The following is a 95,576-nucleotide window of genomic DNA, read 5'->3' as shown; positions in this document are numbered from 1 at the left end:
TGCTTGACGCTCGGCCTGCTACGTCTGCGTCTTCAACGATCTTTGCTGTCAACGACAGAAACGTTAACCGGCCCCGCCGAGAAAGTCTAGTAGGCGCGACACAGATTTTCTGGGCTTGTCGGTGGGGAGCCCGTGGCGATTCGGCCTCGGGCTCCCAGCGGACAACGGTGTGCGTCAGTGGTGCACGGCCGGACGGCCGGGTCAGCTGCGTGGTGAGTCGGGCTCCGTGCCGGTGGGCGGGATGACGGCGGTCGCCGGATCCTGGCCGCCGGTGTCCAAGCGGAATGGCGGGTAGGCGTCGGTCATCAGCGCGACGTACGCGGCGACCCGCAGCACCCACCGGTTCAGGCCCAAGATGAAGTCGTACAGGCCACGCGGGTACCGGCCGGTGACCGCCAGAACGACCGCGGCGACCAGCACCAACAGCCCGATCAGGCCGCCACCGGTCCAGCTGTAGTCGTCGGTGTTGGAGTTGGCCGCGAACCAGGCGCCGCCGCCGGCCAGGATGCCGACGATCAGCAGATGTGGCAGGGCCAGCAGCCACGACTTCACCAGCACCAGCCCACGCGACAGGTGCTCCGGGTACGAGACCTCCAGGTGCGCCGGGTACTCGGTGACCTCGGCAAGGGTGAACGGCGGATACCGGTCGGTGCCCAGCGCGCTGTAGGCGTAGTAGTTGACCCGCCAGGTCCAGCGCATCACTCCGACGTTGAAGTCGAACATCTTCCGGGGGTACCGGCCGGTGAACAGGATCGCGAAGAACGCGACCACGGACACCACGCAGAAGGCGATCCACAGGGCGACCAGGACGATGAAATGCGGAACAGCAAGAACCCACTTCACCAGCCACAGCCAACGAGACAGGTGCGAGTCCAGGCGCGCGTCGACGCGTACCGGATAGGCGGTCGTTACGGTCATGATGTTGGACCTCCCACGGATCGGTCGGTGCCCTGATCCGCCGGGCACGGAAGCGCCCGGCCGGATCACATGACTGATGTGCCGGCTCCGTCCGGAGTTCTGGTGGCGAGGGCTGATGCCCATGACCCGCCGCACCTCGCCGTCGAGACGACATACGGGTGGGGGTTGTCTGCCACCGCTCGGCCCTCAGACGAGGCGGTGCCGCGTCTGGCTACCGAGGTCTGGGGCAGCGCACCCGATGGGCGCCGGCCGTCAAGTCAGCTGACGAACCGATCCGTCCTTGACGGTACGCGCTATCCGCATGCGTGGATCGCCGCTGTGCCGCCGGCTATTCCCGGTTCTCGCGTAACCGCGCGATCCGGCTCGCCGGCGCAGGGATGCCGCGGCAGCCGGGCAAGTGCGGAAGATCCCGCACCCGGCTTCTCGCAGTAGTGAGGGACGGTGAGACGCATCGACGTTCTCGCTCCGGGTGAGCGCGGCGGTCGGCGTACGCCGCGGGACGTACGCCGGCGGCGGCCTATTCGGTGAACTGGGTCCGGGACAGCGCCTTGTCGAAGCGGCGGGCGGCCAGGTCCTCGTGCCGGATCATGAAGCAACCCCAGTAGGCGTCCACCGTGGCGAACTGGGCGAGGGGTACCCACTCGCGCATCACCCGGAGTGCCTCCTCCTCCAGACGCAGCTCCCACTCCCCCTCCAGGATCACGATGTCGCCGGCTTTCTGGCGTGCTTCCAGGTTGTCGACCGCCATCTCGGTCTCCGGGGTCTCGTCCATGTAGCCGGTGATGGACGCGCCGCTGCCGGTGTATCCGCCGAGATAGACGTCAGGCCAGGTGTTCTGCGGCCAGAGCTCCGTGGCGACCGCGCACAGCTGATCCAGGTGTCGCAGATCGCGAGCCAGGTGTTCCCCGTTGTCGGTCCGGGTGGACTCGGGTTCACGGCCGTCGAACCAGACGGGCAGATCGGCGGCGACCGTGGCGAAGAGATCATGCTCCGGGGTGACGGCGTCAGAACCGGCAGGTGCCTCCACCGGTACGGTGGCGGTGCCGGCCGGCACATGCACGACCCGCGCGAACTCCTGCTCGTCGGCCACGGAACCGTTGGCCGTCCCGGCGTCGAAGGCGAACTCGCGGTCCAGGAAGAACAGCAGCGAACCGTCCACCGGCAGGGCGAGGCCGGGGACGCGGGGAAGCGCCGCGCAGTCGAAGGAGGCGATGAACGGCAGCGGCCCGAACTCGGCGGACGGCCACTCCATGCCCACCGGTAGTGCGGGCAGCCCGCCGTGCTGCCCGACCACCCCGCCGGTGGGGCTCCGGCTCGTCCGGATCTCGAATCGGAGGAACTCGGCGAACCTGCCGACCTCCTCCTCCGGAATGCCCCGCCCGATCGCCGCACGACGAAATCGCTCGTGATGATCCATGACCGGGTATCCTGCCATCGCGCACCGGAGATCGACGCCCGGTACGACCGTCGCCGGTCGCCAGGAGGGCGCGGTGCCGCGGCAATAGCAGCCCGCGACGCAGCGCCGCACGGCCGGGCAGTGGCCGGGGCGCTCAGCGTCAGCGTCCCCGCTGGACCACCCGGTAGGTCCGCAGGTTCGGGTCGGCCGCGATCTGGGCCTCGGTGTACTTGACGGTGTCCCAGCCTTTCCGGGCGTAGAGGCGCGTCTGGTCGGCGTACCACGGTGAGTTCGGGTTCGTCGACTGCGAGTAGGTCAGGATCTGCCGGCCCGCCGGGCCGTGCGGGCCGAGCTCGACGGCCATCACGTACGACGTGCCATGGACGACCTTCGGGTAGCCCACGCCCGGCACGAGCGGGTTGGTGATCACGTTGAAGGCGCCGGTCTCGCCGCGGCCGCCGTGAATCGGGATACGCCGTTCGCCGCGGCTGTCGGTGTGGATGTCGCCCAGCTTCGCGTCGAGCCGGATGCCGGCGAGCCGCTGCACGGCGTCGGCGAGCGCGGTGCGTACCCGCGGACTTGTGGTGTCGAGCCGGCGCGGGGTGTGCACCGGGTCGGTGACGTCGAAGGTGTCGGCGAACCTGATGCCGCCCGCCAGGGCGAACTCGGTGAACAGGTGTGCCCCGCGGCTGTCCAGGTCGACGCGCAGGTCGAAGCGGGCCAGCGCCGCACAGGCCGCGGCGAGATCGACGGTCGCGCCGTTCGACGCGGTGGCGGTGGGTTGCTGCCGGCAGAGGGTGACCAGATCGTCGCGGACGAGCTCAGCCCCGTGAACCCGGTTGCCGAACATGATCCGCCAGAGCCGGTCGGTGGTGAAACGCTTGCCGGGCAGGCCGTCCGTGCCGGCGAGGCGCTGCTCGACCTGGTCGATCCCGAGCCGGGTGCGCAGGCTGCGCTCGGTGCGTTCGTTGCCGAGGATCCGCGGGAAGCCCTCCAGCGGCGCGAGCGGATTCGCCAGCCAGTGGCTGTCGTTGGAGTTGGTGACGTAGTCGTCGCGGAAACGCACCGGCAGGGCGGCCGGGCCGAGGATGCCCGGGACGGCGGCGTCGGGGTCCGTGCCCAGCGCGCAGTCCGAGCGGGAGCCGTCCAGAACCGCCTGGCCGCTACCGGCGTAGAGCGGCTGGAACGCCGCCGGGATGCAGGCGGCCGCCAGCGCATGGGTGACCCGGGGGACGACCGAATGGTCCCCGTACAGGGCTTCGCCGCGCGAGTCCGCCGCGATCACGTTGACCCACGGAAGGAACTGGTGCCGGTCGAGGACCGCCTTGAGCTGACGGACATCGGTGGCCTGGCCCATCCGCAGCCACCCGTCGAGAGCGCGGTTGTTGCCCGCGTTGACGTCGGTGACGGCGTAGGCGGTGGCCGCCGTCCAGTCGAAGGTCCCCGGCACCACGACCACCGGACCGTAGCGGGTGTCGTACAGGGTCCGGCGGACCGCGCCGGCGGCCCCGGCCTGGACCGTGACCGTGCGGGCGCGCATCTTCTCGGGCTGGCCGTCGACGTAGTAGGAGGTGGGGTCGCCCGGCACGAGACTCAGCCGGTGCCAGACGAACCGGCGTGCGGTGGAGACGGTGTGGCTCCAGGCGACCGTACGGTTGTGCCCGATCTCGATGATCGGGTCCCCGATCAGCGCCGCGCCCTCGACGTCGTAGCGACCGGGCACCTTGAGGTGCATCCGGTAGAAGCGTTCGGCGCCCTGCCACGGGAAGTGCGGGTTGGCCAGCACCATCCCGCCGCCCGTGGTGGCCCGCGCTCCGAGGCCGTAGGCGTTGCTGCCGATTCCGGAGCTCGCCCCGTCGCGGGCGGCGACCACCGCGGCGGCCCCGGGCGTATCCGGAGTGCCCGCGGTCCCGGACGCTGCCGGCGGCGCCGCGGCGACGATGCCGTCCAGCAGCGCGCGCGAGCCGGCCCGGACCATGCTGGCCCACGACGTACGCCAGACGTCCGTCACGGTCAGCGGGCGCACCCATGCCTTGCCCCGGCAGGCCGGATCGGTGAGGTTCGGCACGCCGGTGCGGCGCAGGAAGTGGTTGTAGCCGGCGACGAAGCCGCGGATCTGGTCGCGGACGTCGTCGGACGGCGACAGCACGCCGTCGCGGGGGCCCTCCAGCAGCCGCTCGACGACGCGATCGTCGATCGCCTTGCGATAGAACAGGTCGCTGCGCACGTTGGCGTCGTCCGGCCCCGCCGCCCCGAACCAGCGGGACCGCTCACCGCTTACCGTCACCACCTTCTCCGCGATGACGCAGATGTTGTCCTCCGCCTGCACGTAGCCGACACCGAACCCGAGACCGGCGAAGTCGCCGGCGGTGATGTGCGGGACACCGTACGAGGCCCGGCGGATCAGCGCCGAGTAGCCGCTCTCACGCTCGACACCCGCAGCGGGCGATGGGACGACCGCGCTCGCCACGACCACTCCGAAGGCGACCGCCGCTGCTCCCAGGCGCACGGACCACGTTGTCATGGAGGCATCCCCCTCGATGCGATGCCCGGCGGCTCCACCGGGACGGTCACCCTGCTGGACCATCCTGCCGCTGCGGGCGGCGCTCGTACACCCCCTACCCGGCCCGAGGTCGAGCGGGGTCTTGTCCCCCGTGCGAGCTACCCGCAAGTGTCCACCACACGGTGACGATTGTGGCGGCGGAAATCCATAGGTTTCTTCCTGTCCGCGGCGTTCCGGTCGCGGTCTGCGAAGGAGTCATCATGCGATTCGTCAAGCAGCTGCTCGCCGTCCTCGCCGTCGCCGTCGTCGGCGGGCAGGGCGCCGCCGCCGCCGCCGCCGAGGGCAGCTTCCTCCTCACCCTGGTGATCGGCGCTGTGACGGCGGTGCTGGGCGTGGTCGTCTACCGGTGGGTCGTGCGGCGCACCGAGCGCCGCGAGCCGGCCGAGCTCGGCCCGGACGGCTGGGGCGGGAAGCTGGGCCGCGGGACGCTCATCGGCTTCGCCATGTTCGCGGCCGTCATCGCCAACATCGCGTTCCTCGGCGGGTACCACGTCGAGGGCTGGGGTTCGCCGACGGGAGCGCTGGGTCTGCTCGGGTTCATGGCGGCCGCGGCCGTCACCGAGGAGCTGCTGTTCCGGGGGGTGCTGTTCCGGATCATCGAGGAGCGTACCGGCACCTGGATCGCTCTCGGCCTGACCGGCGTGGTGTTCGGCGCGATGCACCTGCTGAACCCGGACGCCACGGTGTGGGGGGCGGCCGCCATCGCGATCGAGGCCGGCTTCATGCTGGCCGCCTGCTACGCCGCCACCCGGAACCTGTGGGTCCCGATCGGACTGCACTTCGGCTGGAACTTCGCCGCCGGCGGCATCTTCAGCGTCGCGGTCTCGGGCAACGGCGAGTCGAAGGGGCTGCTCGAGGCCTCGACGTCGGGGCCGGTCGCGCTCAGCGGCGGCGCTTTCGGGCCGGAGGGCAGCCTGTACGCGGTGCTGGCCGGCGTGGTCCTGACCGTGGTGTTCCTCTGGCTGGCCAAGCGCCGCGGGCACATCGTCCCGCGCCGGCGCCGCACGGTGGAGGCCCCGGCGACCGCTACAGTCACCCAGTGATCAAGCTCCGGCGACTCCCGGACCTGTGGCGGCAGTGGCCGACCACGGTCCGGGATCTCCCGCTCGCCCTCGCCTTCGCCCTCGCGGCGGTGGCCCCGGCACTGGAGCAGCACGGTACGCAGGTCGGCGACCTTCCGGACCACCCGTACGACGCGCTGACCGTCGGTGTCGTCGCCCTGGAGTGCCTGCCGCTGGCCGTACGCCGCCGGTGGCCGGTCGTCTGCCTCGCGCTGGTGTCGCTCGGCTTCGCGATCGACCAGCTCCGCGGTTACCACACCGTCTCGGGAGCGGCGCTGGCCATCGCGCTCGTCAGCGCGGGCGCCTACGCGGAACGGCGCCGCTGGGTGGTCGCGGGTCTGGGCTCGGCGGCGTACGTGGCCCTGGCGATCTCGCTCGACCGGCTCGGCTCGGCTGAGGGTGTCACCGGGTTCACCACGTTCTACCTGCTGATGGCGCTCGCGTGGGGCATCGGGGCGTGGCTGCGCCAGACCCGGGCCGCCGAGGCGGAACGCCGCCGCCATGTCGAGGAGGCCACCCGTACGGCGGAACGCACGCGCATCGCCCGGGAACTGCACGACGTCGTCACCCATCACGTGACGGCGATGGTCGTGCAGGCCGAGGCGGCCCGCTACCTGACGGGCGCACCGGACAAACTGGACCAGACCCTGACCGCGATCACCGGCACCGGCCGCCGGGCCATCGGCGACCTGCGGCAGCTGCTCGACCTGCTCAACCCGGATCACAGCGCAGGCGACCCGCGTACGCCCGCCGTCGGTGACCTGGACACCCTCGTCGACCAGACCCGGCAGGCCGGGCAGCCGGTCGAGTTCGTCCGGGACGGCACGCCGGCGGCGGGCGCCGGCAGCGCCGAGGTGGCGGCGTACCGGGTGGTGCAGGAGGCGCTGACGAACGCGCTGAAGTACGCGCACGGCAGCCGGACCAGGGTTCACGTTCATCACGGGGAAGGGCAGACGACCGTGGAGGTCAGCACCGACGGTTCCGGATCCGGCGGCGCGTCCCCGGGCGGCAGCGGGCGCGGCCTAGCCGGGCTCCGCGAGCGGGTCACCGTCCTCGGTGGCGACTTCAGCGCGGGCGCGCAGGACGGCGGCGGCTTCCTCGTGCGGGCCCGGATCCCGGCCGGAAGCCCGTCGTGACAGCGCCGATCCGGGTGCTGGTCTGCGACGACCAGGAACTGATCCGCGCCGGATTCGCGACGATCATCGACGCCCAGCCCGACATGGAGATCGTCGGCGAGTGCGGCGACGGGCGCGCGGCGGTCGGCCTGGCCGCCCGGCTCCGGCCGGACGTGGTGGTGATGGACGTCCGGATGCCGGTGCTCGACGGCATCGAGGCGACCCGCCTGCTGGCCGGCGCCGGCGTCCCCGAGCCGGTGAAGGTCCTCGTGGTGACGACGTTCAACCTCGACGAGTACGTCTACGAGGCGCTGCGCGCCGGCGCCAGCGGCTTCCTGCTCAAGGACGCCCCACCGGCGCAGTTGCTGGGCGGCATCCGCACTGTCGCGACCGGCGCCGCGCTGCTGGCCCCGGAGGTGACCCGGCAGCTGGTGGGCAGGTACGCGGCCCGCATCCGCCCGGCCGACGGCGACCCGCCCGGCGGCGCCCTGACCCCGCGCGAGCTGGAGGTGCTCCGGCTCATCGCGGAGGGCCTGTCCAACAGCGAGATCGCCGCGGCGCTGGTGATCAGCCACGAGACGGTCAAGACGTACGTGTCCCGCATCCTCACCAAGCTCGACCTGCGCGACCGGGTGCAGGCCGTGGTGTACGCGTACCGCCGGGGCCTGGTGACCTGAGCGGCCGGCCGGCGCGAGGCGGCCGGCCGGCCGTCCAGTCATCGCGGAGATCCGCCGTTGACCAGGTAGTGCAGGTCGCACAGCAGTTCCGAGACGATCACTGGATCGAGGGCGGCGAAGTTCTCCGCCCCGGTGAGCCGCGCGTCGCGGAGGATCTGCGCGGGCTGGTCGTAGACGTCGCCGACCGAGATACCCGGATCGAGCGGGAAATCCAGCCATCCGGGACCCGGCAGGTCGCACTCCATGGTGTCCTGAATCCCGGCGTCCATCGGCACGCTCCGCCCCCACCACCCGCGACGTTCCAGTGTCAGCAAGCGTTCGACCGGGACGTCGACGCCGACGAACTCGGGCAGTCTCCGCTGTGCGGCCTGTTCCGCGGTCAGCCGCCGCACCGGGCGCTGGAGCTGCGGGAACGGCTGAAGAATCTCATAGTCGGTGAACAACACCGTCCACGCGGACAGGTCGGCCTCCAGGTCCACGGGATGGGCGACACCGACCACGTCGTCGTCGCCCACGGTGAACGCCTTGTCGTCGACGTCGGCCGCACTGCCGTCCTCGGCCACCCGGAACGCCGTGCCCACCGCCCCGTCTGGGCGGTAGGTCACCCACACCAGACGCCGGGCCAGATGCCCCATCAGCGGATGCCCGACCAGCAGCCGCCGGAACTCCGCACCGGACCACCGCCGCCGGATCACCATCGCCTCCTCCAACCGGCGAACCTGATCCCCCGCCACCGACCGCAGGTCCTTCTTCAACCCGGCGAACCTCTTGTACGCCGCCGTCGCGAGCGCCTCGTCGTCGTGGGCGCCCGGCTTGGGCAACTCTTTGCGCCTCCTGCCGTCCTCATCGGTCACCACCGGCTTGAGCTGCTCGTCGAACGTCACCACGAAACGACGCGGGCCGTAGTCCAGTGTGAGAGTGTTCCGATCGTCCAGCCCGAAGTCCGGAACCAGCCGATCGGCCAGCTGGTCGGAGGTCAATCCCAGCTCCGCGGCGACCGCCCGGACCCGGCTGTCCGCGCCGTCCCTCAGCGCTTCGAACCTCACCTTCCGGGAGATGGCGTGGAGGTGGATGAGCGCCGTCTCGGAGCCGATCGCGTAGAGCACGTCGAGCCCGATCATCGCCCGCGCGTGGCCGCCCACGCCCGGCCAGGCCCGCACGACCGGGCTGAGCCGGCGCACGGTGTCATCGTCGCCGATCAACGCCAGCGCCTCCAGCACCCAGCTCTGCTTCGGCGGGAACCCCGCCGACTCCCAGCACTGGAACAGCGACCAGCCGAACTCCGCCAGCGCCGCCGGGTCCAGCGTCTCCCGCACCGCGGCCAAACCCGGGTACGGCAGGCCCAGGCGCGACAACGCCAGCATCGTGCACAGGTGCCGCACCGCCTCGGGCGGCAACGCATGACGGCGATCGCGCGACAGCACCGGCGTCAGCGAACCGGCATCCTCGGTCCAATGCGGAAGGTCCGGTAGCCGTGCCGGCACGGCGTCCGCCGGGTCGACCGACAACAACGGCTCCACCGCGGACGCCGCGGCAGCGCCGTAGGCAGCGGCAGCCGCCCGCACCACGTCGGCGTGACCAGCCGCTACCAGCACCCGCAGCGCCTGCTCCGCCGCACGACGCTCGGCGCCGATCGGACCGGCCGCCGCCGGGATGAGATCACGGGCCGCCGCCTCCGGGTGCCGCCGGAGCCAGCTCACCGCGATCCAGCGCACCGACTTCAGCCGGTCCAGCCAATCGGCCATCAGGGCGGCGACCTCGGCTCCCTCGGCGGGCAGCAACAGGGGGCCGTAGACGTCCAGCGAATCCCGTTGACGGTTGCGCTGGACCACGACCGGCACCGCGTCCACGCCGAACCGGAAAAGCAGATGGGGCAGGGTCCATCCCGGCGACCAGAAACCCATCGGACGCCAGCCGGGCAACAGTTCCAGCGCCAGCGACCGCGGCGCGTTGACGAAGAACCGCTCCTCGTCGGCGGCGTGGGTCATCCGGCCCTCGCGCAGCTTCGCCGCCTCCTGCTCCCAGCGTTCGAGGCCGGCGGCGTCCTCCGGTCCGGGCTCCACGAACTCCGGCACCAACGCTTCGCGCTCCCCGGAAGCCCAGCACATCCGCGGCACGTCCGGCGGCGTCAGCCCTTCCACCACCACCGGCCGGGCGGCCGTCCGCGCACGCGTCCAGGGCGGTGTCGCCAGCAACGGGTGCACCGACGCCGCCGGCGCCTGCGGCACCGTCGACAACGATGCCAGGATCGACTCCACCTGCCGCCGGGCCACCTCCGGCAACGACGGCAAGGCCGCACGCGCCACCTCCGGGTTCGCCGTCACATGCCGGCGCAACAACTCGGCCGCCGGCCCCCGGGTCCCGTCCGGCTCGCCAGCCGCCATCCCCAGCAGGCGCAGCGCGCGCACCGGGAATCGCTGCATCGCCTCGCTGAGCCCGGCCGCGGCCAGCTTGTCGTCCGCCTGCTGCACCAGCGCGCCGAACGCCTCGTCGGTCGGAATCAACGCCAGGCCATCGATCAACACCCGCCGCTGGTCGCTGTACGCGTGCGGGTTGTTCAGCAACGCGATCAGGCGCGGCGCCACCACCGCCCCGACGCCCTCGAGGAGCGTGGCCAGCAATCCGCCCCGCAGCCTCAGATCGAACGCGTCGATCTTCTGGGCCAGCCGGTCCCACTGTTCCGGCGTCGAGACCGCGAACCCGACCAACTCGATGCGACGCAGATCGGCACCACAGTCCTCCTCGACCCACGCCGACTCGGTCGGCATCAGATAGGTGGTGATCGTGCGCTGCACCGTCGCGCGATACTCCCCGAGCGTCTGCCGAGCCTCCTCGTACTCGGCGTCGCCTGCGACGGCGAGCCGGGCCCGCACCCGCTCCGCCAGCGGCAGCCACGGATCGAAACTCCACCGGCCACCGACGTCCGCCGGCGTCACCCGGCGCAGGTCACCGGGAATCCTGAAGCTCCGCCCTCTGACGTCCAGACCGGCGGCCTCGGCGACGGCCCGTGTCGCGAACGTCAACCCGTGGGCCGCGATCCACCCGTCGGCGAGCGCCGCCAGCTGCCCGAACTCCCGATGCTCACACGTATGGGTCGAGGCCACCACGGCCGCCGCCGCGCCGAGCGGCGTCACCCGGCTGCCGTCCAGGAACCCCTCGGCCGCGGCCACCAGCTCACCATCACTCCTCGGCGCCGCCAGCACCTCCGCCCGCTCCGTGCTCTTGGCTTCCATGACCGCCGCGGCCTTCGCCACCGCACCCGCGAGCCGCGGTAACGAACCACCCACGCGGCCACCACGCCGCCGCTGAACCTTGCGCGTCCACTCGGCCGGCAGCACCAGCGCATCCTCGTCCCGCACCACGACCGGCTCGTCCGCCGCGCTGCCGCCCGGCGCCGCGGCGGTGTCGGCGGCGGTCTCCACATACCCCTTCTTCACCTTCTCGGAGACCAGGCCCTCCACATGTGCGATCGCCGCCGCCTCGTCGGCCAACTGCGTCACCCGCGTCTGCCCCGCGGCACCGGCACGTCCGAACCGGACGGTCACCACGGCACCGTCCCGCGACACCCACCAGAACTTCGCCGACGCCGGACCCCGGTGCTCGAAACAGCGCATCCTGACGACTCCTCGATCTCGATCAATTGACGGCGGCGACACGGTAGCCGCGGGGTATGACAAGAAGATCCCGCAGTACCGGCCCGTCTTACTTGATCTTCACTGCGGGTCCGTTTTCCGTACATCTCTGCCGGGGTGTCCCGGTGTTAACGTCGTCCGGCCCGGGGTCGCGCTCGATGATCCATTCGCGCCGGGCGGCGCCGGCCCTGGCTGACCTCTGGCTTCGCCGGCGCTGCGCCGGACCGGATCGACGGGGACCCGCTGGGGCCCGCAAGGAGTGTGCGGATGCGGATCGGGCGACGGGGCGGCACGGCCACCGATCATCTGCGGGTCGCGCCCGGTGAGCGGGGCGCCGCGCAGACCATCATGGCGAGCGTACGGGCCGCGGCGCCCGGCGACACCGTGATGATCGCGCCCGGCCGCTACCACGAGGACCTGACGATCGACCGGGACGTACGCCTGACCGCCGAGCGCGGACGCGGGACCGTCTGGCTGACCGGCTCCACACCGGTCCGCGTCGACGCCGCCGCCGTCCTCACCGATCTGGTGCTCACCGGCACGGACCCCGGGGAACCGGTGCTGGTGGTGGCCGGGGGCGCCGCCGAGGTGACCGGCTGCGAGTTCCGCGACGGCCGGGTCGAGGTCACCGGAACCGCCACCCCGGTGCTGCGCGACTGCCGCTTCACCGGCGCCCGGCTGGCCGGCCTGTACGCCCTCGGCGACAGCAGCACCCGTCTGGAGAACTGCGCGATCACCGGAATCGACGGGATCGGGGCGGTGGCGGGAGGTGCCGCGCGGCTGGCGCTGGACGACACCTGGATCGGGGCGGTGTCCGGTTCGGGCCTGCGGGCGCGTGGCCAGGCCCGGGTCGAGATGGCCGGTGGCTCGATCACCACGCCCGGCCGGCACGGGATCCTGGCCGAGGAGTCGGCATCGGTGGCCGTCCGCGACTCCTCGATGGACCACAGCGGCGCCGACGGTGTGCTCGTCACCGGCACGGCCCGGGTGGAGCTCACCGGCTGCCGGCTGACCGATGTGGCCGGCGCGGCCATGGTCGCCGCCGAGAACGCCGAACTCGTCGCCACCGGGTGTGACGTCGACCGGGCCCGCGCGAGTGGGGTGGTCGGCAAGGGCGAGGCCACGGTGACGGTCACCGGCGGGACGGTACGCGGTTCCGGCGGCAACGGCGTCCTGGTCACCGACCGGGCCAGGCTGACCCTCGCGGAGACCGTGGTGGGACCCTCGGCCTACAGCGCGGTACACGTCGGCGGCTCGGGACGGCTCCGCGTCGACGGCGCCTGGCTGGGCCCCTCGGCGGAGCACGGCCTGCACGCCGCCGGCACGAGCGTCGTCGAGGTGACCGGCGCCCGGGTCCGGGACTGCGGTCTCGCCGGGCTCAGCGTGGAGGAGCACGCGGAGGCCACGGTGAGCGGTGCGGTGTTCGACGGCAACCGCAACGGCGTGGCGATCGGCTCGGACCGGCCGGCGCGGATCACCGACTGCGTGGTCACCGGAAGCGACCGGGCCGGCGTGCAGATCAGTGGCGGGTCGTCGGCGGCGCTGACCGGCTGCCGCATCGACCGTCCCGGCACGGCGGGCATCGTCTTCGAGAAGGACAGCGGCGGCACCGTGGACAGATGCGCCGTGCACGAGGCCGGCGGGTCCGGGATCGTGGTCTGGACCGGTGCCGCCCCGCAGGTGCGCGACAGCTCCTGCACCGGCGGAGCCAAGAACAGCCTGTTCGTGGCGGAGAGCGGCGGTGGCACGTTCACCGACTGCGTCTTCACCGGCAGCGCCTTCCCCGCCGTGCACGTCGGCGCCGCGGCCGACCCGAAGATCACCCGGTGCCGGATCAGGGACACCGAGGTGGACGTCGACGTGGACGACTCGGCCGAACCGGTCTTCGAGGAGATCCGGCTCACCGGCGTACCCCAATCCCTGCTCCGGCCGGAAGCGGTCGTCGCCGCGCCCTCCCCCGCCCTCGCGGGTGGCGCCGGTGGGCCGGCGCTCGCGCCGCCGCCCGGCGAGAGGACGGCCGACCAGTCCGACCTGCCGGAACTGCTGGCGGAACTGAACGCGCTGGTCGGCCTGGAGCGGGTGAAACAGGACGTGGGCGCGCAGATCAAACTGATGCAGACGGTACGGCGTCGTCAGGACGCCGGGCTGGCCGCGCCGCCACTGAGCCGTCACCTGGTCTTCGCCGGCAACCCGGGCACCGGCAAGACCACCGTGGCCCGGCTCTACGGGCGCCTGCTGACCGCGCTCGGGATGCTGGAACGCGGCCACCTGGTCGAGGCGGACCGGACCTCGATGGTGGGCGAGTACGTGGGGCACACCGGCCCGCGCACCCAGGCGGTGTTCCGCAAGGCCCTCGGCGGCGTGCTCTTCATCGACGAGGCGTACTCGCTCGTGCCGCCCGGGCACACCAACGACTTCGGCCAGGAGGCGATCGCCACCCTGGTGAAGCTCATGGAGGACCATCGCGACGACGTGGTGGTGATCGTGGCCGGGTACCCCGAGGAGATGGGCCGGTTCGTGGCCTCCAACCCCGGCCTGGCGTCCCGGTTCTCCCGCACCCTGACGTTCGAGGACTACGAGCCGGCCGAGCTGACCGCGATCGTCGAGTCGCAGTGCGGGCAGCACGAGTACCGGCTGTCCGACGACGCCCGGGAGGCGTTGCACGCCTACTTCGCCACGCTCGACCGGGCGCACGGTTTCGGCAACGGCAGGGCCGCGCGGCAGGTCTTCCAGCGGATGACCGAGCACCAGGCGCAGCGCGTCGCCGATCTGGCCGACCCGTCCACCGAGGACCTGCTCAGGTTGACGGTTTCCGACGTGCCGGTGATCGGTTCCACGCGCTGAGACCGGCACATGAACAAGGCATGAAAATACCTTTTTCGGTCTAGATCAACATATCAGCGTACGAATAACGTCACCTCGACCGTCCTCAGTGCACCGTGGGCTGAGGCCGAGAAAGGTGCGTGTCCGAAAATGACGACCACGGCCGGCGAGGATCTCGCAAGCTGGTTCGAACAGGTCCTGGTGCCACAGAGCACCCCACCGCTGCGCCGGTACGTGCGCCGCCTGCTGCCCGGCGACCCGGACCGGGCCGACGACATCGTCCAGGAGACGCTGCTGCGGGCCTGGCTGAACCTGACGGTGGTGGCGAGCGCCCGCTCCCCCGAGGCGTGGCTGTCCCGGGTCGCCCGCAACGTCGCCATCGACTGGACCCGCCGGCACGCCGCCCGGCCCACCGAGGTGGACGAGGACGTCACAGCGACGGTCTGGGAGCCCGGCGAGTTCGCGTACGAGGCGGTGCTGGACCGCACGGTGCTGTTCGGCGCGCTGCGAACCCTGTCGCCGTCGCACCGGGAGACGCTGCTCCGGATGCACTACCAGGATCGGACGCACACCCAGGTCGCGGGAGCGCTCGGCGTGCCACCGGGCACGGTGAAGTCCCGGGCGTACTACGCCACCCGGGAGCTTCAGCGGATCCTCGGCGAGCAGGGGGTCACGGGGCCGGAGTACTGAGCCCGGCCAGCTCCGCCGTCATCGTGCCGGGGCCGGCGTTCGTCCCCTCGGCCAGGACGGCCGCGACGGCCGGGTCCATGCCGGCGGCGATGTACCGCTCGGTCAGCAGCGCCACGTACCGGGTACGGATCCGCGGGTCCGGCCCGGCCGCCGCCGGGACGGTGGCCTGGTAGTGGTTGCCGGCGCGGTGCACCGTCAGGAGCGGGGCGTCCTGCGGCCCGAACCCGGTGAACCCGAAATCGGGCTGCTCGATCTGGAACCGCACGCCCAGGGTGAACGCCAGCAGCGGCAGGAACGTCTCCCCCAGCTCGCCGGCCCAGTACCTCTCCCAGTGCTTGACCGCCCTCCGCAGGGCGTCGAACTCCGCCTCGCTGAACGGCCGGCCCCGGTCGTGGTGGTGCTCCAGGTACAGGTCACGCAGTGTCTCGTCGCTCAGATCGCCGAGGCGCGGGCTCTCCCCGCGTCCGGTCAGATAATCGAGCATGCGCTGCATGCCGAGGGCGCCGTCCGCCAGGTTCTGCGCGTCCGATCCGGGCAGCGGCGGCTGCAGCGGCACCTCCGACTCGGCCCGGGCACGGGCGGCGGCGGGCTCGCCGCCGTCCGCGAGTTCCCGGGTACGCACGTCGAGGTACCGGTCGCGCAGCAGCGGCACCGGGAGCATCCCGCCGGAGCGGACGGTCCGGATGCCGGCCGCGTGCAGCCGGTCGAGAAGACTCTGCCGGTCCAGCGCGGCGGCGTCCTCCCGCACCCTGTCCACCATGCTGCCGCGCAGCGACGCCCGCACCTGCTCGGGCACGCCGGCCGGGCCGATCCCGTCCAGGTGCGCGGCGACCAGGGAGCGCAGCAGCTCGGCGGCCTGCCCCAGCTCGGTGGACCGGGGCACCAGGCCACGCTGGTCGCGTACCGGCCTGGTGGTCCAGAGGGTGACCTGGGCCCGCACGGCCGCGGGGTCGCTCAGCCAGGTGTGCAGCTGCGATGAGCCGAGTCCGGCGGCGGCGAGGCGGTCACGCACCAGGAGGGGATCGGTGGCGATCACCGTGTAGAGCTGGCAGCGGCCGTCGCCCGGCACATCGAGATAGGTGATCGCCTGCGGCACCGGCTGGTCCGGCACCTCGGCATCCGTGACCGACTCGGCGGGCGACGGCGGCAACGGCACCTCCTCCGGCCGCACCTCGATCTCCCGTACCGATTCGGCCGGGGACGGCGGCAACGGCACCTCCTCCGGCCGCACCTCGACCTCCCGCACCGACTCAGCCGGCGACGGCGGCAGCGGCACCTCCTCCGGCCGCACCTCGACCTCCCGCACCGACTCAGCCGGCGACGGCGGCAGCGGCACACCCTCCGGGCGGACCTCTTCCACGGTGACGAGGTCGCGGAGGTGCCGTGCGAGGCCGGCCGGATCCGCGACCTGGGCCGCCACGCCGAGGTGCCCGTCGCGGAACCGGTCGAGCAGCTCGTGATGGCGCTGTTCCAGCGCCCACCACTGGCCACCGGCCTGCTGCCATGCGTCGAGCAGGCCGGGGATCCGCGCCTCGATCGCCGCACGGGCCTCGCTGCCGGCCGGCTCGGCGTGCGCGTCGTAGCGGGCGCCGTCGAGGTCGTCGGCGGCCGTCACGAACGCGTCGGCTGCCCGGGCCAGCTCGGCCTCGTTCGTGACGATCGCCTCGAACGCCTCGCGCAGTCCGTCGTCCTGCCGGGCGATGTCGAGGGCGGTGCGCACGTCGTGCAGCCCCATCCGCAGCGACACGGTGAGGACCGGGCCGCCGGCACTCACCGTCCGGGTGAAGCCGGCCGTCCGGGGCAGGCTGACGGTGACCTCCACCCGGCTCAGGTAGTCGATCAGCCCGGACCGGCTCTCCGGCTTCACGTTGCCCAGCTCGCCGGTCGCGGTGTTGCCGCTGTCCGTGGCCGCCTGCAGGTCACCGGCCGCGATGCCCGGCCCGCCGGCCTCCAGCGCCTGGTAGGGGTCGTCGGCGTATCCCCGCCCGAGCAGCGGGATCCGCGGCGCCCGCAAGGTCTGCACCATCGTGTTCGTGCCCGTGCTGTACCCCGACGTCTGCTGCGGCGCGTGCTCCCGGAACACCCCGGAGCTGACCCCGCTGAGCGAGGCCGCCTCGGGAATCAGCCGGATGGTGACCCGGGCCTGCTGGCCGAAGATCTGCGCGCTGGTCACGGCGGGAAGCTCCAGGCCTTCCGGCGTCAGCATCCGGGGCACGGCGGGCAGCAGCAGCTCCGGGGTGAGGCTCTGGTGGATCTGGTGCGCCCCGGCGTACCCGGGGGTGGAGAGCCGCTTGGCCGCGTCACCGAGGAGCTGTCCGACCGTACCCTGCAAGGTGGTGATCGGGGTCAGATCCTCCGCGCTGAAGCGCGGCGGCAGCGGCAGGCCGTTGAGCGTGCGCCAGCCCGGCCCGCTCTCGCCCGGCGCAACGATCCGGTACGGGGACGGCGTCGTGCCGGGGCTGGTCCGCGGCGGGCGCAGGTCGTCGGCCCAGCGGTCCTGCACCACGTGGTCGTGCACGGTGAGCAGTTCCGAGTCGACCCGCTTGCCCTGGTCGAGGATGACGAGGGAGAACGTGACCGGGAACTTCAGCCGGGCTTTGACGCCCCGGCCGGAGCTGAGCTGCGTGTCGACGGTCGTCCGGCCGCTGCCCTGCGAGTTGGCCACCTGCGAGGACCGGCCGACCATGTCGCCGAGCCCGGCCGCGAGGTTCTCGCCGTGGTGGTTGGACACGCCGGTGCCCGCCGCCCCCGCCATCATCGTCCCGCCGTGCGTGCGCTGCACCGTCGAACCGGTGTCCCACACGTGCGTGGTCTTGATGTCCAGGTCGTCGTGACCGGCGACGAAGCCCTCCAGTTCCGGCGGCCCGGTCACCGTCGCCATCAGCCGCACGTCCCGCGCGTGCTGGGACATCCGGCCCGGCGCCACGTGCAGCACCGACGCCCCGCCGTCGACCATCGCCGGCCAGTGATGGGCGATGCCCGCCGGAGTCAGCAGATGCAGCAGGCGGCGCCGGTTCAGCATCGGGTCGTCGAGGCCGGCGCCGGTCAGCGACCCCAGCACCTTCTCCAGAGTGGCCCGCTGGGCCGGGTTCAGCCGGGTCAGGGCCGCGGTCAGCGCCTCGGTCATCGTGCCGGTGAGCGCGGGGGTGTCCCGGAACGCATACAACCCGAGCCCGGGGCCGTGGCCGGGAAGCAGCCGCAGTGGGGTGGCCGGGCCGGGCATCCAGGGCGTCCCGAATCCGGCCGGGTCGCCGCCGAGGCGGGGCAGCAGCCCGAGCCTCGCCACGACGTCGGCCGGCAGCCGCAGGTAGACGGCGTTGGTGATGACGCCGTCGCGGCGCACCGACTTGTGGTGGTGCAGCCAGTCGCCGGTGCGCACGGCCTGCGGGATGATCGCGTACCGCGCCGGATCGGTGGTCACCTCGGCGCCCACCGAGACCCGCATGTCGAACTTCACCAGGTACGACCGGGTCCTGCCCTTGCGGTTGTTGAGGTTGCGCTCGATCGCGCCGGACAGGCTCCCGCTGTCCCGGTTCTCCCGGGAGTACAGCAACCGTTCGTAACCGGCGTTGATCAGTCCGCCGCCACCGCTCGTACTGGTGGTGTCGCCGGGTTTGCGGAGATTGGCCGAGACGTTGCCCCGCAGGGCCGCCTGCCACTGGCTCGTCCGGGCCGCGTCCACCTCGACGCCACCGGCCGTCGCCGACTCGGTAGTGATCAGCCCGTAGGCCGGCATGATCTCCGGATTGGCCAGCGCGGCCGAGACCACCAGGTCCACCGCCGCGCCGTCGTTCTCCGACGCGACCTTGTCGACGTGCCATCGGCCTTCGATCATCGAGCGCAGCGCGCCGGCCTGCTCCGACTCGGTGAACCGGCGCAGCAACCCGGCCCACAGCGGCATACCCTCCAGGAGCGCGTCGGTGCCGCGCAGGCCGTCGAGCCTGGTCCGGGACACCCGGTCGGTGTACAGCTGGGTGGCCTCCACGACGCTGCGGGCCAGCTTCAGCACGAACGGGCTGCCCGGCATCGCCTCGACGGAGAGCCAGTCGTTCACCTCGGTGCGCGGGGCGCCGTCCACCCACTCCCGCAGCGTGCCGAGGTCGAACCGGGTCGCCCGCCGCACGTTCATCGGGTCGTCGGTCGTGTCCCGCGGGGTGAACACGGGTGGCCGCTCGATCGGCGCCGCGGTCACCGACGCGTTGTCGAACAGGACCGTGACCGGTCGCTGGCGGGTCAGCCGGTACCGGGTGATGGTGGCGCCGCCGATGTGCGCGACCTGCCTCGTCTCGGGGGCGGGCTGCCCGTCGGCCGGCCGCGGGAACCGTTGCCGGATCACCCGGCCCACCGCGACTCGCGAGCCCGGGTCGCGGCCGAGGCGCTCGGTGTACGCGTACACCGAGACCCTGATCTCCAACTGGTTGCCGAACGCCTGCGAATCCGGGCTGCCGCCGTTGAGCCGCACCTGCTGGCCGGTGAGCTGGGCGCCGCTCTGCCGGCCGAACCCGCCCCGCAACTCCAGCGCCCCGGAGGGCACCAGCGCCGTCGCGACCTTGCCGACCAGCCGGAAGACACCGCCGCCCTCGACGGCCGCGCCGGCCCGCCACTGCCCGCCGGCCACGATCTTCTGCTGCGTCCCGTCCACCCGCGAGTTGCGGACCCCGGTGCCCTTCTCGACGCCGGCATGGGTGAAGTCACCGGCATAGCGGCCGGTCACGTGCACCACGAGGTGCCGGGTGCCGAACGCCGAGGTACGGACGAGGTCGGCGACGAGCCCGGAGGTGAGCAGGGCCGGCATCCCCTGACGGAGCCCGGCCGGGGACAGCACCCGGTCCAGCTCGGACTGGTTGACCTGGCGTTCGTTCGGCGCCTGGGCGTTGCCCATCCGGGTCGCCCCGGGACTGCCGAACTTCGGCAGGAAGCCACCGTCGAAACGGCGGACCAGGGCGGTCACGTCCGCGTGCAGTCCGGCGAAACCGGTGAGGCCGTAGGTGACCGACCGGCCGCCGGTGAGCGCGTACGGCGGCACGTGCCAGGTCAGCGGTGACGGGGTGAAGGTGCGCTCCCCGGTGATCAGCTCGGTGAGCTTCTCCTGCGGAAGCCGCCCCAGGACGACCAGGTCGACGGTCATCGGCCGGACCGCGCCGTCGGTGAACGGCATCCGGGACCCGGGCGTCTCCCGCAGCGCCGACGTGACAGTCAGCCGGAAATGCGCCTCCACCGCGACGTTCGGGACATCCTTGAACTCGGTGCCGGCGCGGGTCGTGCTGCTCTGCCCGACAGTGGCGGCCGTCGACCGGAAGAAGCCTCCGAAGAGCCGGAACTGGGTGAAGGCGGCCGCGAAACCCCACCGGATCGGCACCACGGAGATCGCACCACCGACCCGGCTGGTCTGCGTCACCTTGGTGCCGGTGGTGAGACCCGGCTGCCAGCGGAACGACGACTTGCCGATGTCCGCGAGCACCAGCAGGTCCGGCAGCACGGCACGCAGTTCCAGGGAGAGGGCGTGGGAGCCGTGCTTGCTGGTGATCAGCGGCGGGTGCACCGGTCCGTCCAGAGCCGGCATCAGATTGGCGATGATCGACGATTCGGCGAACAGGCCACGAGCCTCACCGGCGCCGATGGTGCCCGGGGCGACCACCTTGGTCGGGGTGAGCCGGGCCAGGATCTCCTCGGCCACCTGGTTCCAGCCGGTGGCCGGGGTGTCACCGTCGCGCAGGTCGAGTCCGGCGGTGAGGATGCGGACCGGGGTGAAGTGCTCCACCAGCATCGCGCCCCGCCGGGCGTCGACATCGATCTTGGCGGCGGTACGGGGTGTGGCGGTGGCGAGATCATCCACGGAACGGAAGGCGACCGAGGTGGTCACCGGTGTGCCGGTCGTCGCGGGGCCGGTGACCGGTCCGCGTACGTCGGTGGCCGTCACCCGGAAATGGACCGGCGTCTCCACCAGCTGCGAACCGGATCCACTGCGTACGTTGTGCGAATCGGTCAGCCGCACCGTCGTCTCGACCGACTCCTGCGGCCGCGCCAGCGCCACCTCGGCGCTGCCTCCGGCGCCGTAGCCCAGCCGTTGCGGGAACATCACGCCGGCCCCCAGCGACCCGTTCGCGCCCGAGGTCGCCACCTGCTTCGAGCCACCCGCCTGATCCGCACGGGTGTCGAACTTCGCCCGATCCGCCGACTGATCCACCACTCGGGCGGCGGCCACGTCGGCGACCGGCTCCACCGTCACCCGATGCCAGCCGTGCGCCCCGTCACGCACGTCGAAACTGCGGCCACCGGTGACGAAGAACGACTGCGGATCATCGCGCAACGCCTCACCGATCTCCGGTGCCCGCACCACCCGCTCCGACAGGATCGGGACGGTTCCCCGCCAGGAGCCGTCCATCCGCTGCCGGACCACGGCGTCCACACTCTCGTCCAGCTGCCGGATCAGCACGTCCACCTCGGCGATCGCGTCGACCTCGTAGAGGAAGTGCGGATGGTCGTGGTAGAGACCGGGCAGGGAGTTGACCGGAACCCGCTCCGGCGGGTTCATCGTGTTCAGCGGGATCAGCTCCGGCTGCGCGGTCCTCTCACTGACGTTCGGCGGGACGTCGGCCCCGGAGGCCCAGAAGTCACCGGTACGGTGGCCGGGCTCGGCGACCGCGGCTGGGGCCGCCACGGGTGAGCCGGCGAAGTGCGGGGCGAGCACGTCGGCGATCTGGGCCAGCGCGCCGGGCGTGAGCGCGTACTCGCCGTCGTGGCCGTGCCCGCCCATCAGGTCGCCGTCGACGTGGCCGGGCTGGGCTGGCCCGTGCAGCAGCGCCCCGTGCGGCGGCTGGGCGTCCTTGACACCGAGGTAGTGCACCACCTCGTGGGCGTAGGCCGCCGGCGGGCGGCCCGCCGCCCAGGTGGCCTGGTTCGTCGGCGTGCCGGTGGCGGCCACGGTGACGTGCGCGTGCGCTCGCGCCGGGTCGTCGACGAACTCGACCGACACCCGGATCGGCGCGTCCGTCCCGGGCAGCCGGTAGCCGGGCGCGTTGAGGTACCGATCGACGCCGGCGAGGGTGCGGGCCTGCACGTCGGCGATCCCGGCCGCGTCGCCGCCGAGATGAACCCGCAGCGTGAAGAGCGTCTCCTGCTCCCCCGCGGTGAGCTGGTACCGGACCGCGACACGCTCGCCGCCGGCCGGTGGGCGGGTCACCCTCGGCGGCTCGGCGTCACCGGCACGCTCGAAGCGGAAGGCGTCGTCCAGCGGCGTCCAGCGTTCCGCGTCGACCTCGACCACGCGGGGCTCCGGTGCTCTGCCGCCACCGAGCAGATCCCGCTGTGGCATCGTGGTCGTCTCCGCGACGGGCGGCCGCTGCGGCGCGGTGCGTTCGGCCACCTCGTCGCCGGGCCGGGTCCGCGGCGGCTCGAGCGATCCGGCGTCACCCTTCGGCGCGGCCGGCGGCTCCGGCGGCTTCACAGGGCTGACCGGCGGCTCCGGCGGCTTCACAGGGCTGGTCGGCACGTCCGGGAAGAGCAGCGTGTCCACGTCGCCGCGCGGGCCGGGCGCGACCGGCCCGTCACCGCCGCGCGGCGCCGCCGGGCCGGGGTCGGCCACTGCCGGCTCGTCACCACCGCGCAGCGCGGCAAGCCGGTCGGAGAAGGTGGTGTGTTCGGCGGCGTTGCGGGCGCGCAGTTCCGGCGAGAGCCCGGAGAGCGCCTCGTCCACCCGGGAGCCGAGCGGGCGTGTGTGGTCCGGCGCGGACAGCGCGGCGTCGATCCGGGCGCCGGTCTGCACCCGGAACTCGGTGAGCCGGGCGGCGTAGCTGGTGTGCACGATGTCCAGCCCGGTGGGATCGTCGCCGACCCGGGCCAGCACGTCCTGCCAGGCTCGCTGTTCGGAGGCGGGAAGCGGGCCGGACCCGTCGCGGATCTCGGCCAGTCCGGCGTCCCGGCGCAGCGTGCTGACCCGGTCGTGGTAGCGGGTCAGCACGTCGAGGCCGGCGGCCTCGTCAGCGGCGTCGGCGAACTCGGCGTTCCAGCGGGCGCGCTCGGCCGCGCTCATGCCGGGGATGTCGTCGCTCAGCGCGGCGAGCCGCGCCGCCAGGGCGTCGTCCGCCGGGCTGCGGGCCGGCACGTCCGGCAGGTTCGGAAGCTCGCCCGGGGCGATATCGCCGCCGCCGCGCAGGTTCTGGAGCCGGGCTTGCAATTCCAGGGTCTCCAGCTCCGGATCGCGGGCCGCGCCGCCGCGCAGGTTGTCGAGCCGCGTCTCCAGGTCGTCGCCGGCTGCCCCGGCCCGGTCCACGCCCTCGTCGGCGGCGCCGCCGGACGGCGGGTCCGGCAGGTCGTTGAGTTTCTGCAGGCCGAGGCTTTCGGACAGCGCGTTCTCGTACGTGTCGAGCAGCGCGTGCAGGTCCCCGGTGCGCCCGGCTGCGGCCGCCCGTTCGATGCCGACCGCGTGTTCCAGCCAGGTGACCTTGTCCATGCCCAGCTGGGCGGCCCGGTGGTGCCCGGCGTCGATGTGCGCGCGGAAGTCGTCCAGCCGCTGGTGCACGATGTGCCGGTCGATCCGGTCGTGCAACGTGGTCAGATGCCGCGCCGCGTCGCCGTGCCGGCCCTGGTCGACGGCGGTACGCACGTCCGTGCTGATCGACCGCCACTCGTGGCGCGGCAGATCCACCCGGCGCGCGTCGGCGAGGAGCTGATCCAGGCGTACGGTGAGCTCCGCGCCGCCGGGTGGGTTGGTCAGCGGGGTCCGCGGCACGTCGGGCAGGTCCAGCACCCCGTCGGTGCGGCCGAGCGCGTCCAGCCGGGCCTGCAGCACCGAGTCGCCGGCCTCGATGGGTTCACCGGCGCGGATCGGGTCACCGGCGCGGATCGGCTCACCGGCCGCCGGCGGCTGTTCCGCGCGGGCCATGCCCAGGTCGTTCTCCAGGCGTTCGAGGCGCTGGATCGCCGTGACGCGGGCAAGGTCCTCGGCCGGGGACAGTGCCGGAACGTCCGGGAAGAGGGCCGGGTCCAGTTCGGCAGGCCCGTCGCCTCCGCGCAGCCGGTGCAGCCGATGTTCCAGGTCCAGCTTGATCATCTCCGGCGACGGTTCGTCGGTGCCGCGCAGCGCGGCCAGTCGCGCCTCCAGGTCGCCGACGCCGTCGTCGAGCGCGTGTGTCGGCACCGGCGGCAGATCCGCGAGGTCGGGTACCGGGCCGGGTTCCGGGGCCGAACGCAGCCGGTCGAGACGCACCTGCAGCTCCAGGCCGGCGATGTCCGGTGACGGCTCGTCCGTGCCGCGCAACGTGGCGAGGCGGTCCTGGAGAAGCCGCAACTCCTCGCCGACCGGTTCGGCCGGCTTCGGCGGTGTGACCTCGACCCGGGCTACGGCGCCGGGGTTCGGCGTCGCGGGCTGCTCGATCCGGATGCCGTCCGCGGTCCTGCGGACCAGCGACTCGGCCACCCGCACGTCCTTCTGCGCGCGGGCGATCGAGAGCGCGTCCCCGGAGGCGTTCGCCAGCGTGTCGTGGGCGCGTTTGAGCTGGTCGAGCGCTTGCAGGTGGGTGAGTTGCGCGCCGGCCTGGTCCGGGCGGGGTGGCTGGTGCGGCATGCCGGCCGGCGAGGGAACGCCGGCGTCGAGCCGGCCGGCCGACAACGGCGTATCCGCCAGCAGGTCCATGGCCCGGTTGAGGGAGATCTCCGGCGATGTGACGTCCAGACGGCCGGACATCGCGCCGGACGGCAGGTGCGGAGCGGTGCCGGACGGCACGTGCGCAGCGGTGCCGTGCTTGACGCCGGGCAGGTCCCCGAGGTCGGCCCGGCCGGCGAGGCCCACCTGCACGTTCGGCGTCACTCCACCGGGCACATGCGGCACCGCCCCGCCGGGCACGTTCGGCGTCACACCACCCGGAACGTTCACCAGCGCGCCACCGGGCACATTCGGCAGCGCGCCGAGTTTGGGGGCCTGGAGACCGCTGGCGGGCAGGCTGCCCGGGGTGATCCCCTTCTCCGCCGCGCCGAGGTTGAACGACACCCCGGTGTCGGAGATCCGGACCGCACTGATGTCGCCGGTGTTGAGCGCCCGGATCTCGGGGCCCGCGAAGCCGGCCAGACCGTCCACCCCGCCGGTGAACCGGTTGAGGCCGGCGCCCAGGTTGCCGATCTGCAGGTTCGGCGGCGTGACAGTGCCGATCCCGCTCATGACGTGCGGTTTCACCTGAGAGACGCTGTTGTCCAGAGCGGTGAGCGTCGACGTGTCGATCTTGCTGAGCAGGCTCAGGTCGACAGCGCCCGGCATGTCGAGGCGGCCCAGCCCGTCGAAGCCGGCGCCACCGGGTCGCAGCCCGGCCAGGGTGGGCATGCCGGGCAGGTCCGGGGTGGCGAGCGGGCCGCGTGACCCGAGCCCGACCGGGCCTTTCAGTCCCGCGAGATCGGGCGTCGCGAGGGGACCGCGGAAGCCGGCGAAGTCGGGGCCGATGGCCGAGACCCCGTTGCCGCCGGGCACGCTCACGCCGCCGAACGAGTTCTCGGTCAGATCCGGCAGGTGCAGGCCGCCCGGGCTGAAGTGGATGCCGCCGCCGGGCGGCGTGCCACCGGGTTTGACGATGGTGACGGCGGTGATCCCCTCGGCGAGCCGGACGCCGCCGCTGAGCCGGGCCAGACCGGCGTACGGCTTCATCCCCAGGCCCCGGCCCAGGACGCCGAGTTTGAAGGCTCCGGCCACGCCGAACCTGCCGATCTCGTGTCCGGCGAGCGGCAGGAAGATGCGCAGCCACTTCCAGCCGCCGAACTCCTGCTTCAGGAAGTTGCCGGTGGTGATCGCGCCGTTCTTGAGGAACCGCCCGAGGTCGGCGGCGAGGCCGGGGAGCGCGGTTGCGCCCCGGACCACCGCGTCCGGCACCGTCTTGAGCGTGAAGTTGGTCAGGGTGACGAACCCGCGCACGGCCAGGCCGTCCAGTGAGCTGACCACCTTGGGGATGGCGAGCGCCCCCACCTTGACGGTGTTGCCGAGCGTGACCGCGATGTCGCCGACCCCGCGCAGCACCGTGGTGAGACTGAACGTGGACACCATCCGCCAGAAGTTGCCGATGCCCTTGCTGAGGGTCTGCACGCCGGCGCCGGCGAACGCCTTGATGTTGCGCCACGCGGTGCTGCTCAGTTTCGCCAGGTCGCCGAGGGCGATCAGCGGCCTGGTGCTGGGGCCGAGCAGGCCCAGCAGGCCCAGCACCAGGCCGAGAGCGTTGGTCTTGCCGCTGGCGAAGTCCACCATCGCCTTCACCGCCAGGGCGGCGTTCATGCCGAAGGCGATCAGGCCGAGCGGGCCGCCGATGAAGATCGCGACGATGGTGATGACCAGGGTGATCCAGCCGAACACCTCCCAGAAGATGTCGCACGCGGACTTCGGCGTCTTCGGTGAGGTGATGAATCCGGCGGCGTCGTGGATCGCCTGCTGCGCGGTGGAGGCGGCGCGCTTCAGGTCGCCGCCGGCCGCTTCCGCGTCCGCTTTCAGCGTGGTCAGCCGGGCCTCGTCGCCGGCGGCCCCGGCAGCCTCGTTCAGCGCCCGGTCGGCGCGGGCCTGCGCCTCGCGCAACGCGGAGACGTACGAGCGGATCGCCGGACCGGCCGCCGAGAAGGCCTGCTTCACGCCGGCGACGAAGCCGCGCATCTCGGTGCTGACCTGTTCCCGCAGCCAGTCGGCGGTCTTGCCGACGAAGGCGCCCTCGCCGCTCTTGGCGACCACCTGGCCCAGCCCGGTGTCGGCGGTCTCCGCGTTGCGGGCCATCGCGTCCATGTAGTCGGCGACAGCGAGCAGCACGTCGGGATCGCCGGGCGTGGGATCGCCGGACATCTTCAACGCCGACCAGTCCCTCGGGCGTTCTGCCACTGCTACCTCCGCACGACCCGTACCGCTGTCCTTTCTGTCTGACGCGGCGGCGGTGCGTGGTGGTTCACGGTGAACCGTCCGCGGGGGCCCGCGCGTCGAACCTGAGGGAGACAGAGAGGAGCGTGCGCCGGTGGCCGACCTGGTGCTCGACTACGCGCTGCTGCATCAACTCGCGGGCAGCATGCGCGAACTGAAGGCGAAGATCAAAACGGATGTCGAGACGGGGTCCCGGCGGGCGGTGGTGACGTCGAACGGCACGGTCGTCGGCTCCGGCCAGGTGGGCAACGCCTCGGTGTACGCGGCCCTCAGCGCCTTCTTCTACGCCTGCCACAGCCCGTTCAAGGACTCGATGGAGCTGCTGGACAAGCTCGCCGACAACTTCGACGGCATCGCCAAGGCGTTCTTCGACGTGGACGCGGACTTCGGCGGCAAGGTGAACACCGCCCGGCTGCAGGCCCACATCGGCCAGTGGCAGGCGGACACCAAGGCGTACGAGCACTACCTCGACATCAAGGACAAGAACGTCACGTTCCAGTACTACGACGAGAACGGCGATCTCAAGACCGCGTCGATCCCGCTGTGGAGCGGCCCGCCGCCGCCCCAGCCGGGCGCCGTCCCGACCGAGATCGACGGCACGGGCACGGTGGGCAGCAACCACACCACGGCGCAGCTGGACGAGGACGGCAACATCGTCTCGGAGACGACGACCGTGCAGTCCGGCGACGGGCTGACCTACACCGAGACGACCAACTACACGTACGTCGACACCGACGGCAACGGCGTGCCCGACGTCGTCGACTACACGTCCACGATCACGCACTCGGACGGCAGCACCGAGACGATCGAGAAGAAGACCAACCCGGACGGCTCCTACGTGGTGACGTCGAAGACCGGCGAGGGCACCACCACCAGCACGGTGACGCCGACGTCGGACGGCGGCTCGCACAACGTCACGGTCGACACCAAGGGCGAGACCACCACGACCGACATCGTGGTCACCGGTGACGGCACCGGCACGAAGACCGTGGTCGGCCCGGACGGCACCGACGTCTACACCGGCAACCCGAAGACCGGCCAGTGGACCCTCCAGTCGCACGAGGATCCGCCGGCCGAGGACGACGACTACTACTACTACAACTATCCCGTCTGACCCACTGGAGCACACATGCCCAACATCACCGTCGACTTCGAGAAGGTGAACGCGGTCTCCGCCAACCTCAACCAGGTGGTGTCCAGCACCGTACCGCGGCTCACCTCACTGCAGAACGCCGTGGCCCAGCTGCTCACCAGCGACGGCGGCCTCTGGCTGCAGAAGTCGAGCCCCACGCTGAGCGCCCAGTACAAGGAGTTCAACACCTCGGTCACCGCCGCGGTGCAGAACATCACCAGCTTCGCCCAGCAGTTCCAGAACATCGTCGCGCAGCTACGGGCGATGGACGACGCGATCACCCAGTCCAGCTCGGGTAGCTGACCGGCCGGCCACCGTACACAGGGAGACACCATGGCAGAGGTAAACGTCGATTACGAGGCCGTCAAGAGTGTGGCGGCCCGCCTGACCTCGGAAGGCAGCGAGATCTCCGGCGAGCTGTCCACGTTGCAGGCCAACGTCACCGAGCTGCTGACCAGTCAGGGCGGCTTGTGGCTGCAGCAGTCCAGCCCGGTGATGAGCGCCCAGTACACCGAGTTCAACGCGTCGCTGACCAAGGCGATCGCCCAGCTCGACACGTTCGCGCAGAGCTTCAACATGATCACGAAGAACCTGGCTGAGCTGGACGCGGGCCTGGCCAAGCCGTCGAGCTGAGGCGGCCCGCACACGACGACGCCCCCGGCTCGGTCGAGCCGGGGGCGTCGCTGTCGGGTCAGCGCAGCACGGTGTGCGGGATGGCCACCGAGCTCAGCGCCCCGCTCGCCGGGTCCGGCACGTAGCCGCGGCCGGGCCGGCTTCCGGAGCGCAGCAGCGCCGGCGGCACGCGCACCCCGACCAGATCCCCCTCCAGGGTGGACTGCGGCGCGAGCAGCACCCCCTGCCGGGACCGGCGGGCCTCCGCCATCCAGCCGCCGAGGGCCTGGGTGAGGGTCTCGGCCGTGCCCGCGTACGCCAGACCGATGCCCCGGTCCCGGCCGGTCGCCACCACCTCGCGCAGCACCTGGTCCACCGGGTTGGCGAAGCCGAGCAGGTCCACGTCGTCGACGAGCACCACCACCGGCCCGCCGATCCCCGCCACCGCGGCGGTCACCACGGCCGGATCCGGTTGCGGTCCCTCGATCACCTCGGCCCGGCCGTGCACGGAGAGCCGGCGCAGCGGCGACTCCCGGGGGGTCAGCACCACCAGCGCTGTCCCGCCCGCCAGCAGTGAGACAGCCAGCGTGGCCAGCGTGTTGCTGCGACCCGAACCGGGCGGCCCGGCGATCAGGAAGGCGCTCTGCCGGCCGGCGAAGTCGACCGGCACCGGCGCGGCCGCGTCGCCGCCGAGACCCAGCAGGCCGCGCAGGGGTACCCGCTGTTCCTGCGGCACCTGGGCGAACGCGTCGGCGAAGGTGACCGTCGAGGGCAGCACCGCGACCGGGAAGGGCCGGCGCTGGGCGGGCACCGCGCTGTCGCGGGCCGCGCCCCGCGCCGCGATCCGGCGCATCGCGTCCGCCTGGGCCTGCCCGGACGGGTCCGCGGCGAGCAGGGCGACCTGCAGCTCGGCCCGGTCCGCCGAACTCCAGCCGCGCCCGGGCGGCACCACCTCGGGCACCCGGCGCGGGTTGACGCCCATCGAGGCGTAGTCGGTGCGGTCGGTCATCCGCAGCATGATCCGGTGATCGTTCAGGCCCGCGGCACGGCCGGAGATCAGCCCGCGCTCCGACGACATGACCAGGTGCACGCCGGCTGCCGGGCCCTCCCGGAGCAGTCCGAGGATCAGCTCGTACAGCCGGCCGCCGTCGTGCTCGGTGAGCACCGCGGACAGCGAGTCCCAGCCATCGACCAGCACCACCAGGTGTGCCGGGCGTTCCGCTTCGGGCAGCACGGCACGCAACTCCTCGAGGTCCGCGCAGGAGTGCCGGCCGAGGGCCTCGTGGCGGCGCGCCGCCTCCCCGCTGATCCGGGTCAGCAGGCGCTCCAGCCGTTCCATGTCGGCGCGCGGCACCACAGCGCCGCAGTGCGGGAACTCGGTGAGCGCCGCCATCGCGCCGCCGGCCGCGTCGATCGCGTACAGGTGCACGTCGGCGCAGGAGTTCCCCCGGGCCAGGGCGGAGGCGAGGGTACGCAGCAGCTGCGAGCGCCCGGAGCGGGAGGCGCCGAGCACATACAGGTGCCCCAGGCGGGTCAGGTCACAGGTCAGGACCCGCTGCGCCTGCTGTTCGGGCAGGTCGGCCAGCGCCCAGGGCACCGGCCGCAGCCCGGCCGCCGGGCGTTGCGGCACCGCCAGGTCGTCGAGCAGCACCGTCGCCGGCAGCGGAGGCAGCCACGGACTGGGCTGCGGCTCGCAGCCCGCGTCCCGGGCGGCCGCGCCGATCGCGTCGACCAGCACGTCCAGGTCGGTGGCGGCCAGCTCGTCGGCGTCCGACGCGTTCTCCGGGGCCTCGGCGGGTGGTGGCAGCACCCGGCCGAGCCGGGACCAGGGCAGTTCGATACCGGAGACCGGCAGGACCGGGCGGGCCGCGTCCTCGTCGTCCTCGTCGTCGTGATGGACCGCGCCCGCGTACGCGGTCTGGAACGGAACCGTGGAACGGTGCGCGAGGCGTACCAGGGCACGCCCGGGAACCGTGGCGGGGATCAGCGCGGCGTCCGGCACGTCGATGACGTCGCTGCTCTCCATCGGGTCGGTGACCCGCAGCGCGATGCGCAGGTTGGTGTTGGCGCGGATGTCGCCGGTCACCACACCGGCCGGGCGCTGGGTGGCGAGGATCAGGTGGATGCCGAGCGACCGGCCGCGCTGGGCGATGCTGACCAGGCCGGGGATGAAGTCGGGCACCTCCCGGGCGAGGGTGGCGAACTCGTCGATCACCAGGACCAGCCGCGGCACCGCGGGCAGCTCCGGGTCCCGTTGCCGCATCGCCCGGTACCGGGGCAGATCCTTGGCGGCGACCCGGGCCAGGATCTCCTCCCGGCGGCGCAGTTCGGCGCTCAACGACTCCAGGGCGCGCGTCACCAGGGCGCTGTCCAGGTCGGTGACCATGCCGAGGGTGTGCGGCAGGCGCACGCACCCGTGGAACGCGCTGCCGCCCTTGTAGTCGACGAGCACGAAGGTCAGCTCGTCCGGCCGGTTCACCGCTGCCAGCGACGCCACCATGCTCTGCAGCAGCTCCGACTTCCCGGCGCCGGTGGTGCCGGCGACCAGCGCGTGCGGCCCGTCGCGGACCAGGTCGAGCGCCACCGGCCCGTCGAAGCCGGCGCCGATCACGAAGGTGGTGGAGGCCGGCTGGGCGGCCCAGCGGGCGGCCAGCTCCTCCGGGCGTGGCGGATCGGCGTCGAGCAACGTCAGCAGCCCTGTCCGGTCGGGCAGGCCGGCGGACTCGTCGGGGGTCACGTCCCGCAGCGGCGCCATCGCCCGGGACACCCGCTCGCACCAAGCGGGGGTGACCGCGTCGGGACGTACCGCGGTGGCCTCGGGCACACCGGTCTGCCGGACGGTGAGGCCGTCGGCGTCGGCCCGTACCACGGCGGTGCACTCCTCCGGCAGCAGCCGCTCCTCGGCGTCGAGGCAGATCGCGAAGACGCGGACCGCCGGGCCGTCGGTCAGCACCTGCACCATGCCCGGCACCTCGCGCAGCCGCCGGGCCCCGTCGACGACCAGCAGCACGTCAGGTTCGGTGAACATCACCTGCCCGAGCTGGGAGCCGCGTGCCTTGACCCGGGCGGTGATCAGCGACACCAGCTCGGCGACCCGGTTCGCCACCGTCTCCGGGTCGTTGCCGACCAGACTGTACGGCCGTCCGGCGGGTGCGCCGTCCTCCGCCGGGCGGCAGTGCGGCAGCCACCGGATCCAGCTCCACCGGTCCTCGCCGCCGGGTTCGGTGAGCAGGTGCACCCGTACGTCCCGGGGGCTGTGCAGGGCGGTGGCCTGGGCGACCAGCCAGCGCGCCACGGCATAGCTGGTCTCCGGGTCGCCGGCCAGGCCGATCACGCCGCGGTCCACCAGGTCCACGGTGATCGGCACGTCCGGAACGGTCCAGCGCAGGTTGCGCTCCCCGTCCGGGCGGGCCGGGTCCTCCACCTCGATCAGCGACGGCTGATCGGTGGTGCCGACCCGCAGCACCAGGTGATCGGGGTCGCGGCGGCGCCGTTCCCAGAGCCGGCGCCCGGGCCCGACCACGGTGCGGAAGACCGTCGCGGGGTCGGGCGACGCCGCGCAGCGCGCAAGCCGCTCGTCACCGACGGCGGCGGCGAGGGCCCGCACCTGGGCGGCCCGTTTCACCTGGTACTCGGCCAGGTCGGTGCGGTATTTGCGGCGGCCGCTGCGCCGGTCGGTGTACCAGCTGGCCAGGGCCAGGATCGGGCTGAACGCCATGATGACGAGGTAGAACAGCGAGTCGAAGACCAGCACGAACGTCAGGCCCATCACCATCGGCGCGAGGGTGAGCAGCACCGGGATCGGGCGCCGGCCCGGTTTCACCGGTGGGGCCGGGAACCTCTGCCGGGAGAAGAGCAGCGGCGGCACGATCCGCGGCGGGCGGTTGAAGTCGAGCACCGGTACGTCGGTGGCCGGGGTGACGGCCGCGTCCGGGGCCTCCCGTTCGACCAGCCGCAGCAGCGTGCCGGCCACCGCCAGGTCGGTGCCGGGCAGCCAGCGGTGTGCGCCGTCGCGGCGGTCCTGCGGCGGCACTGTCACGTCGGCGGCGTCCGGCGGCCGCGGGATGGTCAGCCGTACCCCGCCGTCCTTCGCGGTGGTGACCCAGACGTGTCCCTGCTCGTCCACTGTCAGCCGGGCGCCGTGCTGGGGCAGGCCCGGACCGCCGGGATCGATGGCGCAGCCGGGGGCGGCGCCGATGTCGTGGGTGCCGAACCCCACCGGCCAGATCCGACCCGCGGCGGGGCCGCCGACCGCGTGCACCTCCAGCCAGTGCAGACGGGCGTCACCTGGCAGTTCCCGCACGGGCCGGTCCGGGGCCGGGGCGCCGACACCCACCCGCACCCCGGAGAAGAGGCCCGCTTCACTGACGGTCCGGCCGGATTCCAGCCGCCCGCCGTCGAGGTACAGGCCGGCGTCGCCGTCGACCTGCTCGGCGAGCGCGTGCACCGGGGTGTCCACCTGGACGTCGAGCGCGACGTCGCGGGTCTCCTCCGGCGAGACGAGGGTGAGCAGCGTACGCATCATTTCTCTCCGGGGCGTGCGGTCACGGCGTCGGGTCCCACGGCTGCCGGGGCAGCCGTGCCGATCTCGGGTTCGATCAGGTCGTCGGCGGTGCGGCGGGCCGGTGCCGGCGACGAGGCGGGTTGCTCGTCCGCCCAGTTCGGTACCGCCGACGGCGGGGCGTCGCCGGTACCGGCGTCTGGCCGGCCGGCCCGCGGACCGGTGAGCCGCCGGAACGGCACGCGACCGCCGCGCGCCGGGCCGCCGGACGCCGGGCTGCCGGACGGGGCGCTGCCGGCGGCCGCACTGCCGACTGCCGCACTGCCGACTGCCGCGCTGCCGGACGGCGCTCTGCCGGACGCCGGGTCGCCCGCGGACCGGGCTCGGTCCAGGCCGGGGCCGACCGGAGCGGCGTAGGCGTCGAGGCCCAGTTCCGGCGCGATGACGCGGCCGGCGCTGGTGACCCGCAACCGCCACCGGGAGCCGGGCACGTAACCGGCCACCAGCACCAGCAGGCCGCTGTCGCGGGCGGTGAGCGCCGCGATCCTGGCCGCGGCGGACGGCTTCGGGCCCCGGCACACCAGCACCGTACGCGTACCCGTGGTGACCGGCCGATCCCCCAGGGTTCGCAGCGTCTCGTCGAGGGCCGCGCCGTCGTCGTCCACCACCTGCAGATCGCCGACACGTGTGCCGACAGCCGCCCGAAGCTGCGCGGTGATCGCGGCGACGAGCCGGGCGGCCGGGCCGGTGGCTCCGTGCACCGAGACGACACCCGGGCTGCGGGCCAGATCCAGCAGCACCAGCTCATCCCCGGCGACACCGACCAGCACCGGCAGCGGCCCGCCCTGACCCTGCGGCCCGTTCTGCCCCTGCGGCCCGTTTTGGCCCTGCTCGCCGGAGACCGGCTGGCCCGGGACTGCCGGTACTTCCGCGACCGGCGGCATTTTCGGTGCCGCCGGAATTTTCGGTGCCGGCGGCAGCGACGAGACCGCCGGGCCCTCCGCGAGTGGCGCGCCCGCTGGAAGCGCGGGAAGCACTGGGGGCGGTGGGAGCGGCGCGGTGGCCTGCCAGCGGCGGGCGCCGGCGGCGCGCCACGGTGAGCCAGCCGGGCCGGGCTCGGGCAGATCGCCGGGCCCGGCCAGGCCCACGCCGATCCGGCTGTCACCCAGCGTCACCCGGTACGGCCAGCAGTCCTCTCTCCGCTGGACGGCCCGCCCGGCCGACACCAGGGCCGCGCCGGCGTCCGCCACCGGATCACCGGCGGCGAACCGGTCGGCGATCAGGCGGACGGCGCGGCGCAGCCGAATCAGGTCGACCACGGGGGCGGCCAGATCCCGCGCCACCGCTGTCAGGAAACGACGGGTACGCCGCAGCAGGTGCCGCAGCCCGTACCGGCGATCGAACCAGCGCAACGCGACCACCAGCAGGATCACCAGTTCGGCGATGGCCAGGCCGATCAGCAACGGCTGGCGATGGTCGTCGAGATAACGGCCGATCTCCGCCCAGGTCGGCATGCTCACACTGATCCCCTCTGACCGGCACTCCCGATGTGGAACTGACCGTTCCGGGCGCGCACACCACCGGTCGATCATGGGGATGTTAAGCGGCGGCCATCGTGCCGCCGAGCCGGCATTCCGCGCGCAGTTTCCGGCATATTCGCAGGTCAGATCGGTGCGACAGGGCGCACACCGTCACTTGAGGACGGTCATGAAATCTCGGTGACGAATACCCTCCGGACCGCCGCGCCGATGTTCACCGACCCGTCACCCAACACGGTTGATCTTGTCAGTCGCGTACGTCTACGGTCCACTTCGCACTGATCCGGCCGATCACGGCCATGGCGGACCATCGGAGGACCCCGCTCGTGACGCTCTCCCCGGTCGCGGCGGCCACCGCCGACGACGTCCTGCGCACCACGCTGCTCTGGTCGCTGGCCGGCGCCCTCGCCGTGGCGCTGCTCGCGCTGGTGCTGCTCCTGCTGCGCAGGCAACGGCGGGCCCGGCTCCGGCGGGTGCGGGCCACCGACAACCACGACGACCCGTTCCGCACCGGCGGTCTGCCCGTGCTGGCCGCCCGGGGCCGCAGGCGCCCGCGCCTCTCCCGGCTGCGCGTCCGTCCTCGTACTGCCGCTGTGGCCGCCGTCCTGCTGCTGGTCACGGCCGGCACCGCGCTGTGGTGGGGAGGCGACACGGACACCGGTACCCCGGCCGTCCCGGCCGCCGCCGTCGCCTGCCCGGACGCACGCCTGCGGGTAGCGGCCGCTCCGGAGATCGCCCCGGTGGTGCAGGAGGCGGCCCGCACCCTGGACCCGGACGGCGGGGAATGCGGGCCGGTCGTGGTCACCGCGGAGGAACCGGCGGTCACCGCGGAGACGACACAGCGGCCGGACGTGTGGATTCCGTCGAGCAGCGCCTGGCTGCGGATCGCCGCCGCCGACGGCGCGGCCTACACCGCCGAGGGCGACCCGCTGGCCCACTCCCCGATCGTGCTGGCCGGACCCGAGAAGGCCGCCGAGGACTACGCCCGGGACGGCAAGACCTCGTGGGCCGCGGTGGCCGACGGCGCGGTGCAGCAGCGGATCACCATCAGCGCGCCGGACCCGTTGCGCACGACGGTCGGCCTGCTGTCGGTGCACGCCATCTACACGGCGATGAACCGCACCACCCCGGACACCGGCATCGCCAAACTGCGCGCCCTCACCCTGCGGAGCCGGCTCGCCGACGCCGCCGCCGACCCGGCGGCCCTGCTCCAACGCGCCTCCACCGGCACCGACGTCGGAGTCTTCCCCGTCATCGAGCAGCAACTCCAGGCGTATCAGGACGGCGAGCACACCATCCCGCTGGTCGGCGCGGTGCCGTCGGACGGGCTGGTCGAGGCGGATTACCCGTACGCGATCTCGCCTGCCGTGACCGACCGCGACCTCGCCGCACGCCTGCGGCAGGCGATCAGCGCGGAGGCGCTGACCGCCGCCGGTTTCCGCGCTCAGGCTCAAACCGGCATTTTGCCCCTGCCGGACCGGCCGGACGACATGCTCACCGAGGCCGTGCACTGGTCGCAGTACCGGACGATGGACTTCCAGGTGCTCGTGCTGGTCGACGCCTCCGGCTCGATGAACGAACCGGTCACCGACAAGGCCGGCCGCAAGACCACCAAGGCCGCGCTGCTACGCGAGACCGGGCTCAACGCGAGCCGCCTCTTCGGCACCGACACCAGCGTCGGCATGTGGCTCTTCTCCACCCCGTCCCCGACCAGCCCCGCCCACGTCGAGACGGTCGGTCTCGGCCCGCTCACCGAACGCGTCGGCAACCGCACCCGCCGAGAGCTGCTGGCCGCCGGCATCAGCGGATACCGGGCCGCCGAGAACGCCGGCACCCCGCTCTACCGGACCGTGCTGGACGCCTCGGCCGCCATGCGCGCGCAGGCCAAACCGGAGACCAGCACGCTGGTCGTGGTCCTCACCGACGGCAAGGACGCGGGCTCGCGATTCGCCATGTCCGGTCAGGCGTTCCGGAAACAGCTCGAAACCACCCGCGACCCGCAACGGCCTGTCCCGATCATCGCGGTCGGTTACGGCGCCGACGCGGACATGGCCGCCCTGACGGCGATGGCCAAGGCCACCGGCGGAACCGCGCTGTCCGCGAATGATCCGGCCGACGTCGCCTCGGCCATCGCCAAGGCGTTCCTCGCCGCCCACGCCCCGAGCTGATCCGCCGGGCACCACCCGTCAACCTTCGCTCTCTCGCCGGTCGAGGAGTTGTTCTCGCTGATCGAGCGCCGTCTGCCGGTCGTCGAGCATGGTCTCCCGCTGCGCTTGGGTCTGGTCGCGGCGGTCAGCGGTTTCGGCGCGGCGAACCAGGACGTCATCACGCACGTCCATGGCCTCACCCCGGCGCTGCACGGCGTCGGGCGGGCCGGTGGTGTGTTGCTGGCGTTGCACCTCGGCCTGGCGTGCATCACTGAGCTTGCGCAGCCTGTCCAGCGATGCCGCCATCTCGCCGCTGAGCTGAGATTTTTCGGGCATGGATTCACTGTGCGCCGCGACGGCCGCGGAGCGGGGCGATACCGCCGACCCGCCTTTCCGGCTCCGCCCCGGCGTGGGCGATCATGCGGGCGCGGTGTTCTGGCGCCGTCAACTGAGGTGCTCGGCACGCTCGGCCGGGGTCGCCCAGCCGGCCTGCAGCAGGTGATGGAGCGCTGAGGGTGAGGACTCGTCGGCCATGGCGGCGCTCGCTGCCCAGCTCGCCGCGAGCACACCTAGGAACAGCTCCCGGCCCCGGACCTCGGGCCGGGCACGGCCGTCACGCTGGGCCGCACGCAGGAACGCGTCGGTGGTCGTGATGAAGCCCTGACAGGTCAATGCCAGCGGGGACTTGTCCTCGACCAGTGCCGCGCGCAACGGCTCGGGGAGGCCGTCGAAGGCGGTGGCCCACTGTCCCATCGCGGTCAGCCATTGGGCGAGGGCGGCCGCGGAGTCCGACTCCTGCTCCTGGATGGCCTTGCGCCGCGCCTCCAGTTCGTCGTCGCGTGCCTGCAGCAGGGCGGCGAGCAGCGCTTCGCGGGTCGGGAAGTGCCGGTAGAGGGTGCCGGGACCGATGCCGGCGCGCTTGGCGATGGCGTCCAGTGAGCCGGTGATGCCGTGCTCGGAGAAGTACTGCTCGGCGACGTCGAGGATGTGGGCCCGGTTGCGCTGCTTGTCCGTCCGCGGCTTGCGCTCGCCGTCGTTTGTGCTCCCGGCCACGACACGACCACCCCTCGTTGACAAAACGGAGACTGTCTCCGTACGTTTGGATCTGCCAAACGGAGACTATCTCCTCATCGTCGTGCCGGCTAGCTGAGCCCTGCCGCCGGCGGTGGAAAAGCGTATGTCGGAGGACATGTCGTGACCAATCCTCAGATGGTCCTGGCCATCCAGATCGCCAACGGCTACGGGGCCCAGCCCGGAGCCTGGCGCATGCCCGGCGTGGACCCGTCCAGCTACACCGACATGGACGCGATCGTCCGGTACGCCCAGGCCGCCGAGCGGGGCAAGATCCAGCTCGTCTTCCTGGCGGACACCCCGGCCCTGACCGTCGACCTCGAGCACGAGGCCCCGCAGCACGCCATCGACCCGCTGGTCGTGCTGACCTCGATGGCCCGGGGCACCGAGCGGATCGGCCTGGTCGCCACCGGCTCCACGACCTTCAACGACCCGTACACGATCGCCCGCCAGTTCAAGGCCCTCGACGTGGTCAGCCACGGCCGGGCCGGCTGGAACGCGGTCACCACCTCGCATCCCGTCGCCGCGGCGAACTTCGGCAGCGCGGTGCCGCCGCGCGCGGAGAAGTACGAACGCGCCCACGAAGTGGTGCAGGTGGTGCAGGCGCTGTGGGGCAGCTGGGGGCGCGACGCCTGGGTCCGGGACGCCGCCGCCGGGCGGTTCGCCGACATGAGCCAGATCCAGCCAGTCAACGCGAGAGGCCAGTACGTCGCCTCGCGGGGGCCGCTGCCCATCCCGCCGTCGGAGCAGGGCCAGCCGGTCATCTTCCAGGCCGGTGGCGGCGGTAACGGCCTGGAACTCGCGGCCCGCTACGCCAGCGGCGTGTACGCCAACCCGTACCGCATCGAGGAGGGCATCGCCCACCGCACCGCCCTGCGCAAAGCCGCCGAGCAGGCCGGGCGTGACCCCGACGAGGTCAAACTGTTCGCCGGCTTCATGCCCAGCGTCGCCCCTGACAAGCGGACCGCCTTGGACCGGCGGCGCCGGCTGGACGAGTCGATCGACCTGGACCAGCGGGTGGCGTACCTCGGCGCGATGCTCGGCCTGCGCCTGAGCCCCGCCCAGCTCGAACAGCCCCTCACCGACCGGCAGCTCGCCGAGGCCCGCGCCAACCCGTCCGACCCGCGGTCGGCCCGCGCCCTCGCCGTGGCCCGGGAAGGCTGGTCGCTGCACGACGTCCTGGCCCACGGCGTCATCGACTACCACCCGGTCGTGCCCGGCACCGCGGCTGAGGTCGCCGACCACATGCAGCAGTGGTTCGAAGCCGGCGCCTGCGACGGCTTCTCGCTGGCCATCGACGTCTACCACGACGGCATCGACGCCTTCGTCGACCAGGTCGTCCCGATCCTGCAGCAGCGCGGCATCTTCCACCTCGACTACGAGGGCGCCACGCTGCGCGACCACCTCGGCGCGCCCGCCCAGTACGGGCTCGACCCCCGCCTGACCGAGACAGCCGCGGCCGGCTGATCCTCGCCCACCAGCCAGAAAGCACTCCTGTGACTACGTCGACAACGACACCACCCGACAACCGGCTCGCGCCGGGCGACGGCCTGATCATCGGTCTGCTGATGGTCTCGGCCTTCGTCGTGCTGCTCAACGAGATGCTGCTCGGGGTGGCGCTGCCCAGCCTGATCACCGACCTCGGCATCACCCCCAGCACCGGACAATGGGTCACCACCGGCTACCTGCTCACGCTGTCGGTGCTGATCCCCGCGACCGGCTTCATCATGCGCCGTTACCACCTGCGGACCATCTTCCTCGGCGCGATGGCGCTGTTCACCGCCGGTACGGCGATCGCCGCGATCGCGCCGGGCATCGAAGTCCTGCTCGCCGGGCGCATCGTCCAGGCCGCCGGAACCGCCGTCTTCGTCCCGCTGCTGATGACCACCACCATGCGGCTGGCCCCCGCCGCCCGCCGCGGTCAGCTGATGGCGCTGGCCACCGCCGTCCCGGCCATCGCGCCCGCCGTGGGTCCCGCGGTGTCCGGGCTGGTGCTGTCGCAGCTGAGCTGGCGCTGGCTGTTCATCCTCATGCTGCCGATCGCGGTGGCCGCGCTGGCGCTGGGCGCGGTGAAGCTGCGCAACATCACCACCCCGGAGCCGGTGACCCTCGACGTGCTGTCGATGGTGCTGTCCGCGATCGGCTTCGGCGCCCTGGTCTACGGGCTCGCCTCGATCGGCGAGGCCGCCTCCGGCCACGCACCGGTCCCGCCCTGGATCCCGATCGCGGCCGGGCTGGCCGGCGTCGCCGCGTTCGCCTGGCGCCAGCTCGTGCTCCAGCGCGGCCCGGGCGCGTTCCTCGACCTGCGCATCCTCCGGACAAGGGCGTTCACCGTACCGCTGCTGGTGATGCTCGTCGTCGCCCTGAACGGCTTCGGCATCTCGATCGTCCTGCCCCTGATCCTGACCAGTGTCACCGGGCTGAGCACCTTCACGCTCGGGTTGTTCCTGGTACCCAGCGGCGCGATCATCGCCGGGGTCTCCGCCCTCGGCGGCCGGATCTACGACCGTTACGGGCCGCGTCCCCTGGCGATTCCCGGCGCGATCATCTGGACGGCGACCTTCTGGCTGCTCACCCGGATCGACGAGGGCACCAGCGTGTGGACGATCTTCGTCACCTACCTGGTCATGTGCGGTGCGCAGGCGATGATGTGGGGCCCGATGACCACTGCCGCGCTGGGATCGCTGCGCGACGAGCTCTTCCCGCACGGCAGCGCGGCGTTCGGCACCATCCAGCAGCTGGCCGGCGCCGCCGGTGGCGCGGTACTCGTCTCGGCGTACACGATCGGGGCGAACGCGGCCCACGCGGGCGTGCTCAGCACGGCACAGTCCGTCGACGCGGCCCGGACCGCCTTCGTGACCGGCGGGATCATCGCCTTCGCCGCCATCCTCGGCACCCTGTTCGTCCGCAAGACGCCGGTTCACCACGAGACCCAGGTGCCGCACACGCCGGGCACCGAAACCATCCAGCCGTGAGACGCGATCGGCACCGGGACCCCGGCCGAGGAAGGATCTCGAGGCACGACATGAGTGGCAGCGCAGAACCGAGCGCATCGGCCGCCGACCCCGCGTCCCCAGCCGCGCCAGAACTGCGTTACGCGTTCGCGGGCTTCGCCACCGGCATCACGCTGGTCGCCGCACTCGTCGACGGACAGCCGGTCGGCATGCTGGCGAACTCGTTCAGCTCGATCTCGCTGAACCCGCCGCTGGCCGCACTCAGTTTCGCGCGTACCTCGACGACCTGGCCGGTCCTGCGCCGAGCACCCCAATGGGGCATCAGCGTGCTCGGCGCGCACCACAGAGCCGACGTCGCCCGGCTCTCGCGTCCCGGAGCCGAGAGGTTCGACGGCGTCTCCTGGGAGGCGACCGGCCATGGCGCGGTCTTCCTGGACCGGGCCCCGACAACGTTCCGGGTCGGCGTGGCGACCGAGGTCGACGCCGGCGACCATGTGCTCACCCTGCTGCGCGTCCACGCCCTGAGCCGCTCGGCCGACGGTGTGCCCCTGATCTTCTACGACAGCCGCCTGCACAGCCGGTCGCTCGAACAACCATGACGACCGCCGCTGCTCGGCGCTCTCCTCCCACGCCTCGGCCCGGCGGAGACAGCGTCCGTGCAGGTCGTGGCGGGCCGCCTCGACAACCGGGAGTAGGGGCGGTCGAAGTCGTCGACCCGCTGCAGGATCTGCTCGCGCAGGGTCATGCCCAGCGGTGCGGGCGTCTCGATCTCCCACCGGGTGCCGATCGCGGCGAAGGCCAGGACCGCCGAGGATTTTACGGGCATGTCCCGATGGTTTCAGCGATATGCGCGAACGGCGAGGCTGGTGGGGGTCCCTGTCAGACCCCCCATCGCCTGGCCTGTCACCGGCGCCGCAGGGCTGCGACCGTGGAGGCATCAAGGGTCTGCCGCGAACCCACCTGCTTCTGACAAGGAAACACGTCATGACCACCGAAGTCACTGTCGTCATCGGCGCCGGGTCGATGGGCCAGGCGATCGCCCGCCGCATCGGCGTCGGCCAGACGATCCTGCTCGCCGACATCAACGAGGACAACACCAAGGCCGCCGCGACTGCCCTGACCGGCGCCGGCTACCAGACCCAGACCGCGAAGGTGGACGTGTCCTCGCAGGACTCCGTCCGCGAACTGGCCGGCACCGCCGCGCAGCTCGGCGCCGTCATGCACGTGGTGCAGACCGCCGGACTGTCCCCCGCGCAGGCGTCCCCGGAAGCGATCATCGCCGTCGACCTGGTCGGCACCGCCCACGTCCTGGACGAGTTCGCCCGGGTGATCGCCCCGGGCGGGTCCGGCATCGTCATCTCCAGCCAGGCCGGCCACATGATCCCGCCGCTGCCGCCGGAGCAGAACGAGGCCCTGGCCCGTACCCCGGCCGCCGAGCTCGCCGCCCTGCCGTTCCTGCAGCCCGACACCATCGTCAACTCCGGTGTCGCCTACGCCGTGGCCAAGCGCGCCAACACGCTGCGTACCCAGGCCGCCGCCGTCACCTGGGGAGACCGCGGCGCCCGGGTCAACTCGCTGAGCCCCGGCATCATCATGACGCCCCTGGCCCTGGACGAGCTCAACTCCCCCGCCGGCGCTCTCTACCAGGAGATGATCAAGGCGTCGGCGGCCGGGCGGGTCGGCACCCCCGACGAGATCGGTACCGTCGCCGCGTTCCTGATGGGCCGCGACGGCGCCTTCATCACCGGCTCCGACCTGCTCATCGACGGCGGCGTCATCGCCTCCATCGCCGCCGGCCGCTTCCAGGTCCAGGTCGGGAGCTGACCGGCACCCCGTCCGCCCAGTGGGGCCCGCCGCCCGGCGGGCCCCGCACCCGTGGCCGGCAGCCCGCGGAACCGGCGTGATGCGCTAGTGTCGCCTCATGACCTTCATCTGCTTCTGCGCCGCTGCTGGGCGGACCCGCCGCTTCTGAGCGGCGAGCATCCTTTCAGTACGTTGCTCCGCCGCTTCCTGCGTCCCAGGCCCATACGTGTCACGTATCGGCTTCGTCGTCATGGAACGGAGCATTCGCATGCCCGAGCAGTCTCACGTCACCGTGCCATCGCACCAGATCCGGCCGCTGACGCCTGCCGATCTGGAAGCTGTCGTCAACCTGTCCCTCCTCGCGTGGGAGCCCGTCTTCGTCTCCTTCGAGAACATCCTCGGATCGGCGATCTTCGGCCTGCTGTACCGCCCGGACTGGCGGGCAGCACAAGCCGACAGCGTCCGCAAATGCTGCCTCGATGACGGGGCAGAGTCTTTTGTCGTGTCCACGGCCGACGGTGTCGCGGCCGGTTTCGTCGTTCTCCGGCAGGACCATGACGAGTCGCTGGGAGTGATCGAGATGATCGCTGTGCACCCGGAGCATCAGCGTCGTGGTCACGGCCGAGCCTTGATGGAGTTCGCCATCCGGCGACTGCGCGATCAAGGGTTCAGACTCATCAATGTGACAACCGGCGGCGATCCCGGACATGCACCGGCGCGCGCTCTCTACGAGGCAACCGGATTCACGGGGCTTCCGCTCGTGAACTACTACCTGGCGGACCTGCCGGCGCAGTAGCAAGCCCGGCCGGCGGCCGAGCGTTCTCGCTCGGCCGCCGGCCGGATCTCACCCGACCATGCCGATGTCCGGTGGGAGGTTTCGCTCATGAGCCGGGTGTCATCTCGGGCCGACGTCGACCCTCGCCGCCACCGGCATGCCGGCTTCCGGTTGCTGATCCGCCGCCTCAGTAGGTGGTGGAGCGCGAACGGGTGGCCAGCCAGTTCCCGTCGATCCGGGCGTACGTCGTGGTCGACTCCAAGGGCCAGGTGCCGCGCGAGCCGTTGATGGTGGCGGTGACCAGATTCCGTGACGTCAGCACAGCGGTGTCCCCGTCGACGGCCACCGACGCGGATTGCTCCTGAACGTCGTGGTAGGCCGTCTCACCGGAACTGACCTGCTCCAACCAGTCGGCCTTGGACTGCTCGTAGCCGGTGATGTGTACGGCGGTGAAGTCGTCGGCGAGCAGTTCACCGAGCTGGTTGGTGTCCGCGCCGATCATCGCCTGCGTGCGGGCTCGGCCGGCTTGGAGGATCGCCGTCTCGTCGGCGTCCGTGCCCGCCTCCACCGCTGATGGGGAGGGTGCGACACCGGGGGCATCAACGCTGCTCGGCACCGGGGCGGGGTCGCTGCGTCCCGCCAGCAGCACGCCGGTGGCGGCCATCGGGATCCCGAAGGTCCGAAGGTTCATTGCTGTCTTCCTGAGGGTGGCGTGACAGGGCGTCAGGCGTCGGTGGCCGTCTGGTCCGCCGGCTGCGGGGTGTGCGGCTGGGCGGACCAGCTGGCCAGAAGCCGCAGCGCGGCGTGCGACGGCGAGTCGGGTTCCGCGGTGTACATGACCAGGCTCTGGCCCGGGTCGGACGGCAGCCGCATCGACTCGAACGGCAGTTCGAGGTCGCCGACGACCGGGTGGTGGATCCGCTTGGCGCCGGTCAGATGCGCGCGCACGTCGTGCGAGGCCCACCGGACCCGGAAGTCGTCGCTGCGCGTCGACAACTGGCCGATCAAATTCGACAACTTCTCGTCGTACGGATCACGGCCGGCCGAACCGCGCAGGAGCGCGACGGCGTCGTCGGCGGCCTGCGCCCAGTCGCGCCAGAAGTCCCCGGCGTGCCGGTCGAGGAACAGGAACCGGGCGTGGTTCGGCGGCTTCACCGGGTCGGCGAGGATCGGCGCGTACAGGGCCCGGCCCAGTTCGTTGGCGGCCAGGATGTCCAGCCGCGAGTCGACGACGAACGCCGGGGTCAGCGTCAACGCGTCCATGATCCGCTGCACGGCCGGGCGGACCCGCGCCTGCGTGGGGCGGCGGCGGGCGGCGGACCGGCTGCTCCCGGCGGCCTGCACGAGGTCGTACAGGTGGGTGCGTTCGTCGTCGGACAGCTGCAGGGCGTGGGCGATACCGTCCAGCACGCTCTCCGAAGCCCCGGTGAGGTTGCCCCGCTCCAGGCGGGTGTAGTACTCGGCGCTGATCCCGGCGAGGGTGGCGACCTCCTCGCGCCGTAGACCGGCGACGCGGCGGCTGCTGCCGTAGGCGCGAAGCCCGGCCTGCTCGGGGGTGATCCGTGCCCGACGGGTGGTCAGAAACTCCCGGATGTCGGCGCGGACCTGCTGCTTGTCAGCCATGTCACCGACCGTACGCGCCCGTTTTGCCCGTCAGACAGACCCTGCCAGAACCCCCCTGCCAGCACCCCCGGCAGCAGGGACTCCCCCGGGCGATTCGCAGTGCCGGCTGAATGTCGCGCGCGAAATGAAGATATTAGAAATTGTGCATCAATAGATACTGACGAATCAATTCGATCGATCACTCAGCGGATATTGCGTCCACGCCGGCAACCGGTAAATTGATCGATGACCGCAACTATGGTGCGCGCCGGCGAATGACGCGGCGGAATGGGAGTGCGGTGTTGAGTTCCACTGACGGAGCGACGACTCGTGCCCGGCCGGAGAAGCAAGAACGTTCCGTGTCCACACTGCCGGCGCCTGCGGACGACGGCTCGCACGGCCTGAAGGCGCGGCGGTTCGGCTCCGTGGAGGGACTGGCGATCCTGCTCGTCCTCCTCGTGGCCTTTCGCACTCCACTGGCGAACCTGGTCTTGGGCCCCGGGCTGCAAACCTGGATCACCGTGTTCGTGTCGGTCATGATCCAAGCGGTGCCGTTCCTGGTCTTCGGTGTCGTGCTGTCCGCGGTGATCGCCGTTTTCGTTCCCCGTTCCTTCTGGGCCAGGGCCCTGCCCCGGCATCCAGTCGTGGCCGTGCCGGCCGCCGGTCTGGCCGGAGTGGTTCTGCCGGGATGCGAATGCGGCAGCGTGCCGATCGCGGGTTCACTGATTCGCCGCGGCGTCACGCCGGCTGCGGCCTTGGCCTTCCTGCTGGCGGCGCCCGCGATCAACCCGATCGTTCTGACCGCGACGGCGGTGGCCTTCCCCGGCAATCCTGAAATGGTTCTCGGACGTGCGGTCGCCAGCCTGGTCGTCGCCATCGCGATGGGGTGGCTGTGGCTGCGCCTGGGAAGAAGCGATTGGATCCGTCTGCCGCACCGTTCCGACTTCGACGACAGCTCGAAGGCGCGCGCGTTCTGGGCGTCGTGCCGGCACGACGTCACGCACGCCGGCGGATTCCTGGTCATCGGGGCGGCAGCCGCGGCGACCATCAACGTCGTCGTACCCGAGTCCTGGCTGCAAACGCTGGCCGCTGATCCGATCCTGTCGGTGCTGGCTCTGGCCACCCTGGCCGTCCTCTTGTCGATCTGCAGCGAGGCCGACGCGTTCGTCGCCGCCTCCCTGTCGCAGTTCTCGCTGACCTCGCGGCTGGTGTTCCTCGTGGTCGGCCCGATGGTCGACCTCAAGTTGATCTCGATGCAGACCGGTGTGTTCGGCCGGCGATTCGCCGTCCGTTTCGCCCCGGCCACCTTCGTCGCGGCCGTGCTGGTGGGTACCGGAGTCGGGATGGTGATCTGGTGAACCGGCAGGCACAGGCACTCGTGATGGTGCTGTTCGGCGGGGCGGTGCTCAAGGCCAGCCTCACCGACACGTACCTGCGCTATGTCAAGGAGGGCTTGCGGCCGTTCCTCATCGTCGCGGGTGGGCTTCTGGTGGCGGCCGCCGCGATGACCCTCTACTACGAGTTCCGGCCGGCCAGGTCCGCGATGACCGGCGACGACGGGCACGGCCATCACGAACCTCGGGTCGGGTGGCTGCTGATCCTCCCGGCCGTCGGCCTGTTGCTGATCGCGCCGCCGGCGCTCGGCTCGTACGCCGCCGGGCAGACCGGCACCGTCCTGGCCGCCGCACCCGCCGACTCGGAGTTCCCGCCCTTGCCGCCGGGCGATCCGGTGCCGCTGGGCTTGATGGAGTACGCGTCCCGGGCGGTGTACGACGAGGGCCGCAGTCTCACCGGCCGCACGCTGCGGCTGACCGGGTTCGTCATCACCGGTCCGGACGGGCGTCCGATGCTGGCTCGCATGGTGCTGGCGTGCTGCGCGGCCGACGGCCGCCCGATCAAGGTCGGGCTGACCGGCGGTGTCGGTGTCGACGCCCCCGCCGATACGTGGATCCAGGCTGTCGGCGTCTACAGCGACAGGGTGGAGAAGGATCCGGTCAATGAGGCCGAGGTGCCGTATTTCGAGGTGACGAGCTGGCAGCGGATCGAATCACCCCGGCGGCCGTACGAATGACCACCACTGCGCCGGCTCGGCCGATCTCGGACCGGCCCGTGCGGCACGGCCGCGGCCTGTCCGTCATCGGGCTTGTCGTCGCGCTCGCCGCCATCAGCGTGCTGATCATCGGCGGTGGCCCGCCCGAACAGAAGCCCGCCGTAGCGAGCGGACGGGTGCCGGTGAGCGCGGCATGGCCGCAAGCTCGGCTCAACACCATCTCCGATCTGCCGCTGCGGCCGATGTTGTTCCTTGACACGGCCACGGTGGTGGGCACCGAACCCAGCTCGGATGGGCAGTTCCAGCTCCTTCTGCTGCGTGACGCCGACGGTGACGTACGAGAGCTGCGCCGCCTGGCGAACGCCGACAATCCCCGCTTCGAGAACATCATCGCCGCCGGAGACGACGTCGTGTGGATGGAGTTCGCTGACGGGCGGCCGCCGGAGATCTGGGCCGCGAACTGGCGCGACGGCGCATCTGCCCGGCGTCTCACCACCGAAACCGGCAACGCGGTGCTGCTCGGCAGCCAGGACGATCTGGTCCATCATGAGGGCCGGGTGTACTGGGCCGCCCAGCCCGACGGCGGCGCCGGGACGACGGAGGTGCGTTCGGTGGCGCGCAAGGGCGGCCTCGTGCGTGTGCTACGCGTCGACGGGGATTGGACGATGGCGGCGTGGCCGTGGCTGGACGACGGTTCCAGCCGCGGAACGGCCGCCCTGCTGCTGCGTAACCTGATCACCGGTCGTGAGGTCGCCGTGCCGACCAGCGGTGGCGAGTTGGCGGCGTGCAGCCCCACCTGGTGCCGGGTCATGGTGGTGGTCAGTGACGAACTGGCCCGCATCGATCTGATGCGTCCCGACGGGTCGGCTCGCCGGCAGATCGCCGGCGCGACCGCCCGGGCGGCGGTGCCCGACGTGGCGATACTCGACCGTTTCGAGATCCTCGCCGAGCCCGGCCCGCATGCCGGCGCCAGTCGCACCGCGGCGTTGCTCGTCCACGACATCGCGGCCTCGACGACGGTCGAGCTGGACCCCGCGGCCAACGACGCGCAGAGCCGCAACGGTCTGGTGTGGTGGTACAGCAGCGGCGCCGGCGCCGCCCGCTGGCATGTCCTGGATCTGCGAACCGTCTGAAGGCACGGGTTCAGCCGTCCCGATCGGCCCGGGCGACCGATTCCAGCAGCCGGCTCACCTGAGCGGGACTCTCCACCGGGCCGAAGAGCCGGCCGGCGCCGGCCGGGACGCCGCTGATCACCGCGACCGCCGGCGCGACGGTGCAGGCGCCCAGGCACTCGCTGCGGACCAGCACCGCGTTGCGTGTTCTGCGGACCGCCTCCCGGAGGACTCCGAGCAGGGTGGCCGCTTCTCCGGCACCGACACCGGTGTCGGTGCGATGCCCCAGGGCGGCGCACCGGTGCCCGCAGCACAGCAGGACGGTGACCTTCGCGGTGCAGGGTGTGACCTGCTCAGGCATGCGTCGTCTCCTTTCGGCGAGGTTTCCCGAGGCTTCCCGCTGGGCGTGGCCCGGCGGACGCCGTTGTCCGCCGGGCTCTGGCGTGCACACGCCCGGCGATCCCGCTGTCGGTCAGGAGTGCCGGGCGCCGCGCCCGATGCACCTCCACTTTACAATGAAAACCGTTTCCAACAAGATGTGTCGTGCCAGATCTCCAGCGGAAGAGGAAACACCCATGGCTGTCCCGAAGCGGCGCACCTCACGCGCCAACACCCGCCACCGCCGCGCCCAGTGGAAGGCCAGCGTTCCCGCCCTGGCCGACTGCCCCTGCCCGCGCAAGGAAAAGGTCGTTCCGCACCGCGCCTGCGCCCACTGCGGCATCTACCGCGATCGGCAGGTGACCGAGCCGCGATGAGCACCACGACCACGCCCGCTCGCCTTCCCGTCACGGTCCTGTCCGGCTTCCTCGGCGCGGGCAAGACCACCCTGCTCAACCACATCCTGGCCAACCGTGACGGGCTGCGCGTCGCGGTGATCGTCAACGACATGAGCGAGATCAACATCGACGGCGCGCTGGTTCGTGACGGCGGGCAGCTGTCCCGTACCGAGGAGCGCCTGGTCGAGATGACAAACGGGTGCATCTGCTGCACCCTGCGCGACGACCTGCTCAGCGAAGTGGCAGGCCTCGCCCGTCAGGGCCGCTTCGACTACCTGATCATCGAGTCCAGCGGCATCTCCGAGCCGCTTCCGGTCGCCGCCACGTTCGCGTTCGGCATCGACGAGCAGGACCGGGTGCTGGCCGACATCGCGCGGCTCGACACCATGGTCACGGTCGTCGACGCGCCCCATCTCATCGCCCGGATCAACGCGGGCGAGAGCCTGGAAGCGCGTGGACTGGCGGCGTTCGAGGGCGACGACCGTACCATCGCGGATCTGCTCGTGGACCAGCTCGAGTTCGCTGACGTCATCGTGATCAACAAGACCGACCTGGTGACGGCCGGGGACCTCGCCCGGGTCCAGGCGCTGGTGACCCGCCTCAACCCGCGCGCCCGGCAGATCGGCTCGGCGTTCGGCCGGGTCTCCCCCGCGGACCTGCTCGACACCGGCAGCTTCGACATGGAGGCCGCCGAGTCCGCGCCCGGCTGGGTGGCCGAGCTCAACGGCGAGCACATTCCCGAGACCATCGAGTACGGCATCAGCAGCCTGCTGTTCCGTGCCGCGGAACCGTTCCACCCGCAGCGGCTGTGGGATCTGCTGGAAACCGCGATCACCGAGTACGGGGTGCTGCGCTCCAAGGGATTCCTGTGGCTGGCCAGCCGGCCCGGCATGATCGGCCTCTGGTCACAGGCCGGTCCGAACGGGCAGTGCGATGCGGCCGGTGTGCCGGTCGCCGTCACCGGCGTCTGGCCCGACGACCCGGATGAGCGGGCCGACCTCGAGCAACGCTGGCATCCGGTGTTCGGTGACCGGCGCCAGGAACTCGTCTTCATCGGGGTACGGCTGCCCGCCGACCAGCTGCGCGAAGGTCTGCGCCGGTGCCTGCTGACCGCCGAGGAGCTGGCGGCCGGCGAGGACGACTGGCGCACCTTCGCCGACCCGTTCCCGCAGTGGATCCTCGATCAGGCGCAACCGCATGCCCATCAGCACTGAACCGGTGTTCTGCGGTTTCTGGCCACACGCCACCGCCGAGGTCGCCGGCGGACACGCCGTGCTGCCGGAGGTCGCCGAGCCGGACGAGATTCGCAGCACCGGGCGGCCGAACCCGGTCGTCACCACGGTCGTGCCCGCCGACCTGCTGCTCGACGGCCTGACCGACGAGCGGCTGCTACGGGAGGTGGACCTGCACCGCGACGACAGCGATGAACGCAGCATCGGCGACCTGGTCGCCCGGCAGATCGAGCAGGCCGACACGGTCCTGCTGATCGGGGAGCTCGACGACGAGTGGGATACCGAGCAGCTGCGTGTCCTGCTGCGACGGCTCGCGCCGTGGGCCGGCCACCCGCGGCGCGGTGACCAGCTGACCGCGGGCCTCGGCCGGGCCGAGCCGGTGGACGCGGTCATCCGGGGCCTGCGCGGGCACGCGGTGGGCGTACACGAACCGTTGCCGTCGCACGGGGTGAGCGCCTGCGTCTTCCGCGCCCGGCGCCCGTTCCATCCCGGCCGGCTGCACGACGCCCTGGACGAGGTGACCGAGGGCGTGCTGCGCTCCCGCGGCCACTTCTGGCTCGCCAGCCGGCCCGATCTCGTCATGACCTGGGAATCCGCCGGCACGCTGTCGATCGGGCCGCACAGCGGCTGGCTGGCCGACCTGCCCGGCGAGCACTGGGACGATGTGGACGTCGAACGCCGCCTCGCCGCCGATCTGGACTGGGATCCGTACTACGGCGACCGGCACCATCAGCTGTCGTTCACCGGCATCGACATCGACCCGGTACGCCTGCACCGCGCCCTGGCCGGATGCCTGCTCACCGACGCCGAGCTGTCCCGCGGCGAGCAGCACTGGCGGCGGCTGCCGGACCCGTTCCGGAAGGCCTACCCGGCCTCGGCGGTCACCGAGGTGTGATCCTCCCGGCTCGCCGGCTCGCCGGCTCGCCGGCTCGCCGGCTCGCCGGGAAAGGCCACACACGGCGAGGCGTCACGTCACCGGCGAGGTCGGCGACGTGACGCCTCGATCGTGCGGCCGGCACCTACCGGGAGGCCGTGCGGACGCCGGGAAGGTCACCGCGCATCGCCAGTTCGCGGAATCGGAAGGCCATCAGCGGTCCTCCCGGAAGTCGACGTGCCTGCGGGCGACGGGGTCGTACTTGCGCAGCACCAGGCGGTCGGGGTTGTTGCGGCGGTTCTTGCGGGTGACGTAGGTGTAGCCGGTCCCCGCGGTGCTGCGCAGCTTGATGACGGGACGGACGTCGGTGCTCCTGGCCATCAGAGCTTCACCCCCTTGGCCCGAAGGCGGGCGGCCACGGAGTCGATGCCGTCGCGGTCGATGATCTTCAGCCCGGTGGTGCTGACGGTCAACCGGATGGTGCGGCCGTCGGCGAGACGGAAGCGACGGCGCTGGATGTTGGGATTCCAGCGGCGGCGGGTGCGGCGATGGGAGTGCGACACGGCGTTGCCGAAGCTCGGCTTCGCGCCGGTCACGTCACAGACGACAGACATGCCGCGATCCTATAATGAAAACCGTTGTCATTATCAACAGGAGACGGCAGGATGATGGCGTGAGCGCCAACCCGGTCGCACCGTCGAGTCCGCCGCCGCGATCGTCGAGCACACTGCCGTCGACCTGGCGCACGGCTGTATCTCCTGCACGCTGCGCGAGGACATGCTGGACGGCAACACCTACCCGGTCATCGACGTCGAGATCTCATCGGCCAGCCACCCGTTCTGGACCGGCAAGCAACGGCTTCTCGACACCGCCGGACGTGTCGAGAAGTTCCGCGCCAAGTACGCCCGCAAGGCCAAGTGACCGACGGGGGCGGCACCGTGGGTGCCGCCCTCATCAGCGGGCCGCGCATTGACGATGTGTCCTGCCGCGACACCACCGCTGAAGTGAGCTGATCAATCCCAAGAGGATCGTCAGCGGATGGTGATCACCCCATTCCTTTATGCAACGTTGCGCATGTGTCGACTTCTTGGCGCGGCTTAAAGAAAATCGATATCGTTATCGATTAGTTCCCTCTCGCCCACCCCGCAGCGCCCCCTTTCCCTGGCCCGGCATGCTAGCTTCCCACCGAAAACGAGATTCGTTTTCAATTGCATGCTCGTCCAGAAGGGAGTCCTGCGTGAGAAGACCCGATTTGCGGGTCATGTCCGCTGCGATCGGCCTCGCTCTCACCGCCACCGCCTTCGTCGGCGCCGCGCCCGCGCTCGCCGCCGACACGGTGGTGCTGTCCAAAGGCCACACCGACGCTGTCGACGTCCATTACGAGGGCGGGACGCTGAAGCTGAAGGTCAAGGACGACACGGTGAGCCCCGCGGTGGTGCGTGACCCGGCCGACGTCACCTTCCAGGTGCTGCCCGCTGCCGAGACGACGGTGCCGGATCTCCCGGCCTTCTCGTTCCTCGGCGCTCCGGGCAGCAAGATCTGGATGCTGCCGCAGGTCCAGGACGCGAACCTGCTGTGGCCGGGCTGGAACACCGGCCGGCTGAACTCCGGTGTCTTCGCCGGCGACAAGGTGAGCATCAGCCTGGTCGGCGTGGACGGTCCCGGTGACGTGACCCTGTTCGACACCAACTCGCTCGGCACGCCGAGCATCAAGTTCCGCAGTGACGACGGGCTGCCCGACCACCTGGACGTGCCGGTACACACCCACGCGCACGCCGGCTGGGTGTTCTCCGCGACCGGTACGTACACCCTGAAGTTTCAGGCCGACGCCACGCTGGCCAACGGCACGAAGGTCAGCACCGGGCCGGTCGACTACAAGTTCGTGGTCGGTGACCTCCAGTCCGGCGGCGGCGATCTCAGCCTGGGCATCTCCGGGATGAACGAGGGCGAGTATCAGCCCGGCGACGCGGTCACGCTGCAGGCCGTCCAGTCCCCGCAGGGACCGCTGACCAAGTACCAGTGGTTCAGCAAGAAGCCCACCGAGGACGGCTTCACGGCGATCGAGGGCGAGACCGGCGCGTCGTACAGCTTCACCGCGACGCGCGCCCTCAACGGCACCCAGTACGTCGTCAAGCTCTACGACGGCGAGAAGATCGCGGCGACCAGTACCGAGGTCTGGCTGTGGGTGGCCTTCCCCCCGGAGGGCAGCAGCACTGCCAAGACCGTGACCGCCACCATCAACGCGTCCGAGGGCGCGCTCGTGATCAGCGTCGATCCCGAGGATCGGGCCGTCGCCCTGCCGGCAGCCGTGCTCTCCGCAGCCGGTGACCGCTGGGAGAGCAGCGGCCCGCTCAAGCCGGTGAAGGTGACCGATACCCGCGCGGCGCAACCCGGCTGGACCACGTCCGGCCAGGTCGCCGACGGATTCCGCACCGACGACGGCAAGACCTTCGCCGGTGGCTACCTCGGCTGGACGCCCAGCATCACCTCGCAGGGCAGCCGGCAGGGCGTGGTGGCCGGGCCGGTGTCGCACCCGTACGGCACCGTCCAGCCGCACACCGGTCTCGGCGGCAGCGCGGTGCTCGCGTCCGCGCCGAACGGCAAGGGTCTGGGCACCGCCGAACTCGACGCGGCGCTGAAACTCAGCGTCCCGACCGACACGGCAGCCGGCACCTACACCGGCACCCTCACCCTGACCGCCATCTGACGACGTCGCGGGGCGACTCGGGTACCCGCCCCGGCCGCCCCGCGACGCCGGTCACGAAGTGAAAGACCCCTCATGCGTACCCGCGCCATCACGGCCGTCCTGGCCGTAGCCGCCCTCCTCAGCCCCGCGCCCGCACAGGCCGCGCCCACGAGCGATTCCTTGACCTGGTCGGTCGCGCCGTCCGGCCCGAAAGGCCCGAACGGGCGCCCGGCGCTGGACTACAAGCTCGACCCCGGCGCCACCGTGACCGACCACGTCGCTGTCACCAACCACTCGAAGCGCCCGCTCACCCTGCGGCTCTACGCCCACGACGCCTTCACCACGGCGGGCGGCGGCTTCGACCTGCGCGCCGGCAATGCCGCGCCCACCGACGTCGGGAGCTGGATCAAGCTGGCGCAGTCCACGATCACGCTGCCGTCGTCATCCCGGGTCGTCGTGCCGTTCACCGTGACCGTGCCGGCCAACGCCACCCCCGGCGACCACGCGGGCGGCGTGGTCGCCTCGCTCGCCGCCGCGGCCACGGACGGCGCGGGCAACCAGGTCTCCGTCGATCACCGGGTCGGCGCCCGCGTCTACCTGCGGGTGGCCGGACCCCTGCGGCCCGCCCTCAGCATCACCGGCGTCGAGATCGGGGCCGCGACGTCCTGGAACCCGCTGTCACTGCCGCGCGTCACCGCCGCCTTCACCATCACGAACACCGGCAATGTACGCCTCGGCGGCACCCCGTCGGCCCGGGTGGAGGGACCATTCGGCTTCGGCAGCCGCACCGCCGCGGCGAACGCGATCCCGGAGATCCTGCCCGGCGGATCGCTGACCACGACCATCGCGCTGGACTCCGTGCCGCCGCTGGTCCGCGAGAGCCTGACCGTCGACATCATGCCCGCACCCGCCGACGGCCGCCCCATCGATCCCGCACCGGCCCGCGCGGCATCCCAGCACGCCTTCTGGCTGATGCCGTGGCCCCAGCTGATCATCGTCGCGGCCGCCGCGGCGCTCCTGCTCGCCTGGCTGTTCGCCCGCCGCCGGCGCAACCACCGCGTGCAGGCGGCCCTGGCCGCCGCTGAACGACGCGGCCGCGAGCAGGCAAGCGCAACCCTGGAGAAGGAAGGAACCTCATGACCCGCAGGAGAAGGCTCGACCTGCGCACGACCGTCGCCGTCGCCACCACCTCGTTCGCGATGGCACTGACCGCAGGGGCTCCGGCTGTCGCGGCCACGCCGGCCGACGGCGCCGACCTGCTGGCGCTCTCCGTGGAGTCCGGCGAACTGCGGATGAGCTTTCGCAGCCTCGGACAGACCGGCACGGATCCGCAGGCGGTGCGCTTCACCGCCTCGGGCTCACCGGTCGGCGTCGTTCCCGACGATCCGGCCTTCGCCTTCCTCGGCAAGCCCGGCGCGCCGGTGTGGTCACTACAGGATGGCTCACCGTTCTCCACGTTCGACACCACCGCGATCACCACGGACGGGGTGACCCTCGAACTGGCATCGGTCGAAGGCCCCGGTTCCTTCGCCGCCTACACGCTCTCGGAGTGGGGGCGGCCCACCCTGCTGCTCGACAGCGACGGTCAGAGGAGCACCCGGCTGCCCGCCGGACAGCGGCTGGGCGGCGTGGTCTGGCTGTTCGACGCCGCCGGCGAGTACCGCGTGACACTGCGGGCGGCGACACGCACCGGTGCGAGGACTCTGCGGGACGAAGCCGTCTACACCGTCTCGGTGCCCGCGCAGGCCCCGACCGGTCCATCGACGCAAGACCCCGAGCCGGAGCAGACCCGCGGGTCGGAGCAGGCCGCTCCTGCCGCCGCGAGTGCCGCCGAGGCCGCCGCCGCACCGAAAGCCGCCGCGCCGAAAGCCGCGCCGCCGGCAGCCTCTGCCGCCGCGGCCGGCGGCAAGAAGGTGATCTCCGATGGCCACGTCGACATGGGACCTCAGCTGTCCGGCGGCGCCCTCACGATCAAGCTCAAGGACGACTCGACCACTCCCCCGACCTGGCGTGAACTGGCTGACGTCACGCTCAAGGTGACCGAGAAGGCGGTCATCGACGTTCCGTCCGGCAGCGGGTACGCCTTCCTCGGCAAGGCCGGCGACAAGGTGTACCTGCTGCCGCAGTCGCAGCAGTCCGGCATCGTCTGGCCCGGCTGGAACACCCAGCACGAGTCGGTGGTGAAAGGCACCAAGGGCAACGTCACCTGGCGGCTCAAGCAGGTCACCGGGCCCGGCGAGTTCAAGCTCTTCCTCACCGGCTCGTTCGGCACGCCCGAGGTCGTCTTCGACTCCGCCAAGACACTGCCGCAGCGGCTCAGCGTCGCGCCCAACACACACGCGCACGGCAACTGGGCTTTCACCGAAGCCGGCGTCTACAAGCTCACCGTCGACATGACCGCGACCACGACAGCCGGCAAGAGCGTGTCCGACACCAAGACCCTGACTCTGGCCGTGGGCGACTCCACGAACACCGGGGACGGCAAGGACGACACCGGCAACGGCGGCTCCGGCGACGGGGGCGGCAGTGGGGGCACCGGCAGTTCGGGCACCGGCAGTGGGGGCACCGGCAGTGGAGACGGAGCCGGCACCGGCGACGACTCGGGTGACGGCAGCCTCGCCAAGACCGGCATGAACATCGTGTCGATCGCCGGGGGCGGCGCCGTGTTGCTCGTGGCCGGGGCGGTCACCGTGGTGCTCACTCGCCGCCGACGCGGCGAGACGGACCACATGTCCACCCCGGACCCTTCCTAACGAACATGAAAACCAATATCGTTTACGTCGATCCGGCCGCTCGGAGCCGGACTCGCCTCAAGGAGATCGCCTTGCGTAAACCGTTCCGCCTCCTGATCGGCAGCGGCGTCCTCGCCGCCGCCCTGCTCGGCACGGCCGTACCCGCCCAGGCCGCCGGCACCGTGGTGCTGAGCTCCGGCCACGTCGACATCGTCGACCTCGCCTACGAGGACGGCGCCCTGGAGATCGGCGTCCACGACGAGACAGTCGAACCCGACGTCGAGCGCGAGGTCGACGACGTCGTCTTCCTCGTCAAGAACGCCGCCAAGACCACCGTCCCGGACAACCCGGCCTTCGCCTTCCTCGGCACCGCCGGCAAGCCGACCTGGATCCTTCCCGAGATCCAGAACGAGGAGCTGCTCTGGCCCGGCATCGCCACCGAGGAGATCGAGGCCGGCGTCTTCGCCGGCGACACGGTCTCACTCGCGGTGCAGAAGGTGACCGGCCCCGGCCGGCTCGCACTCTTCACCGAGGACGCGGTCGGCACCCCGAGCGTGCTGGTCAACAGCGCCGACGGCCTGCCCGACACGCTGAGCCTGGAGGCCGGCTCGCATCAGCACGCCAGCTGGGCGTTCTCCAAGTCCGGCGTGTACCTCATCAAGATCCGCGCCACCGGCACCCTGACCGACGGCACCACCGTCACCTCTGACCCGGCCGTCTACAAGGTGGTGGTCCAGCCGTGAAGCGCCTCCTGACCGCGGCCGCCCTCTCGGCCGCACTGGTGGTGACGGCGGGCTCGCCCGCCTACGCGGCCACCACGCTGACCAGCGGCCACGTCGACGTCCTCGACGTCGACTACACCGCTCCGGGCACCCTCACCCTGAACGTGGGCGACGCGACCGGCGGCACCCTGGTGGAACGCAACCCCGCTGACGTGGTCTTCCAGGTGCCGGCAGCCGCCAAGATCACCATCCCGGCCGGCAGCGCGTGGTCGTTCCTCGGCGCCGCGGGCGGCACCGCCTGGGTGCTCCCCCAAGGCAACACCAGCGGCCTGCTCTGGGCCGGATGGAACACCGCGGAGATCCCGTCCGGCGTCTTCCAGGCCAACTCGGTGACGTTCCGGCTGAACAGCTTCACCGGACCCGGCCACGTCAGCGTCTACACGGTCGCCTCCGGCACGCCGACCAGGCTGTTCGACTCCAGCGACGGGCTGCCGGACACCCGGGCCGTCGCCTACAACGCGCACTCCCACGCCAACTGGGGCTTCACCCAGGCCGGCACCTACACCGTCAACTACGAGGTGACCGGCAAGCTGCTCTCCACCGGAGCGACCGTCACCACCGGCACGAAGGCGTTCACCTTCACCGTCCTGCCGTAACCAAGCCTGCCGTAACCAAGCCTGCCGTAATCGAGGCGGGTCCGCTCCAGCGCAATTGGAGCGGACCCGCCGCCCACCGTACCCGGAGCCTGATGAAACGCCTGCTCGCCGCCACGTTATCGCTCGGAGCCGTGGCCGGTTGCGCACCACCGCCCGCCCTGTCCGACAACGACGGCCGGGTCCAGGTGGTCACCACCACCGGCATCCTCGCCGACCTGGTCCGCAACGTCGGCGGCGACCGGGTCCTGGTCGATTCGATCGTGCCGGACAACGCCGACGCGCACGCCTACGAGCCGACCCTGCGCGACGTGCGCAACGTCGTCTACGCCGACGTCGCCTTCAGCAACTACCTGTTGCTCGAAGCCCAGAGCGTGATCAAGACGATGGACGCGAACCTGCCCGACGGCGTCCGGCAGATCTCGCTCGCCGAAGGCGCCACCAAATACGCCGCCGAGATCATCCCGCTCGTCGAGGACGTCTCCCTGGACACCATCTGGCTCGGCCTGCGCGCCAGGGGCGACGGCACCGCGCACGGCGTCACCCGCTCCTCCGACGTCCGGCTCTCCGCGACAGCCATCGACGGTCCGGGCCGGCTGTCCGCCTATCTGACCGAGTCGTTCGGCAACCCCGACACGGCGTTCGACTCCGGCGACGGCGTGGACCCGGCCAACGGCTACCGCGACGACACCATGACCCTGCCGCCGGATGCGCACACCCACATGAGCTGGGCGTTCACCGAACCCGGCGTCTACCGCCTCACGCTGCGCGCCGAGCTCGCCGTGTCCGCCGACAGCAGGCCCGTGCCGATGGGCGAGCAGACGTTCACCTTCGCCGTGGGCGTCGACCCGCACACCGTGCCGGGTATGAGCGGGGCGCTGGTGCTGCGCGACGGCCACACCGATGTCACCGCCGACATCGACAGCGGCCGGCTGTACCTGTACACCGACGGGGAGGGCGGCACCGAACAGAAGCGGCACGATCCCGCCCGTACCGTGATCGAGGTCCCGGCCAAGGCCCTGAAGGAGGTGCCCGCCGGCCCGGGTTTCCGGTTCCTCGGCCGGCCGGGCACGCGGATCTACCAGCTGCCACAGGCGGTGCTCGGCCGGCACGTCCACGGCGAGATCGACCCGCACCTGTGGCAGGACGTCGGCAACGCCCAGTCCTACGTGGAGCTGATCCGGGACAGCCTGATCGCCGCCGACCCCGCCGGCACCGCCGACTACCGCGCCAACACCGACCGTTACCTGGGCGAGCTGAGTGCTCTCGACGCGTACATGAAGGCCCAGATCGAGGCCATCCCGGCGGCGAACCGGCATCTGGTCACCACCCACGACGCCTTCGCCTATCTGGCGAAGGCCTACGGCATCCCGGTCGCCGGTTTCGTCACCCCCAACCCGGCGGTCGAACCCAGCCTCGCCGACCGGCGCCGCCTCACCGAGACGCTGCGCAACCTGCACATCAAGGCGGTCTTCCTGGAGCCCAACCTGCGTTCCCGCTCCTCCACGCTCGTCGAAGTCGCCAAGCAGCAGGACGTGCGGGTGTGCGACATCTACGGCGACGCCTTCGACGACCGTGTCACCGACTACCTGGCGATGATGCGCTTCAACGCCGACTCGCTCCGTTCCTGCCTCTCCTGAACCAGCCGAGGACCAACCTTGATCAAGTCCCTGCTCGCCGTGCTTCTCGTCGCGGCCCCCAGCCCGGCACCCGACCTCGACCAGTCACTCGACCCCGGCCAATCCCAGGCGGCCGGCCGAGCGGTGCTGGAATCCGGCCACGTCGACATCGGCCCCCGTCTGCGTGACGGCACGTGGACCATTCAGATCCACGACGACCACGCCGTACCGTCGGTGTGGCGTGAACCGGCGGACACGGTGCTCCGCATTCGTGACACCGCCCGGCAGCCGGTTCCCGACGACGAGGCCTACGCCTTCCTCGGCGAGCAACCCGGCGCCGAGGTGCACGTGGTGCCGCAGACCGAGAAGCAGGGCGTCGTCTGGATCGGCTGGAACACCCAGGACCCCGGCGTTCTCGGCGCCATCAGCCGGGGTGTCACGATGAACCTGCGCGGCGTCCAAGGGCCCGGCAACGTCACGGTGTTCCTCCAGTCGGGCAATCTCGGCGCCCCGCAGGTGCTGTGGAGTTCCGCCAAGCCGTACCCGCAGCCGATGTGGGTGGAGACCAACACGCACACCCACGCCAACTGGGTCTTCGGCAAACCGGGCACCTACCTGCTCGCCGTCGACGTCACCGCCGACCTCGCGGACGGCTCCACCGCCTCGGCGAGCACGGTCCTGCGCCTCGCTGTCGGCGACACCACCAACCCCGACGACGCCTTCGGCGCCGCCTTCACCGCACCCCTGCCGGCCGCTTCCGGGTCCGCAGCCGCCCAGGCTCACAACCCCTCCTCCGGTACGGGCAACGCGCTCATCTATGTCGCGATCGCGGTCGGGGTCGCCGTCCTGGTCCTGATCCTGCTCGTGCTGCGGCAGTCCGCCGTGCGCCGCCGCGCCGAGGAAGAGCCGACGCGATGACCGCCGCCCTGCAGATGACCGGGGTCGCCGCCGACCTCGGCGGCCGTCCCGTGCTGCGCGACGTCGACCTGCGCCTGGACGCCGGCGAGTTCGGCGCCTTGCTCGGTCCCAACGGCGCCGGCAAGACCACCCTGATACGCGCCGCCCTCGGCCTGGTGCCCCTGCGCGCCGGCACGGTCAGCACCGGCAGCGCCGGATACGTGCCCCAGCGCCACGAGTTCACCTGGGACTTCCCCGTCTCGGTGCAGGACGCCGTGCTCAGCGGCCTGGTCCGCCGGATCGGCCTGTTCCGCCGCCCGAAGGTCGCCCACTGGCGGGCCGCCTGGGCCGCCCTCGATCAAGTGAGGCTCGGTGACCTCCGCAAACGGCCCGTCGGTGAGCTGTCCGGCGGGCAGCGGCAGCGTGTGCTCGTGGCCCGGGCACTGGTCCTGGAGCCGTCGGTGCTGCTGCTCGACGAGCCGTTCACCGGTCTCGACATGCCGGCTCAGGAGACGCTGACCGAACTGTTCTCCGAGATCGCCCGGGAACGCGCGGTCCTCATGGCCACTCACGATCTGACCGCGGCGGCGTACATCTGTGATCGTCTGATTCTCCTGAACCGCACCGTCATCGCCTCCGGCCCGCCCGCGGATCTGAAAGATCCGGAGGTCTGGATGCGGACGTTCGACGTCGGTCCCGGCAGCCACCTGCTCAAAGCCCTCGACCTCGCCGGAGCCTGACGTGTCACCGTGGCAGTTCCTCGCCGACCTGAGCAACCCCGACCTGGCCTTCCTGCCCAAGGCCCTGACCATCGCCGTGCTGTCGGCGATCATGTGCGGGGTCGTCGGCTGTTACGTCGTGCTGCGCGGCATGGCCTTCATCGGCGACGCCGTCGCCCACGCCGTGTTTCCCGGCCTGGCCATCGCGTTCCTCTTCTCCGGCAGTCTCGTGCTCGGCGGCACTGTCGCCGGCATCGTCACCGCGCTGCTGGTCACCGTCTTCGCGCAGAACCGGCGGCTCAAGGAGGACTCCGTCATCGGGATCTTCTTCGTCGCCGCGTTCGCTCTCGGCATCGTGATCATCTCCCGGGCGCCGGGCTACGCCGGCTCGCTGCAACAGTTCCTGTTCGGCTCGATCACCGGCATCCCCGACCGGGACCTGTACGTCGTCGGCGGCACCACCATCGCCGTACTCCTGACGGTGTTCCTGCTGCACAAGGAGTTCGTCGCGGTCACCCTGGACCGGGAGATGGCCCGCGCGCTCGGGCTGCGCGTGTTCTGGCTCGACCTGATGCTCTACGTGCTGGTCACCCTCGCGGTGGTGATGGCGGTGCAGACCATCGGCAACATCCTGGTCCTCGCCCTGCTGATCACCCCGGCCGCGACCGCCCGGCTGCTCACCGACCGGCTGCCCGCCATGATGGCGCTCGCGCCGGCGATCGGCGCCGGCTGCGCCCTGATCGGGCTCTACCTGTCCTGGTCCTGGGACCTGCCCGTCGGCGGCACCATCGTGCTCACCCTCACCGGAGCCTTCCTGCTCGCCCATCTGCTGGCGCCACGGCACGGACTGGTCGCCCGGCTCGCCGCCTGACCTCAGGTCTTTCGCTTCATACGCCTCTTTCGCATCACACGCCCATTTCGAAGGACAGACGCAGTGCACATACGATCACGTCCACGCCGCCGGGCCGCGGCCCTGGCGGTGCTCACCGTCGCGGTGGCCACCGTCCTGGCTCCGGCGACGACAGCAGCAGCCGCCGAGGGACCCGCCCCGCAACCACGGGAACACCGGATCATCGCCGGGGTCCACACCGACGCGGTGTCCACGTTCCTCGACGACGGCCGGCTCGCCCTGGCGTCGAAGGCCGACGTCGCCGAGGGCAACGGGACCCGGTTCTCCCCCGGCGACATCCGGTTCCACCTGGCCGACGACGCCAAAGCCACAGTGCCGGCCGGCTACGAGTTCATCGCCCCGGCCGGCAGTCAGGTATGGATCGCCCCCGAGTCCAATCCGGGGACGGGCCGGTTGTGGCCGGGCTTCTCCACCGAGTCGGTGCCCGCCGACGCGATCGACGGCAACCAGACCGCTTTCTCGCTGACCGGCGTCGAGGGCCCCGGCAGCCTGGAACTGTTCACCGCGGCCGGTTTCGGCGGCGCCAAGCGCCTGTGGTCCTCCGATGACGACGGCTTCACCGCGTTCACCGCCGGCCGCACCCACATGCACGCCAACTGGGCCTTCACCGCCGCCGGCACCTACCGCATCGGCGTGCAGGCCGCGGTCACCGTGGCCGGCCGGCGGCAGACCGCGGACGCCACCTACACCTTCGTCGTCGGCGGGCTACCCGCGGCGACCGGCACGAGCACCGCGCTGAGCGCCGCCGCCACCAGCGTCGTGGCCGGTGACACCGTGCGGCTCGAGGCGAGGGTGACACCCGCGGAGGCGCCCGGCTGGGTCGAGTTCCTCGACGGCGGCACCGTGCTCGGACACGCCGCGGTCTCCGGCGGGCGGGCCACCTTCGACGTCAGGACGCTGCCGCTGGGCAACCGGTCGCTGACCGCCCGCTTCGTCCCGCACGTGCTCAACGAGCACGCGCGCTCCGCATCCGCCCCGGTCACCGTCACGGTCACCGAACGCGCCGGCGGCGAGGTCTTCGCCATCACCGGCCTCGCCGACAGTTATCGCGCCGGCGAGCAGATCGACCTGCGCTTCACCGGCGTCACCCTCGGCGACGGCCACCAGGCGCAGTGGATCATCCGCCCCGCGGGACAGACGACCGAATACCTCGCCACCACCGGCGACCGATACACCCGGGACGCCACGGTCGCCCTCGACGGGGCGGACATCAAGGTGCAGATCCGGGGCGCCGGCAACAAACTCGTGCAGGAGACGACCTACAGCGGTCTGCGGATCGACGGCCCCAACACCGGAACCGGTGAGTCCGTCACGGTCACCGGGATGCGCGACAGCTACCACATGGGTGATCCGGTACGGGTCTCCGTCGAGCACCGCGCCCTGGCCGCCGGGGAGACCGGCCGATGGGTGAACCGATTCGTGCCCAGCGGCAGCGCCTGGGACGTGGTCAGCGAGTGGGGACTGCCCAAGACGGTTCCCGGCAGTCCGGGCACGTACCTGATCGACACCCAGTGGCTCAACTCCAACGAGTGGGCGTACGAGATCGTCGCCGCGGACGGCACCATCGCGGGCCGCTCCCCCGCCGTCACCGCGACAGTCCTCAACCGGGAGCTGCAGCTCTCCGGCCTGCGCACCGTCTACCGGGCCGGCGACACCCTGAAAGCCGAGTCCGAGCTCCACCCCGCGCGCGACGGCCTCGCCTACGAGTGGGGCATCGCGTCCGACCAGTGGACCCCGATTCCGGGTGCCGGCTCCTCCTCCATCGAGCTGCCGGTGACCGCTGACCTCGACGGCACCAGCCTCTATCTGACCGTCACCGACGCCGCGACCGGCTTCTACGTCGCCGGCGTCCAGCGTGAACTGCGGGTCACCGACGCCGCACCCGGCGAACAACTGTTGTTCCTGGACTCGCTGTCCGGCCACTACCACCAAGGCGGCACGATTCGCCTGAACGCCTTCGGCGACCCGGTCGCCAGTGACACCGACACCTACCGGTGGCTGTGGAAGCGACCCGACCAGTCCGAGTTCGTCGTGATGGACAAGGTCACGACGGCGACCCACGAGATCCGCGCCGAGCAGGCCCTCGACGGCACGCAGGTGAAAGCCGAGCTGCGTACGGCCGAGGGTGCGCTTCTGGCCACCAGCGAGCCGGCCACCATCTACGTGGACGACCACGGTGCGGCCCCGCAGCAGAAGGTGACAGTCGACGGGCTGGCCGACGGCTACCGGGCCGGCGACGAGGTCGAGCTGACCGCCTCGGTGACGCCGGCCTCGGTGCTGGCCCGGTGGGAGTGGTACCTGAACGGGCAGCTTGTACCCGGCCAGAACGGCGCGCGGCTGTCACTGGCGGCAGCTGCCGAACACGACGGCGCCGAGGTGGTCGCCCGGCTGACCTTCGACGACGGCCGCAGATACGTCGAGTCCACCCCCGTGGTACTGCACGTCGACGGCTCCGGCGAACCCGGCGGGCCGACGCTGTCCGTGTCCGGCATGTCCGCCGGCGAATACCAGCCCGGCGACGCCGTCACCTTGCAGGCCGTCCAGTCGCCGCAGGGCCCGCTGAGCACGTACCAGTGGTTCGCCAAGCGGACCGGTAACGACGACTTCACTCCCGTCGAGGGCGAGACCGGCGCCTCGTACGCCTTCACCGCCACCCGGGAACTGAACGGCACGCAGTACCTGGTCAAGCTCTACGACGGGCAGACCGTGGCCGCCACCAGCGCACCGGTCGCGGTGAAGGTGGCGGCCGGGCCCTGGGGCGGCGGCGCCTCGAAGTCGGTGACCGCGACGATCAACGAGTCGGACGGCGCTCTGGTGATCAGCGTGGACGCCGCCGACCGGGCGGTCGTCCTGCCTGCCGCCGCGCTCAACGGCGCCGGCGACCGCTGGGAGAGCACCGGAGCGCTCAAACCGGTGACGGTCACCGACACCCGCACCGGCCGGCCCGGCTGGACCGCGTCGGGTCAGGTCGCCGACGGATTCCGCACCCCCGACGGCAAGACCTTCGCCGGCGGTTACCTCGGCTGGTCCCCTGCCGTCGTCCAGCAGAGCGACGCACAGGGCGTGGTGGCCGGGCCGGTCGCCGTACCGTACGTGCCGGGCCGGCCCGATACCGGCCTGGGTGACAGCGCGGTGCTGGCCACCGCGGCGTCCGGCGCCGGGCGGGGCACCGCCCGGCTCGACGCCGGATTACGGCTCAGCGTGCCGACCGACACCGCGGCCGGCACCTACACCGGCACCCTCACCCTGACCGCCATCTGAGGACACCACGGTGAGCGGCCGGGGGTTCCGGCCGCTCACCGTGCACTCGCCCGTCCGCCGCACGGCAGTGTGGGTGGCCCATCATGGATTTCGCGCACACCGAGGAGGGACACATGCCCGATGATCGCTTCCTGCGAGCGTTCGACACGGCTGCCAGCGATTTCGACCGGCTCGGACAGCACCTGTGGAAGCCGATCGGACAAGCCACCGTCGACCTGACCGCCCCGTCAGCCGGCCAGCGCGTCCTCGACGCCTGCTGCGGAACCGGCGCCTCGGCGATCCCCGCCGCACATCGCGTCGGCGACACCGGCCACGTGGACGCGGTCGACCTCTCCGCCCCTTTGATCAAGGAACTCCGCCGGCTCGCCGCGGGCCTGCCGAGCCTGCGCCCACACACCGCCGACGTCACGGCTTGGCCTGGCACCGGCTACGACGTCGTGCAAGCCGTACTCGGCATCTTCTTCTTCCCCGACATGGCGGCGGGCACCGAGCACCTCATCCGGTGCGCCCGGCCGGGCGGCCGCGTCGGGCTGACCATCTGGCGGCGCGGAGCGCTGGAGGTTGTGGGCAGACACTTGCAGCAGGCGGTCGCCCGAGTCACCGGCAAGCCGGCCCCACCGCGGCCCGCCAGTCCCATCGAAACCATCAGCGACGCCGACGCCTACGGGGAGTGGCTGTCGCAGCGTGGCCTCACCAGCGTCACCGTGCACACCCGGGAGATGCGGCTGCGCCTGACACCCGAGATCGCGTGGCTGACCATCACCGGCTCCGGATTCGTCGCAACGCTCTCCGGCATGGATGCGCCCCGCATCGCCGGAGTGCGCGACGCCTACCTTGAGGCGTTGAGCCAAGCCGGAGTCACCGAGTTCGACGCCACCACACTCATCGGCATCGGAACGCCGGCCGGCTGATCCCGGACGGCCGGCAGTGCTGCGCCATCGGGTCTGAGCTGGTAGCGACGGACGCGCGGGTTGGTCACCCCTTGCCGGAAGGCGCATGGCGGTCAGCCGGGGTAAGGACCCACCGTCGCCGGAGCGCCGCCAGGCGACGGCGCCGCAGCGAGCCGGCGGCCAGACGACGGCGCCGCGGCGGGCCGGCGGCCAGGTTCGCCGCCGTCAGAAGCAGGCCCAGGCAGAACACCGCGACCCACAGCGTGTCAGGCCCGAACCGGGTGGCGACGAGACCGCGAGTGCGAGCTGACAACTCCCACCTGATCGTCGCTGCTGCCCGTCGGCGGGCCGCAGCGACTCGGCGCCGCGCGAAGGCGCCCTGCGCCGGCTGGACACCACCGGCGTCACGATCACCTTCGAAACGGTCGCCCGCGGAGCGGCCGTCTCCCGGTCCGGGCTCTACAACCAACCCGACTTGCGAGCCGAGATCGAGCGACTCCGAGCGCGGCACCGCGTTCCTTCAGCCCGCGCTGTTCCGGATCGGCAGCAGGCCTCCCTCTGCTGCGGCGACTGCAGGCCGCTACCGAACGCAACCGGCAACTGGAATCCGAGAACCGAGCGTTACGCGAGGTTCTCGCTCTTGCGCTCGGGGAACGACGGACAACGCACCCGCCAGGGAGACCTGAGAGCGCCTCAAGCTCAGCGTGACGCAACGTAATCAACAGTATGCCGCAACAGCTCGATCAAATATCCGCTTCTGCCGAGTTGAATGCGTTCCTCGGCGGGCGGCCAGCGAACGCGAACAGGAGTCGTGTGAGTCCATCGCTCTCCGCGAGATCGATTCGTCGCCCGTTATGCCCGCTGGTGGCTCGCGGTTGCTGCCGGAACGACGTCGAGGGCACACGATCGGTCGCGGAACGCGGACAGGAGCGCACCGAAGCCCGCACCAGCGTGGATGAGAACACACCGAAGCCGTCCGTGTGCCTGCGTCCCGGCTATGGCGTAGACGCAGGACCACGATGGCGTTGTGTGCGACCCCATCCACGTCGACACCTCGATCTTTGACGCTTCGCGGACCCGAACGGCGTTGTTGATCAGCCAGCGTCGGGACATCGCGTTGACAGCCCCATGATCACAGCGATTTCCGGCTGCTGGACGATCAACATCTCGTGAGCCCTCATCTGCCGCGGAGCGCGTGCTCGGCGTACGGGCCCGCTCAATAGATCCTCCACGCCATTCCTGCAGCGGGTTTAGTATCGGGATGACCCAACCGGAAAACATCGTTGATGAGCGACAGTTACCTTTCACGGTTCCCCTTGAGCGCTGAGCCTGGCGCGATCGCCTGTCGAGAAGAGGGCCATGGCGACGGTTCAACACATGACTGCGGCGGTGCCTCTGGTGGCTGGGCAGGTCGTGTGGATGGGGGGCGGTTCTGCGCAACCGTTCGTCCCTGGACCCGCCGGCATGGGCGCCGACCAGTATGCCGCCCATCGTGGCACCCGTCCCTTGGGTATCACGCTGGGCGGGGCAGCGGCCGCCGCCCCGGTGGACGTGCAGATCTTGGGTCAGGTCGACACCGCAGTGGTGACACTGGGCCCGGGTGCACGCTCGATGATCGGTTGGGACGCCGACGGCGCGGTGGTGCGGGTGCCGGACCCGGCGTGTTGCAGCCATCCGAACTACGTCGGGTGGTGTGACGAACTCGGGACCGTCTTCGTCGAGCCGGCCTACCGGCAGACCAGCTTCAACATCAGGGATTTCGGTGCCACGGGGGACGGTCTCGCCGACGACACCGCCGCGATCGAGGCGGCACTTGCCGCAGCCGCGCGGCTGTCCACGGTCATCTTCGGCCAGGGCATCTGGTACGGCGGCGGCGTTGTCTACGTTCCGTCCGGCTCGTATCGCGTTACGCGAAGCCTGATTCTCCCCAGGCACACGCGCCTGGTGGGTGAGTCGATGCGCACCGCTGCGCTCTTCTTCTACCTGCCCGAGACCGGGACGATCGCGGAAGATCCGCAGCAGGGCAGCGGGATTGTGTGCACCAACGAGATCGCCGCCAACGGCTACCCGCAGACGGGCGTCGAGGACCTTTCGATCATCGGTGCGTGGACCGGCACGATCAGCGAACGGGCGAAGCGGCTCGGCGCTGGGCTGCTCTTCAAGGGGGGCGGACCGCTGTGCGGAGTGCGGCGGTGCGCGATCGAGGGATGGCGGGTCGGTATCTGGTTCGACACGATCAACATCGCGACCGTGGAGCAGTGCAACATCGGCGGAAACGTCGGCGCCGGCTATCCCGACGGGTGGACAGCCGAAGACAACCCCGCCGAGGCATACCCGCTGTCGGTGAAGACGTGGGGCGTCTGGCTTGCCAGCATAGGGATCGCCGCTCGGATCGAGGGGGCGGGCTCCGCGTTCGAAACGATTGTCGGCGGCGAGACTCTCCTACTCGCGTACGACGATGCGCCGGACGACACGTTGTCCAGTACCGTCACGATCACCTTTCAACCGGCAGACACGACGGTCCCCGATGTCATAGACCGGATCAACGCGGAAATGGGTTACCCGTGTGCAAGCCAGGTCCAGGACAGCGCGGGGCACCCGCAGCTTGTTCTGTCGGGGCGCAAACCGTCTTGGTGGTCAAGGATCAGGATTGTCGGAGGATCCGGCCTCGCGAAGCTCGGGCTGGAGGACGCGCTCGCATCAGGCTCGGGTAGCGGCCTCGGCAACGAGATACTCAACTCGGGCAACACGTGCAACCTTGTCAACGTCCGCGACTGCCAGTTCAACGGCCCGCATGTCGGCATCTATCTGGAGGACGGCATCGGGCACACCATCGAATCGTGCAACTTCAACATGACGCCGCGGCTGGCGGCTATTCACGGCGGTGTGAACTCTGTCTTCCGGCGGTGTGTCAGTGAAGGTTGCTCGACCACCGGAGTCTTCTACGTGGCGGGTACGACCGGGTTGACCATCGAGGCCTGCGAGGCGGGTGGCTTTTGGAGCCAGAACGAGTTTCCCGAGGTCGGTGGATATTCCAGGCCGACGCAGACGGCGTTTGTGGAATTCGCCCCGGCGGCGGTGAACTACCACATACGCATCCGCGACAACATGATCTTCGGCGCGACCGGCCCGGCCGGTACGTTTCCATGCTCCCCGGTGAACACCGAAGGAGCCCCGTACGCCCTGCTGGGCCAGGTTGACATCCGCGGCAACACCACGGCGGTGGGAGACCGGTTCGTCGGACCCCATGACGTCGGGGACAGCAGCACGATCTACCTGAACGACGATCGTCGCGGGTGCCTGGGCATCGGGACGGCGCAGCCCGAGGCTCTTCTCGACATCAGGCCCAGCTACTCCGACAATCCCACCATCAAGTTCAAGCGGCAGATGCGGGGAGGCCTTTACACGACGGCCGTCGAGGCGCTCTCTCTCGACGACGCGACGCGCGAACACGGCCTGGGCCGCCACGTCTACGACGGCGGCGACATCCAGCAGGGCATGGTGGAGATCCTCCAGCGTGGCGATTGGGCCGCCGGGGACCCCGACGAGTTGGTTCATGTCGACGTACGACGGCACGCGGTCTGCGACTTCGAGATCAGCGTGCTGATGCGGTCCGGGACGTCCGCCGAGGCGAAGCGCTGGCGATTCTGCCGCCTCGTCTACTGGAGCGCAGGGACGGCATACCTGGACACCGAACCCGCCGAGGACACCGAACGCACCATCGGGAACAGCCTCGCATGGCTCAGCCCCACGATCGCAATCGACGACTCACAACGCCTCACCATCACGGTCAAAGCCGCCACGACCGAGGCGAGCTCCGGTACCTGGATCGTACGGATCGAGAATCTTCAGCGTTCGGTGTTCTGACCGGGTCTGTTGCATTCGCCGCTTCGAGGAGCCGAGGCAGGCGTGATCGGTGAAGCATGCTGGTCGGTCGCGCTCCTGGTTTCCACCTCGCTCGGCGTTCGTCGTATTCCGGTTCCCAGCCGAGGTGGCGGGCACTCGCGCAGTTCGACCCGGCCGATTGGGCGGCTTGGGCCGGAAACCTGGTGTGGCTGCCATGGGGCGTAACACTGGGCTTGGCCACATGGGCCTACCACCAACGGGCAAGGATCAAAGGCTCCACGACGCACGCCTCATTGACCCCAGACCACATGCATTGATCCGCCTCGGAGACGCGTCGCCCAGCTGATCTGGCACCTGCTCGGCCGCACTGATCTGCCGCCGTCCGTGCGCGGTAGGCGTCTGCCCGTAAACCCACGTCAAGTAGCCTCTGGTGGTGGTCGAGCCTAACGTCCTGGACGTATCCCAACTCTCCGTTGGGCTCTTCGTGGAGTACCTCGGACCCACGGAGAGCGGCCCCGACGTCACGATGGTCCACGCCGGAGATGCCGAACCCCTTTGCGATCGCCTGTGGCACGGACATCCCGGCGTGATCTCCGAGCCGGCGCCGCAGCACGTCCTAGTCAGCTGGGTCGGACTCGAGGAAGCGGTCGCCAGTTTCGCGGTCGGATTCAGTTGCGACGACCAGGGCTACTACCGCGGGCTGGGTGTTCTCTCCGCCCAGGATCACGAGACGCGGCGCACTCGGATACTGGATGGCAAACCGCCGACAGGCTGACGATTCTCTTTGCGCGATGCGCGCCGTACGCATTTGCCGCGTTCCGCTCGTCACCGAGCCGTCACCGCTGCCAGGTGCCGGACGGTGCCCGCTCATGCCGAGATGAGGGCGTGCAGCGAGTACGTTGTGCAGGGATCAGAGGCGGATTGCGTGGTGCGATGCGGCGCCGAGGCGGGCGATTGCGCACGCCGCCGGCCTCGACGTCGCTCAAGCCGGCGCTGATTCCTTGAGCTGCCGATATGACGGGTGTCCGCGATTGAAGATCCTCGTAGGGTAGGGCCCATGCTTGAGTCCCAGCGCGAACCTGTGCCGTGCAACGACGACGGTGAGCGGGATACGGTTCTGGCGTTTCTGTCCTTCGCTCGGTCATGCGTGTTGAAGAAGGTCGACGGTTTGGGTGAGGAGGAGCTACGGCGCCGCCTGGTCCTTTCGAACACGACACTCCTGGGGCTGGTGCAGCACCTGACCGACGGCGAGCGTTACTGGTTCGGCTACACGCTGGCTGGTGACCAGCGATACGCCGCACTCGACTTCGACATGGTGGTCCCGCCGGACCGGTCCGTCGAACAGGTCATCGCCAGTTATCGGGAGGCGATCGCGGAGAGCGACGCCCACATTGGTGCCGCCGCCGACCTCGAAATACGCACTGCCCATCCGGTGGCAGACGAGCCCCGTACGCTTCGCTGGGTCCTCGCGCATATGACGAGTGAGACCGTCCGGCATGCCGGACACGCCGATATCCTGCGTGAGCTCATCGACGGTGCCACCGGGCGCTGAAGGGCTCCGACCGCGCACTGATCTGCCGCCGAGGGTTCGCGAGCCGCTCTACCAGGGGTCACGTCGGTGGTGGGGGCGCCCACGCCGCCAGGCATGCCGAACTGCGCCGACCGTGCGCTACCCCGGGTGATCGTCCGCGTTGCGGACTACGGCAGATGGAAATCGGAGGCGATTTCGATCTTGGCTGGCCATACTGCTCCCATGAAACTTGCCGAAGCTCTCGCGCTGCGCGCGGATGCGTCGCGCCGTGCCGAACAGCTCCGCTCTCGCATCACCGGCAGCGCGCGTTTCCAGGAGGGCGAGACCCCGGCGGAGGACGCGGCCTCCCTGCTCACGGAAGCAGGCGCGGTGCTCGATGAGCTCGAGTCCCTGATCAGGCGAATCAATCGCACGAATGCCGCCACGCTGGTCGAGGGTGGCACATTGACGGACGCGCTCGCCCGGCGAGACGTCCTGCGGCTGCGGCACAGCATGGTCACGTCCGCAGCTGACGCCGCGGCTGGCGAGGGCCAGCGCGGATACCGGCAGCTGCGGTCCGAGCTGAAGATGATCCCGGCGCTGCCGGTCGCGGAACTACGACGCCAGGCCGACGATCTTGCGCGGCAGGTCCGTGAGGTCGACACACTGATTCAGCGGATCAACTGGGAGGTCGATCTGCTCGACTGACCGGCGCGAAGCAGGTAGCCGACGTGGAGGCGTGCGCAAACCCGAGAGCCGGCGGGCAATCCGGCTCACTCCTGGCGCGCCGGGGGCAGGCGCGGGGGTTCGATTCCCTGATTAACATCGCATGCCCAGCACGCAACACAGGTGACGGCGCACAGGGCACAACACACCACCGGGCGCAGATCCACGACGGCGAGGGCGGGATTGGGGAACTTCGCGCCCCTTGAACGGAACGCGGACGGTCCAGACTGTCAGGGCCAGCGCCGGCCGGTCGAAGCGAGCAGTGTGACTACCTCAACAGCACTCCAGCCCAACCCGACCACTTCCGACCCACGGCTCTTGGCGGCCGCAATCACCGCGTACCTCGGGCGGTACCGCGGTCGATCGCGGATGCATGGCCTTCGACGCGACGGAGTTCCTCACCGCGGAATCTGTCGTGGACACATCCTCTATGGTTCGCCCCGTTCGGCCGGCTGGTGTTCCGGATCGGCCTCTTTGCCGCCCGCGAGGATGTAACGGCTCTTCCAGGCGCCGACCAACCCGGTGTAAAGCGTCAGGCCCGCCGCCCACCATGCCACCGGCGTGTCGGGCCACAGATGCCAGCCGAAGCCGGCGATCAGAAACGGCATCACGACCGCACCGGCACACGCCATCCCGCAGGCGATCCTCGCCCGTACGGGGTGGAGCCGCATCCAGGGTGCCGGCAGCAGCAGAAGGCACCCGGCCAGGAGTCCGACCAGCAGTCCGATGATCGCGCCGACGACTCCGCCCAGCACGAAGCCTGCCGAGCTCGGGATCATCGGCTCGTCCGCGGCGGCGCCCCTGACCGCCAACACGCACACAACGGCGAATCCCGTGATGCCACCCGTTACGGCTCCGACGGCGGCTGTCCGGCCAACCACGCCAGCATCTACCTTCACCATGCCGTCACCGTAGGACTACCCGACAATCGTGAGCAGTGCCGCCCCGCATTCTGATCAGCGTCGCTCCATCAGCGTGACTAACGTACTCATTTGCCGCCGAGCGCTCGTGGTGACCAGGCGGCGAGCCGCCACGCACGCTGGTGCCGAGATCAGTGTGCGCTACTGATGAAGGCCTCCGGACGGCACAGCACGGTGATTCGATATGACAGGCCGACGTTGGACCAGATCTGGCCCCGCAACGTGAGGCAGATGCCGACCCGATCCTCGTGCTCCGGGTGCTCGAAGAAGTCCGCACGCGGGTCCGCGATCGCGCCGACCAGCCCTTGTGTGCCCTGCGTGGTGCCCGGCACCTGAAGCAGGCCGACGGCAATCTGGATCTCGGCGTCGTCGAGCTCGCGAACGGTGTACCAGTGGGTGTCAGGCAGAAACAACTGCGAGTCGACAACGCGCCGCTGGTAGTTCGGTCCCATCATCCCGGATGCCGGGTCCGGGATGTCACCGATCCAGGCCGTCCCTGCGAAGTCGGTGCGCAGCCTCTGAGCGTCGGAGCGGAACTCCGTCACGAGCGTGTCGAGGCGAGGCTGGGCGGCGAGGTGCACGGATGCGTCGGTCATGATCGCACTCTAATCCGGGCCGGTGACACCCAACGTGGCCACGGCGGCCGTCCGGACGGGCACACCGCGGCCCGCCGGCTCCAGCACCTCGCCACCACCGTACTTTTCTGCGCCAGGTTCTATTTCGCTTGTTCGGTGATGCGGATGGAAGCATGATCGCTGATCGACGTTGCGACAATGCCTGACCGGCGTCCTCATTTGCCGCCGGTCGTGCGCGGCGGTGGCCGGCGTAGTCGTCATAGTCGGTACGGCTCGGTTCCGGTCGCTGTCACCAGGTCCTGCTCAACGGAAGCATCGATGACACCGTCTACCACGCAGAACACCAGGTCAACGGACCACCCGCCGTGCTGGTTCAAGACAACGGCCGGAAAGCGGCACCTGATCGTGGAGACGAAGGTCCTACTCATGACGGTGAAGGTGACCCCGGCGAACGTCACCGACCGGGAGCTGCTCCCCGCGATCCGCGAGCAGAACCCGGAGTTGACCCTGATGTGGGCCGACGAACGGTCACTCTTCTGGCTGACGCAACCCTGACGCGCGCCCGCCGCAACGCCCGCGACTACGAACGCCTCCCTGAACGCTCCGAAGCCCACATCACCTGGGTAAACTCACCCTGATTGCCCGCCGGATCTCCCGTGCGGACGGTCGGCCGGCCGCGACAACTGAGCTCATCGCCGCCTGATCAGCGTGGCATCCCGAGACTCGCCGATCGCGGCGAGTGTCAGTGCCTATGCGGGGCACCAGGTCTGCCGGGGCCGGTATCCAGCCCGTCGGAGCCACTGCTCGGTGTAGAGAATGCGGTTGGGGGTGATGATTGTCAGAGGGTCGGTAGGAGGCTCCCCCAGGGACCGTCCTCGCTCAACGTGGTCCGACTGCCACCGGAACGCCTCCCAGTACTGCTCGACCTCGGGGTCGTCACGCTCAAGCGTTCGCGCCGTGCCGAACAGTTGCGCCCCGCGGCTGCTCGACTGTCCGACAAGAGGGGCAACGATCCCTGCAGAAATCCGCGGATCCCGCTGAAGGTTCCGGGACTTCACCGAGGCATTCCAACTGGTGTAGAAGATCTCGAAGCCCAGACTGTAGTAGCGCACCGGGGTCGCGGAAGGGCTGCCGTCCTTGTTGACTGTCGCGATCACAGCAAGGTTGTGGGTCGACAGCAGATTCAGGATGCGTTCTTCGAGCTGCTCGCGCGGCAGATCCCGATCGGGAGTCGGACCGGCAAGCCACGGGTTCGTCAGCGGCATACCGGCATTCTCATCGCTGGCTGATCGGGGGTGTCCGCCGAGCCTGCGCGAGGTGACGCGCCGCCGTGCCGGACCGGCAGATCGGTGGGACTCGGGCGATCTGCCACGGCCCGATGATCCTGACTTGCTCTGAGGGCCCTACGGGCCTTCGGGCGTGGCGGGCACGGCGCCCGCTCCGCGCACGGCAACCGCTTCCAGCCGTTCCAGGAGTTGGTGCGCCCCGGCGGCCGCCTGGAAGTCCACAAGGTGCTTCTTCCGATCGGATTCCGAAGCGTAGAAGGACCGTAGCGTCACGAGGGTTTGTGACAGTGCATCCACCTCCTCGATCGATACCACCGAACGAGAAGGAGCCAAGCCATGCTCGGGCGAGCCTTGATGGACGTACGAGACGCGCTTACCTGCTTCAACGTCGTCGAACAGGTACAGGTTTTCGAATGTGGAACCATCCGGGCCCTGCATCACCACGTCGAATCGGCCACCTTCGCGGACATCAAGTTCGCGGACCGTGCTGGTGAAGCCGTCGGGCCCCCACCAGCGGGCGATCGCAGCCGGGTCGATCCAAGCCGCCCAGATCTGCTCAGGTGACGCGGTCATCACTCTGGTGACGTCAAGATCGGGCGTAGTCGAGTCACTGGTCACCCGGGAATCGTACGGTGCCGCTGCGCTACAAAGTCCGCTCCGCCGGCGGCGGGACGGCTGCCCGGACCGGATCAGCATCCGGCGCCGTCCAGTTCGCCAGCAGTTGCAGCCGCTCCCCGGTCGGGCTGCCGGGCGGCGCCGTGTAGGCGACGAGCATCTGATCCGGGTCGCCGGGCAGCGTGAGCGTCTCGAAGCCGAGCTCCAGATCCCCGACGAGCGAGTGGTGCAGCAGCTTCGCGCCGGACGTCTTGTCCCTGACCTGCTGGGCCGCCCACAGCCGGGCGAACTCCGGACTGGTGACGCAGAGCTCACCTACCAGCGCGGTCAACTGCGGGTCGCCGGGGTGGCGTCCGCTGTCGAGACGCAGGAAGGCGACCGTCTCGGCGGCGACGGTGTTCCACTGCCGATAGAACGTCCGGGCCCGCGGGTCCAGGAATGTCCGCCAGACGATATTGCGCTGCCCGGCCGGCCAGGTGCTGAAACCGTTGACCGCGTCGCCGAGCGGGTTCCAGGCCAGCACGTCCAGGCGCCGCCCGAGAACGAAGGCCGGCACGGTCTGCATCATGTCGAGCAACACGCGTACGCCGGGACGGATGCGCTGGCGAGGCGCCCGGGCCGGGCGCGACCGGGCACCGGCGGAACGGGCCAGGTTGATCAGGTGTTCGCGCTCGGTGTCGTCGAGGCGCAGCACCCGGGCCACGGCGTCCAGCACCGAATCGGACACGTGGTGGCCGCGACCCTGCTCCAGCCGGACGTAGTAGTCGGGGCTCACGCCGGCCAGCTGGGCCAGCTCCTCGCGGCGAAGGCCGGGCACCCGGCGGCGGCCCAGCACCGGCAGGCCGAACTCCTCCGGCCGGACGGCAGCACGCCGGGCCCGAAGAAAAGCGCCGATGTCCGTCTCGCGGGCCGGTACGGGGAACGCTGTCATGGCCACAGTCTGCCTGGTGCCGCAAACCGGATCCTGGGTCTGTCAGACCCAGGTTACGACGCGACCCTGCCACCGGATCCCGGACCGGCAGACGCTGTTGCCATGAACAGCTACGAACTGCACGACCGGACCGCCGTGATCACCGGAGCCGCCAGCGGCATGGGCGAGGCGACCGCACTCCTGCTCGCCGCCGGCGGGGCCCGGGTCGCCCTGCTCGCCCGCCGCCGGGACCGCCTGGAAGAGCTGGCAGCCAAGATCACGGCGGAGGGCGGAACCGCGCTGGCCGTACCCGTCGATGTCACCGACACGGTCTCGGTGGCGGCTGCCGCCACCGCCGTCGAGGCCGCCTACGGCCGGGCGGACCTGGTCGTCAACGCCGCCGGGGTGATGCTGCCGAACCCGATCGGCGACGGCCGCGAGGACGAGTGGACCCGCATGATCGACACCAACCTGACCGGCGCGCTCCGCGTCATCCGCGCCTTCCTGCCGGGGCTCCGCGCGACCGCGGCCGCCGGCGGTACCGCCGACCTGGTCAACATCTCCTCCATCGCCGCGCACGCCCTCTTCCCGCAGTACGCCGTCTACTCCGCCACCAAGGCCGCGCTCACCCACCTCTCCGCATCGCTGCGCACCGAGCTGGGCGCGGAGGCGGTCCGGGTCACCAACATCGAACCCGGCCTGACCGACACCGAGCTGAGCGGACACTTCGACAACACCGAACTCTCCGCCCAGCTTGGCGCGATGTTCCAGGCGATGCCCGCGCTCAGCGCGGGCGACATCGCCGACCTCATCGGGTACGTCGTCTCGCGCCCCCGCCACGTCAACCTGCGCCAGGTGATCACCCTGCCCACACCACAAGCCTGACCACCGCCGAGCGCGGGCTTCACCACCTCGAGGTCGCGAGGCCCGCGCTCGCTCCAGCTGTCGACCGGAATCGGCCGGGTCACCTACCGCCCGCCCGGACCCAGGCCGTGCTCCCCTGCCCCCCGTCGGCGTGAAGAGGAGCCGTTACCCAAAGTCACCATTCGACGGTCGAGAGATGGACCTGGCCGTAGATCCAGGACCATTCTTTCGGTCAAATTCATGCCGAAGGTGGAGCGTGGACAGACAGCCAGCGCCGTTGACGGCCGTCGGGCGGGTCTGGCGGGGCTATCCGAGGTAGGGCCTGGTGCGGTGTTCGACGTGGTGGCGGAGGCGCAGTCGGACGGTGTCGTGGATCGGGATGCGGTCGAACTCGGCCGGGTCGACGAACCGCACGTCGGTGGACTCGTCGCTGACGGCGAGGGTGCCGCCGATGACGCGGCCGTAGTAGGTGATGTTGAATTCCTGGCGGACTTCGCCGTCGGCGTAGGCGATCACGTGCTGCGGGTCGGTGTAGATGCCGAGGAGGCCGATGATCTCGATGTCGAGGCCGGTTTCCTCCTTGACCTCGCGCACCACGCACTGGTCGAGGGTTTCGCCGATGTCCATGGTGCCGCCGGGTAGTGCCCAGTTGCCGGAGTCGGTGCGGCGTTGCAGCAGGACCCCGCCGTGCTCGTTGACGACCAGGGCGGAGCCGCCGGGTATGAGGCTGTTGGCTCGCGGTGCGGCCGGGTCGCGGTAGTAGTCGCGGCGGCCGCTCACCAGGGCTGTCCGCTCGGATGGGCGAGGGTGGTTTCCCAGACCTGTTCGAACTGGTCGGCGAATGAGGCAAAGATGCCGTGCGGGGACAGTTCGCGCAGGTGCAGGGCGGGGTGCTGGTAGCCGCGGACCCGGTACAGGTAGGGGGTGACGATCATCTGGTTGTCGAAGCGGTACACCGCGTTGTAGAGGTGCACGGCGTGCAATCCGATCTGCACACCGTCGACCTGCTGGAGAGGTTCGCAGAAGTTCAAGGCTATCCGGATGCGGCCCGGCAAGGTGCCGCCGATCTGCTCCAAGACGTCGCGTTCCGCCACTTGCGCGCAGTCCGGGTCGGCGAACGCCAGCCGGATCCGAGCGCCGGCCTCAGCCTTGTCAGCCAGCATCCGCATGACGTCCGGCAGCAATTCCAGCAGAAACGGGTAGGCGTAGCCGAGCACGTCGATCTGCTTGCTGGTCCCCGTCAGCAGTGAGGTCCACAAGCTGTTCGGGATGTCGGTGCGGTGTGCCCAGGCGGCGACGACCTCGGCGGTCGCTTCGCTACCGTCGGCGAGGTCCGGGCGGGCCTGCGGCCAGAGCGCGGCTTCGGTCTCGCCGAGTAGGTCGGCGACGGCCAGGCGAGTGCGCTGGTGCGGGATACGGCCGGCCAGCCATCGGTTAACGGTCTTGACATCGACTTGGACGGCGGCGGCAAGTCCGCCCGCGTCGAGTTCGGCGCGCAGCATGGCGGTACGTAGCCGCTGGCTCATACCGCCACGGTAGTGGACACAGCGGTGACGTTTGAACTTCGTCATGATGTCCGATGAGATGCCGCGGACGGCGTTTCGATGTCCGCGGGGCCGGTCCTAGCTTCGTCGTAGTTGCCCTGCCGGTGGGTGCCGAAGGGGTGAGGGACACGCTTTGCAGGCCGCACCGGCCGCGACCGGTCGCATGGTTAGCTGGGTGTCCCTCACCTCGGACAACTCACGCTGCGGTCGTCGAACATGTCCCGGCACATCTCGGCCGGCTCACGCATCTCGTACACGTCGAGCGGCAACGCCTCAGCGGAGCTATCAGGACGCCGGGCCGGCCATCGCCGCTGCGTCACGGCTGGCTGCTGTGCCGGTGCGCGAGATCGGTGAACCAGCCGGTCCAACCTCTCGGTTCATGGGACGCCCCACGTACGGGCTGGGCACCAGCACGAAAGTGGCTTCCACCGGTCCGCTCCGGGCGACGGGCGCGGGTCGTGGCGACCCCGCTCGTCACGCCCACCGCGAAGCCGAAGGCGAAACCAAAGGCGAAACCAAAGGCGAAACCAAAGGCGCGATCACTCGGGCCGCCCGCGGATGAAGCCGCGCAGCAGGAGGTTGAGGACCAGTCCCATCGGGACCGCCAGGATCACCCCGAGGAGGTCGGTGTCGGCGTCCTGGACCGGCGGGTTCCCGGCCAGGCCGGTGAACAGGTCACCGAGGGGCAGGACCGCCGAGAACAGCAGGAGCGGCAGCAGCATCCCCACCTGGGCGAGCGCGGTGATGGCCGCGACGACGCCGGCGTCCTGCCCGTAATTGCTCAGGCGGGGGCCGTGGCCGGCCAGGGCGACGACAACGACCACGAGCAGCACGGTGAACGCGAACGTGCCCACATCCCGGCCGCTGGTCGGTTCGGGAGAGGAGTACCGCAGCACCCAGGGCGTTGCGGCGGCAACGAGTCCGGCCGGCACGGCGAGCAGCGCGCGCCGGCGGCTGATCGACCCGGCCGCGTGCACCCCGGCGACGACGGCGATCAGGGCCAGCAGGGAGCCGGCGAGCGCGCTGCCGAGGTTGAGCTCCGGTTCGACGTCGGTGGGCGACTCGGTCGGCGTCACCAGCCCGGCCGCGACGGCCGCGACGAGCGCCGCGGTGAACACCGCGGCCCGGCCGGGCACGGCAGGCAACACCGGTGCCTGACGGGGCGCGGGCGCACCAAGGAGCGCGGCGGAGGCCGGGAGCGCGAGGGCGGCCACGCCGCAGAGCAGCGCGGCCGCGACAGCTGTCGGCGCGACGCCCGACGCCGGGTCGATCCGGTCGAGGGCGATGTCGGCGGCCAGCCATCCGCACCCGGCGACCAGGACGGCGCAGGTGGGCCGGCGGCTGCCGCGGACGGCCACCACCAGGACCACGACCAACCCGATCAGCGCGCCCCAGCGCAGCTCCCGCGCCCAGTAGGTGTTGTTCACCCCGTAGGCGTCCGGGCCGGTGGGCTCGCTCAGCGGCTGCCACTCGGTCACCCCGAACGCCCAGACCAGCGCCGACGCGGCGGCCAGCGCCAGCAGCAGGAGGCGGTCCGGCCACGGCCACGGGACGGGCCGGGTGACGGCGCCGGCGGCCACGGGCACGTTCGGGGAGCTCATGAACGGCGAGCGTAACGGTTGGCTACGACAGCACCACGATGCCGTCGTCGTCGCTGACCACCCGCGCGCCCGGGGTGAAGAGGCAGCCGCCGAACTCGACCACGACGTCACGCTCCCCCGCGCCGGTCTTGGTGCTCTTGCGCGGGTTCGACCCGAGTGCCTTGATCCCGATCGGCAGCTCGCGCAGCGCGGCGACGTCGCGGACCGCGCCGTTGATGATCACGCCGGCCCAGCCGTTCTCCACGGCGAGCCCGGCGATGAGGTCGCCCATCAGGGCGGTGTGCAGCGAGCCGCCGCCGTCGACGACCAGCACCCGGCCCGCGCCGGGCTCGCCGAGCACCGACTTGAGCAGGGCGTTGTCCTGGAAGCAGGAGACCGTGACGGCCGCACCGGCGAAGGCGGCGACGGCCCCGTACTGGCGCAGCTGGGTGTCGCAGGACTGCAGACGGTCGCCGTGCTCGTCATACAGGTCAGCGGTGCTGGTCATCCTCGATCCTTTCACCGGGTGGATTACCGTACCCTCGCGCCATGGTTCTCCCGGCCTCCGATGATCTCAGCCTCGGCACCTGGCGGCGCGACCCGGGCACGGTGGTCCGGCGAGCCGTGTCGGCGCCGCCCGGCGACCCGGCGTCGCCGGCCATCGTCGCGGAGTCCGAGGTGCCGGGGGTGGCGACGGACTGGCTGCCGCATGCGCATCCGATGCACGAGCTGGTGTGGGTACGCGGCGGAACGCTCACCACCCGGATCGGCAACCGGATCCACACCGTCCCGCCGGGGTTCGGCCTGTGGCTGCCGGCCGGCGTGGTCCACGGGGGCCGGTTGACCGCCGCCGCCGAGCTGCACGACGCGTTCTTCGCGCCGGACCGCACCCCCGTCACGTTCGACGGCCCCACCTCGATCACCATGACGCCGCTGCTGGAGTCGCTGCTGCTGCGCCTGGCGCGCACGGATCTCGACGCCGCGGCGCGGGCCCGTACCGAGGCTGTCGTGTTCGACGTGCTCGCCCCGTCGGACCGGCAGTTCGCGCTGGAGCTGCCCGGTGATCCGCGGATCGACCCGATCGCCGAGGCGCTGCTCGCGGACCCGTCCGACGATCGTGGGCTGCAGGAGTGGGCGGCGCATCTGGGTGTCAGCGACCGGACGATCACGCGGGCGTTCCGGGAGGCCACCGGGCTGTCGTTCGCGCAGTGGCGGCAGGCGTTGCGCATCCATGAGGCGCTGGCGCTGCTGTCGGCGGGCGCCGAGGTCGGCGCGGTGTCGGAGCGGCTCGGCTATGCGCAGCCGAGCACGTTCATCGCGGCGTTCCGGCGGGTGATGAACGTGACACCGGGGTTGTTGACCTCCCGCGCCTGATGTCCGGAATCTCGTATCCGGTGTCCGGGGTGCGGGATTGCCGACAAGTTGATCATCACCTAGCCTCCGTAAGGCAAGGCAACCCTTACTTGAGGAGCCCTCCCGATGCCGCACGCCGTCCTGCGCGGTGACCAGCTGGACCTGCGCTACGGCAGGACCACCGTGGTCCACGGCGTCTCGGTGGAGCTGGCGCCCTGTCACGTCACCGCGCTGATCGGCCCGAACGGCAGCGGCAAGTCCACGCTGCTGCGCGCTCTCGCCCGGCTGCACCGGGCCGACGGCGGCACGGTCCTGCTGGGCCCGCGCGACGGACAGCCCGAGCGCGCGGCATCGCTGCTCAACGCCCGCGAGTTCGCCCGCGAGGTCACGCTCTTCTCCCAGTCCCGTCAGGTCCCGCACGGCCTGGCCGTCAGCGAGGTGGTCGCGTTCGGCCGCCATCCGCACCGGCGGCGGTTCGCCGGGCCCTCGGCCGCGGACCGCGCCGCGATCGACCGCGCCATGCGGGCCACCGGCGTGCACGACATGGCCGCCCGGCCGGTCGGCGAGCTCTCCGGCGGCGAGATGCAGCGGGTGTGGCTGGCCGCCTGCCTGGCCCAGGAGACCGGCGTCGTGCTGCTCGACGAGCCGACGAACCACCTGGACCTGCGCTACCAGATCGAAACCCTCGACCTGGTGCGCGACCTCGCCGACGAGCACGGCGTCGCCGTCGGCATCGTGCTGCACGACCTCGACCACGCCGCGCGGGTCGCCGACACGCTGCTGCTCCTGCGCGCCGGGCGCATCCACGCCGCCGGCGACCCGGTCCGGGTGCTCACCGCCGAGAACCTCAGCGAGGTGTACGACCTGCGCGTCGAGGTCGCGATCGACCCGCGCACCGGCCGCCTGCACATCGACCCTGTCGGGCGGCACCCCGCCCGCCACCGCACCACCTCAGGAGAAACGCTCGCATGAATCGCCTTATCCGCCTCGCGGCCGCCGCCGCGACGGTCGCCGTGACGGTCACGGCCTGCGGCACCACCGAGGTCGAGGAACCGGCCGCCACCGGCTCGGCCGCGCCCGTCTCGCAGACCTGCGCGAACGACACCACCACGACCGCGACCGGGCCGGTGTCGATGACCGACGGCGTCGGGCGCAAGGTCGAGCTGGCCAAGCCCGCCCAGCGGGTCGCGGTGCTGGAGTGGCAGCAGACCGAGGACCTGCTCACCCTCTGCCTGAACCCGGTCGCGGTCGCCGACCCGAAGGGCTACGCCACGTACGTGAAGGCGGAGACCCTGCCCGCGGGCGTGGTCGACGCCGGCCAGCGCGGTGAGCCCGACCTCGACGCGCTCTACGCGACGAACCCCGACCTCATCGTCGTGGAGGCGTTCAAGGCCGACGACGAGCTGATCACCAGACTGGAGAAGCGCGGCGTGCCGGTGCTCGCCACGGTCGGCGCGGACGCCTCCGGGCAGATCGCCAACATGAAGAAGGTCTTTTCCATGATCGGTACGGCCACCGGCCGCACCGAGCGTGCCGACCTCGTGCTCCAGCAGTTCGACAAGCACCTCGCCGAGGCCAAGCAGAAGGTCGCGAACACGGCGGCCCGCGACTTCCTGTTCTTCGACGGCTGGATCGAGGGTGGCAACGTCGTCATCCGCCCCTACGGCGAGGGCGCGCTCTTCACCGAGCTCGGCGAGCAGCTCGGGATGACCCCGGCCTGGACCGAAAAGATCAATTCAGCGTACGGCAGTGGCGGCGTCGACCCGTCGTACGGTCTCGCGCAGACCGACATCGAGGGCCTCACCGCCGTCGGCGACGCCACCCTGTTCTACTCCGACGACGCGACCCCGGACAGCTACGTCACGGAACTGACCAAGAGCCCGATCTGGACCGCCCTGCCGGCCGTCAAGGAGAAGCGCGCCTACGCCTTCCCGGCCGGCGTCTGGGGCGCCGGCGGCCCGCTCTCCAACGAGCAGGCGATCGACGCGTACGTGAAGATCCTGACGCAGGCGTGAGCGACACCCGGGTCCGGCGGGCGCTGCCCGCCGTCGGGCTCGGTCGCGGCTCGAGCGGGGCGGCCGTGCTGGCCGCCCTGCTCGTCCTGGTCGTCGCGGCCGGGCTGTGGCACGTCACCCAGGGCACCTCCGGGGTCGGGTTCACCGATCTGCTGCGCTACCTGCTCGGCGCGCACGAGGACGTCGGGGGCGTGCCGATCGCCGACGTGGTGACCGGTTCCCGCCTGCCGCGCGTGTTCGCCGGGATCGCCGTCGGCGTGGCGCTCGGCGCGGCCGGGGCGCTGCTGCAGTCGGTCACCCGCAACGCCCTGGCCGCCCCGGACACCCTGGCGGTCACCGCCGGCTCGTACTTCGCGCTCTGCGCGGTCGCCGCGTTCGGCCTCGCGGTGCCGCTCTGGGCTTCCGGCGCCGTGGCCTTCGGCGGCGGCCTGCTCGCCGCGGCCCTCGTGCTCGGTCTCGCCGGCAGCGCCTCCGGCATCGGCTCGACCCGGCTGATCCTGGCCGGCTCCGCGGTCGCGATGGCCCTCGACGCGGGCGCGGCGACGCTGCTCATCCTCTTCCAGGAGAACACCACCGGTCTGTACGCCTGGGGCAGCGGCTCCCTCGCCCAGCTCAACCTGGACGCCGCCACCCGCGCCGCCCCGGTCGTCATCGTGGCGCTCGCCGCCGCGCTGCTGCTGTCCCGGCGTCTCGACGTGCTCGGTCTCGGCGACGACACGGCCGCCTCGCTCGGCGTGCCGATCCGCTCCACCCGGCTGCTCGCGGTGCTCTGCGCCGTGCTGCTGACCAGCATCTCGGTGACCCTCGCCGGCCCGCTCGCGTTCGTCGGCCTGGCCGCGCCGGTCGCCGTGCGGCTCGCCGCCACCCGGATCGGCGCGCTGAGCCGGCACCGCTTCGGAATCCCGGCGTGCGGCCTGGTCGGCGCGCTGTTCGTGCTGCTCGCCGACGCCGTGCTGCGGGCGCTGATGGGCGCCCAGGCGGCCGCCTCGATCCCCACCGGCGTCCCGACCTCGCTGCTCGGCGCGATCGTCATCGTGGTTCTCGCGCTGCGGCTGCGCGACACCGGCACGGCTCCGGCGCCCGTCGCGCCGGTCGCGATCCGGTCCGGCCGCCGCTTCCTGACCGTCACCGTCGTCGCCGCGGTCCTGCTCGTCGCGGCCGTGGTGACCGGCCTGCTCGCCGGCAGCCTGTGGCTGCGTACCGGCGACATCGCGCTCTGGCTGCAGGGCGCCGCGCCGGACCTGATCGGCCGGGCGCTCGACGACCGGGCCCCCCGGGTCGCGGCGGCCGTCGTCGCCGGCATGGCGCTCGCCCTCGCCGGGACCGTCGTGCAGGGCACCGTACGCAACCCGCTCGCCGAACCCGGAGTCCTCGGCATCACGGCCGGCGCCGGCCTCGGCGCGGTGATCGTGGTGACCTCCGGCGCGCCCGGCGGGCGGCCCACGCTGATCGGCACGGCCGTGGCACTGGGGCTCGCCACGTTCGCGCTGATCGCGGTGCTGGCCTGGCGCGGCGGGCTGCTGCCGGACCGCTTCCTGCTGATCGGCATCGGCTGCGGGTACGCGCTCAGCGACATCAGCACGTTCCTGCTGCTGCGGGCCGACCCGTGGGACACCCCGCGCATCCTGACCTGGCTGTCCGGCACCACGTACGGCCGGTCCTTCGCCGACGTGCTGCCGGTCGCCGTGGTGCTGCTGCTGGCCACGCCGCTGGTGCTGAGCATGCGGCGCGAACTGGATCTGCTCGCCATCGACGAGGACACCCCGCGGGTCTTCGGCGTACGCCGGGAGCGAACCCGGCTCGTCCTGCTGACGGTCGCGGCGATCGCGGCGGCGGTGAGCGTCGTGGCGGTCGGCGTGGTCGGTTTCGTCGGGCTGGTCGCCCCGCACATCGCCCGCGGCCTGGTCGGCGTGCAGCACCGGCGGATCATCCCGGTGGCGATGCTGCTCGGCGGGCTGCTCGTCGGTGTGGCCGACACCCTCGGCCGTACCCTGATCGCGCCCTCGCAGATCCCCGCCGGCCTGATGATGGCGCTGGTCGGCGCCCCCTATTTCGTCTGGCTGCTGCGCCGCACCCGGATCTGATCACCCGGCCCGCGTCACTTCAGCGGGTCCCAGGTCAGGGCAAGGTGACGACCTGCGCCGCGTACGAAAGGCCGGCGCCGAAACCCACGAGCAGCGCGGGGCCCGTCGTGTCGGGCAGGGCCGCCATCGCCTGGGGAATGGAGGCCGCGCCGGTGTTGCCGTTGGTGACGATGTCCGTGGCCACCCGGACGTGCGGGCCGAGCCCCAAGGCGTTGGCCGTGGCCGTGGTGATCCGCAGATTGGCCTGGTGAGGAATGAAGGCGGCGAGGTCGGAGGCTGAAATGCCGGCCGCGTCCAGCGCCCGCCTGGCGACGTCGGGAACGACGGACGTCGCCCAGCGGAAAACCTCCGGGCCCGCCATCCGCAGGATGCCCGCCTCGTCGTACCGCAGCACCTCGCTGCGGGAGCCGTCCGCGCCCCACACCACCGGGCCGATCTCGCACGTCGGCGCCGGACCGACGACGACCGCGCCGGCGCCGTCACCGAAGAGGAACGCCGTGCTGCGGTCGCGCTCGTCGATGATGTCGGTCATGCGCTCGGCGCCGACCAGAACCACGTAGCCGGCTGCGCCACTGCGCACGAGCGCGTCAGCCGTCGCCAGTGCGTACGGGAAGCCGGCGCACGCCGCCCCCAGATCCATCGCGGCAGCCGCGGTCGCGCCCATCGCGTCGGCCACCAGGGGCGCCACGGTGGTCGCGCGGCCACGGTGGGACATCGTCGCCACCAGAACGGCCGAGACCTCGTGCGGATCGATGCCGGCACCGGCAAGAGCCTTGGAGCCGGCCGCCGCGGCCATCGTGACCAAGTCCTCGTCGGGTGCGGCGCGCCGGCGCGACTCGATGCCGCAACGCCGGCGGATCCACTCGTCGCTCGAATCGATCAAGGCGGCGATCGGTTCGTTACCCACCTCGGTCCGCGGCCGGTAGGAGGCGACGCTCACGATGCGCGACCCGAGGTGACCGGTGCGGGATGCCGAAAGGTTGACCATGACGAACGATCTAAGCATGCCCGGCTGGGGGCACTCCGATTCTCTTGTTCCTCGCCGGTAACCACGCGACGGTCGCCGCTCATCGGAGGACTCGCCGGCTGAACAGCTGGTATGGGTGTTCGGCTTCCGGGTATGCAGCCGGGACGGAAGGGCACTCAGCCGGCCGGTACCGGCGGCGACCCGGGCGGAAGGCGAATCTGTGACAGCCGGACAGCAGGAGACCGGACTCGGCCGGATCGGCGAGGCCATCGAGCGTTCCGGCGTACATCTGCAGTTCGTGCCGCAGCCGACTCCCCTGGAAGCGTGCTGGTACACGATCGGCCTGACCGGCCACGGGCATCCTGAGCTGATCCTGTTCGGGCTGCCCCCGGACATCTCCCGGCCCGCTCTGCGCACCGCTGCCGACGAGGTCATCGCGGGTCGGCGAGCGTTCACCCCCGGCCAGCATGCCGACGACGTCATCGAGGGTCACCCGGTTCAGTTCGTCGCCGTGACCGAGCCGGATCGCCACCTGCCCGTCGCCGCGCAGTTCTACGCCGCCGCAGGGACCGTCGTGGAGGCCTTGCAGATCGTCTGGCCGGACCGGTACCACCGCTGGCCCTGGCAGCCCGGCACGCGGGTGGAGGACATGCCGGTACTCGGTCGGCCAGAGGATCAGATGCCCTCTTGATCGATATACCCACGTCCGCCGTCCTGCCGCACCCGCATCACCACAGGCCCGGGCCGGCGTCAGGCGCGCTTGCCGCCCCGGTGGGTGGCCTGCCGCAGGAAGTCACGGATCAGCAGGCTGATCAGCTCCGGACGCTCGGCAATGAGGTTGTGCGTGGTCCCCGGCACGACGCACAGCTGCGCGCCCGGGATCGACGCCGCGATGAGCAGGCTGTGGTCGGGCCGGATCGTGTCCCGGTCCGCCGACATCACCAGCACCGGCGCGGTGATCCGGGCCAGCTCGGCCGGGTCGATGTGCGGCTCGCCGCGCCAGAGCCGGAACAGCTTCTCCAGCACGACGTCCGCGTGCTGCGGCCCGTCCGGCGACAGCCGCTCGTAGTGCATCCGCTCGACGTCCGGCCGCGGCTCCTGCGACGACCGAGGAAGCGGATCGAGCACGGGACCGGCCCCGGCGGCGTCGCGGAACGCGCCCGGGTCCAGGTTCGCGCTGATCGCGGTCAGCGAGCGCACCCGCGCCGGGTGGCCGAGCGCCAGCAACAGCCCGATGATCGCCCCGTCGCTGTAGCCGACGACGTGCGCCGCGTCCAGGCCGACCGCGTCGAGGTACGCCACGGTGTCGGCGACCATCCGCGCGTACCCGTACTCCCCCTCGATGTCGGCCGTCCGCCCGTGGCCGGGGCGTTCGAAGGCGTACACCCGGTGGTCGGCCACGAGCGCGTCGGACTGCGCCCGCAGCGACTCCAGCGAGCAGAACCCGCCGTGCAGCAGCAGGACGGGATCGCCGTCGCCGGCGATCTCGGAGTACACGTCGGCGTCGCCGATCCGGAGAAGGGGCATGATCAAATCAGCCTATCGGCTGGTTCGCGCGCCCCACCGTCCGGCGCACCGAACCCGTCCGCCGGTGACTGCCCGCCACGAGCCGCAGGCGGAAGGCTCAGACGCATGGCAGTCATCGAGGTCCGCGAGATACACAAACGCTACGGCGGCACCGTCGCCGTCGACGACGTCTCCCTCACCATCCAGCCCGGCGAGATCTTCGGCATCCTCGGCCCGAACGGCGCCGGCAAGACCACCACCGTCGAATGCGTCGCCGGGCTGCGCGCGCCGGACCGGGGCACGATCAGCGTGCTCGGGCTCGACCCGCTGCGCGACCGGGCCGAGCTGACCCGCCGGCTCGGCGTGCAGTTGCAGGAGAGCCAGCTGCCGGACCGGTTGCAGGTCGCCGAGGCGCTCGAACTCTACAGCTCGTTCTACCCCCGGCCGGCCGACTGGCGCGAGCTGATGGACGCCCTCAACCTCACATCAAAGGCCACCACCCGGTACGCGAAACTGTCCGGCGGCCAGAAGCAGCGGCTCTCCATCGCCCTCGCCCTGGTCGGCAACCCGGAGGTCGCCATCCTGGACGAGCTCACCACCGGCCTCGACCCGCAGGCCCGCCGCGACACCTGGGCGCTGATCGAGCAGGCCCGTGCCCGGGGCACCACGATCGTGCTGGTCACCCACTTCATGGAGGAGGCCGAACGGCTCTGTGACCGGCTGGCCCTGATCAACGGCGGCCGGGTCGTCACCGTCGACACCCCGGAGGGCCTGACCGCGCGGGCCCGCGTCGAGCAGCGCATCGTCTTCCACCCGTCCCGGCCGTGCGACGACGCCCTGCTGACCGCCCTGCCCGAGGTCTCCCGGGTCACCCGCCGCGACGACCTCGTCATCGTCGAGGGCACCGCCGAGGCCATCACCACCGTCATCCCGCTGCTGTCCGCCCACGGCATCGCCCCGCAACGCCTGCGCGTCGAGCAGGCCAGCCTCGAGGACGCGTTCGTCGCATTGACCGGCAGCACCACCGGAGAGGACCTCTGATGAGCACGCTTCGCCTGATCAAGACCGAGACCGTCCTGTCGATCCGCGACAAGATCGGCCCGCTCTGGGGAGTCGGCTTCCCCCTCGTGCTGCTCGTCATCCTCGGCAACGTCCCGTCGCTGCGCGAACCGCAGGCCGTCAACGGCGGCGTCGCCACCTTCGACCTGTACGTGCCGGTGCTGATCCTGTTCAACCTGGCCATGCTCGCCCTGATCGCGGTGCCGACCGTCCTGGCCGGATACCGGCAGGCCGGCGTGCTGCGCCGCCTGCAGACCACCCCGGTCGGCCCGGCCCGGGTGCTCACCGCCCAGCTGGTGGCGAACCTCGCGATCGCGGTCGTCGCCACCGTCGTCTTCCTCGCCACCGCCCGGTTCGCCTTCGGCGTCGCGCTGCCCGGCGCGGTGGTGAGCTTCGTGGTCGCCTGGCTGCTGGTCGCCGCCGCGATGCTCGGCATCGGGCTGCTCATCACCGCCCTCGCCACCGGCCAGCCGCAGGCCAGCGCGATCGGCACGGTGCTGTACTTCCCGCTGATGTTCTGCGCCGGGCTCTGGGTGCCGATCACCCAGATGCCGCCGCTGCTGCGCGACATCAGCCACGCCACCCCGCTCGGCGCCGGCATGCAGGCCTTCCAGTACGCCTACGCCGGTGACTTCCCGGCCGCCCAGCCGCTGCTGGTCCTCACCGGGTACGCGGTGCTCAGCGCGGCAGCCGCCGTCCGCTGGTTCCGCTGGTCCTAAGATGCCGACAATGGACGCCTCCCGGAGCAGCGAGCCGCCGCGGCTGCTGGTGACCGCGGTGCCCTACGGGGTGCTCGCCCTGCTGACCGTCTACCTGCTCGTCGACTGGCCCGCCACCGCCGGATCGCTGCTGCTCTGCGCCGCCGCTGCCGTGTGGATGGCCGGAATGTTCGTGCGCCGGCTGCCGTACCCCGCAATGATGTTCTGTGGTTTGCTCGTGCTCACGACGCTGCTGGTGCTGCGCGAGCCCGCGTTCGGTTTCTTCACCACGGCCGCCTACATCTATGCGTTCGCGTTCCTGCCCTGGCCGGGGCGGGTGCCGGCGATCGCCGCTGTCGCGGTGGTGGCCGGGATCGCGCAGGCGTCCAGCTTTGACAAGTCGGACACCGGCGACTACACCCTCGCTGCGGTGATCATCGCCCTCAACGTGCTGATCATGACGGTGATGGCGTGGGTGCTGCGCCTCGACGAACGCAACTCCGACGAGCTGAGCCGCGCCAACGCCCTGCTGACGGCGTCGATCGAGGAGAACGCCGCACTGCACGCCCGGCTGCTCGTCCAGGCCCGCGAGGCCGGTGTCCTGGAGGAACGCCAGCGGATGGCCAGGGAGATCCACGACACCGTCGCGCAGGGCCTCGCCGGCATCATCACCCAGTTGCAGGCGGCCGAGCAGCGCCACGAGGTCCCCGCGGAATGGCGGCGCCCGTTCGACGCGATCACCGGCCTGGCCCGGCAGAGCCTCACCGAGGCACGCCGCTCGGTGGACGCGCTGCGCCCCGAACAGCTGGAGACGGCCCGCCTCGCCGACGCGCTCACCGGTGTCGCCGAGCGCTGGACCGCATTGCACCACCTTCCGGTACGGGTGACGACCACCGGCACACCGCGACCACTCCCCGCCGACGCCGAGTTCGCCCTGCTCCGCACCGCGCAGGAGGCCCTGGCCAACATCGCCAGACACGCGAACGCCACCCGCGCCGGCGTCACCCTGTCCTACCTGGAACGTGAGGTGGCGCTGGACGTGCTCGACGACGGCACGGGGTTCGACCCGTCGTCGCTGAAGGACGGCAGCTACGGTCTGAGCATCATGCGGCAGCGGGTCGAGGCGTTCGGCGGGACGCTGCAGATCGAGTCCGAGCCCGGCGCCGGCACCGGCGTCTCCGCCCGCGTTCCGGTCCAGGGAGTCTTCGATGAGTGAGCACACCATCCGTCTCGTGGTCGCCGACGACCACCCGGTCGTGCGGGACGGCCTGGCCACCATGTTCGCCTCCGCGCCCGGCTTCACCGTGGTCGGCGAGGCCGCCGACGGCGCCGAAGCGGTCCGGATGGCGCAGGCCCTCTCCCCCGACGTGATCCTGATGGACCTGCGGATGCCCGGCACGGACGGCCTCACCGCGATCACCGAACTGGCCCGCACCGGCAACCCGGCCCGGGTCCTGGTGCTGACCACCTACGACAACGACGCCCACGTGCTGCCGGCGATCGAGGCCGGCGCCACCGGGTACCTGCTCAAGGACTCCCCCCGCGAAGACCTCCTGCGCGGGGTACGGGCGGCGGCGCGCGGCGAGACAGTGCTCTCCCCGTCGGTGGCGATGCGGCTGGTCAACCGGGTCCGCACCCCCGCGCCGCAGCTGCTCAGCCAGCGCGAACTGGAGGTGCTGCACCTGGTGGCGGCCGGCAACACCAACCGGGAGGCGGCGGCCCGGCTGTTCATCACCGAGGCGACGGTCAAGAGCCACCTGCTCAACATCTACGCGAAGCTGGGCGTCAGCGACCGCGCGGCGGCGGTGGCCGAGGCCTACAACCGCCGCCTCCTGCTCCCCGACTCCCCCTGACCCGCTGCCGGGCTCAGCGCAGATTGCCGACCAGGTCGTTCAGCGACTGCTCGAACTCCGCCCGATGCGCGACCAGCTCGGCCTCGGTGTTGAGTGCGATCTCGAGCTGAGCCATCACCGTGAGGGACGCGTTGCCGGACGCCACGACGGCCTCCGCGCTACCGCTTGACTCCGCAGCCAGCACTCCACCGTTGGACAGCTCGATCACCGGGTAGCCGCTGCCCTGCGCGTACTGGCGCGAACCCCGTACCATCTCGGCAGGCTCACCGTGCAGGTCCGGGCTCCGGTTGACCCGGATGTGCACCAGCAGCGTCGGCGGAGTGTCCGCCGTGCCGTACATGCACATGATCGACAGCACGCCTTCTCGATCGATCTTCTCGCTGGAAGGGCTGGGCTCGAGTCCTGCGAAGGCGGGCGCGGTCAGGGGCGGGCAGTCGGTGGCGACGCCCTGCCACACCTTATGCCCGGTGGCTGCGGCATCCGCGGCAGGCGCGTCCTGACCACAGCCGCCGAGCAGCGCGAGAGTGGTGGCCGCCACGGCCCATCGCATCGTCCGGTACATCGATCGTCCCCCGTCCAAGATCGAGTGACTATCTCATGCCACGCCTCCTGATCCCCGCCTCCCCCTGACCCCGCGATCACCGGCCGAACGGGCGAGACCGTTGCTGTTCCCCGATGTCACTCGGGCGAGTTATCGAGGCCGGGTGACATCCGGAGTAAGTTCTGTGGGCATCTTGGTCGACATTGAGAGGATGTGGCCAGGTTGTCACTACTCGATCGCATCGCTTTGGGTGATCACATCTGCTGGACCGTCAGCAACGAAGCCGTCCGTCTGGAGTCGCTGATCGACGTGGTCCGTGCCGGACTCCGCGCGGGCCACCGGGTTCTCTACTGCGGCGACGACAGTGACCGGGCCCGTGCCGCGCTGCGGGGCCGAGGCCTGCACGCCGACGCGGCAGTGGCGTCCGGCGACCTGAGATTCGCGCCCGCCGAGCCGTCCTTCCTGACCGCCGGCGTGTTCGATCCGGCGACGGCGCTGCGCTTCCTGCGGCGGGAGATCGAGGACGCGCGCCACGCGGGCAACCCGGGCCTGCGCCTGATCACCGACATGTCGTGGGCGAGCCGGCCCGCGCCGGGAGTCGAGCGGCTACCCGAGTTCGAGGCCGAAGCCAACACGATCTTCGCCGAGGGCTACCTGCTGGGCGTCTGCGCGTACGATCCTCGGCTCTTCGACCCGCTGAGCCTGCGGGGGGTCAGCCGGGCCCACCCCGGCACCGTCGGAGCCGACGCGCCGTTCGACCCCGACCTCGTGCTGCGGATCCGGCACACCCGGCAGCCGTTCGGGTTACGCCTGGAAGGCGAGGCCGACCTGCTGAATCAGCGGGCGCTCAGCGCCGTGCTCGATCATCTGCTCGACGCCCTGACGGACGGGTCGGCAACGGCTACCGTCGACGTGTCCGGCCTGCGTTTCGTCGACACGGCTGCGGCCCGGGTCCTGTTGCGGGCATTGGACCAGGCCGCGGGCCGGCTCCGGATCACCGGCCGACCCCCAGCACTCGCTCGGCTCCTCGCGTCGCGCCATGCGGGCCAGTCGCCCGCACGGCATGACCGGGTGCCGCGGAGCGGGTTAGGAGGAACCTCAGCATGACTGTCCAGGCTCGCGGCTTCCACCATCCGGCCCTGCTGTATCACGAGAGCACGGACTACGTCGCAGCCGTCACCGCGTTCGTCCGCTCCGCGGTGGAAAACCACGACCCGGTCCTGGTCGCCGTCCCGCCGGCGAACCTGGACCTGTTGCGCGGCGCGCTGACGGATCTCGGCGACCGGGTCGGCTACGCGGACATGGCGGTGGCGGGCCGCAACCCGGGCCGGATCCTTCCCGGCGTGCTGCTGCGGTTCGCCGCCGACCATCCGGGCCAGCGCGTCTCGATCGTCGGCGAGCCGATCTGGCGGGACCGCACCGAGCTGGAGTACCCGGCCTGCGCCACCCACGAGGCGCTGATCAACGCGGCGTTCGCCGGCCGGGACGCCGCAGTCCTCTGCCCGTACGACGTGACACGGCTGGAACCGGCGGTGATCACGGACGCCCTGTCCACCCATCCCACGGTGATCGAGAAGGGAACCCTGCGCGACAGCCACCACTACGCCGACCCGGTGGTCACCGCCGCCGCCTTCAACCGGCCGCTGCCACCGCCCCCGGCGGACGCGCCGTCGCTGGTGTACGGGCCGACCATCGCCGCCGTGCGCTCCTTCGTGCGGCGGGAGACGGCCGGGCACCTGTCCGAGGACCGCGTCGAGGAGCTGGTGCTCGCCGCGAGCGAGGTGGCCGCCAACACGATCGACCACACCGCAGGCCCCGGCCGGGTCACCGTCTGGACCGAGCCGGGCATCGTCGTCTGCCAGCTGGAGGACACCGGCCACCTCAGCGATCCGCTCGCCGGACGCCTCGTGCCGCCACACACCGGCCACCGCGGGTACGGCCTCGTCCTGACGAACGAGCTGTGCGACCTGGTGCGCATCCACTCCACCCCGTCCGGCACCACCATCCGGCTGCACAAGCTGCGCTGACGCGCGTTCAGGCTGGTGAACCCCGAGAATCACCAGCCCGCCCATCGGCGGCCAGCCGGACCCGTAGTCATACATTTAGCTACTCCGATGTATCGGGGCGGCCCTCACCCGGGGGCCGTTCGTCCGTCCCCGGCCTGATCGAAACGCCGTAGCGTGCTCGCGTGATCACTCCACCGAGGACGGGAGCGGGTATGCGGCCGCGTCGGGTCTGGGAAGGTGCCATCGCCGTGCTGGCGGCCGGGTTGCTCACCGCGTGCGGCGGCGCGGACGAGGAGGCGCCGGCGACATCGGCCGTCGACGCCGCCGCCGAGGCCGAGGCCATCGCGCGGGCGGAGGAACAGGCCGCCATTCCACCGAGGCCGGACGACACGACCGCAGCGGCCTACATCGCCGCGCTCAAGGCGATCAACCCGGAGATCACGAAAGACCGGGATCCGGAACGCCTCATCGACCGGGGCCGGGATCAGTGCGCCACGATCACGAGCTTCCCGAGCGAGCCGGAGAAGGTCCTGATGTACACGAACATGCGGTTCACCTCGCCCGAACACCCGTACGGCTTCGGCGACGCCGCCGCGAAAGAGATCAACGCGGTGATCGTCGAACACCTCTGCCCCGACGTGGCCTGACCCCGCGGCTGGCCGCCCGCCACTGGCCGCTCGCCACTCGCCGCCCGCCGCCCGCTGCCCGCCACTCGCCACTCGGCGCCCGCCGCTCGACGCCCGCTGCCCGCCGCCCCCGCTTCCCGCTTGCCGCTTGCTGCTTGCTGCTTGCTGCTCGGCGCTCGGCGCTCGGCGCTCGGCGCTCGGCGCTCGGCGCTCGGAGGGTGGACGAGGACGCACACAACGCCATCGTGGACCCGCATCTACGCCATAGCAGCGACGCGGCCACACGGACGGCGATCGTGTGCCCTCACCGGTGCCGACGCGGGCTTCGGTGTGCCCTCACCCACGCTGGAGCGGCTTCGGTGTGCCCTCACCCACGCTGGGGAGCCTGTTGCTTTTTGGCTACGGTGGTTACGGGTGACTAGCCACTTTGATCCATGTTTGTGATCATTTAGGGGTGGCGAAGTGGTATCGGCC

At 71.3% G+C, this 95,576-nt stretch carries 76 protein-coding genes and 2 pseudogenes; 51 read left to right on the top strand and 27 right to left on the bottom strand.

The genetic code is table 11. From position 1 onward, the window contains the following. Nucleotides 1-201 precede the first annotated feature (201 nt). The 3 genes from AB0F72_RS34270 to AB0F72_RS34260 form a co-directional block, all read right to left on the bottom strand. A complete protein-coding gene (locus tag AB0F72_RS34270; protein ID WP_360440401.1) occupies nucleotides 202-918 on the bottom strand; it encodes a DUF4389 domain-containing protein in 717 nt (238 codons plus the stop codon). A 517-nt stretch (nucleotides 919-1,435) separates the two neighbouring features. Then, nucleotides 1,436-2,335, bottom strand: coding sequence for a DUF1963 domain-containing protein (locus tag AB0F72_RS34265; protein ID WP_360440398.1), 900 nt, complete (start codon nucleotides 2,333-2,335; stop codon nucleotides 1,436-1,438). Nucleotides 2,336-2,474: 139 nt separating this feature from the next. Further along, a complete protein-coding gene (locus tag AB0F72_RS34260; RefSeq protein WP_360440395.1) occupies nucleotides 2,475-4,838 on the bottom strand; it encodes an acylase in 2,364 nt (787 codons plus the stop codon). Nucleotides 4,839-5,077: 239 nt separating this feature from the next. Here AB0F72_RS34260 and AB0F72_RS34255 point away from each other — a divergent pair, with 239 nt between their 5' ends. Genes AB0F72_RS34255 through AB0F72_RS34245 form a run of 3 tightly spaced genes read left to right on the top strand, consistent with a single transcriptional unit; the run spans nucleotide 5,078 to nucleotide 7,730 of the window. Further along, nucleotides 5,078-5,920 (top strand): CPBP family intramembrane glutamic endopeptidase, encoded by an 843-nt coding sequence (locus tag AB0F72_RS34255; RefSeq protein WP_360440392.1) that lies wholly within the window; start codon nucleotides 5,078-5,080, stop codon nucleotides 5,918-5,920. Then, nucleotides 5,917-7,074, top strand: coding sequence for a histidine kinase (locus AB0F72_RS34250; RefSeq protein ID WP_360440389.1), 1,158 nt, complete (start codon nucleotides 5,917-5,919; stop codon nucleotides 7,072-7,074). The genes AB0F72_RS34255 and AB0F72_RS34250 overlap by 4 nt, the downstream gene beginning before the upstream one ends. Further along, nucleotides 7,071-7,730 carry a response regulator transcription factor gene (locus AB0F72_RS34245; RefSeq protein ID WP_360440386.1) on the top strand — a complete coding sequence of 220 codons (660 nt, stop codon included), beginning with the start codon at nucleotides 7,071-7,073 and terminating at the stop codon, nucleotides 7,728-7,730. Before AB0F72_RS34250 ends, AB0F72_RS34245 begins: the two co-directional genes overlap by 4 nt. Before the next feature lie 38 nt (nucleotides 7,731-7,768). On the opposite strand, the gene AB0F72_RS34240 is transcribed toward AB0F72_RS34245, so the two are convergent. Then, entirely contained in the window at nucleotides 7,769-11,344 is a 3,576-nt protein-coding gene (locus AB0F72_RS34240; RefSeq protein WP_360440383.1) for a DUF4132 domain-containing protein, read from the bottom strand. 285 nt (nucleotides 11,345-11,629) lie between these two features. Here AB0F72_RS34240 and AB0F72_RS34235 point away from each other — a divergent pair, with 285 nt between their 5' ends. Both AB0F72_RS34235 and AB0F72_RS34230 read left to right on the top strand, forming a co-directional pair. Then, entirely contained in the window at nucleotides 11,630-14,206 is a 2,577-nt protein-coding gene (locus AB0F72_RS34235) for a right-handed parallel beta-helix repeat-containing protein (RefSeq protein ID WP_360440380.1), read from the top strand. Nucleotides 14,207-14,335: 129 nt separating this feature from the next. After that, nucleotides 14,336-14,875: a sigma-70 family RNA polymerase sigma factor gene (locus AB0F72_RS34230; protein ID WP_360440377.1), complete on the top strand. Its 540-nt coding sequence runs from the start codon at nucleotides 14,336-14,338 to the stop codon at nucleotides 14,873-14,875. Here AB0F72_RS34230 and AB0F72_RS34225 read toward each other — a convergent pair. Then, nucleotides 14,856-26,714, bottom strand: a complete 11,859-nt coding sequence (locus AB0F72_RS34225; protein WP_360440374.1) for a hypothetical protein — start codon at nucleotides 26,712-26,714, stop codon at nucleotides 14,856-14,858. The two genes, AB0F72_RS34230 and AB0F72_RS34225, sit on opposite strands and share 20 nt — an antisense overlap. A gap of 130 nt (nucleotides 26,715-26,844) precedes the next feature. Between AB0F72_RS34225 and AB0F72_RS34220 the strand changes: the two genes are divergently transcribed. The 3 genes from AB0F72_RS34220 to AB0F72_RS34210 are packed head-to-tail and all read left to right on the top strand — an operon-like array spanning nucleotide 26,845 to nucleotide 28,515. Next, nucleotides 26,845-27,864: a hypothetical protein gene (locus tag AB0F72_RS34220; protein WP_360440371.1), complete on the top strand. Its 1,020-nt coding sequence runs from the start codon at nucleotides 26,845-26,847 to the stop codon at nucleotides 27,862-27,864. A gap of 15 nt (nucleotides 27,865-27,879) precedes the next feature. Next, a complete protein-coding gene (locus AB0F72_RS34215; protein WP_360440368.1) occupies nucleotides 27,880-28,185 on the top strand; it encodes a hypothetical protein in 306 nt (101 codons plus the stop codon). A gap of 30 nt (nucleotides 28,186-28,215) precedes the next feature. After that, nucleotides 28,216-28,515, top strand: a complete 300-nt coding sequence (locus tag AB0F72_RS34210) for a WXG100 family type VII secretion target (RefSeq protein WP_043525034.1) — start codon at nucleotides 28,216-28,218, stop codon at nucleotides 28,513-28,515. Nucleotides 28,516-28,573: 58 nt separating this feature from the next. On the opposite strand, the gene AB0F72_RS34205 is transcribed toward AB0F72_RS34210, so the two are convergent. Both AB0F72_RS34205 and AB0F72_RS34200 read right to left on the bottom strand, forming a co-directional pair. Then, complete coding sequence (locus AB0F72_RS34205) at nucleotides 28,574-33,019, bottom strand: FtsK/SpoIIIE domain-containing protein (RefSeq protein WP_360440365.1); 4,446 nt, start codon at nucleotides 33,017-33,019, stop codon at nucleotides 28,574-28,576. Further along, the gene (locus AB0F72_RS34200; protein WP_360440362.1) at nucleotides 33,016-34,515 is read right to left on the bottom strand and encodes a hypothetical protein; all 1,500 of its coding nucleotides are present in this window, start codon (nucleotides 34,513-34,515) and stop codon (nucleotides 33,016-33,018) included. The genes AB0F72_RS34205 and AB0F72_RS34200 overlap by 4 nt, the downstream gene beginning before the upstream one ends. A 344-nt stretch (nucleotides 34,516-34,859) precedes the next feature. Between AB0F72_RS34200 and AB0F72_RS34195 the strand changes: the two genes are divergently transcribed. Continuing rightward, nucleotides 34,860-36,701, top strand: a complete 1,842-nt coding sequence (locus AB0F72_RS34195; protein WP_360440359.1) for a substrate-binding domain-containing protein — start codon at nucleotides 34,860-34,862, stop codon at nucleotides 36,699-36,701. An 18-nt stretch (nucleotides 36,702-36,719) separates the two neighbouring features. Here the strand turns inward: AB0F72_RS34195 and AB0F72_RS34190 are convergent, their stop codons facing one another. After that, on the bottom strand, nucleotides 36,720-37,016 hold the full coding sequence (locus AB0F72_RS34190) for a hypothetical protein (RefSeq protein ID WP_360440356.1): 297 nt from the start codon (nucleotides 37,014-37,016) through the stop codon (nucleotides 36,720-36,722). Between the two features lie 108 nt (nucleotides 37,017-37,124). Beyond that, nucleotides 37,125-37,733, bottom strand: coding sequence for a helix-turn-helix domain-containing protein (locus AB0F72_RS34185; protein ID WP_360440353.1), 609 nt, complete (start codon nucleotides 37,731-37,733; stop codon nucleotides 37,125-37,127). A 141-nt stretch (nucleotides 37,734-37,874) separates the two neighbouring features. On the opposite strand from AB0F72_RS34185, the gene AB0F72_RS34180 reads away from it, so the two are divergent. From AB0F72_RS34180 to AB0F72_RS34170, 3 genes are read left to right on the top strand one after another with little or no spacing between them, the layout of a single operon-like run. Further along, on the top strand, nucleotides 37,875-39,218 hold the full coding sequence (locus AB0F72_RS34180; protein WP_360440350.1) for an NtaA/DmoA family FMN-dependent monooxygenase: 1,344 nt from the start codon (nucleotides 37,875-37,877) through the stop codon (nucleotides 39,216-39,218). 29 nt (nucleotides 39,219-39,247) lie between these two features. Next, nucleotides 39,248-40,726, top strand: coding sequence for a DHA2 family efflux MFS transporter permease subunit (locus tag AB0F72_RS34175; protein WP_360440347.1), 1,479 nt, complete (start codon nucleotides 39,248-39,250; stop codon nucleotides 40,724-40,726). A 50-nt stretch (nucleotides 40,727-40,776) separates the two neighbouring features. Further along, nucleotides 40,777-41,304, top strand: coding sequence for a flavin reductase family protein (locus tag AB0F72_RS34170; RefSeq protein ID WP_360440344.1), 528 nt, complete (start codon nucleotides 40,777-40,779; stop codon nucleotides 41,302-41,304). Here AB0F72_RS34170 and AB0F72_RS34165 read toward each other — a convergent pair. Next, nucleotides 41,262-41,531 carry a hypothetical protein gene (locus AB0F72_RS34165; protein ID WP_360440341.1) on the bottom strand — a complete coding sequence of 90 codons (270 nt, stop codon included), beginning with the start codon at nucleotides 41,529-41,531 and terminating at the stop codon, nucleotides 41,262-41,264. The two genes, AB0F72_RS34170 and AB0F72_RS34165, sit on opposite strands and share 43 nt — an antisense overlap. A 158-nt stretch (nucleotides 41,532-41,689) precedes the next feature. Between AB0F72_RS34165 and AB0F72_RS34160 the strand changes: the two genes are divergently transcribed. Together AB0F72_RS34160 and AB0F72_RS34155 are read left to right on the top strand one after the other, a co-directional pair. Further along, complete coding sequence (locus AB0F72_RS34160; protein ID WP_360440338.1) at nucleotides 41,690-42,529, top strand: SDR family oxidoreductase; 840 nt, start codon at nucleotides 41,690-41,692, stop codon at nucleotides 42,527-42,529. 247 nt (nucleotides 42,530-42,776) lie between these two features. Then, nucleotides 42,777-43,304 carry a GNAT family N-acetyltransferase gene (locus AB0F72_RS34155; RefSeq protein ID WP_360440334.1) on the top strand — a complete coding sequence of 176 codons (528 nt, stop codon included), beginning with the start codon at nucleotides 42,777-42,779 and terminating at the stop codon, nucleotides 43,302-43,304. Between the two features lie 166 nt (nucleotides 43,305-43,470). Here AB0F72_RS34155 and AB0F72_RS34150 read toward each other — a convergent pair whose 3' ends face one another. Both AB0F72_RS34150 and AB0F72_RS34145 read right to left on the bottom strand, forming a co-directional pair. After that, complete coding sequence (locus AB0F72_RS34150; RefSeq protein ID WP_360440331.1) at nucleotides 43,471-43,974, bottom strand: nuclear transport factor 2 family protein; 504 nt, start codon at nucleotides 43,972-43,974, stop codon at nucleotides 43,471-43,473. Between the two features lie 32 nt (nucleotides 43,975-44,006). Continuing rightward, complete coding sequence (locus tag AB0F72_RS34145) at nucleotides 44,007-44,906, bottom strand: helix-turn-helix transcriptional regulator (protein WP_360440328.1); 900 nt, start codon at nucleotides 44,904-44,906, stop codon at nucleotides 44,007-44,009. A 347-nt stretch (nucleotides 44,907-45,253) separates the two neighbouring features. On the opposite strand from AB0F72_RS34145, the gene AB0F72_RS34140 reads away from it, so the two are divergent. Genes AB0F72_RS34140 through AB0F72_RS34130 form a run of 3 tightly spaced genes read left to right on the top strand, consistent with a single transcriptional unit; the run spans nucleotide 45,254 to nucleotide 48,068 of the window. Further along, on the top strand, nucleotides 45,254-46,243 hold the full coding sequence (locus AB0F72_RS34140; protein WP_360440416.1) for a permease: 990 nt from the start codon (nucleotides 45,254-45,256) through the stop codon (nucleotides 46,241-46,243). Beyond that, nucleotides 46,240-46,956, top strand: a complete 717-nt coding sequence (locus AB0F72_RS34135; protein WP_360440325.1) for a TIGR03943 family protein — start codon at nucleotides 46,240-46,242, stop codon at nucleotides 46,954-46,956. The genes AB0F72_RS34140 and AB0F72_RS34135 overlap by 4 nt, the downstream gene beginning before the upstream one ends. Beyond that, entirely contained in the window at nucleotides 46,953-48,068 is a 1,116-nt protein-coding gene (locus tag AB0F72_RS34130) for a hypothetical protein (protein WP_360440322.1), read from the top strand. Before AB0F72_RS34135 ends, AB0F72_RS34130 begins: the two co-directional genes overlap by 4 nt. A 10-nt stretch (nucleotides 48,069-48,078) precedes the next feature. On the opposite strand, the gene AB0F72_RS34125 is transcribed toward AB0F72_RS34130, so the two are convergent. Further along, on the bottom strand, nucleotides 48,079-48,408 hold the full coding sequence (locus AB0F72_RS34125; protein WP_360440319.1) for a (2Fe-2S) ferredoxin domain-containing protein: 330 nt from the start codon (nucleotides 48,406-48,408) through the stop codon (nucleotides 48,079-48,081). A gap of 214 nt (nucleotides 48,409-48,622) precedes the next feature. Here AB0F72_RS34125 and rpmF point away from each other — a divergent pair, with 214 nt between their 5' ends. The 3 genes from rpmF to AB0F72_RS34110 are packed head-to-tail and all read left to right on the top strand — an operon-like array spanning nucleotide 48,623 to nucleotide 50,950. Beyond that, nucleotides 48,623-48,802, top strand: coding sequence for a 50S ribosomal protein L32 (gene rpmF, locus AB0F72_RS34120; RefSeq protein ID WP_360440316.1), 180 nt, complete (start codon nucleotides 48,623-48,625; stop codon nucleotides 48,800-48,802). After that, the gene (locus AB0F72_RS34115; RefSeq protein ID WP_360440313.1) at nucleotides 48,799-50,037 is read left to right on the top strand and encodes a GTP-binding protein; all 1,239 of its coding nucleotides are present in this window, start codon (nucleotides 48,799-48,801) and stop codon (nucleotides 50,035-50,037) included. The genes rpmF and AB0F72_RS34115 overlap by 4 nt, the downstream gene beginning before the upstream one ends. After that, nucleotides 50,021-50,950 (top strand): GTP-binding protein, encoded by a 930-nt coding sequence (locus AB0F72_RS34110; protein WP_360440310.1) that lies wholly within the window; start codon nucleotides 50,021-50,023, stop codon nucleotides 50,948-50,950. The genes AB0F72_RS34115 and AB0F72_RS34110 overlap by 17 nt, the downstream gene beginning before the upstream one ends. Before the next feature lie 192 nt (nucleotides 50,951-51,142). Here AB0F72_RS34110 and rpmG read toward each other — a convergent pair whose 3' ends face one another. Together rpmG and rpmB are read right to left on the bottom strand one after the other, a co-directional pair. Beyond that, nucleotides 51,143-51,310 carry a 50S ribosomal protein L33 gene (gene rpmG, locus AB0F72_RS34105; protein ID WP_360440307.1) on the bottom strand — a complete coding sequence of 56 codons (168 nt, stop codon included), beginning with the start codon at nucleotides 51,308-51,310 and terminating at the stop codon, nucleotides 51,143-51,145. Beyond that, nucleotides 51,310-51,543 carry a 50S ribosomal protein L28 gene (gene rpmB / locus AB0F72_RS34100; RefSeq protein ID WP_360440304.1) on the bottom strand — a complete coding sequence of 78 codons (234 nt, stop codon included), beginning with the start codon at nucleotides 51,541-51,543 and terminating at the stop codon, nucleotides 51,310-51,312. Before rpmB ends, rpmG begins: the two co-directional genes overlap by 1 nt. Before the next feature lie 139 nt (nucleotides 51,544-51,682). On the opposite strand from rpmB, the gene rpmE reads away from it, so the two are divergent. The 17 genes and pseudogenes from rpmE to AB0F72_RS34015 all read left to right on the top strand — a co-directional run bounded on the left by rpmE (nucleotide 51,683) and on the right by AB0F72_RS34015 (nucleotide 72,082). After that, a complete protein-coding gene (gene rpmE, locus AB0F72_RS34095) occupies nucleotides 51,683-51,850 on the top strand; it encodes a 50S ribosomal protein L31 (protein WP_360440413.1) in 168 nt (55 codons plus the stop codon). A 340-nt stretch (nucleotides 51,851-52,190) separates the two neighbouring features. Continuing rightward, the gene (locus AB0F72_RS34090) at nucleotides 52,191-53,636 is read left to right on the top strand and encodes a choice-of-anchor M domain-containing protein (RefSeq protein ID WP_360440410.1); all 1,446 of its coding nucleotides are present in this window, start codon (nucleotides 52,191-52,193) and stop codon (nucleotides 53,634-53,636) included. Nucleotides 53,637-53,708: 72 nt separating this feature from the next. Continuing rightward, nucleotides 53,709-54,755, top strand: a complete 1,047-nt coding sequence (locus tag AB0F72_RS34085; RefSeq protein ID WP_360440301.1) for a DUF916 domain-containing protein — start codon at nucleotides 53,709-53,711, stop codon at nucleotides 54,753-54,755. Beyond that, entirely contained in the window at nucleotides 54,752-56,368 is a 1,617-nt protein-coding gene (locus AB0F72_RS34080) for a TIGR03773 family transporter-associated surface protein (protein WP_360440298.1), read from the top strand. The genes AB0F72_RS34085 and AB0F72_RS34080 overlap by 4 nt, the downstream gene beginning before the upstream one ends. Nucleotides 56,369-56,439: 71 nt before the next feature. Continuing rightward, nucleotides 56,440-57,090 (top strand): choice-of-anchor M domain-containing protein, encoded by a 651-nt coding sequence (locus AB0F72_RS34075; protein ID WP_360440295.1) that lies wholly within the window; start codon nucleotides 56,440-56,442, stop codon nucleotides 57,088-57,090. After that, nucleotides 57,087-57,725: a choice-of-anchor M domain-containing protein gene (locus AB0F72_RS34070; protein ID WP_360440292.1), complete on the top strand. Its 639-nt coding sequence runs from the start codon at nucleotides 57,087-57,089 to the stop codon at nucleotides 57,723-57,725. Before AB0F72_RS34075 ends, AB0F72_RS34070 begins: the two co-directional genes overlap by 4 nt. 92 nt (nucleotides 57,726-57,817) lie before the next feature. After that, on the top strand, nucleotides 57,818-59,362 hold the full coding sequence (locus AB0F72_RS34065; protein ID WP_360440289.1) for an anchored repeat ABC transporter, substrate-binding protein: 1,545 nt from the start codon (nucleotides 57,818-57,820) through the stop codon (nucleotides 59,360-59,362). A gap of 18 nt (nucleotides 59,363-59,380) precedes the next feature. Then, the gene (locus AB0F72_RS34060) at nucleotides 59,381-60,259 is read left to right on the top strand and encodes a choice-of-anchor M domain-containing protein (RefSeq protein WP_360440286.1); all 879 of its coding nucleotides are present in this window, start codon (nucleotides 59,381-59,383) and stop codon (nucleotides 60,257-60,259) included. Next, a complete protein-coding gene (locus tag AB0F72_RS34055) occupies nucleotides 60,256-60,978 on the top strand; it encodes an anchored repeat-type ABC transporter ATP-binding subunit (RefSeq protein ID WP_360440283.1) in 723 nt (240 codons plus the stop codon). The genes AB0F72_RS34060 and AB0F72_RS34055 overlap by 4 nt, the downstream gene beginning before the upstream one ends. A 1-nt stretch (nucleotide 60,979) precedes the next feature. Further along, on the top strand, nucleotides 60,980-61,828 hold the full coding sequence (locus AB0F72_RS34050; RefSeq protein WP_360440280.1) for an anchored repeat-type ABC transporter permease subunit: 849 nt from the start codon (nucleotides 60,980-60,982) through the stop codon (nucleotides 61,826-61,828). A gap of 63 nt (nucleotides 61,829-61,891) precedes the next feature. Further along, nucleotides 61,892-62,854, top strand: a pseudogene (locus tag AB0F72_RS34045) (choice-of-anchor M domain-containing protein); the annotation flags it as partial. Between the two features lie 1,485 nt (nucleotides 62,855-64,339). Continuing rightward, nucleotides 64,340-65,128: pseudogene (locus tag AB0F72_RS34040) on the top strand (hypothetical protein); the annotation flags it as partial. A gap of 113 nt (nucleotides 65,129-65,241) precedes the next feature. Beyond that, on the top strand, nucleotides 65,242-66,039 hold the full coding sequence (locus AB0F72_RS34035) for a class I SAM-dependent methyltransferase (RefSeq protein ID WP_360440277.1): 798 nt from the start codon (nucleotides 65,242-65,244) through the stop codon (nucleotides 66,037-66,039). Between the two features lie 1,338 nt (nucleotides 66,040-67,377). After that, nucleotides 67,378-69,885, top strand: a complete 2,508-nt coding sequence (locus tag AB0F72_RS34030) for a glycosyl hydrolase family 28-related protein (protein WP_360440274.1) — start codon at nucleotides 67,378-67,380, stop codon at nucleotides 69,883-69,885. 412 nt (nucleotides 69,886-70,297) lie between these two features. Continuing rightward, nucleotides 70,298-70,639: a hypothetical protein gene (locus tag AB0F72_RS34025; protein ID WP_360440271.1), complete on the top strand. Its 342-nt coding sequence runs from the start codon at nucleotides 70,298-70,300 to the stop codon at nucleotides 70,637-70,639. Nucleotides 70,640-70,921: 282 nt separating this feature from the next. Beyond that, the gene (locus tag AB0F72_RS34020) at nucleotides 70,922-71,416 is read left to right on the top strand and encodes a DinB family protein (protein ID WP_360440268.1); all 495 of its coding nucleotides are present in this window, start codon (nucleotides 70,922-70,924) and stop codon (nucleotides 71,414-71,416) included. 201 nt (nucleotides 71,417-71,617) lie between these two features. Next, on the top strand, nucleotides 71,618-72,082 hold the full coding sequence (locus AB0F72_RS34015; RefSeq protein ID WP_360440407.1) for a DIP1984 family protein: 465 nt from the start codon (nucleotides 71,618-71,620) through the stop codon (nucleotides 72,080-72,082). Nucleotides 72,083-72,528: 446 nt separating this feature from the next. Here the strand turns inward: AB0F72_RS34015 and AB0F72_RS34010 are convergent, their stop codons facing one another. Together AB0F72_RS34010 and AB0F72_RS34005 are read right to left on the bottom strand one after the other, a co-directional pair. After that, nucleotides 72,529-73,002 (bottom strand): hypothetical protein, encoded by a 474-nt coding sequence (locus AB0F72_RS34010; protein ID WP_360440265.1) that lies wholly within the window; start codon nucleotides 73,000-73,002, stop codon nucleotides 72,529-72,531. Nucleotides 73,003-73,151: 149 nt separating this feature from the next. Beyond that, entirely contained in the window at nucleotides 73,152-73,616 is a 465-nt protein-coding gene (locus AB0F72_RS34005; RefSeq protein ID WP_360440262.1) for a hypothetical protein, read from the bottom strand. A gap of 297 nt (nucleotides 73,617-73,913) precedes the next feature. Here AB0F72_RS34005 and AB0F72_RS34000 point away from each other — a divergent pair, with 297 nt between their 5' ends. Then, the gene (locus AB0F72_RS34000) at nucleotides 73,914-74,150 is read left to right on the top strand and encodes a hypothetical protein (RefSeq protein WP_360440259.1); all 237 of its coding nucleotides are present in this window, start codon (nucleotides 73,914-73,916) and stop codon (nucleotides 74,148-74,150) included. A 194-nt stretch (nucleotides 74,151-74,344) separates the two neighbouring features. Here AB0F72_RS34000 and AB0F72_RS33995 read toward each other — a convergent pair whose 3' ends face one another. The 3 genes from AB0F72_RS33995 to AB0F72_RS33985 all read right to left on the bottom strand — a co-directional run bounded on the left by AB0F72_RS33995 (nucleotide 74,345) and on the right by AB0F72_RS33985 (nucleotide 76,427). Next, nucleotides 74,345-74,860: a pyridoxamine 5'-phosphate oxidase family protein gene (locus AB0F72_RS33995; protein ID WP_360440256.1), complete on the bottom strand. Its 516-nt coding sequence runs from the start codon at nucleotides 74,858-74,860 to the stop codon at nucleotides 74,345-74,347. Between the two features lie 138 nt (nucleotides 74,861-74,998). Next, nucleotides 74,999-75,499 (bottom strand): SRPBCC domain-containing protein, encoded by a 501-nt coding sequence (locus AB0F72_RS33990; protein WP_360440253.1) that lies wholly within the window; start codon nucleotides 75,497-75,499, stop codon nucleotides 74,999-75,001. Between the two features lie 25 nt (nucleotides 75,500-75,524). Beyond that, nucleotides 75,525-76,427, bottom strand: a complete 903-nt coding sequence (locus tag AB0F72_RS33985) for a helix-turn-helix transcriptional regulator (protein ID WP_360440250.1) — start codon at nucleotides 76,425-76,427, stop codon at nucleotides 75,525-75,527. 102 nt (nucleotides 76,428-76,529) lie between these two features. Here AB0F72_RS33985 and AB0F72_RS33980 point away from each other — a divergent pair, with 102 nt between their 5' ends. Continuing rightward, entirely contained in the window at nucleotides 76,530-77,291 is a 762-nt protein-coding gene (locus tag AB0F72_RS33980) for an SDR family oxidoreductase (protein ID WP_360440247.1), read from the top strand. A gap of 285 nt (nucleotides 77,292-77,576) precedes the next feature. Here the strand turns inward: AB0F72_RS33980 and AB0F72_RS33975 are convergent, their stop codons facing one another. From AB0F72_RS33975 to rraA, 4 genes are all read right to left on the bottom strand, one after another. After that, on the bottom strand, nucleotides 77,577-78,050 hold the full coding sequence (locus AB0F72_RS33975) for an NUDIX domain-containing protein (RefSeq protein WP_360440244.1): 474 nt from the start codon (nucleotides 78,048-78,050) through the stop codon (nucleotides 77,577-77,579). Continuing rightward, a complete protein-coding gene (locus AB0F72_RS33970) occupies nucleotides 78,047-78,772 on the bottom strand; it encodes an XRE family transcriptional regulator (protein WP_360440404.1) in 726 nt (241 codons plus the stop codon). Before AB0F72_RS33970 ends, AB0F72_RS33975 begins: the two co-directional genes overlap by 4 nt. Before the next feature lie 581 nt (nucleotides 78,773-79,353). After that, a complete protein-coding gene (locus AB0F72_RS33965; RefSeq protein ID WP_360440241.1) occupies nucleotides 79,354-80,415 on the bottom strand; it encodes a hypothetical protein in 1,062 nt (353 codons plus the stop codon). 22 nt (nucleotides 80,416-80,437) lie between these two features. Then, a complete protein-coding gene (rraA, locus tag AB0F72_RS33960; RefSeq protein WP_360440238.1) occupies nucleotides 80,438-80,902 on the bottom strand; it encodes a ribonuclease E activity regulator RraA in 465 nt (154 codons plus the stop codon). A gap of 41 nt (nucleotides 80,903-80,943) precedes the next feature. On the opposite strand from rraA, the gene AB0F72_RS33955 reads away from it, so the two are divergent. From AB0F72_RS33955 to AB0F72_RS33940, 4 genes are all read left to right on the top strand, one after another. Next, nucleotides 80,944-81,768 carry an AraC family transcriptional regulator gene (locus AB0F72_RS33955; protein ID WP_360440235.1) on the top strand — a complete coding sequence of 275 codons (825 nt, stop codon included), beginning with the start codon at nucleotides 80,944-80,946 and terminating at the stop codon, nucleotides 81,766-81,768. A gap of 105 nt (nucleotides 81,769-81,873) precedes the next feature. Further along, the gene (locus AB0F72_RS33950; protein WP_360440232.1) at nucleotides 81,874-82,719 is read left to right on the top strand and encodes an ABC transporter ATP-binding protein; all 846 of its coding nucleotides are present in this window, start codon (nucleotides 81,874-81,876) and stop codon (nucleotides 82,717-82,719) included. Continuing rightward, nucleotides 82,716-83,762, top strand: coding sequence for an iron-siderophore ABC transporter substrate-binding protein (locus tag AB0F72_RS33945; RefSeq protein ID WP_360440229.1), 1,047 nt, complete (start codon nucleotides 82,716-82,718; stop codon nucleotides 83,760-83,762). Before AB0F72_RS33950 ends, AB0F72_RS33945 begins: the two co-directional genes overlap by 4 nt. Next, nucleotides 83,759-85,846, top strand: coding sequence for an iron ABC transporter permease (locus AB0F72_RS33940; protein ID WP_360440226.1), 2,088 nt, complete (start codon nucleotides 83,759-83,761; stop codon nucleotides 85,844-85,846). Before AB0F72_RS33945 ends, AB0F72_RS33940 begins: the two co-directional genes overlap by 4 nt. Before the next feature lie 34 nt (nucleotides 85,847-85,880). Here the strand turns inward: AB0F72_RS33940 and AB0F72_RS33935 are convergent, their stop codons facing one another. Next, nucleotides 85,881-86,834 carry a beta-ketoacyl-ACP synthase 3 gene (locus AB0F72_RS33935; RefSeq protein ID WP_360440223.1) on the bottom strand — a complete coding sequence of 318 codons (954 nt, stop codon included), beginning with the start codon at nucleotides 86,832-86,834 and terminating at the stop codon, nucleotides 85,881-85,883. A gap of 199 nt (nucleotides 86,835-87,033) precedes the next feature. Between AB0F72_RS33935 and AB0F72_RS33930 the strand changes: the two genes are divergently transcribed. Further along, the gene (locus AB0F72_RS33930) at nucleotides 87,034-87,504 is read left to right on the top strand and encodes a DUF4262 domain-containing protein (RefSeq protein ID WP_360440220.1); all 471 of its coding nucleotides are present in this window, start codon (nucleotides 87,034-87,036) and stop codon (nucleotides 87,502-87,504) included. 59 nt (nucleotides 87,505-87,563) lie between these two features. On the opposite strand, the gene AB0F72_RS33925 is transcribed toward AB0F72_RS33930, so the two are convergent. Further along, a complete protein-coding gene (locus tag AB0F72_RS33925) occupies nucleotides 87,564-88,340 on the bottom strand; it encodes an alpha/beta hydrolase (RefSeq protein WP_360440217.1) in 777 nt (258 codons plus the stop codon). A gap of 105 nt (nucleotides 88,341-88,445) precedes the next feature. On the opposite strand from AB0F72_RS33925, the gene AB0F72_RS33920 reads away from it, so the two are divergent. The 4 genes from AB0F72_RS33920 to AB0F72_RS33905 are packed head-to-tail and all read left to right on the top strand — an operon-like array spanning nucleotide 88,446 to nucleotide 91,929. After that, nucleotides 88,446-89,360, top strand: coding sequence for an ABC transporter ATP-binding protein (locus tag AB0F72_RS33920; protein ID WP_360440214.1), 915 nt, complete (start codon nucleotides 88,446-88,448; stop codon nucleotides 89,358-89,360). Then, complete coding sequence (locus AB0F72_RS33915) at nucleotides 89,360-90,097, top strand: ABC transporter permease (RefSeq protein ID WP_360440211.1); 738 nt, start codon at nucleotides 89,360-89,362, stop codon at nucleotides 90,095-90,097. Before AB0F72_RS33920 ends, AB0F72_RS33915 begins: the two co-directional genes overlap by 1 nt. Before the next feature lie 10 nt (nucleotides 90,098-90,107). After that, nucleotides 90,108-91,292 carry a sensor histidine kinase gene (locus AB0F72_RS33910; protein ID WP_360440208.1) on the top strand — a complete coding sequence of 395 codons (1,185 nt, stop codon included), beginning with the start codon at nucleotides 90,108-90,110 and terminating at the stop codon, nucleotides 91,290-91,292. Beyond that, a complete protein-coding gene (locus AB0F72_RS33905; RefSeq protein ID WP_360440205.1) occupies nucleotides 91,285-91,929 on the top strand; it encodes a response regulator transcription factor in 645 nt (214 codons plus the stop codon). Before AB0F72_RS33910 ends, AB0F72_RS33905 begins: the two co-directional genes overlap by 8 nt. 13 nt (nucleotides 91,930-91,942) lie before the next feature. On the opposite strand, the gene AB0F72_RS33900 is transcribed toward AB0F72_RS33905, so the two are convergent. Next, nucleotides 91,943-92,491 (bottom strand): hypothetical protein, encoded by a 549-nt coding sequence (locus AB0F72_RS33900; protein WP_360440202.1) that lies wholly within the window; start codon nucleotides 92,489-92,491, stop codon nucleotides 91,943-91,945. Nucleotides 92,492-92,716: 225 nt separating this feature from the next. Between AB0F72_RS33900 and AB0F72_RS33895 the strand changes: the two genes are divergently transcribed. From AB0F72_RS33895 to AB0F72_RS33885, 3 genes are all read left to right on the top strand, one after another. Further along, a complete protein-coding gene (locus AB0F72_RS33895) occupies nucleotides 92,717-93,577 on the top strand; it encodes an MEDS domain-containing protein (RefSeq protein WP_360440199.1) in 861 nt (286 codons plus the stop codon). After that, nucleotides 93,574-94,497 (top strand): sensor histidine kinase, encoded by a 924-nt coding sequence (locus AB0F72_RS33890; RefSeq protein ID WP_360440196.1) that lies wholly within the window; start codon nucleotides 93,574-93,576, stop codon nucleotides 94,495-94,497. The genes AB0F72_RS33895 and AB0F72_RS33890 overlap by 4 nt, the downstream gene beginning before the upstream one ends. A gap of 191 nt (nucleotides 94,498-94,688) precedes the next feature. Continuing rightward, a complete protein-coding gene (locus AB0F72_RS33885) occupies nucleotides 94,689-95,123 on the top strand; it encodes a hypothetical protein (RefSeq protein ID WP_360440193.1) in 435 nt (144 codons plus the stop codon). Nucleotides 95,124-95,576 lie beyond the last annotated feature (453 nt).

This window comes from Actinoplanes sp. NPDC023936, from assembly GCF_040639325.1.
Taxonomy (GTDB): Bacteria; Actinomycetota; Actinomycetes; order Mycobacteriales; family Micromonosporaceae; genus Actinoplanes.
Note: the sequence above shows the minus strand (reverse complement) of the source record. Positions and strands in the feature narration are given on the sequence as shown.

Bases quoted from the DNA above. Each gene is read 5' to 3' on its own strand.
- AB0F72_RS34270 (WP_360440401.1), bottom strand. From the start codon at position 918: ATGACCGTAACGACCGCCTATCCGGTACGCGTCGACGCGCGCCTGGAC.
- AB0F72_RS34265 (WP_360440398.1), bottom strand. From the start codon at position 2,335: ATGGATCATCACGAGCGATTTCGTCGTGCGGCGATCGGGCGGGGCATT.
- AB0F72_RS34260 (WP_360440395.1), bottom strand. From the start codon at position 4,838: ATGACAACGTGGTCCGTGCGCCTGGGAGCAGCGGCGGTCGCCTTCGGA.
- AB0F72_RS34255 (WP_360440392.1), top strand. From the start codon at position 5,078: ATGCGATTCGTCAAGCAGCTGCTCGCCGTCCTCGCCGTCGCCGTCGTC.
- AB0F72_RS34240 (WP_360440383.1), bottom strand. From the start codon at position 11,344: ATGCGCTGTTTCGAGCACCGGGGTCCGGCGTCGGCGAAGTTCTGGTGG.
- AB0F72_RS34235 (WP_360440380.1), top strand. From the start codon at position 11,630: ATGCGGATCGGGCGACGGGGCGGCACGGCCACCGATCATCTGCGGGTC.
- AB0F72_RS34230 (WP_360440377.1), top strand. From the start codon at position 14,336: ATGACGACCACGGCCGGCGAGGATCTCGCAAGCTGGTTCGAACAGGTC.
- AB0F72_RS34215 (WP_360440368.1), top strand. From the start codon at position 27,880: ATGCCCAACATCACCGTCGACTTCGAGAAGGTGAACGCGGTCTCCGCC.
- AB0F72_RS34210 (WP_043525034.1), top strand. From the start codon at position 28,216: ATGGCAGAGGTAAACGTCGATTACGAGGCCGTCAAGAGTGTGGCGGCC.
- AB0F72_RS34205 (WP_360440365.1), bottom strand. From the start codon at position 33,019: ATGATGCGTACGCTGCTCACCCTCGTCTCGCCGGAGGAGACCCGCGAC.
- AB0F72_RS34190 (WP_360440356.1), bottom strand. From the start codon at position 37,016: ATGCCCGAAAAATCTCAGCTCAGCGGCGAGATGGCGGCATCGCTGGAC.
- AB0F72_RS34170 (WP_360440344.1), top strand. From the start codon at position 40,777: ATGAGTGGCAGCGCAGAACCGAGCGCATCGGCCGCCGACCCCGCGTCC.
- AB0F72_RS34165 (WP_360440341.1), bottom strand. From the start codon at position 41,531: ATGCCCGTAAAATCCTCGGCGGTCCTGGCCTTCGCCGCGATCGGCACC.
- AB0F72_RS34160 (WP_360440338.1), top strand. From the start codon at position 41,690: ATGACCACCGAAGTCACTGTCGTCATCGGCGCCGGGTCGATGGGCCAG.
- AB0F72_RS34155 (WP_360440334.1), top strand. From the start codon at position 42,777: ATGCCCGAGCAGTCTCACGTCACCGTGCCATCGCACCAGATCCGGCCG.
- AB0F72_RS34150 (WP_360440331.1), bottom strand. From the start codon at position 43,974: ATGAACCTTCGGACCTTCGGGATCCCGATGGCCGCCACCGGCGTGCTG.
- AB0F72_RS34145 (WP_360440328.1), bottom strand. From the start codon at position 44,906: ATGGCTGACAAGCAGCAGGTCCGCGCCGACATCCGGGAGTTTCTGACC.
- AB0F72_RS34130 (WP_360440322.1), top strand. From the start codon at position 46,953: ATGACCACCACTGCGCCGGCTCGGCCGATCTCGGACCGGCCCGTGCGG.
- AB0F72_RS34125 (WP_360440319.1), bottom strand. From the start codon at position 48,408: ATGCCTGAGCAGGTCACACCCTGCACCGCGAAGGTCACCGTCCTGCTG.
- rpmF (WP_360440316.1), top strand. From the start codon at position 48,623: ATGGCTGTCCCGAAGCGGCGCACCTCACGCGCCAACACCCGCCACCGC.
- AB0F72_RS34115 (WP_360440313.1), top strand. From the start codon at position 48,799: ATGAGCACCACGACCACGCCCGCTCGCCTTCCCGTCACGGTCCTGTCC.
- AB0F72_RS34110 (WP_360440310.1), top strand. From the start codon at position 50,021: ATGCCCATCAGCACTGAACCGGTGTTCTGCGGTTTCTGGCCACACGCC.
- rpmG (WP_360440307.1), bottom strand. From the start codon at position 51,310: ATGGCCAGGAGCACCGACGTCCGTCCCGTCATCAAGCTGCGCAGCACC.
- rpmB (WP_360440304.1), bottom strand. From the start codon at position 51,543: ATGTCTGTCGTCTGTGACGTGACCGGCGCGAAGCCGAGCTTCGGCAAC.
- AB0F72_RS34090 (WP_360440410.1), top strand. From the start codon at position 52,191: ATGTCCGCTGCGATCGGCCTCGCTCTCACCGCCACCGCCTTCGTCGGC.
- AB0F72_RS34085 (WP_360440301.1), top strand. From the start codon at position 53,709: ATGCGTACCCGCGCCATCACGGCCGTCCTGGCCGTAGCCGCCCTCCTC.
- AB0F72_RS34080 (WP_360440298.1), top strand. From the start codon at position 54,752: ATGACCCGCAGGAGAAGGCTCGACCTGCGCACGACCGTCGCCGTCGCC.
- AB0F72_RS34065 (WP_360440289.1), top strand. From the start codon at position 57,818: ATGAAACGCCTGCTCGCCGCCACGTTATCGCTCGGAGCCGTGGCCGGT.
- AB0F72_RS34055 (WP_360440283.1), top strand. From the start codon at position 60,256: ATGACCGCCGCCCTGCAGATGACCGGGGTCGCCGCCGACCTCGGCGGC.
- AB0F72_RS34035 (WP_360440277.1), top strand. From the start codon at position 65,242: ATGCCCGATGATCGCTTCCTGCGAGCGTTCGACACGGCTGCCAGCGAT.
- AB0F72_RS34030 (WP_360440274.1), top strand. From the start codon at position 67,378: ATGGCGACGGTTCAACACATGACTGCGGCGGTGCCTCTGGTGGCTGGG.
- AB0F72_RS34020 (WP_360440268.1), top strand. From the start codon at position 70,922: ATGCTTGAGTCCCAGCGCGAACCTGTGCCGTGCAACGACGACGGTGAG.
- AB0F72_RS34015 (WP_360440407.1), top strand. From the start codon at position 71,618: ATGAAACTTGCCGAAGCTCTCGCGCTGCGCGCGGATGCGTCGCGCCGT.
- AB0F72_RS34010 (WP_360440265.1), bottom strand. From the start codon at position 73,002: ATGGTGAAGGTAGATGCTGGCGTGGTTGGCCGGACAGCCGCCGTCGGA.
- AB0F72_RS34005 (WP_360440262.1), bottom strand. From the start codon at position 73,616: ATGACCGACGCATCCGTGCACCTCGCCGCCCAGCCTCGCCTCGACACG.
- AB0F72_RS34000 (WP_360440259.1), top strand. From the start codon at position 73,914: ATGACACCGTCTACCACGCAGAACACCAGGTCAACGGACCACCCGCCG.
- AB0F72_RS33995 (WP_360440256.1), bottom strand. From the start codon at position 74,860: ATGCCGCTGACGAACCCGTGGCTTGCCGGTCCGACTCCCGATCGGGAT.
- AB0F72_RS33985 (WP_360440250.1), bottom strand. From the start codon at position 76,427: ATGACAGCGTTCCCCGTACCGGCCCGCGAGACGGACATCGGCGCTTTT.
- AB0F72_RS33980 (WP_360440247.1), top strand. From the start codon at position 76,530: ATGAACAGCTACGAACTGCACGACCGGACCGCCGTGATCACCGGAGCC.
- AB0F72_RS33970 (WP_360440404.1), bottom strand. From the start codon at position 78,772: ATGCTGCGCGCCGAACTCGACGCGGGCGGACTTGCCGCCGCCGTCCAA.
- AB0F72_RS33965 (WP_360440241.1), bottom strand. From the start codon at position 80,415: ATGAGCTCCCCGAACGTGCCCGTGGCCGCCGGCGCCGTCACCCGGCCC.
- rraA (WP_360440238.1), bottom strand. From the start codon at position 80,902: ATGACCAGCACCGCTGACCTGTATGACGAGCACGGCGACCGTCTGCAG.
- AB0F72_RS33955 (WP_360440235.1), top strand. From the start codon at position 80,944: ATGGTTCTCCCGGCCTCCGATGATCTCAGCCTCGGCACCTGGCGGCGC.
- AB0F72_RS33950 (WP_360440232.1), top strand. From the start codon at position 81,874: ATGCCGCACGCCGTCCTGCGCGGTGACCAGCTGGACCTGCGCTACGGC.
- AB0F72_RS33945 (WP_360440229.1), top strand. From the start codon at position 82,716: ATGAATCGCCTTATCCGCCTCGCGGCCGCCGCCGCGACGGTCGCCGTG.
- AB0F72_RS33935 (WP_360440223.1), bottom strand. From the start codon at position 86,834: ATGGTCAACCTTTCGGCATCCCGCACCGGTCACCTCGGGTCGCGCATC.
- AB0F72_RS33925 (WP_360440217.1), bottom strand. From the start codon at position 88,340: ATGCCCCTTCTCCGGATCGGCGACGCCGACGTGTACTCCGAGATCGCC.
- AB0F72_RS33920 (WP_360440214.1), top strand. From the start codon at position 88,446: ATGGCAGTCATCGAGGTCCGCGAGATACACAAACGCTACGGCGGCACC.
- AB0F72_RS33915 (WP_360440211.1), top strand. From the start codon at position 89,360: ATGAGCACGCTTCGCCTGATCAAGACCGAGACCGTCCTGTCGATCCGC.
- AB0F72_RS33910 (WP_360440208.1), top strand. From the start codon at position 90,108: ATGGACGCCTCCCGGAGCAGCGAGCCGCCGCGGCTGCTGGTGACCGCG.
- AB0F72_RS33905 (WP_360440205.1), top strand. From the start codon at position 91,285: ATGAGTGAGCACACCATCCGTCTCGTGGTCGCCGACGACCACCCGGTC.
- AB0F72_RS33900 (WP_360440202.1), bottom strand. From the start codon at position 92,491: ATGTACCGGACGATGCGATGGGCCGTGGCGGCCACCACTCTCGCGCTG.
- AB0F72_RS33890 (WP_360440196.1), top strand. From the start codon at position 93,574: ATGACTGTCCAGGCTCGCGGCTTCCACCATCCGGCCCTGCTGTATCAC.
- AB0F72_RS33885 (WP_360440193.1), top strand. From the start codon at position 94,689: ATGCGGCCGCGTCGGGTCTGGGAAGGTGCCATCGCCGTGCTGGCGGCC.